This window comes from Azonexus hydrophilus (assembly GCF_905120355.1).
Classification (GTDB): domain Bacteria; phylum Pseudomonadota; class Gammaproteobacteria; order Burkholderiales; family Rhodocyclaceae; genus Azonexus.
In genome coordinates this window covers 1-112,901 of record NZ_CAJHOB010000008.1, presented here as the reverse complement: position 1 = coordinate 112,901, position 112,901 = coordinate 1, and the positions used below count along the sequence as shown (strand labels likewise).

Here is a 112,901-nt window from a genome sequence, read left to right as displayed (position 1 = left end):
TGCGCTTGTATGGCCGCAGCCAGATTTATCTGCCCATTGGCACCCGCGATACCTTGAGTTTGCGGGCAGAGTTGGGGCGCACCTTCGCCCCTTCGCGCCAGCATGTGCCGCAGGATTACCTGTTCCGCACCGGGGGAACCGGCAGTGTGCGCGGTTACCAGTATCAGAGCCTGGGTATCAAGGAAGGCAATGCGACGTTGGGGGGACGTTATCTCGCCACTGCCAGCATCGAATACACCCATTGGCTGAACGACAGCTGGGGGGCGGCGGCCTTCGTCGATGCTGGTGATGCGGTTGACGCGCTGCAGGATGCCCGTCTGGCGGTAGGTTATGGCCTGGGCGCGCGCTGGCGTAGCCCGGCCGGACCGATCGGGGTTGATCTTGCGTATGGCAAGCGCAGCCGCGACTTGCTGTTGCATTTTTCCTTGGCGATTCCCTTCTGAACATGCGTTTGCGCCGTCTTCTTCTCTTTTTCTCGCTCAGTCTGCTGGCGCTGGTCAGCCTGGCGGGCTGGCTGCTGGCGACGCAGAGTGGCTTGCAGCACAGCCTGAGCTGGCTGCAGGCGGCGAGTGCTGGCCGACTGCAGGTGGGGCAGGCCGCTGGGCGCTGGCTGGGGCCGCTGCGACTGGACGAGATTTCCTGGCAGGATGCGGCGGGTACTGCCATCCGGGCGCAGCAGCTGCAACTGGAGTGGCAGCCGGCAGCGCTCGGCCGGGGGGAGTTGCGCGTCGATCGTCTGGTGCTTGGGCGGCTCGACATCACGACTGCACCCGACGATGCCGGCCCCGTACCGGAGCCGGCGCAGATCACACTGCCGCTGGCGCTGTCACTGCCGGCACTGCATATCAGTCATCTGCAGATTGATGCGTTGCCGCCGCTACTGGAGGTGGAGACGCAGCTGAACAGCGATGGGGTCCGCCATCAACTCGAACGGCTGGCTTTTACGGTGGCGGCGGTACGCGTCAGTGCGCAGGCCAGGCTGGATGGACAGGCGCCCTTTCCGCTGCAGGCCAGCGCGCAAATCAGCGGGCAGCTTGAAGCGCGGCCGTTCACCTTGGCCCTGACGGCGGACGGGCCGCTGGCGAGCCTGCCGCTGGCAATCGTTGCACAAGAGGGCGTGCACGGGCAAGCCGAGGTGACTCTGACGCCGTTTGCGCCAATGCCCTTCAGCAGCGCCCGGATCGACCTGGCCGGTGTGCATCCGGTGGATTGGGCGGACAGCTTGCCCGCAGCAGAACTGGCGCTGCAGGCGACTTTCGAGCCTGTGGGTGAGGCCGAGCTGACGGGGATCGTCGGCAGTTTTGCCATCGCGAACAGCCTGCCCGGTCCGCTCGATCTGGATCGCGTGCCTGTGCAGACGCTCTCTGGGCAGGTCGATTGGCGGGGCGGTAGCCTCAATCTGCCCTCCTTGCGTCTGCAACTGCCTGCCGGTGGTCAGATCAGTGGTCAGGGCCGCTGGCAGGGAAGCGCCGAAGCGGGCCATCTCGACCTCGATCTTGCCGTGCGCGGCGTGAACGCGCAGGTCGTGCACCGCCGCCTGCACAAGACTGCTCTGGAAGGTCGCATCAAGGCGGCGCTGAGTGCGCGTGCGCAACAGCTGGAAGCCGATCTGCGTGACCGGCGCTTCAGCCTCGCCGGTGCAGTCAGGCAGGCCGATGCGGTGCTTACCATCGAGCGGCTGCTGTTGCAGGCCAGCGGTACAGGTCTCTCGGCCAGCGGCCGGGTGACGCTGGATGAGGCGCGCGACATCACGCTGGCGGCAGAATTAAAGGAATTCAATCCGCGCGCTTTTGCCGATCTGCCGGCGGCGCGCGTCAATGCCAGTGCGACAGTTGCCGGAAACTTGCGCGCGGCGCCAGTGATTGCCGCCGATTTCAAACTGCGCGACAGCCATTTCCGGCAAGTGCCGCTCGCCGGTGCTGGCAATCTGCGTCTGGCCTGGCCACGGATTACGGGTGCTGATCTGTGGCTCAGTTTGGGGAAAAATCGCCTGGAAGTGCGCGGTGCCTTGGGTCAGCCTGCCGATCAGCTGCAGTTTGAGCTGCGGGCACCGCAGCTGGCCGATCTGGGTGGGGACGGCAGTGTGCACGGGCAGTTCCGGCTGGCGGGCAGTCTTGAGGCACTGCGGCTGAGCGGGGAATTGCAATCACCTCGTCTGGGCTGGCCGGGCCTGTTCTCGGCCGAGCAGTTGCACCTGGCAACCGACGTCAGCACGGGCAAGCGTGCCGCCAGCGCAACCGCCCCGCTGGCACTCGAATTGTCACTGGCCCGACTCGATCTGCCCGGACAGGTCGGGCTGGCCGAAAAACTCGCGCTCAAGGTGAGCGGTAATCGGCAGCAGCACCTGCTGAATTTTTCGACCCGACTCTTTGGCGACGATCAACTGCAGCTGCGCGCCAGCGGGGGCGTGAGCAGTCAGCCGGAACTGGTCTGGCAAGGGGCAATCGACACATTGCAGCTGCACAGCCGCAACAGCGCCCGCAATGTACGTCTGCAGTCGCCAGCCAGCCTGCGCCTGAGTCAGACCGCCTGGCGACTGGCTGACCTGCATCTGGCCGGGAACCCGCTGGATTGGCAGGCCCGGCTCGGGGCGGAGGTGCGCAACGAACGCCTGAATCTGACGCTTGCTGTGGATGGTTCGCGTTTTGGCCGACTGGCGGCGCAACTTGCCGCCAGAATGGACGGCGCCTGGGCATTGGATCGCCGACAGCCGTGGCAGGGGGAAGTCAGTCTGCAGGCGGAAGATCTGGCTTGGCTGGGGGAATTGATGGGGGAAGGCAGACGTACCGGGGGACGTTTGCGCGGCCAGTTGCAACTGGCCGGTACGCCCGCCCTGCCGCAGCTGCAGGGCAGCTTGAGTGGACAGGCATTACGCTTTGCCCTAGAGGACAGCGGGCTGCAATTGCAGGACGGCGAATTGAGCGCCCGCATTGCCGGCGATGTGTTGCATCTGGAAACGCTGCGCTTCAGCAGTCCGCATCGGGCCTTGCCGCGTCCGCTCAAGCGTTCGCTCGGCGAGACTGCCGCCCGGCATGAGCCGCCGGGGCAGCTGACGGCTAGCGGTGAATTGCGCCTTGATGCCCAGGCGGCCAGCGGTGCAGCCCAGGTGAAGGTGAGATTGGATCGGGTGGGTGTCTGGCAACAGCCCGAGCAGTGGGTCAGCCTGTCGGGAGAGACCCTGCTCAGCTGGCAGCGGGACCATCTTGGCGGCAAGGGGGCGCTCACTGTCGATGCGGCGTACTGGCAGCTGGCCCCGCCGGGGGCGCCCAGTCTGTCCGACGATGTGGTGGTGCGTCGGCCCGCGCAAAGCGCTACACCTAGTTTGCGTCCGAAGCTCAGTCTCGATGTGAGCGTCGATTTCGGGCGTGATTTCCTGTTCGAGGGAGCGGGGCTGTCCAGTCTTCTGGTTGGCCAGATCCGCTTGACTGCCGAGGGGCGTGACCTGCCGCGTGCGGTCGGCAGCATCCGGACCCGCAATGGACGCTTTGCGGCTTACGGCCAGGCGCTGGAAATCGAACGCGGAATTCTCAACTTTCAGGGCCTGCCAGACAATCCGTCACTCGATGTGCGTGCGATGCGGCGCGGGCTGACAGTTGAGGCCGGAGTAGAGGTGACGGGTACGGTACAAAAGCCGCGCGTCCGCCTGGTGTCTACGCCGGAATTGCCGGAGGCGGAGAAACTGAGTTGGTTGATCCTCGGGCACGGACCGGAGGGTGTGGGTAGTGGTGACGCCAGTGTGCTACTTGCGGCGGCGGGTGATCTTTTCGGCAATGCGTCGGGGAATCTGGTCGGGCAGTTGAAGGATCGTTTCGGCATCGATGAATTTGGCGTGCGCCAGGGCACGCTGGGCGGCGGTGCGCGTTCTGCCGGCAGCCGTATTGTCAGTAGCGGCGGTGCGGAAAGCAGTGGTGTCGAACAGCAGATTCTCAGTGTCGGCAAGCGTATTTCCAGCCGTGCCACCCTGAACTACGAGCAGTCACTCGGCACTGCCGAAAGCGTCGCCAAGCTCAGCTTTGACCTGACCCGGCAATTGACCCTGGTGGGTCGTGTCGGTAGCGACAATGCGCTCGATCTGTTTTACAGCATCACCTGGGGGCGACCGCCGCGCGCTGTTAAAACGAACGTGGGCGCGCCGGTCGGCACGCCCACGCCCTGAAAGCAGTCTGAACGCCTCGCACCCGTCAGGGACGTGCCGCGCAGACCGTGACGAGTGGGGACGCCTACCGCCGTCGGTTGCCGCCCCTGCCGGTGGTCGCTTTGCCCTTCAGTGCGGCGAGCTGGCGGGTGAAGGCCGGGGTAGTGCGGACGCTCTGGCTTTCCAGGGTATCGAACTGGTTACCCATGGCTTGCGCCAGACGCTCCAGGCGGTCGCTGGCGCCGGGATGAGTGGAAAACAGCAGATCGAAACCCGCTTCGCCGGCGCTGCTGGCGTACATCTGCAGGACGCGCGGCAGGCCGAAGGGGTCATAGCCGGCACGGGCGGCCAGAACGACGCCCATGCGGTCGGCCTGATATTCGTCGTCCTTGTCCAGGCCGGAGCTGTAGACGCCGCGACCGAGGTTCACCAACGCCGTGTATTCACCTTTGCCCTGCGCTTGCGCGACGCTGCCGGCCAGATTGCCCAAGGCGGCAGCGCGGTCCTTCTTGAGCATGGTCTGCACATAGTGGCCCATCAGGACGTGGCTGATCTCATGCGCAATCACCCCGGCAAGCTCAGCTTCATCCTGCAGCCGTAACAGCAAACCGCGAGTGACGAACACATAGCCGGCCGGGGCGGCAAAGGCATTGACGTTGGCGGTGTCCAGCACGCCAAAGCGCCATTGAATGTCGTTGCGGTCGGTTTGCTGGGCGACCCACTGCCCCACCTGGTTGACGTAACGCTGCACGCCGTCGTTTCTGACCAGCGGGGCCGCACCCAGCAGCAACGCGGCGGACTCCTCGCCCATGCGCTGCTCTTCCTGTGGTGAGACGGTTTGATTGAACGTACGCGCGACCGAGCCGCCGTGCTCGAGGGCGGACTGGATGTGCTCCGGTTTGCAGGCGCTCAGGGTGAGCACGGTGCAGCTGAGGAGCAGGAGGGAGCAGGAGTTTTTAAGTGTGGTCAGCATCTCGGGTTCCTCAGTTGCGTTTGCCATCGGCTGGGTCAAGGTAGGCCATGTTGCGTTTTTGTAGGCGGTTGCTGCGCGCATGCTGTTCCGCGCTCTGGCGGTTGCTGGCGTACTGCGTCAGGCGTTTCACTTCCTGCGGGCTGGGGGCGGCTTGGGCCAGATCATCCTTGCTGATGCCCTTGGCGCCGGTCGTTGCGGTGGCGCCGGTGCTGCCGGTACGTGCCACATTGCCCAGAGTTCCCAGGCTGCTCAGGGCATTGCCGCTGCTGGCGCTGTCCGGGCGGACATGGAGCAGGCGGACCCAGCCGGTCTGCCCCTGCGGGCTTTTGATCTGCGACCAGCCACCTTCATTGCCGAGAATGTCGACCTTGGTCTGTTCGGGCAGCTGGGTGAGGGTGGCCGCATCGACGAAAGGTTTGGCTTTCAGGTCGGCAGCACGGGTCAGTGTGCCAGGGGCGGCCTGTGCAGCCAGGCTCAGGCCGGCGGCGCAGAGGAGAAACGACAAATGCACGGCTTTCATGCAGAGCTCCTTGGTTCAAATAAACGGACAGGGCGCTCGCGCCCTTTGACAGAAAATTCACCGTGGTCGATGAAAATGAAACGCGTGGCGTTTTCGGCCCTACAGGCATCGCGGGTACTTTCCGAAACCAGCACCCGTGCCACTCCCTTGGTCAGCCCCTCGATGCGGCTGGCGAGATTGACCGTGTCACCGATGGCAGTGTAATCCAGACGTTGGGCGGCACCGATGAAACCGACGACGGCCGGCCCGCTATGGATGCCGATGCCAATATCGAAACTGGCACCTGCGGCACCCAGTTCCTGACGAAAGGCGAGCAGGCCCTCCTGTAGCGCCAGCGCGGCGGCGACGGCCTGGCTGGCGTGCTGAGGTGTGGCCACTGGAGCCCCCCAGAAGGCCATGATGGCGTCGCCGATGAATTTGTCGAGGGTGCCGCCATGGCTGAATATGATTTCGGTCTGAGCGGAAAAATAGCGATTGAGCAGCTGGACGACATGTTCCGGGGAGCTGGTTTCGGACAGGCTGGTGAAGCCGCGGATGTCGGAGAAGAGGACGGTGATTTCCTGGCTCTGTCCCGCCTGCGCCTGCGCCAGGGTATCGCCAGCAACCAGGGCGCTGACGACGCGTGGATCAACGAAGCGGCCAAACAGTTGCAAGGCGTGTTCGCGCTGGCGTCGTTCGCGGAAATAGGCTTCCAGGGCGCAGGCTGCATAGAACAGCCACAGCGTCAGCAGGGTGGAAAAGGGAAGCCAGAGCAGGTTGTGCGCCAGCAGAAAGTAAGCAGCCAGCAGTGCGGCCAGGGTGAGCAGGGTCAGCACGCTGCCTTGCAGGGTGGGGCTGACATGCCGCCGTGTGGCCAGAACCATCAGGCACAGAACCAGGCCCCCCAGGGCGGGGGCGAGCGCATCCGGCAGGGGGCGCAGATAATCCTGCTGCTGCAGATTGGCCAGTGCGGTAGCGAGGATGACCGGCCCCGGCGTCGCTGCCCCGAGCGGCGTTGGACGCAGATCATGCAGCCCGGGGGCGGCTGCGCCGATGATGATGATCTTGTTGCGCAAATCCGGCAGCTTGTCCGGCTTTTCCTGCAAGCTGGCGAGAAACAGGTCGGCGTAGGCGTAACGGGTGAACGGCTGGCCGTAGAAATGCAGGGGCAGGCTGTCCTGCGTCGGTACCGTCATGCCCAGATCTGTTGCCACCCGTGCCGGCATCCCTGGCAGCGACCAGCCGGCATGTGGGTACTGCAGCCAGTAACGCCGTCCCAGGCCGTCACTGTCGGCCAGAAAGTTGATCAGGCCGGTGCGCCAGACATCAGGCGCCAGCGCTTTCGGTGCCAGCAGCGGGAGGCCGGCCGCGGGGTCGGCGTGCGGCCCACGCTGGATGCCGAGGAGCGGTGGCAGTTCGGCCAGGCGGGAAGGTGTGCCATCGGTGACGACCAGGGGTAGATAGGCGGGCGTCTGGCGCAAGGCCGCTTCGAGTACCTGGTCGCTTTCCGGGCGGAAGCGGTCAGGTTCGCTGAAAATCAGGTCGAAAATGACCGCGCGCGGTTGCTGCCGGGTCAGGAAGGCCAGTAGCTCGCCATGAATGGCACGCGGCCAGGGCCAGTTGCCGGCCAGTTCGAGCATTTCCGGGTGATCGAGGCTGGCCTGATCGATGTCGATCAGGACGATATCCGGTGGGGGTGCCCGTGTGGCCACTGCCCGGCGCATGAACACATCGCCCAGGCGTAGGTCGAGGTCGTGCCAGGGTTGCGCATAGGCCAGCGCGCCCAGCCACAGCAGGGCAGCGAAAAACAGGAAGGGCAGGAGGGCGCTGTGGGTAACTGGCCTGGCAGCGTGCATGCGGGGCAATTAACAATGTGACATCGTATTATGCCTGCCTTGGCATGGCTTGTGCTGGCGGGTAGTGATCAGGGCTCGAGGATGGGCTCTTCGGCCAAGCAGTAGCGGTTGCGGCCAGTGGTCTTGGCTTGGTACATGGCGGCATCGGCCTGACGGAAAATTCCGGTTTCACTATCCTGGGCGTCGAACAAGGTGACGCCGATCGAGGCCGTGCAGCGATGTTCTATGATCTCGGCACCCGGCTCCTGTTGCAGCCGGTAGCACTCGCCCAGGCTGGTCAGCACTTTGTGTGCGACACGCTCGGCCTGCTGGCGGGCGGTTTCTGGATTCCTGTCGAGTCCATCAATGAGGACGACGAATTCGTCGCCACCAAAACGTCCCACGGTGTCGCTTTCCCGGACACAACTGTGCAGGCGTCGCGCAACTTCCTGCAGCAGCAGATCGCCCAGGGCATGGCCATGGCGGTCGTTGAGTGGTTTGAAGTTGTCGAGGTCAAGGAACAGCATGCTGCCATAGCCACCTTCACGGCGCAGGCGGCGCAGCAGGCGGTCGAGGCGGTCGTGCAGCAGGCGGCGGTTGGGTAACTGGGTGAGCGGGTCGCGGAATGCCATGCGCCGGTTTTCCTTTTCCAGTCGCAGGCGTTCACTGATGTCGATGGCCAGTGAAATATTGCAGGCTTTCCCGCCAGGGGTGTCCGGAATTCTGGCGTTGCGCCATTCGCAGGTCAGCTGGCGGCCATCGCGAGTCAGGTTGTTGTTGATGCTGTGCGGTAGCTCATTGTGCTGCAGGCGCTCCAGGTTGGCGAGGGGCAGGCCCTGTTCTCCAGGGACGACCAGAAAATCGATGAAGCGCCGGCCTTTGACCTCTTCCAGTGTCCAGCCGAACAGTCGAGTGGCTTCCTTGTTCCAGTCGAGGATCGTGAAATCATCCGCCCATAGCAAACCGGCGGCGGGACTGGTTTCGAACATGACCCGGTAGCGCGCTTCGCTGAGTGTTTTGTCGGCAAGCGCCCTGGCCAGTCTACGGTTGTTGCGGTAGATGAAAAACAGCAGAACACTTCCCAGAAGGATGGCAGCACCGGCAATGAGCAGGATCGGGTACAGGCTTTGCCAGTCAAGCGGGTCCTCGCTCTGGTAGAGGAAGCCGTTCAGCGATTGCTGCCCGTGTACCAGACCGAAGCGCCGATAGACGTCCACGATGTGTTGCCAACGCCCTGGATTGGCGTGCCCAAGTTCGATGACCTGATGCTGGATCAGCTCAGTCAATGCCTTGGCCTCGAACAGCAGATGCTCGCGGGTTTTGTGCTGGCCGTTGTAGTCCCGCAGGATCAGGTCGATGATTTCATCCGGATGATCCAGTGCGTATTGCCAGCCGCGCAGCGAGGCGGTGCGGAAGGCGGAAACCAGCGCCGGGTCGTTGGCCGCCAGGTTCTGGTGGGTGAACAGCAGGTCGCCATAAAAATCGATGCCGTAGGTTTGTGGCTTGAGGCTGGTGAAGGCAATGCCCAGCTTGTCCAGCAAATAGGGCTCATTCGACACGTAGCCATTGAAAGCGTCGATCCGCCCGGCCAGGAAATCTTCGAGGTGGCGGGAAGTGGTGGATAAATCCAGCTTGTCGAGAGCGATGCCCTCGTCGACGAACATGGCTTTCAGCTCGGCATCCTGTTGCCCAACCATGATCGCAATACGGCCGCCATTGGCCAGATCGGCGAGATGCCGGTTGTTACCCCGGGCGATCAGGATGTTGGGCGAATGCTGGAAGACGTTGGCCAGCATCATGACGGGCGTGCCGTTGAGATAGTCCAGTGCCAGACTGGAGAGGCCGACGCCGAAATGGCTGCGGCCGCTGACCACTTCATCTACAGCGTCGATTCCCGGTCCGCCTTCTTTGAGGACGACCTGCAGGCCTGCGTCGCGATAATAGCCCTGCGCTATGGCAGCGTAGTAACCGGCAAACTGGAACTGATGCTGCCAGCGTAGCTGCAGTGTGACTTCAGTTGCGGCACGCGCGGGGCCAATGCCCATCAACCCGAAGAGGCAGCAACAAATCAGGGCAAGCAAGCGACCAGGATGATCGTGGCTGCTGTGAGTTCTCTGTGTAAAGGGCATGCCCGCTGTTGTGTGGGTAGTGGCTGGAGCGGGTGAAGGGAATCGAACCCTCGTATGCAGCTTGGGAAGCTGCCGTTCTACCATTGAACTACACCCGCCCGGGTGCGTGCGGGCGTGATTCTATGCCGTGAGCGGCTTTTTTTCCAATGATTTCAGAGTTTTTCTGCCAGGCAACGGTACTGCCCGGCGTGGAAGATCAGTGGATCGCGGTCGCTGGTATGGGCAAATTGTTCGACCCGGCCGATGAAGAGGGTGTGGTCGCCGCTGAGGTGGGCGGTTTCGTTGGCAACCACGAAATGCGCACAGCAATTGGCGAGGACGGGGGCGCCTCCCGCTGCGGCCGTCCATTCCAGGCCGGCAAAGCGATCGACGGGCCAGGTGGCGAAGCGGGTGGACAGGTCTTCCTGCTCACGCGTGAGGATGTTGATCGCGTGGTGGCTGGCGGCCTGAAAGGCGGTCAGATTGTGCGAACGGTTGTCCAGGCACCAGAGGACGAGCGCCGGGGCCAGCGAGACGGCGGCGAAGGAATTCACCGTCAGGCCAACCGGCTGGCCGTGCGGGTCGATGGCGGTGACCACCGCAATCCCGGTCGCGAACTGTCCCAGCGCCTGACGCAAGGCGCGGCTGTCAATTTCGGCAGGGGAAGGCGGCGCGGACGCGGGCTGGCTCATGGGTGGTGCGGAGTGAGGACGAAAAGCCGCGTATTATCCCCGTTCGTTTTCCTTTAGTCGAATCAGAATTGTCCGAGAAATCAACGTTTGCAGCGGCCATCGTTGCCTGGCAACGCCAGGCCGGCCGACATGACCTGCCCTGGCAGAACACGCGCGATCCTTACCGCATCTGGTTGTCGGAAATCATGCTGCAGCAGACCCAGGTGGCGACGGTGATCCCTTATTACCAGCGTTTTCTGGCCAGCTTTCCCGATGTTGCCAGCCTGGCGGCGGCGCCCGTGGAGCGTGTGTTGGCGCACTGGGCCGGGCTTGGCTACTACGCACGGGCGCGCAATTTGCACCGCTGCGCGCAGGAAATCATGGCTGTTCATGGTGGCGAGTTTCCCCGCAGCGCCGCGCAATTACAGAGCTTGTCGGGGATAGGCCGGTCGACGGCGGCGGCCATCGCGGCCTTTGCCTATGGTGAGCGGGCGGCAATTCTCGATGGCAATGTCAAACGGGTGTTGTGCCGGGTTTTCGCCATTGCCGAGGACGTTTCCCGTGCTGCCGCCGAACGCGCGCTGTGGCAGCGCGCCGAAAGCCTGCTGCCGGCCGCAGAGGAAATGGCGAGTTACACACAGGGACTGATGGATCTCGGGGCGACATTGTGTACCCGTCGCCAGCCAGCGTGTGCGCGCTGTCCGCTGGCAGATAGCTGCGTCGCGCAGCGCGAGGAGCGGCAGCATCTGCTGCCAGTGGCGCGTAGCCGGGCCAAGGCGCCCGAACGGCAGGCGACATTCTTGCTGATCAGCGATGGGCAGGGTGTCCTGCTCGAGCGGCGACCCGCGCGCGGTATCTGGGGCGGCTTGCTGGCGTTTCCCGAAGCAGAGGCGGCGCAGTTTCTGCCGCAGCTAGGGGTGGAGGTGCAGGCGGTGTGCAGTTTGCCGCCGCTACGGCATGTCTTTACCCACTTCGTGCTGCAGATCATGCCGCAGTTGTGCCGGGTCAGTGCGCCGCCGTCGCTGCTACGAGAAGGAGAGTACTGCTGGCTACCCTTTGCTGCAGCCGCGCAGGCTGGAGTGCCGGCGCCGGTGCGCACATTGCTGACAAGCTTGCCGGCGGTGTGGGCGGCGGCTGATCAGTCACCGCCGGCTTGAGCTGAGCCGCTGGCCTCGGTGCCGCGTTCCTGGGCCTGCTTCGCGGCTTTTGCTTCCGCCCGGGCTTTTTTCTTGGCTACGCGGGCTTCATGTTCGGCCAATTTGCGTTGATGGGCGGCCTGCTGTTCGGCTTTTTTCTGGACCCGGACGGCGGCATCGCGTTCCTTGCCCTGCAATTTCTCGCGCCGCAGGGCTTCAGTCTGCTGTGCCTCGGCATCACTTTGTGCCGCGCGGGTGGGTAATTCGGCGGTGCGGGTAGCCTGGCGCTCGGCTTTTTCGGCCATGCGGGCGCTGCGCTGTTCGCTTTTGACTGCGCGTTCGATGCGGTCTGCTTCGATGATGCGGGCGCGGTTTTCCCGGCGGACGACCAGATGCCGCTGCTCGGCGTCATTGATGCAGGCGTTGACCTGGAATTTCGTCTGGCAGGCGGCTTTTTCTTGTGTCAGGAGAGCGTCTGCGGCTTGTAGTTTCTGCTCGCTGTCGGCGCGCAACTGCGCGGCCTGTGCCAGGCGGGCGTCCCAATCGGCAGCCTCCGCCAGACAGAGCGATGGGGCAATGAGAAGGCAGCCGAGACTTAGCCCGGTAACCAGCGATAAGGGTCGATGTGCCATGTTTCTGGATTTTCGTATGCGATGATTTTTTCGTCCTGGCGCGTGGCCAGATCAAGAATGTAGGGCTCGATGTAGGTGCGGCGTTGCTTGTCGAAAAAGACACAGAGCAGCGGCGTGAGCAGACTGTGTTCATGCTGTTCCAGCACCACGCCCAGGCGCTCATTGCTCAGTGAGACCAGTGAGCCGCTTGGGTAAATGCCGACGGCGCGGATGAAACTATGCACCAGGGCAGCATCGAAATGGTGGGTGCTCCATTCCAGGAGTTTGCGCAGCGCCAGGGTGGGCGGGATGCCCTTGTGGTACACCCGGTTTGAGGTAATGGCGTCGTATACATCGACAATGGCGGCCATTTTTCCATAGAGCGACACCTGATCGGCGGCCAACGCCTGTGGGTGGCCCGAGCCGTCAAAGCGTTCGTGATGCTCGGCGGTGACCTGCAGGGCGATCGGGCTGATGCGCGGGGCCGTGTGCAGTACGTCCAGACCTTCGTTGACATGGCAGCGCATGCGGGCGAATTCGGTGTCGTTGAGTTTGCCCGGTTTGTTGAGGATGCTTTCTGCAATCCGGGCCTTGCCGATGTCGTGCAGCAAGCCGCCCAGGCCAAGCTCGCGGGTGATCTCGCGGCTCAGGCCCAGGTTGCGGGCAAAAGCGGCGAGCAGGGCGGCGACGCTGACCGAGTGCTGAAAAGTATATTCATCGTGACGCTTCAGGCGCAGGATGGGCAGCAGGGCATCGCGATTGGCGAAAATCGAGTCGACGATGCTCTCGACCATGGGCTCGGCCTGATCTACTTCGATTTGCCGGCCCAGGCGGACGTCGCTCATCAGGCGGTGCACGATCAGGTTGGCTTCGCTACGCAGACGGCGGGCGCGGACGGCTTCTGCCTGCAGCGAGGTTTTTTTCGCCGGCGGTGGTTCGGCCTGTGCGATGTGCTGCATCTGCTGATCGAGTACCGCTTCCACTTCGCCGAGTGTCGGCGCGCTGGGGACGTCGTCGCCACGCGCCGTATCGATGTACAGCTCACGGACACCATGCCGTGCAATTTTCTCCACCGTGGCTTGGTCGCCGACATGGAAAGCATTGGTGAGGAAGGGGTGATCGAGCCAGCCGCAGTTCAGATCATGGATGAACATCCCTGGCTGTAACTGCTCGATGCGGATCTTCTTGATCATGCGAAGGATTCTAGCAGAGCCCGTTATAATCCGCCGCCTCATGATTGCCCTACGCCAACTTACTTTTGCCCGCGCCGGACGGCCACTGGTCGTCGATGCTTCCCTGCAACTTCACACCGGCTGGAAGGTGGGTGTGGTGGGGGCCAACGGCAGTGGAAAATCCAGCCTGTTTGCCTTGGTGGCGGGGGAGTTGCATGCTGAAGCGGGCGATCTGGAATTGCCCGCCAGCTGGCAGATTGCCCGCGTCGCCCAGGAAACGCCGGCGCTGCCGACACCCGCGCTGGAATTCGTGCTGGATGGCGATAGCGAGTTGCGGCGTGTCGAAAGCGAATTGCGTGCTGCGGAAGCGAGCGGCGACGGTGAAGCCATTGGCCGCCTGCACGCCCGCTATGCCGATATCGATGGTTACACCGCCAAGGCGCGCGCCGCCGAGGTGCTGCACGGGCTGGGATTCAGCGATGCCGACTTCGCGCGGCCGGTGGCGGACTTTTCCGGTGGCTGGCGGGTTCGGCTGAATCTCGCCCGCGCCCTGTCCTGCCGTGCCGATCTGCTGCTGCTTGACGAGCCGACCAATCACCTCGATCTCGACGCGGTGCTGTGGCTGGAGGGCTGGCTGAAAACTTCGCCGGCGACCTTGTTGCTGATTTCGCATGATCGCGATTTTCTCGACGCCGTGGTCGGGCACATCATTGCCATCGATCAGCAGCGCCTGAGCCTGACCAGCGGCGGTTATTCCGATTACGAAAAAGCCAAGGCCGCGCGCCTGGCGGTACAACAAGCCACCTTTGTCGCGCAGCAACGGCAGATTGCCCACCTGACGCGCTTTGTCGAACGCTTCAAGGCCAAGGCAACCAAGGCACGGCAGGCGCAGAGCCGGGTCAAGATGCTGGAACGCATGGAGGTGGTGGCCGCGGCGCACGTCGATTCGCCGTTTACCTTCAGCTTCCGGGCACCGGAACAGCTGCCCGATCCGCTTCTGGTCATCGAAGGCGCATCTGCCCGCTATGGTGAACGCAAGATTCTCGACAACATTCGCCTCACATTGCGCCCGGGTTGCCGCATCGGCTTGCTGGGGCGTAACGGTGCCGGCAAGTCGACCCTGATCAAGCTGCTGGCCGGCGTGCTGGCGCAGGAAAGCGGTGAGCGCAGGGAAGCGAAGACACTCAACATCGGTTATTTCGCGCAGCATCAGCTGGAACAGCTGCGGCCGGAAGAAAGTCCGCTCTGGCATGTGCAGCACTTGGAGCCGCAGACGCCGGAGCAGGAATTGCGTGATTATCTGGGCGGTTTTGATTTTCGCGGCGACATGGCGACGCGCCCGGTGGGGCCGTTTTCCGGTGGCGAAAAATCGCGCCTGGCCCTGGCGCTGCTGATTCGCCGCAAGCCCAATCTGCTGCTGCTCGACGAGCCGACTAATCATCTCGATCTGGAAATGCGCGAGGCGCTGACCTTTGCCTTGCAGGACTACGCCGGCGGCATGGTGGTGGTGTCGCACGACCGTCACCTGCTGCGCAGTTGCTGCGATGAGCTGTGGCTGGTCGATGCGGGGGGCGCTGTTTTGTATGACGGCGATCTCGACGATTACGCTTCCTGGCTGGCGGAGCAGCGCAACGCAACTCCCGTGGAAGCGCCACAAGCTGCCACGGACAAGGCCGAGCGCCTGCAGCAACGGGCGGCAGCCAAGGCCAGCCGGCAGGCGCTGCTGGCGGAGCGGCGCAAGTTGAGCAAGGACATCGAGCAGATTGAGCGACAGCTGTCCGCTTGGCAGGAAGAAAAGGCCGGGCTGGATGCCCAGTTTGCCGATCCCGCGTTTTACAGCCAGGTGGCGCGGGAGCAAAGTGAAGCCATGCAACGCCGGGCGGCCGCGCTGGCGACCGAAATCGAGCAGGCCGAGATGCGCTGGCTGGAGTTGCAGGACGCGCTGGACGCCCTGCCCTCGCCTGACTGACCGCCAGCGCCGGCATGGAATTCCTGCTTGCGCCGCAGCTGGCCCTGAGTTTTCTCGCGGCGGCTGTGCTTCTGACCCTGGCACCGGGGCCGGATAACCTGCTCGTGCTGGCGCTGGGCATGGCGCGCGGCAGTCGGGCAGGCGTGGCCTTTGGCCTGGGGTGTGCGCTGGGCTGTCTCAATCACACGCTGCTGGCGGCGCTCGGTGTCAGCGCCCTGATTGCTGCTTCGCCCTTCTGGTTCAATCTCCTGCGCTGGCTGGGAGGGGCGTATCTGCTCTGGCTGGGCTGGCAGGCGCTGCGCAGCAGCGGGGTGGCCCTGTTGCGCCCGCTGGCGGACGCCGAGGCCCGACCGTGGCAACTCTTTCGCCGCGGCCTGCTGGCCAATGCCTTGAACCCCAAGGTGGTGCTGTTTTTCCTGGCTTTTCTGCCGCAATTCGTCACGCCGGGGCCGTGGGCAAGTTACCAGATCGTGCAGCTTGGCCTGTTGTTCACCCTGCAGGGGGCGCTCATCTTCAGTCTCATTGGCGCCAGTGCCGGACGTCTGGGCGCCAGCCTGCAGCGCCATCCGCGCTGGGCGCTGTGGCTGGACCGGCTGACCGGTTTGTTGTTCATCGGGCTTGGCCTGCGCCTGCTGGTGGCCTGACGCCGGGCGGTGCTCAGTTGATCGCCGCCAGCAATGCGGCGTTGTCCACGGGGTCGATCTGCTCACTGGCGAGATGGGCCTGCGCGTACTGCAGATAGACCTCCTGCTGGACGAATACCGCGAACAGATCCGGGTCGATGTGACCGCCGCGGGCAAAATTGGCCATGATCTCCATTGCCTTCGACAGCTTGAGCCCTGGCTTGTAAGGCCGGTCGCGTGCGGTGAGGGCTTCGAAGATGTCGGCAATGCCCATGATGCGTGCCTGAACCGACATCTGTTCGCGCGTCAGTCCCTTGGGATAGCCCTTGCCGTCCATGCGCTCGTGGTGGCCGCCTGCGTATTCGGGCACCTTGCGCAGGTGCTTGGGCCAGGGTAGTTGCTCCAGCATGCGGACGGTGGCGACGATGTGGTGGTTGATGATTTCACGTTCCTCGGCGTTCAGGGTGCCGGCACGGATGGAAAGGTTGGCGACTTCGTCCTCGCTCAGCGCCGACTGTTCCTCGCCCGTCGGGCCGCGCCAGCGTCGGCGGGCGGCGATGTCGCGTACCTGCTGCTGATCTTCTTCGCGCATGGCCTCGCCCCCCGTGTTGATGCGGCGCAGGAAATCGCGTTCGGCATCCAGTTCGGCCGTGCTGGCGGCCAGTTGCTGCGCCAGAGCATGTTCGGCGGCAGTATCGAAGGCCTCCCCCGAGGCAAGCTGGGCGCGCAGCAGGCGGATTTCGGCGTCGCGCTTGAGGACCTCGTAACGGGTGTCAATCAGGTGAATGCGGTCGAACAGGGTTTCCAGCTTGGTGGCCTTGTCGACCACGTGTACCGGCGTGGTGACCTTGCCACAGTCGTGCAGGAGGCCGGCGATCTTCAGTTCGTAACGGTCCTTTTCACTCATGTGAAAGTCGGCCAGTGGCCCTTCTCGGGTGGCATTCACCGCCTCCGCCAGGAGCATGGTGAGGATGGGGACGCGCTGGCAGTGGCCGCCGGTGTAGTGGGATTTTTCGTCGATGGCGAGGTTGATGAGACCGATGAAAGACTCGAACAGCTGTTCCAGCTGATCGATCAATTGCCGGTTGGTGAGGGCGATCGCTGCCTGCGAGGCGAGCGACTCCACCAGATGCTGGTCTTCAGCGGAAAAGCGGGTGACTTCGCCGGTCAGGAGGTTGGTGGCGTTGATCAGTTGGAGTACGCCGATGACCTGCTCTTCGTGGTTCTTCATCGGCACGGTGAGGAAGGAGCGGGAGCGGTAGCCGGTCTGGGCGTCAAAGCGGCGGGTGCCGGAAAAATCGAAGCCGGCTTCGTCATAGGCGTCGGCAATATTGACGGTTTCTTCCTTGAGGGCGGCGTAGGCTGCGACCAGGTTGAGATTGGGTTCGCCGGCGGCATTCCTGAGCGGCAGGTCGGGCAGATCAATGCGCTTGCCCGTGGTGCCGCCCAACGCCAGACCGAGGGAATTGGTGTGCATGATTTCAAAGCGCAAATGACTGCCGCTGTCATCCATGCGGTAGAGCGTGCCTCCGTCAGCGCCGGTGATGCCCTTGGCGGCGAGCAGGATGTCTTCCAGCAGACGGTTGATGTTGCGCTCACGGGAGAGACCGACGCCGATCCGGTTGAGCTGATCCAGGCGGTGCAGGAGGGGGTTGCTGCTGTTCATGCCAGTTTCCGTCTTGTTGTCATGGGTTATTTGATGCACACCGTTCGCACCTGCTTGAGGTCGGTCATGCCTTGCAGGACTTTCTCCATGCCGTCCATTTTCAGGGTGAGCATGCCATCGGCCAGCGCCTGGGCGAGCAGTTCGGCGACCCGGGCATGTTCCTGGATGCGTTTTTTCAGGGCATCCGAACCCAGCATCAGTTCGTGCAGGCCGAGCCGCCCCTTGTAGCCGCTGCCTTCGCAGGCCGGGCAGCCTTTGGCGCGGGGCAGGACAAAGTGGCCGTTGCTGCCGTAATTGGCCAGCAGGCGGGCGCGGACGGCAGCTTCAGCGGCCTGCGGGTCTGCCAGGAAGGCGGGGGTGTGTTGCAGTTCGCGGCAGTATTCGTGCAGGAATTCATCCATTTCGGCGGCGTCTGGCTGGTAGCTTTCCTTGCAGGCAGGGCAGAGGCGTTTGGCTAGCCGCTGGGCCAGGATGCCGAGCAGGGCATCGGAGAAATTGAACGGATCCATGCCCATGTCGAGCAGACGGATGATCGATTCCGGCGCGCTGTTGGTGTGCAGGGTGGCGAACACCAGGTGGCCGGTGAGTGAGGCTTCGATGCCGATGGCCGTGGTTTCGGCATCGCGCATTTCACCGACCATGATGATGTCCGGGTCGGCGCGCAGGAAGGCACGCATCACGGTGGCGAAATCCAGTCCGGCCTTTTTGTTCACTTGTACCTGACGCAGGCCTTTCTGGGTGATTTCCACCGGGTCTTCCGCCGTCCATATTTTGCTTTCCGGGCGGTTGAGATAGCCCAGTACCGAATGCAGGGTGGTGGTTTTGCCGGAGCCGGTGGGGCCGCAGACGAAAAAGAGGCCGTAGGGTTTTTCCACGGCACTTTTCAGGCGCGCCAGATTGCCTGGCAGCACGCCCAGTTTGTCGAGGGGAATGGGCTCGCCAGCGGCCAGGATACGCATCACCACATCCTCGACGCCGCCCGCCGAGGGTAGCGTTGCGACCCGTAGCTCGATGTCGAGCGGGCCGAATTTCTTGAACTGGATCTTGCCATCCTGCGGCCGGCGCTTTTCGGCGATATCGAGATCGCACATGATCTTGATGCGGGCAACGATGGCGCTGCGGTAGCTGGCCGGAATCTCAATGTATTTGTGCAGCGAGCCATCACGGCGCAGCCGCACCAGCACCTTGCCCTTGCCCGGTGCCGGTTCGATATGGATGTCGGAAGCGCCTTGCTGGTAAGCATCGACGATGATCTTGTTGACCAGCTTGACGAGTTCGTTGTCGGCAGCAGCAGAGACTGCCTGCGCGGCAGATTCGCCAGTTTCTTCATCCTCGCTCAGTTCCAGCAGCAGATCACCGACAGCGGTGCTGTCCAGCTCCGGTGCGCCGGCGCTGCCGAAGAAGGCGTCCAGCATCTGCTGGAATTCGTGTTCGGTAGTGACCCGGTAGAGCAGGCGGCGCCCAGGGAATAACTGGTTGATCAGGCGATTGCTGCGCGCTTGTTCGGGATCCGTGCTGACGATGAGAATGCCTTCTTCATTTTCGTCGAGTGGCAGCCACTCGCTTTGCTGCAGGTAATCGCGCTTGAGGTTGAGCAGCAGGCTCTGCGGTCTGGGCTGGCGCGCGTCGAAACTGGCGTAGGGAACGCCGAAATGTTCGCTCAGGGCCTTGCCCAGCAGGGCCGCGCCGATGCCGTACTGCGTGCGCAACAGGCTTTCCAGGGAAGTTGCACTGTGTCGTGCCGCCAGCTGCGCTTCGCTCAGGCTGGCCTGATCCAGGTGGCCGGTGGCAATCAGTGCAGCATAGCGGGATGGCGCCACTGTCGTAGGGCAGCGCTGGTTGAGGGCAATGGCCAGGGTTTTGCACAATTCAAGCAGACCTTCCTCGACTGTTGTCGGGAAGGGGCGGCCGCTGCGGTTGTTGATGAGCTGGATGACGCCGTGCAGCCGACCATCGCCAGTATCGACAATGGGCGCGGCCAGAACTTCGCGGGTGCGGAAACCGGTGCGCTGATCCACCGCGCGCAAGAAGCGCAAGCCTGGATCAATCGCCTGTAGAGCTCTTTCGTCATAGACGTCAGCGATGTTTACCAGGCGCCGTTCGGCAGCAACATAACCGGCAACGCTCTGGGTGTTGATCGGCAGTTTCAGGCTGGCGAAGGAATCCAGGCCGGTCTTTACCTTGGCAAAAATGCTGCCGCCGTCATCGCTCAAGGCATAGAGGGTCAGCCGCTCGCAGGCGAACAGCTCGCAGATGGCTGGCGACAGATCGAGCATGATTTCGTCGACGTTGCGGGTGGCATGGATGCGATGCGTCAGGTTGTGTAGATCTTTGAGAAAAGTGAGACGACGAAGCACGTCGTCCATGCGGTTTTCTGAATTGCCGTCGATTTGTGCGCTCATGTCCACCTCTTGATTCTTTTGTAATATTAAACGCTTTCCACCGAGGCTGGCTGCAGCAGACGCTCCTGTCATCGGTTAAAATCGCCCGCTTACGTGTTGTTTTTTGCCGTTGTCGCGGCCTTCATCTGGGAGTGTGTTGTGCAAATCGTCTGTCTTGACCTCGAAGGGGTGCTGGTTCCCGAAATCTGGATCGAATTCGCCGAGCGTACCGGTATTCCGGAACTGAAGCGGACGACGCGGGATGAGCCTAATTACGACACGCTCATGACTTATCGCCTGAATATCCTGCGCGACAAGAAGCTCGGTCTACCCGACATCCAGAAGGTGATCGCCGAGATGGGGCCGATGCCCGGGGCACGTGCCTTTCTCGACCAGCTGCGCGAGGACTATCAGGTCGTCATCCTGTCGGACACCTTCTACGAATTTGCGCATCCCCTGATGCGGCAACTGGGCTGGCCGACGCTGTTCTGCCACTCGCTGGAGGCTGACGCCGATGGCATGCTGGTCAATTACCACCTGCGTATGCCGAATCAGAAACAGGAAGCGGTCAAGCGGTTCAAGGAGTTGAAGTTCAAGATCGTCGCTGCCGGCGATTCCTACAACGACACCGCCATGTTGGGCGAGGCGCATGGGGGCATCCTTTTCCATCCGCCGGAAAACGTCATCCGCGAATTCCCGCAATATCCGGTGGTGCGTGACTACGACGCCTTGCGCAGCGAAATCGACAAGGCCTTCGCCCGCGCCTGATGGCGAGGCCGCAGGTTTTGCGGCCTCTACCTGTTCGCTCATTGCTCCTGAAGGGGCTCACTTCATTACGCATTGGCCATCATGCATCGCGACCGTTTCTACACTCTTTCCGCATCCTGTCCGGATCAGGTGGGCATCATTGCCCGCGTGACCGGCTTCATTGCCCAGCACGGTGGCTGGATTCTCGAATCGAGCTTTCATGCCGATGAGGTCAGCCGGCGTTATTTCATGCGCATCGAGATCAAGGCCGATTCCCTGCCCTTTCTGCTGGCGGAGTTTCGCGAGCGATTCGGCAAGGAAGTGGCGGAGCCATTGGCAATGGACTGGCGGATTACCGACAGCGCAGTGAAAAAGCGCGTGGTGGTCATGGTGTCGAAGCAGGAGCACTGCCTATACGATTTGCTGGCGCGCTGGCAATCAAAGGAGCTCGACATCGAGATTCCCTGTGTCATCTCCAATCATGATGCGTTCAAGGGGTTCATCGAGTGGCACGGCATTCCCTTCATCCACGTGCCGGTTAACAAGGACAACAAGGCCGCGGCCTATGCCGAGATTGCCCGTATTTTTGAAGACGTGCGCGGCGACACCATGGTCCTGGCCCGCTACATGCAGATCTTGTCACCGGAATTGTGTGATGCCCTTGCCGGGCGCATCATCAACATCCACCACAGTTTCCTGCCCAGTTTCGTCGGAGCCAAGCCGTATCACCAGGCCTACGAACGCGGCGTCAAACTGATCGGGGCAACCTGCCATTACGTGACCAGCGAGCTGGATGCCGGCCCGATCATCGAGCAGGACGTGATCCGCATTGACCACTCGGATGCGCCGGAAGACATGGTGCGCTACGGCAAGGACATCGAGAAAACCGTATTGGCGCGCGGTCTGCGCTATCACCTGGAAGACCGGGTGTTGGTGCACGGGAACAAGACAGTGGTGTTCCGCTGATGGCTGCGGTACTGCGCTGAGGAGTGTAAAAAAGTGGGCGGCAGATGTTGACGCTCCCGGCGACGATCCGTACAATGACGACCTTTCCTGCTGAGACCAGTGCTTGGCGTGAAATCTGGGTCGTTAGCTCAGTTGGTAGAGCAGCGGACTCTTAATCCGTTGGTCGTAGGTTCGACCCCTACACGGCCTACCAGATTCAAACGGCTTCCCTTGTGGAAGCCGTTTCCATTTCCAGGTCCGCACGGCGGGGTTGCCGAGCGTCGAGCTCGAGACAGGTGCCGCGGAGTGTGTCAGTGGCTGCTGCGGTCGAGGTCGACGCGGTTTTTCTCGTCGATGTAGATGCGGGCGCCACTTGGCTGGCTGCTGGCAAAACAGCTCAGAACCACATTTGCAATGGGTTTGCCCTTGTGCAGGACGTCGATGGCGCAACGTCCATAGACCGCTTCCACCGTTGCCAGCAGATTACGCGCATAGGCTGATTCCAGCTTGCCGTCGAGGATCAGGTTGGCCAGCAGGACGCCGTCCGCGTTGAGGACGCGGCGGGTGGCGGACCAGAATTCACGGGTCACGAGGTGGCCGGGAATGGCGGTGTGCGAACTATAGACATCGACGACGACGGCGTCGAAACGACGTTCGGTGGTGGTGACATAACGGCGGCCGTCATCGACGATGAACTCCCCTGCGGCTGGCTGGCGCAGGAACTGTTCTTCGGCGATGCTGCGGATGGCGGGGTCGATATCGACATAGGTGTAGCGATTGCGCGGTTCGTCTTGGGCAAGCGTGAAGCCACCGGCGCCGAGAACGAGGATGTCGCGCCCGCGGAACTCTAACTCGTCGAGCAGGATGCTGCGCAGATGGGCGATGTAGCGGGTCGTTCGAGGCGGGGTGGAGGCATCGGTCAGTGAGGCCAGCGACTTGTTGACCCAGAAGGCGCGGGCATCGTTGTCGCCCGCTCGGGTGAGCGGTTCGACCCGATATTCGGCGTACGCGGTGTCGCTGACCTGGGTGGCGGTCAGATTGATGCCGATGACGGGCAGTAACGCAGCCACGGCCAGCAATGCCGCCCGCAGGCGTCTTTCGGCAAGCACCGGCAGAGCGGCGAGCAGGACTGCAGCAACCAGCAGTACTGCGGCCGAGACGCCCAGCCACTGCATGACCAGCAGTGATAATCCGAGTGCTCCCAGGAATGAGCCGAGGGTAGACCAGAACAGTGCCTGTCCGCTTGCCTCGCCGGTCAGTTCGGTGTGCACCAGGTTGGTGAGGATGGGGACGGTCTGGCCGAGCAGCCAGGCGATTGGGCAGAGGATGCCGCCGACCAGTAGCAGGTAGGCAAAAGCGGTCGGGGCGCTGGCAAAGAGGATATCAACCGTCACAGCAGACAGGCCGCAACCTGCCAGCAGCGCCGCGAGCAGGAAATTGCGTCTGACGACGTCAAGGAATGCGGTCCTGACCCGGCCGCCGGCGGCGTAACCCAGCGCCAGTGCAAGCAGGAACAGGGCAATGGTCGGCGCAGTGACGGTAATGGCGCTGCCGATGTGCGGTAGCAGCCGCCGCAGTGCAACGATTTCCGCCCCGAGTGAGGAAAACCCTTCGATGAAGACGATCAGATAGATCAGGCGGCGGGGCATGTGAACGCTTTCACGGGGCGCGTGTGCGGAATGTTGTCGCGCAGATGATGTGCAGCAGATAAAAAAGAAAAAGCTCTTGAATAATCAAGAGCTTTTTCTAGGTGCTGGTCGGAGTGAGAGGATTCGAACCTCCGGCCCCTGCGTCCCGAACGCAGTGCTCTACCAGGCTGAGCTACACTCCGGTGCTGTGTGAAGCCTTAATTGCTTCTCTCGACAGCCAAGACTGATAATTCTATCAGAGCTTTTTTGTAAATTGAATCCCCCAGGGCCGAAATTGCTTCTCTGGCGAGGTTTGCTTCGTTTTCTGCGCAAGCGCGGGCGTGCTGCAGGGCGCCGCTGCGCTGAATGGCGGCAAGGACAGCGGGAAAATCTTCGCGGCCGCCGTTTTCAATGGCCTGGCGCACGCAGGCGGCTTCTTCCGGGGTGCCGTGCTGCATGACGTAGATCAGCGGCAGGGTGGGCTTGCCTTCGGCCAGGTCATCGCCGAGGTGTTTGCCGGTGCTGACTTCCTGGCCGGAATAGTCGAGCACATCGTCGATCAGCTGGAATGCTGTTCCCAGGTGCATGCCGTAGGCGGCGAGCGCCTGTTCCGTGGCGGAGTCCACCTTGCCCAGCAGGGCGCCCAGTTGGCTGGCGGCTTCGAAGAGTTTGGCCGTTTTGTAGCGGATGACCTGCAGATAGCGGCTTTCGTCGACGTCGGCATCGTGGCAGTTCATCAACTGCAGCACTTCGCCTTCGGCGATGATGTTGGTGGCGTTGGCGAGGATCTGCATGACGCGCATATCGTTCACTGCAACCATCATCTGGAAGGCCCGGGTGTAGAGAAAATCGCCGACCAGGACGCTGGCGGCGTTACCGAATGCCGCATTGGCGGTTTCGCGGCCGCGCCGCAGGTCGGATTCGTCGACCACATCGTCGTGCAGCAAGGTGGCGGTGTGGATGAATTCGACGACCGCTGCCAGCTCGTGCTTTTCCTTGCCGGTGAAGCCTACTGCCCCAGCCGCCAGCAGGAGCAGGGCCGGACGCATGCGCTTGCCGCCACTCTGGATGATGTATTCGGCGACCTGACGGATCAGGACGACATCGGAATGGAGTTGCCGGCGGATGACGGCATCGACTGCGGCCATGTCCGGTTCGATCAGGGAATACAGTGTTTCTAGTGTTACGGTTTGCAGAGTCACAATGTGCAGCCTTGTTCAGAGTCGGCGCATCTTAGGGAGGCGTGGGGGTAGCGTCAAGGCGGGTTGGGCAAATCCGCCAGAGAGGGAGGGGTCAGCCGGTCGATAGTAGGGCGATTTCGCGTGTCAGCAGGGCATCGTCGCCGGCATTCAGGGTGACGAGGCGACGCAGGTGCGTGACACTGTCGAGATCGATCTCGCGACAGGACAGTCCGTAGTGGTTTTTTTCGTGGTGGGCGACAGTGATGCTCATGCGGATTTCGGTGCTGGCATCGTCCAGCTGCACGCGCAGGACGCCGTGCGTACCGATTTCGGCATGCAGTGCACCGGAGGGGCTGATGAGGGCGCCCTTTAGCGACAGGTCGGCGATATCTACCGTATGTACGCCGTCGGGGAGGATCAGCCGGGCCGGGCTGCGGAAACTGATGCGGGTGAATTGGCGGCGGTTCTGATCCATTGTGGTTGTCTCCAGGGCTATTTTCCCTGCATGTTACCCCAAAGGAGTTTGTGCAGTTGCAGCTGCAAGCGCACTGGCAGGCCATCCTGCAGGATCCACTCAGCGAGCTGTCGGGCATCCTGACTGCCCTGGGCGGGGGACAGGAGCACCGGGCAGAGATCGGCCAGGCGATGCTGCGTCAGTTGCTGGCACGCCCAGTCGTAATCCGCGCGGTCGGCGATGATGATCTTGATTTCATCGCCTGCCTTCAGGTGGCGCAGATTGCTCCACAGGTTGCGCTCGCACTCGCCGGAGGCGGGGGCCTTGAGGTCCATGATGCGGGCGACGCGCGGATCGATGGTGCTGATGTCGAGTGCGCCGGAGGTTTCCAGGCAGACGTCGTAGCCGGCATCGCACAATGCCTGCAACAGCGCCGGGCATTCTTTCTGCGCCAGGGGCTCGCCGCCGGTGACGCAGACGTGCCGTGTCGGGTGGCGGGCGACTTCGGCCAGGATGTCTGCAATTTCCCAGGCGCTGCCGCCGGTGAAGCTGTAGGTGGTGTCGCACCAGGTGCAGCGCAACGGACAGCCGGTCAGGCGGATGAACACGGTCGGCAGCCCGCTGCGGGCAGCTTCACCCTGCAGCGAATGGAAAATTTCGGTCAGGCGCAGGCTCAATTATTTCTTCTTCAGGCGCTCACGCGCTTTGTCGGCGGCGGGGGCGCTGGGGTATTTTTCCAGCAGCTGCTGCCAGGATTGCGTGGCGCCTTTGCTGTTGCCCAATTCCTGCTGACAGGAGGCGATCGCCAGCAGGGCGTCCGGCGCCTTGTCGCTCTGCGGGTAGCGAGATACAACGAAACTCTGTGCTTCGATGGCTTTGGTGCAGTTGCGCTGGGCATACCAGGCATTGCCCAGCCAGAACTGGGCATTGGGCGCCAGGGCGCTGTCCGGGTGTTGCTCGACGAAGGTCTTGAAGGCCTTGGCGGCGGCGGGATATTTGCCGCTCCTGAACAGTTCGAGGGCGGCATCGTACTCTGCACTTTCGGCGCCCGGTGCAGCCTGAGGGACCGGCTGGGCGGCGTTGCCGCTTTCGCCGGTGGGTAAGGTGCTGCTGCTGTGAGGTTCGAGGCGGCGCAGACGGCTGTCCAGATCGAGATAAAAGTCCTGCTGGCGCTTGCGGGCTTGCTCCAGCTCGTAGGACAAGGTCTCGATCTGGCCGCGCAGGCGGGCGATTTCCTCCGCCTGGCGCTGGATCTGCGTTGCCAGATCGAGCTGCGCCTTGGCCTGCTGGTCAAAGCGCGCTTCGCTGCTGGCTTTGAGGTCGGTGATCCACTGGCGCGCTTCCTTGTCGTCAAACAGGGCCCAGGCCGGGGTGGTGGCCAGGGCGGCGGCAATCAAGAATCCCAGGGGCAGGCGGCGCAGCATGATCAGAACTCGCCGCGGCCGTCAGGTGCGCGATAGAGGATGTCGGCGCGACGGTTTTCAGCGTAGGCAGCTTCGTCCTGACCAGGGTTCTTCGGTTTTTCCTCACCCAGGCTGACCGATTCCACTTGATTGTCCTGCACGCCGAGCAAGACCAGAGCACGCTTGACTGCGTCGGCACGTTTCTGGCCCAGCGACAGGTTGTATTCACGGCTGCCGCGCTCGTCGGTGTTGCCTTGAATCAGCACGCGGAAGCCGGGGTTGGCGGTGAGGAATTTGGCGTGGGCGGCGACCAGGCCCTGATAGTCGCTCTTGACTTCGTAGCGGTCGAGATCGAAGTAGATGCTGCGCTGGGCAAGCTGGCTTTTCGGATCGGACAGCTCACGCGGCAGGCCGCTGGCGTCGAGATCGCCGGCGACGACGGTCTTGACGTCGGTGCCGCTGCCGGCACGGCTTTCCACCGGCGCGCCGGTATCTTCCGGAACCGGGGTGTTGCTACAGGCAGCCAGCACGGCGGCAAGGAAAACGACAGACAACAGTTTTTTCATGATGGAATACTCCAGACAGTTTGCTTACTTCAGAAAAGGCCCCCATGCCGGCTCGCGGACGTCGCCAGCGGCAATGGAAAGGCGTTGCTTGATGCGGCCATCGATGGAAACAGCCGATAACACTCCGCGCCCGCCGACTTCTGTGGCAAACAGAATCATTCGGCTGTTGGGTGCGAAACTGGGCGACTCGTCGCGTGACGAATCGGTCAGAACCTGAATCTGATTGCTGGCCAGGTCCATCACGGCCAGCTGGAAGCGTCCATCGCGGCGGGTGATGAAAGCCAGGCTCTTGCCATCCGGCGAAGGGCGTGGCGAGACGTTGTAGGTGCCATCGAAGGTGACACGCTGGGCGGCGCCTCCCTGACTGCTGATGCGGTAAATCTGCGGGCTGCCGCCGCGGTCGGAGGTGAAGTAGATGCTGCTGCCGTCAGCGGAGTAACGAGGTTCGGTATCGATGCCGGAGGATTGTGCCAGGCGCTGCAGGCCCCCGCTGCCGTCGGCATTGACGGTGTATAGCTGGGAGTTGCCATCCTTCGACAGCACCACGGCCAGTCGGCGCCCGTCGGGCGACCAGGCGGGCGCCGAGTTGGAACCCTTGAAGTTGGCGACCACCTTGCGTTCGCCACTGGCCAGGGAGTGCACGATGATGATCGGCTTTTTCTTTTCGAAGGAGACATAGGCCAGCCGCCCGCCGTCAGGTGACCAGACCGGGGAGATGATCGGTTCCACCGAACTCAGGGCGGTGGCGGGGTTCTGCCCGTCGGCATCGGCGATCTGCAGGTGGTACTGGTTGCGCGACTTGATGACGTAAGCGATGCGGGTGGAAAAGATGCCGCGTTCGCCGGTTAGCTTTTCGTAGATGAAATCAGCGACGCGGTGGCCGGCCATCCGCAATTGCCCGGCATTGGTGACATAAATCGCGCCGCCCAGCGCGTCTGATTTGAGCGTGTCGTAGAGACGAAAACGGGTTTCCACGCGGCCGTTGCCGCTGCGTACCAGGCTGCCGGCAGCCAGCGCGTCGGCGCCCCGGTTTTTCCAGGCGCCATAATCGACAGGCGTGTTTTCATCGAGGGCCGCGCCAGTGGTATCGACCATCTTGAACAGGCCGCTGCGCTCCAGGTCGCCGCGTACGGTGCCGGTGACAATGCGCGACATGGGATCGTCACCGGCAAAATCGGCAATCGCCACCGGAATGCGGCTCGCCCCGGCCCCCGTGATCTCGATCGAGAGCTGGGCTTGCGCCAGAGAGCTGGCAAACATGGCGCAGCCGAGGCTGCAGGCGATGAAAATGCGGCGGGAAAGGCGGGAAATAGCGGTCATTGCAGTCATTTTTTCTTGAACAGGCGTCATCTTACTCGTCATGGGGCCGGTATTTGATTTCAAGATTGCGCTGGAACTGGCTGGGGTCGTCAGGCAGCGGTAGCGGAGAGGATTTCTTGATGGCACGTTCTATCGCATCGTCCAGTGCCGGCACGCCGCTGGAACGTTTCAGGCGGATCGACAGGACATCGCCGCCGGGCAGTTGGTTGACTTCGAAAATGGCCTCCGGGTTGCCGGCAATACCTGGCGGCAGGACGATGTTGCCGCGGACCTTGGCGCGGATTTTGGCGGCGTAGCTTTCCAGGCCCCGCCGGTTGGCAGCGGCGCGTTGCTCCTTCTCGGCCAGTGCGGCCAGGCGGTTCTGCTCGGTGCTGGCCTGACGCTCACGACTTTCCCGTTCCAGCATTTCCTTGAAGGGGTCGGTCTTCGGCTTGGGTTCCGGTTTCGGCTCGGGCTTGGGTTCGGGCTTTGGCTCCGGTTTTGGGGGTTCCGGCTTTTTCTTTTCTTCCTTCTTCTTCTCTTCCTTGACCACGATGTCGGGCGCTTTCGGGGTCGGCTTGGGTTCCGGTTTGGGTTCGATCTTTGGTGCGGGCTTGGGTTCTGGTTTGGGCTCCGGGGTGGGCGGAGGTGGCGCCACGCGCGTCGCCTTTTGTGGCGTTGGCGCCCACAGTTCGACGTTCATGGCCTCCGGCTCGCTGCTTTTCCACTGCACACCGAGAAACAGGCCGGCGATGAGCAGCACGTGCACCAGAACGGTGAAGGCGATGGCCTTGCCTTTGCCGGGTTCTTGCGGCTGCTGATCGACCATGGTCAATGTACCGAGGTTTCCAGTGCGACGCGCACGAACCCCTGTTTTTTGACCTCATCAAGGGTTTCGATCACATTGCGGTAGGCCACGGCCTTGTCGCCGGCGACCAACACCGGCATCTCCGGTGCTTTTGCGTGCTCGGCCTGCAGGGCGCGACGCAGGGCTTGCGTGCTGTCGAGCTTCTGCTCCTGGCCGCTGGCGTCGAAGAGTGACAGTGCGCCATCCTTGTCGATCTGCACGCGCAGGAATTTGTCCGGTTTCTGCGGTGCGGTGCCGGCAGCGGGCAGGTCGACCGAGCCGGTGGTCATCATCGGCGTGGCAACCATGAAGATGACCAGCAGGACCAGCATGACGTCGATGTAGGGGACGACGTTGATCTCGTTTTTCAGGCGACGCTGGCGCATGGCCTTACCTCATCTGCCGTTGCAGGATGTTGGAGAACTCTTCCATGAACGACTCGTAACGTACGGCAATGCGGTCGATTTCATGCGAGAAGCGGTTGTAGGCAAGCACGGCGGGAATGGCCGCAAAGAGGCCGATGGCGGTGGCGACCAGCGCCTCGGCAATGCCGGGAGCGACGGAAGCCAGTGTCGCCTGGCCGACATTGGAGAGCGCGCGGAAGGCGTGCATGATGCCCCAGACGGTGCCGAACAGGCCGATGTAGGGGGATACCGAACCGACCGAGGCGAGGAAGGCGAGGTGCGATTCAAGCGCGTCCATTTCACGCTGGTAGGTGGCGCGCATGGCACGACGCGAGCCGTCAACGATGTCCTTGGAATCGAAGTTCTTCTGTCCGCGCAGTTTGGTGAATTCGCGGAATCCGGCCTCGAAGATGCGCTCCATCGAGCCGGCATGGTGGCGGTCATTGACCGCGCTCTGGTAGAGATTGTTGAGGTCGCCGCCGGACCAGAAATCACGCTCGAACTGCTCGGTTTTGCTGCGCGCCTGCTTGACCGCAAACCATTTCATCGCAATGTAGTACCACGACATCAGCGAGACGCCGGCGAGCAGCGCCATGACCAGTTGCACCACGGCACTGGCCTGGAGAATCAGGTGGAGGATGGAAAGATCCTGGGTCACGTTCATTTGAGTGTTTCCAGCGCAGCAAGAAGAGAGTCGGGAATGGGGGTCGGGCTCATGGCGCCGAGGTCGACGCAGGCGATTTCGACCTGGCCGGTAGCCAGCAGTTCATCGCCACGGCGCGCCCACTGCCGGAAGATGACACGCACCCGGGTGAGGCGCTCGACTTCCAGGCCGATGGTGATTTCGTCGTCGAGACGGGCCGGTTTGAGGTAGTCGCAGGCGGCCTTGCGAGCAACGAAACCGATGCCGTGTTCGCTCAGCAGTTGCGCCTGGCCGTAGCCGGCGCTGCGCATCCATTCGGTGCGGCAGCGCTCGAAAAAACGCAGGTAGTTGGCGTAATACACGATGCCGCCGGCGTCGGTGTCTTCGTAATAGACGCGCACGGGAATCGTGAAGGCGTGAGAGGCGGCTGAGGTCATCGCCGGGATTTTACATTGCACTGCAATAATCTTGTGTAACAGCTTGTTTTGATTCGCACTAACGCCTCATGTCTGCTTATGGGTCGCGCAGCAGGTCAGCGGCCCCACCCGGTACGGCCAGGCCAAGGTGACGGTAAATGGCGGGGGTGGCGATGCGCCCGCGCAGGGTGCGCTGCAGGTAACCCTGCTGGATGAGATAGGGTTCGAGCACATCTTCGATGGTGTCGCGCGCTTCGCCGATGGCGGCTGCCAGGTTGTCCACACCGACCGGGCCGCCACCAAACTTGTCGATGACGGCGGACAGCAGTTTGCGGTCCATCAGGTCGAGGCCGGCCGGGTCGACGTCGAGCATGTGCAGCGCCTGGTCGGCGACATGACGGCCGATGCTGCCATCGGCCTTGACCTCGGCATAGTCACGGACGCGCCGCAGCAGGCGGTTGGCGATGCGCGGGGTGCCGCGCGAGCGGCGGGCAATTTCCAGGGCGCCGTCAGGGTCGATCGGGGCGCCGAGGAGGCTGGCGGAGCGGCTGACGATGCTCTGCAATTCTTCCGCGTTATAAAACTCCAGGCGGGCGACGATGCCGAAGCGGTCGCGCAACGGGTTGGTCAGCATGCCGGCGCGGGTGGTGGCGCCGACCAAGGTGAAGGGCGGCAGGTCGAGTTTGACCGAACGGGCAGCCGGGCCTTCGCCGATCATGATGTCGATCTGGAAGTCTTCCAGCGCCGGGTAGAGGATTTCCTCAACCACCGGGCTCAGGCGGTGGATTTCGTCGATGAACAATACATCGTGCGGTTCGAGGTTGGTCAGGATTGCCGCCAGATCGCCGGCGCGTTCGAGCACCGGGCCAGAAGTCTGGCGCAGGTTGACGCCCATTTCGGCGGCAACGATGTGGGCCAGGGTAGTCTTGCCCAGCCCCGGCGGGCCGAACAGCAGTACGTGGTCGAGCGCTTCGCTGCGGTTTTTGGCGGCTGTGATGAAGATTTCCAGCTGTTCGCGAATTTTTTGCTGGCCGGTGTAATCCGCCAGCCGCTTGGGCCGTAGAGCCCGCTCCAGCGCTTCTTCCTGCGCCGATTTGCTCTGTGGGGCGATCAGGCGCCCAGGGCCGAGGCTATCGGTTTCTATCATGCGACGTCTTTCTTATTCAGCCAGCGCAGGAGAAGCATCTGGCCCAGCGCCAGCAGGACCGGCCCAAGAAAGATGCCGATGAAGCCGAACACCAGTACACCGCCGAACACGCCCAGGCCGATGACCAGCAGGGAAAGGCCGGCGCCGCGGGCAATGAGGATGGGTTTGACCAGGTTGTCGATGCTGCTGATGACGAGGAGTCCGTACAGCGCCATGAAGATTGCCCAGCCGATCTGCCCCTCGCTATACAGCCAGAAGGCTGCGCCACCCCAGATGAGGGGTGGGCCGACCGGGACCATGGACAGGAAAAAAGTGGCAAACGCCAGCAGCAGAGGTGCTGGTGCGCCAGCGATGAAAAACCCGATCGCGGCGACGGTGGCTTGCGCCATGGCCGTGCCGATGATGCCGAGCATGACGCCGAAAACCGTGTCGCGGGTCTTGTTCACCAGATGCTCGCCGAGGTCGCCGCCCAGTTTGCGCGCACTCTGGTAGAGGATGTTGGCCAGCATCTGCCCATCACGGTAAAGGAAGAATGCAACGAAAAACACCAGGGCCAGTTGCAGCAGGCCATTGGCTGCCACGCCGCCAGCCCGCAGGAGAAATTCACGAACCGGGCCAACGCCTCTGCCCAGCAGGGCGTTGAACGCTTCGCGGCTACCGGCAATTTCGTGCCAGAAGTTGTCCAGCATGTCGCCAAACAGGGGCACGCTGGCGAACCAGGCCGGGGGATCGGCAGGCAGCCCCTGGGTGAGCAGGGGGCGGACGTGATTGACCAGCACGTCGCTGCTCCTGACCAGCGCACCGGCCAGGAAAATTGTCGGCACCAGGAAGACCAGCATCAGCGCCAGCACCATCAGGGTGGCGCCGAGAATGGGCTTGCCACCGAGGCGGGGCAAGATGTGGTCGCGGTAAGCTTCCCAGGTGCACAGCCAGACCACCAGAGCAAACAGCAAGGCGCCGACGAAAGGCAGCAGGACGGCAATGCAGCCGATGATGAGCAACACCACCAGCGCAATCTGCGCCAGTGTGCGCGAGTCGTCGGAGGTGAGCATCAGCTTTTGGAGAGCAGTTTGAGGGCCTGCCGGATGCCCTCGCTGGTGGATAGGTCGGCCGCCAGCTGGCGCACGGCGGCAGTCGCTTCCTTCTCGTTGTAGCCCAGTGCCAGCAGGGCCTGCGTGATGTCGCTACGGGTGTCGGACGGCGCCGCGCCGGGGCTGCCGCTGCCCACGTCAGCCAGTTTGCCTTTCAGTTCGAGCAGCAGGCGTTCGGCGGTTTTTTTGCCGATGCCGGGAATCTTGATCAATCGACCCAGCTCCTGCTGCGCCACCGCTGCCGCCAGATCATTGACCGACAGGCCGGACAGCACCGACAGTGCGGTACGGGCGCCGATGCCGGAGACCTTCAGCAGCTGGCGAAAAGCAAAGCGTTCGCTTTCGCTCTGAAAACCATAGAGAAAATGGCCGTCGTCACGCACCGCAAAATGGGTGAGCAGGGATAGTTTTTCACCCAGCGCGGGCAGGTTGTAGAAAGTGCTCATCGGCACATCCAGTTCGTAGCCGACGCCGTTGACGTCAAGCACGATTTGCGGGGGATTCTTTTCAATGAGCAGGCCGCTCAGTCGTCCGATCATGGGGTCTCAGTACTGGATGTGCAAACAGTCCGCTATCCTATCAGCCGCCCGCCACGAATGCGATAGCCTGCCTGTTTCAGTTTGCCGCCCGGCGTGCCTGCGACCTTGTGTCCGATCAGGCCGAGACCTTCGCCGGCATGCGCATGACAGATGGCGCAGGCGAGGGCGTCGGCGGCGTCGGCGCCAGGAACGCCGGGCAGATTGAGCAGGCGCACCACCATTGCCTGCACCTGCTCTTTGTCCGCCTTGCCATGCCCGACGACGGCCTGTTTGACTTGCAGGGCGGTGTATTCCGCGACCGGCAAGCCGCCGTGCACCAGGGCGCTGATCGCCGCGCCGCGCGCCTGGCCGAGCAGCAGGGTGGATTGCGGGTTGACGTTGACGAACACGATTTCCACCGCAGTCTGTACCGGCTGATAGGTGGCGATCACTTCGCTGACCCCGGCGAACAGCGTCGCCAGGCGCGCCGGCAGCGCGTCATCGGCGTTGGACTTGATGCAGCCGCTGGCGACATAGCGCAGGGTGCGCCCCTGGCGTTCGATCACGCCGAAGCCGGTGGTGCGCAATCCGGGGTCGATGCCTAGAATGCGTTCGCGATTCACTGCGGCATCAATTCAGTCGCAGATGGCACGGCAGGCGCTGGTATCGGCGGCGCAGGCCGGGCTGTCCTGAATCGTGCAACTGCCCTTGGTGCGCAAGCTGAGGCGAATCCCGCGCGGGTAGCTGCAGACCAGTTTGGTCAGCGTGCCCTGCTTGACTACCTGCATGCTGCTGGCGCGAACTCCGGCGAGCTGTTCCGGCTGCATGTTGCAGGATACATAGCCGCTGAATGCACCGTCCTGCGACTCCCACAGCACGGTGTTCTTCATTGCGCGGTAGTCTTCGTAGCGCGGGCAGGCATCGGTTTCCTTGCCGTAAACCTTGCTGTTGTCGCTGCAAAAACCGGTGTAGGTATAGCGCAGCTCCTCCTCGCCGGGGCAGGAATTGACCGGGCCGGCCTGGCCGAGATCCGGGCAGCTGTACTCTGCCGCCAGTGCGGGCAGGGTCAGGCTGGTGAGGGCGATCAACAAGATTGCGGGCAGTTGCATGGTGGGTTTCCCTATTCTTCGATGATGGCAGTGGTGTAGATTTCCTGCACATCGTCGAGGTTTTCCAGGGCGTCGAGCAGTTTCTGCATCTTGATCGCGTCGTCGCCGCTGAACACGTTTTCGCCTTCCGGCTTCATTGTTACATCCGCCAGTTCGGGGGTGAAACCGGCGGCGGCCAAGGCGTCCTTGACGGTAAGGAAATCGGCCGGCGCCGTCAGGACTTCGATCGAGCCATCCTCATCGCTGGTAACGTCTTCGGCGCCGGCTTCAATGGCGGCGTCCATCAGTGCCGCTTCGTCGGTGCCGGGGGCAAAGATCATCTGGCCACAGTGCTTGAACTGGAATGCCACGCAGCCGTCGGTGCCCATGTTGCCACCGTGTTTGGAGAACGCGTGCCGCACTTCGGCCACGGTACGGGTCTTGTTGTCGGTCAGGCAATCGACCATGATCGCTGCGCCGCCAATGCCATAGCCTTCATAACGGATCTCGATGTATTCGACGCCTTCGAGTTCGCCGGTGCCTTTCTTGATGGCCGTGTCGATCTTGTCCTTCGGCATGTTGGCGGCTTTGGCCTTCTCGACAGCCACCCGCAGGCGGGGGTTGAACGCCGCATCGCCGCCGCCCATCTTGGCAGCAACGGTGATTTCCTTGGCGATCTTGGAAAAAGTCGCGCCGCGCTTTTCGTCCTGACGACCTTTGCGGTGCTGGATGTTTGCCCATTTCGAGTGACCTGCCATGCTCTTTTCCTGAATGCGAGTGACGAAGAAGGCAAGATTTTACTCGTCCAGCGTTTTCCCGTCAGGCCGGCGTGCATTGTCCAGCGCTCTGGTGTGATCGTCCTGGAATGCCTGATCGACTCAGTCACCTTCGCTAACCGGTGCGCAGCCAAAGAGCAGGAAAACAACTCGACCGCGCGCATTGTGCCAGCCGCTCAGGCGCTCGGCCAGACGACGGCAGCGCCGTCGGCGTTCAGGCTCATGCTGCCGGTGACGGAAAACTGCAGCGAGATCTGCGCGGTCGAGCGGTTTTCAGCGAACAGCCAGGCGTACTTGGCGACCACCGTCGCCGCTTCAGCGGACGATCCGGCCGCGGCGTATTCCTCGTGGAACGGCATCACCTTCTGCAATTCGACATAGTGGGAGGTCAGCGCGGCAGCGCTCTGCATGCTGCGCTCGAGCGCCGGTTCCTTGGCCAGCGCCGTCTTGAACTGTTCGGCGTAAGGGTAGTCGGCCGGCAGCTGGATCTGTCCTTGGCGGTCATAGCTGACGCTCGCCGGCGCCGCCGGAATGCCGTTGGCGGTGAGGAAGGCCGGCATCTTCTGCGAAACGTAGTTGCTCAGCGCCTGGATGTTGGCCGGCGACGGCATCAGCAACGGCGGCAGTTCGGTGAACCCGCCGGCCGGTGGCTGGAAATAGGCTTCGATATCGATGTCGACCGTTCCCTGGTTGGTATCGAAGCTCGCCGTGTGCGTCGCCGCGGCCGTCGTACTCTCGGCCGCCAGGCGGTCACGGGCCGACTGCGAGATGCTCACTGTGCCGGCAGCATTTGCCGGCGCCGGGGCAGCACTTGCCGCCGGTGGCGTGCTGCGGAACGACGAAAGCGCCGGGGAAGCGACGCTGGACCACGGATTGACGGCTTGAACGAACATGGCACTTGGCTCTCGGGCAATGAAGTTGCAGCCTGTGCCGCAAACCTCATGCCACTTCCGCCTGTGCGGTGGCAGCAGCCAGGCGACGAAGCAGTTCGGGAATGATCGCGACGCCCGGCCCGGCCGCCGCGATAATAGGGGGCAGACCACGATTAGTTACGGGGTCTGCCCCTGTTTTTTGCGTCCTCAATAGTGAAACCGCAACTGCGCAATCAACAGCGCATCCCCTTCCACCCGATAAACCATCCGATGTTCATCGGTTATCCGCCGTGACCAGAAGCCGGACTGCGCATGTTTCAGCGCTTCCGGTTTTCCCACTCAGGCAAATAGGTCACGCTGCGTTTCGCGGATCAGTTTATTGATCCGCTCGACCATCCGCCTGTCCTGCTTCTGCCAGTAGAGGTGGTCTTCCCATGCCTCGTCGGCGAAGATCAGCTTCACGCGGCGAGTTCCCGTTCCGTGCCTTGGTCGGCATTCAGTTGCGTGGCCGCCGAGAGCAGTCGCTTGGCGTTGGCCGGCGTGCGCAGGAGGTAGGCGGTTTCCTCCAGCGTCTTGTAATCTTCGAGCGATAGCATCACCACGGCTTGGTCGCCATTTCGGGTGATGATCAGAACTTCGTGGTCGTCACAAACACGATCCATGGTGCTGGCGAGGTTCGCGCGTAGCGTGCTGTAGGTCATTGCATCCATTTCAGTCCTCCGCATCTCTAAGACTTACCGTACCTATCGTACTGCCTGTTGTCCAGCCCGCTTTACCCTCCTTAACACCAGCCCGCCGCCGCAGCGCTAGAATGCCGGCATCTGATCCTTTCCGGAGTTACCGTACCATGTCCGAACCGCTCTACCTGGCCAAGTCCGCCGATGATTTTCCCGCGCTGCTGCCGCAGATGACCAATCGCCACGGCCTGATCACCGGCGCCACCGGGACCGGCAAGACGGTGACGCTGCAGACGCTGGCCGAACGCCTGTCGTATATCGGCGTGCCGGTGTTCATGGCCGACGTCAAGGGAGATCTGTCCGGCGTCGGCGCGGCCGGCACGGTGTCGCCGAAGCTGCAGAAACGCATCGACGAGCTGGGCCTCGAAGGCTATGCCAATTACGCCAACACCGTAGCCTTCTGGGATGTGTTCGGCGAGAACGGCATTCCGGTGCGGGCGACCATTTCCGACATGGGGCCGCTGCTGCTGGCGCGCCTGCTCAACCTCAACGACACCCAGGCCGGCGTGCTGCAGATGGTGTTCAAGATCGCCGACGACCAGGGCCTGCTGCTGCTCGACCTCAAGGATCTGCGGGCGATGGTCCAGTACGTGGGCGATAACGCGGCGCAGTTCAAGACCGAGTACGGCAACGTGTCGACGGCGTCGATCGGCGCCATCCAGCGCGGCCTGCTGACGCTGGAAGAGCAGGGCGGCGATGTCTTCTTCGGCGAACCGATGCTCGACATCAACGACCTGATGCAGGTCGACAGCAACGGCCGCGGCGTCATCAACGTGCTTGCCGCCGAGAAGCTGATTCACGCCCCGGCGCTGTATTCGACTTTCCTGCTCTGGCTGCTGGCCGAACTGTTCGAGCAGTTGCCGGAAGCCGGCGACCTCGACAAACCGAAGCTGGTGTTCTTCTTCGACGAGGCGCACCTGCTGTTCGACGGCGCGCCGGCGGCGCTGGTGGACAAGGTCGAGCAGGTGGTGCGACTGATCCGCTCGAAGGGTGTCGGCGTGTTTTTCGTGACCCAGAACCCGCTCGATGTCCCGGAAAAAATCCTCGGCCAGCTCGGCAACCGCGTCCAGCATGCGCTGCGCGCGTTCACGCCGCGCGACCAGAAGGCGGTGCAATCGGCTGCGCAGACCATGCGCGCCAATCCGAAATTCAATGCCGCCGAAGTCATCACCGAACTCGGCGTCGGCGAGGCGCTGGTCTCCTTCCTCGACGAGAAAGGCCGGCCGAACATCGTCGAACGTGCCTTCATCTTCCCGCCGGCGTCGCGCCTTGGCCCGCTGACCGAAGCTGAACGGCGCGCCAACATCGAAGCCTCGCCGCTGCTCGCCACCTACGGCGAGACGGTGGATCGTGAGTCGGCCTACGAAATCCTGCGCGGCCAGCCGGCCGCCGCGAAGAAGACCGGCCCGGGCGCCATTCCGGCACCGGCCGCCCCCGGCGCACCGGCCCGACCGACCAGCGCGCCGCGTCGGCAACCTGCCACCGCCCCAGAACCGGCCACGGCCGAAAGCGACGGCGGTTTGTTTGGTAGCCTGGGCAGCATCTTCGGTGGCACCACCGGGCCGCGCGGCGGTCGCCGTGAAGGTGTGATCGAAGCCGCCGCCAAAAGCGCGGCGCGCGGCGTCGCCGGGACGGTTGGCCGGGAACTTGGCCGGCAGATTTTGCGCGGCGTGTTGGGCTCGATTCTCGGCGGTCGGCGCTAATCTGTGCCGCCCATGGCGGCCAGATGGTCGAACAAGGCCCGCGCCGCCGGGCCGAGCGCAGCGCGTTCGCGTACGCACAGATGCAGGTCGCGCGGCGCCCAGGCATCGGCAATTTCCACCGTATGCAGGAGATCGGAAGCTGCCACCGATGAGCGCGGCACCATGCCGATGCCGACGCCGGCGCCCACCATGCGGCAAACGGCGGCAAAGCTGCGGACCTGGATGCGTACGTCGAGCCGCCCGCCGAGGCGGGCCGCGTGGTTCATCATGAAGGTGTGGATGGCGCTGCCGGCATGCAGGCAGACGAAGGCTTCAGCGAGTACGTCAGCGAAGGCGATTTCCTGCTGCCGCGCCAGCGGGTGACTGGTGGGCACGATCAATACCAGCCGGTCGCGCCGATAGGGAGTGACTTCCAGTTCGCCAAAATCGCCCTCGGCTGCCACGACGCCGATATCAACCTGGCCGGCGGCGACTGCACCGACGATGGCCGGGCTCGGCTGTTCTTCCAGGCTGACCCGCACCTGCGGATGCTCGCGCAGGAAGTCGCCGAGATCTTCGGGCAGGAAGCAGTTGATGGCGTTGGTGTTGGCGAATACGGTGACCTGGGTGTTGAGGCCGCTGGCATAGGGGGCAAGATCGGCATGCATTTGTTCGAGCTGGGCGAATACCTGGCGGGCATGACGCAGGAGTGATTCGCCGGCGGCCGTCGGTGTCAGACCTCGGGCGTGACGTTCGAACAAAGCGACCCCCAGGCTGGCTTCGAGTTGTGTCAGACGATGGCTGGCGGAAGAGGGGGCAAGGTGTACGCGCTCAGCGGCGCGGGTCAGGGCGCCGCTGTCGGCGATGGCGGCAACGAGGCGCAGGTCGGGTAGATCGTAATGCATGGATGGGCCGGGCTCGGGTAAAGGTTTCGTCTGTATCGAATGCTTGCTTGTGATAATACCAATTGCCGGCGCGACCAGCGGGGCGTTCAATCGCGCCCTTGTCATTCCTTGCTCGTCGCCCCACTGTGTCAGCCTCTGCTCTCGATTCCGTGCCTCCTCTCCCGCCCGACACGTCGGCGCGCAGCACGCTGGCTGTTTCTCTGGCCGGTTTTTCCTGTTTCTTGCTGCTCTACGGTACGCAGCCGCTGCTGCCGCAGCTGACCACCAGTTTTGCCATCTCCCCGGGAACAGCGAGCCTGAGTGTGACCGCCGGCACGGGCATGATGGCGTTGCTGCTGATTCCGCTCAGTCTGGTCGCCGACCGTTATGGCCGTGAGCGGTTGATGCGTTATGGCCTGTTGGGTGCCGCGCTGTTCTCGCTGCTCTCGGCCTGGGCGCCCGACTTTTTCTTGCTCGTGCTGGCGCGGGCGGCGCTGGGGGCCTGCATCGCGGGCGTGCCGGCGGCGGCGATGGCCTACCTCGGTGAGGAATTGCCGGTGGCGCAGCGGGCGCGGGCGATGGGGCTGTACATCGGCGCCAATGCGCTCGGCGGTATGGCCGGGCGCCTGCTGGCGGGGGCGTGCAGTGATTGGGCCGGCTCCTGGCATTACGGTTTGTCGGCGGTCAGTGTGCTCGGTTTGCTGGTGGCCGTGCTGTTCTGGCGGTTGTTGCCGGCGGCACGCCATTTCACACCGCATTCGCTGCAGCCCGGCCTGCTGTTTTCCGATGTGCGGCGCATTTATGCCGATGCCGGGTTGCCCTGGTTGTTCTGCGTTGCCTTCCTTGGCATGGGCACGCTGGTGGGGTTGTATAACTACCTGCCTTTCCGCCTGTCGCAAGCACCGTATGCGCTGGGGCCGGCGGCGATTGGCAGCGTGTTCCTGCTCTATACCGTGGGTAGTTACGCTTCAGCCTGGGCTGGTCGGCAAATCGCACGCCACAGCCGGCAACGCATCATGGGAGTGATGGCGGTACTGTTTACCGTCGGGATTGCGGTGACTCTGGCGTCTCCCCTGTGGCTGGTCATTGCCGGGCTGGCGGTATTCACCTTCGGCTTTTTTGCGGTGCATTCGGTGGCCAGCGCCTGGGTAGGGCACCGTGCCGGGCCGCGCCGGGGGCTGGTGTCGGCGCTGTATCTGTCAAGCTATTACCTGGGGGGCAGCGTGATCGGTACCGCCAGCGGTTGGGCCTGGAGCCATGCGGGCTGGCCGGGAGTGACCGGGGCGATGCTCGTCTGCGCTGCCTGCGTCATCCTGATCGCCCTGCGCTTGCGGCGGCTGGGTGAGTGACGGTGTGCTGAGTGCCCTGGTTAACTGCCAAGGCCCCGATGACGGGGCCTTGATGTGCTTTCACGCTGGTGCGCAGGTTTATTTCTTCATGGCAGCGATTTGGCTTTCCATGCGTTGTGCACGTTCACCGGGCGCGGGGTGGCTGGAGAACATGCTGCGCTCGTTATCGTACAAGGTTTCCAGCTTGCGCAGCGCCGTCACGCTGCCGCGAGCATTCAGCTTGTGCTGTGTGAGCAGCTTGAGCGCGTAATCGTCGGCTTCATTTTCCTGGCTCTGAGAGAATTGCGCATTGATCAGCGCTTCAGCCATGTCGCCGAGTTGGGAATTCGCGATCGTGGCAGCGGTCGAACTGCCACTGGCAGCGGCTGCATCGCGCGCGGCTGCTGTGGTGTAGGCAAGCTGGAAAGCCTTCTTCGAGTGTCCCAGCATGACGTGGCCAATTTCGTGCGCGAGCACGTAGCGCAATTCATCGTCAGTGAATTTGTCCATCAGGGCGGAGTACACGCGAATGGCTCCGTTGGGGACGGCGAAAGCGTTGACGTCGTTCTTGATGTAAACCTTGTAATCAAGTTTCGTGCTGTCGACGGTTTTCCAGCGAGCAGTCAGCTTCGCCAGGCGTTTGGTGTATTTGCTGTTGGCCGGAGCGACCTTGTTTTTGCGGTCCTGGTCAGCAGTGGTGCGGTTTCCCAATTCGGTCATTTCGGCGTCCGACAAGGTGGCGGCCGTGACCAATTTGCTGCCAGCGCTGAGGGTGGAGCCAATGTCCCCGGCTCCGGTTGTCTTGCAGGCGGCCAGGCTGAGGGTTAATGCTCCCAAGAGGGCCGGTATCAGAGCAGTTGCTTTAAGCGTCATGATGAACTTTGTTGTTTGTAAATGACATAATTGTAGCATGAGGGCATTTTCATGGTGCGGGCTGCAGCGCCGGCCTGCCGTTCGCCCACGCAGCACATCCTCTCACTGCCGGCGAATGTGTGCATCAAGGAGCTGTTGTCGATGAAGGCGTTGCCATAACCAGCTCTGGGGTAAGTCCCGGTGGGCCCGGCAGAAAAAAATCGCGTCTACTTGAAATCCCCCAATCCCGCCCCTATCATTAGCACTCGTTGGTGTTGAGTGCTAACAGCGCCGCGCCAGAAGCCCGCAGTGCGGGCCGATTTTCGGGTTTCTCCCTGTCCATTTTTTCTTTCAGGAGTGTGTTTCATGAATATCCGTCCTTTGCACGACCGTGTGATCGTCAAGCGCGTTGAAGCCGAACGTACCACCGCTTCCGGCATCGTCATCCCCGATTCCGCTGGCGAAAAGCCGGATCAGGGTGAAGTGCTGGCTGTCGGTCCGGGCAAGCGTGACGACAACGGCAAGTACATCACCCCGGACGTCAAGGTGGGTGACCGCGTGCTGTTCGGCAAATATGCCGGCCAGGCCGTCAAGGTCGATGGCCAGGAAGTCCTGGTCATGCGTGAAGAAGACATCATGGGCGTGATCCAGAAGTAATTCCGGACCCGCTTTCCCCCGTATTCAACAGATCAAAATTCAGGAGCTATTCACATGGCAGCTAAAGAAGTCAAATTCGGTGATTCCGCCCGCGCCCGCATGGTCGAAGGCATCAACATCCTGGCCGACGCGGTCAAGGTGACCCTCGGCCCGAAGGGCCGCAATGTCGTGCTCGAGCGTTCGTTCGGCGGCCCGACCGTGACCAAGGACGGCGTTTCCGTCGCCAAGGAAATCGAACTGAAGGACAAGTTCGCCAACATGGGCGCCCAGATGGTCAAGGAAGTCGCTTCCAAGACCTCCGACATCGCCGGTGACGGTACCACCACCGCCACCGTGCTGGCCCAGGCGATTGTCCGCGAAGGCATGAAGTATGTGGCCGCCGGCATGAACCCGATGGACCTCAAGCGCGGCATCGACAAGGCCGTCGCCGCCACCATCGAAGAACTGAAGGTCATCTCCAAGCCGTGCACGACGACCAAGGAAATCGCCCAGGTTGGTTCGATCTCGGCCAACTCCGATTCCTCGATCGGCGACATCATTGCCGAAGCCATGGAAAAGGTCGGCAAGGAAGGCGTCATCACCGTTGAAGACGGCAAGTCCCTGGCCAACGAACTCGACGTCGTCGAAGGCATGCAGTTCGACCGCGGCTACCTGTCGCCGTACTTCATCAACAACCCGGAAAAGCAGGTGGCCCTGCTCGACAACCCGTTCATCCTGCTCTTCGACAAGAAGATCTCCAACATCCGCGATCTGCTGCCGGTACTGGAACAGGTTGCCAAGGCCTCGCGCCCGCTGCTGATCATCGCCGAAGACGTCGATGGCGAAGCGCTGGCCACCCTGGTGGTGAACAACATCCGTGGCATCCTCAAGACCGTTGCCGTCAAGGCCCCGGGCTTCGGTGATCGTCGCAAGGCCATGCTCGAAGACATCGCCATCCTGACCGGCGGCACCGTGATCTCCGAAGAGACCGGCCTGTCGCTGGAAAAGGCTGACCTGAAGGATCTGGGCCAGGCCAAGCGCATTGAAATCGGCAAGGAAAACACCACCATCATCGACGGCGCCGGCGACGAAGCTTCGATCCAGGCTCGCGTCAAGCAGATCCGCGTGCAGATCGAGGAAGCCACTTCCGACTACGACCGCGAAAAGCTGCAGGAACGTGTCGCCAAGCTGGCCGGCGGTGTGGCCGTGATCAAGGTCGGTGCTGCGACCGAAGTCGAAATGAAGGAAAAGAAGGCGCGTGTCGAAGACGCGCTGCACGCTACTCGTGCCGCCGTTGAAGAAGGCATCGTTCCTGGCGGCGGCGTGGCCCTGCTGCGGGCCCGTTCTGCGGTCAAGACCCTGAAGGGTGACAATCACGATCAGGACGCAGGCATCAAGCTGATCCTCAAGGCGATTGAAGCCCCGCTGCGCGAAATCGTCGCCAATGCAGGTGAAGAAGCCTCCGTGGTGGTCGACAAGGTCGTTCGTGGCAAGGGTAACTACGGCTACAACGCGGCAACCGACGAGTACGGCGACATGGTCGAAATGGGCGTGCTCGATCCGACCAAGGTGACCCGTACTGCACTGCAGAACGCTGCTTCCGTGGCCGGTCTGATGCTGACCACCGAGTGCATGGTCGCCGAACTGGCTGAAGACAAGCCGGCTGCCGGCATGCCCGATATGGGTGGCATGGGTGGTATGGGCGGCATGGGCATGGGGATGTGATTCCCGGCTTCGCCTGAAACACGAAACCCCGCTGCGGCGGGGTTTTTTTATGGATGAAAGACTGTGCTCCGTGGCGAAAAGGCCACTTCCGCGGGCAGCGTTTGTTAGACTTGCGGCAGAAAAAAGCGGTGGGGGGCCTGACTGGCAGGTATCCCCCCGAGTCGGAACCGGGGCTCCTGACTCCTAAGACCATAAAAGGAGAACAGCCCCTATAGGGTAACCGATAACGCTTACAAACTGCTTACATTTGAGCAAGATTTGGTTGGGGTTTTATGCGCATTCTCATAGCGGAAGACGATGACATCATTGCCGACGGCGTCAGCCGCTCGTTGGGACAGGCCGGCTACAGCGTCGATTGGGCCGCACATGGCGAGGCGGCGGAAGAGGCGTTGCTGGCACACAGTTACGACCTGCTGGTACTTGATCTGGGTTTGCCCAGGCTGTCCGGCCTGGAGGTGCTCAAGCGACTGCGGGCGCGCCATTCGACCATTCCGGTACTGATTCTGACTGCGCTTGATGGTACCCATGACCGGGTGCGTGGACTGGACCTGGGGGCGGATGATTACATGGTCAAACCCTTCGAGCTGGCCGAACTGGAAGCACGGGTGCGGGCCTTGACCCGGCGCGCCACAGGCAATTCGCCGGCGATTGTCTGCGGCAGCCTGAGCTTCGACCCGGTGGGCCGGGTGACGCAGATTGACGGCGTGCCCCTCGATTTGTCGGCGCGGGAAATCGGGTTGCTGGAAATTTTGCTCGCCCGCATGGGGCGACTGGTGAGCAAGGATCAGCTGGTCGATCATCTGTGTGGCTGGGGTGAGGAAGTCAGCCACAACGCCATCGAAGTGTATGTGCACCGCCTGCGCAAAAAGCTGGAATCCGGGGGTATCAAGATCGCGACCGTACGTGGTCTTGGCTATTGCCTTGAACGGCCGCAGGGCGAATGAGACTGGCGCGGCGACCGGGAGCGGGAACAGCATGACGGAAACCGAGCGCTCGCTGTTTGGCGAAATCCTGGACTGGATGCTCGCTCCCCTGCTGTTTGTCTGGCCGCTGAGCATTGCCTTTACCCATTACTTTGCCAACAACGTTGCCAACTATCCGTACGACCAGGCGCTGCGCGAGCGGGTGACGGCACTCAGCCGGCAGCTCGACTGGCCCAGCGGCAAGAAGCCGCTGCGTTTGCCGGCATCCGCCCAGGCCATGCTGCGATCGGACGAGCTGGATAACGTCTATTTCCTGATCCAGGGTCCGGGGCAGGCCAGACCATTGGGTGATGGCGATCTGCCGGGTGTTGCTGCAAGCCTGGCCGCAGAAGCGCCGACAGGCGAAATTTTGCTGCGCGATGACGAATACAAGGGGCAGGACATCCGCGTGGCCTACGCTTTTTACAGCCAGCATGCGGGGGGCGAGCGGACCCTGATCCAGGTGGCGGAAACGACCGAAAAGCGGGCGCAGCTGGCCAACCGCATCGTTGCCAGCGTGATTCTGCCGCAGTTCGTCATCATTCCGCTGGCGGTGCTGCTGGTGTGGTTCGGCCTCTCCCGCGGCCTGCGGCCGCTGCACCGTTTGCGACATACCATCGAGAAGCGCGATCCGGCCGATCTGTCGCCGATTGCCACCCGGCGTGTGCCGGAAGAACTGGAACCTCTGGTCGAAGCATTCAACGCCATGTTGCTGCGCATGCAGAACAATTTCGCGGTGCAGCAGCGCTTTGTTGCCGATGCCGCACACCAGTTGCGTACCCCCCTGACCGGCCTGAAAACACAGGCCCAGCTGGCCAGTCGCGAGAACGACCCGGCAGCGTTGCGGCACGCCTTGCGGCAGATCGCCACCGGCGTGGATCGGGCGGGCCGGCTGGTCAATCAGTTGTTGACCCTGGCACGCACCGAGGCCAGCGACAACAGTCTGCCGCATGCGCCACTCGACCTGGCGCTGCTGGCGCGGCAGGTGGTGGAAGAATGGGTGATGCGCGCCCTGCAGAAAAACATCGATCTGGGTTACGAAGCACCGGGGCAGGCAATGATCAACGGTAATGCCTTCCTGCTGCAGGAACTGCTGAACAACCTGATCGATAACGCCCTGAGCTACACCCCGAACGGGGGACGGGTGACCTGTCGGGTGCTGGATACCGGCAATACCGTGTTTCTTGAAGTCGAGGATAACGGGGTGGGTATTACCCCGGAGCAGGCCAAGCTGGTGTTCGAGCGTTTTTACCGTGTCGATGACACCGCGGGCGAGGGGAGTGGTCTGGGCTTGCCCATCGTGCAGGAGATTGCCAGTCAGCACCGTGCCCGCGCCAGTCTGCAACCCAATCCACATGAGCGCGGTACGCTGGCACGGGTGGCCTTCCCGACCTGGCATCCACCCCTGCCGCCGCCTGCGCCGCCGGATGACTATGCCGAGCTGTACCGGCAATCGCCGCCGGTAGGGTCGTGACTGCTGCCGGCCAACTGCCTAACCGGCACTCGCCTCGCGGCCACAAGCCGGCCATACTATCGTCTTCGCCCAATCTGCCTTACGTCCTGAACCTACCGTGACCACTCTGCACCTGCTCCGCGAACGACTCGATTTGTACGAAAAGCTGATGCGCCTGGACAAACCCATCGGCACTTTGCTCCTGCTCTGGCCCACGCTGTGGGCGCTGTGGCTGTCGTCGGCCGGCCGCCCGGACTGGATGCTGGTCTGGGTGTTTGCCCTGGGGACCTTGTTGATGCGCTCGGCGGGCTGCGTGATCAATGATTTTGCCGACCGCGATTTCGACAAGCACGTCGAACGCACCAGGGAGCGGCCGTTGACGACGGGGCAGGTGAGCAGCAGGGAAGCCCTGGCCTTGTTTGCCCTGCTCTGTCTGGCCAGTTTTGCCCTGGTTCTGCTGCTGCGCAAACCGCTGCTGATCTGGCTCTCGTTTGCGGCGTTCTTTCTGGCCGCCACCTACCCCCTGACCAAACGTTTCTTTGCCATTCCCCAGGCCTATCTGGGGGTGGCCTTCGGTTTCGGTATTCCCATGGCCTACGCCGCGCAACTCGGCGAGGTGCCGGCGCAAGCCTGGTGGCTGCTGCTGGCCAACATCTTCTGGGCGGTGGCCTACGATACCGAATACGCCATGGTCGACCGCAACGACGACCTCAAGATCGGCATCAAGACCTCGGCGATCACCTTCGGTCGTTTTGACGTCGCCGCCGTCATGCTCTGCTACGCCGCGACGCTGGCGCTGATCGCCTGGGTTGGCAGCACCTACGCGCTGGGCTGGCCGTTCTACACTGCGCTGGCCATCGCCGCCGGCATCATGGGCGTTCATTACACCTGGATTCGCGGCCGCGAACGCATGGCCTGCTTCAAGGCCTTCCTGCACAACAACTGGGTCGGCGGCATCATCTTCGCCGGCATCGCCCTGGACTTCCTGCTCCGATGAAATACCACGACCTGCGCGACTTCCTGTCGCAACTGGAAAAGACCGGCGAACTCAAGCGCATCGCGGTGGACGTCGATACGCACCTGGAAATGACCGAGATCGGCGACCGCGTGCTGCGCGCTGGCGGCCCGGCACTGTTCTTCGAAAAGGCGCATACGCAGGGCCGGCGTCACGAGATGCCAGTGCTCACCAACCTGTTCGGCACGCCCAAGCGCGTCGCCCTGGGCATGGGCGAGGATTCGGTACAGGCGCTGCGCGAAGTTGGCAAGCTGCTCGCCTACCTCAAGGAACCGGAACCGCCCAAGGGCCTGAAGGATGCCTGGGACAAGCTGCCGGTGTTGAAGCAGGTGCTCAACATGGCGCCGAAGAAGGTGTCGAACGCGCCCTGCCAAGAGATTGTCTGGGAAGGCAAGGATGTCGATCTTTCGCGCCTGCCGATCCAGCATTGCTGGCCCGGCGACGTTGCGCCGCTGATCACCTGGGGCCTGGTCGTCACCAAAGGCCCGCACAAGAGCCGCCAGAACCTCGGCATCTACCGACAGCAGGTGTTGGGGCCGAACAAGGTCATCATGCGCTGGCTCGCGCATCGCGGCGGCGCCCTGGATTTCCGCGAATTCCAGCTGGCCAATCCGGGTCAGCCTTTCCCGGTAGCGGTGGTGCTCGGCTGCGATCCGGCGACCATCCTCGGCGCGGTGACTCCGGTGCCGGACAGCCTCTCCGAATACCAGTTCGCCGGCCTGCTGCGCGGTGGCAAGACCGAGCTGACGCAGTGCCTCGGCTCAAGTTTGCAAGTGCCCGCTTCTGCGGAAATCGTTCTCGAAGGCCATATCCATCCCGGCGAGATAGCGCTCGAAGGGCCGTACGGCGATCACACCGGCTACTACAACGAGCAGGCGGAATTCCCGGTGTTTACGGTCGACCGCATCACCATGCGCAAAAACCCGATCTACCACAGCACCTACACCGGCAAGCCGCCCGACGAGCCGGCCGTACTCGGCGTCGCGCTCAACGAAGTCTTCGTGCCGCTGCTGCAGAAGCAGTTCACCGAGATCGTCGATTTCTACCTGCCGCCGGAAGGCTGTTCCTACCGGATGGCCATCGTCAGCATCAAGAAGGCCTATCCCGGCCACGCCAAGCGGGTGATGTTCGGCATCTGGTCCTTCCTGCGCCAGTTCATGTACACCAAGACCATCGTCGTCGTGGACGACGACATCGACATCCGCGACTGGAAGGAAGTGATCTGGGCGATGACCACGCGCTTCGACGCGGTGCGCGACACGACGCTGGTCGACAACACGCCGATCGACTACCTCGACTTTGCTTCGCCGGTCGCCGGCCTCGGCTCGAAGATGGGCATCGACGCGACCAACAAGTGGCCAGGCGAGACCAGCCGCGAGTGGGGCCGGCCCATTGTGATGGATGGCGAGGTCAAACAACGGGTCGACGCCCTGTGGGATCGTCTGGGGCTCTAGCCCCGATGCTGTAACCATTATTGGAAAGGAAATGCCATGGCCGCTCAGCCACCTACACCGCAGAATGTGCGTGCTTCACTCATCCATGTCACTCACCTGATTTATGCCCTGCATGCCAGTGCCGTGGTGGTGGGGCTACTGTCTTCCGCAACGGTGGCCGGTGGATTGGTGTTCGGACTGCCGTCGCTGGCGGCGGTCGTCCTCAATTACTGGATGGCCGGCGAGGTGCGCGGCACCTGGCTGGAAGCCCATTTCCGCTGGCAGATCCGGACCTTCTGGTTCACCCTGCTGTGGCTGATCGTCTATGGCCTGCTGATCATCACCCTCATCGGCATTCCCATTGCCTGGGTGCTGATCTTCATTCTCGGTCTGTGGGTGGCGTACCGCGTCGGGCGTGGCTGGCTGGCGTTGAAAAATGGTGAATTACCGCCCGTTTCGCGTAATCAGTGAAACGTAAAAGACTGTAAATATGTAACAATGCGGCAAATTTGACTGGGGGCGCAGGATGTCGAACGATTTGCAAAGTACATTTCAGATCAGCATGCCGAGTAGTGGCCTGGATGGCCACATGCTGCTGATTCTCGCAATCATGGTGTTGGCAGGAATTCTTGGCGGCGCCGCCAATTATTTCCTGGCTGAACGTCAGGGCGAGGCGGGGGGGCGCGACTGGATCAAGTACCCGATCTTCGGCATGGTGGCGGTGTTTACCGTGCCCCTGTTCCTCAACATGATTTCCAGCACCCTGCTCGAAGGGGCGCGGACCAAGCCGGTGGATTTTTACGTCTTTGCCGGTTTCTGCCTGATTTACGTGGTGGCGTCGCGCCGTCTGTTCGAAAATATTGCGCTGCGTCTGCTGGGGCAGATGGAGATGGTGCGGCGCGATGTCGGCCAGTTGCGCCAGAAGCGTGATGAAGCCCTGGTGCTGGCGGCGCAGAAAGCCGAAATCGAAGCGCAGAAGGAAGCCCAGAAACCGGCTGAACCCGATCCGCGTGAGGTGCTCTCCTACAACGATGTGGAAATCCTGCGGGCACTGGCGGAAGAGCGGTTCGTCTATGGCAATCTTGCGGCGCTGTGCGAGCGTACCGGCTTGCAGCGCGAATTCGTCAGCCAGCGGCTGACGGTGATGAAATCGCTTGGCGTGATCGAAACCCGCATCAACGACAAGAACGTCTTGCACTGGTTCGTGTCGACGCGTGGCGCTGCCGTGCTCAATGAACTGCTGAACGCGGGGAATGAAGCACGGGCGCAATGAGGGGGCCTTGAGCCGTTATACTGCCGGGCTTTCCGTCACCTCATGAAGCACGCCGCATGAATATCGTCATTCTCGCTGCCGGACAAGGCAAGCGCATGGTTTCCGACCTGCCCAAGGTGCTGCACCCGATTGCCGGCAAACCGCTGGTTGGTCACGTTCTTGATACCGCCCGTCTGCTGGCGCCGGAAAAACTGATTGTCGTTCATGGCCACGGCGGCAAGCGGGTACAGCAAGCCCTGTCTGCTGCCGACGTGCAGTGGGCCGAGCAGGCCCGGCAACTCGGCACCGGGCATGCGCTGGCGCAGGCCTTGCCGCTGCTGTCGGATGCCGGGCAAACCCTGGTGCTGTACGGCGATGTGCCCCTGACCCGTCTGGAAACCTTGCAACAGCTGCTGGCGGCCGGACGTGAGGGGCTGGCCATCCTGACGGTCGATTTGCCCGACCCCACCGGCTATGGCCGCATCGTGCGCAATGCGGCGGGCGAGGTGACGAAAATCGTCGAGCAAAAAGATGCCAGCGAGGCCGAGCGGGCCATCCGTGAAATCAACACCGGCATCATGGCCATGCCCACCGCCCGTCTGGCGGACTGGTTGGGACAGCTGAAAAATGACAATGCCCAGGGTGAGTACTACCTGACCGATATTGTCGCGCTGGCGGTGGCCGAAGGCGTGCCGGTGCGTACCGCGCAGCCGGCGGCCGACTGGGAAGTGCTTGGGGTCAATAGCAAGGTGCAACTGGCCGAACTGGAGCGCTGCCATCAGCGTAACCAGGCAGAAGCGCTGCTGGTGGCCGGGGTGCGCCTGGCTGATCCGGCTCGCATCGATATCCGTGGTCGATTGCAGCACGGCAGGGATGTCAGTATCGATGTCGGCTGCGTGTTCGAAGGCGAGGTGTCGCTGGGGGATGGTGTGGAGATTGGCCCCTACTGCGTACTGAAAAATGTCACGGTCGCTGCCGGGACGCGCCTGGCCGCCTTCTGCCACTGCGAGGATGCGGTCATTGGCGAACAGGCTGTGATCGGGCCTTATGCCCGCCTGCGTCCGGGCGCCGAGCTGGCGGCGGAAGTGCATGTCGGCAATTTTGTCGAAATCAAGAAGAGCCGTCTGGGCCGGCAATCGAAAGCCAACCACCTGGCCTACATCGGTGACGCCGAGATCGGCGAGCGGGTGAATGTGGGCGCCGGCACCATCACCTGCAACTACGACGGTGTGAACAAGCACAAGACCATCATCGAGGATGATGTTTTCATCGGTTCCGACACGCAGCTGGTGGCGCCAGTGACCGTCGGCCGGGGGGCTACCCTGGGGGCCGGCACAACGCTGACCAAGAATGCCCCGCCGAATGCCCTGACCGTCTCCCGCCCGCGGCAGCTGACCCTGGAAGGCTGGCAAAGGCCGCAAAAGAAGTCGTCGGATACACCGTAAAACTTTCAGTAAAGATACACAGTGATGGACAACAGTTTTCTCGCTTTCGCCCTGGTCACCTCCCTGCTGCTTGCCGGCGGCGTCACGTTGCTGCTGGTCGGCTACATCAATACCCTGCCGGCGGCTCTGGCGCGCGGCTGGCGTGTGGCGCTGCCGGTGGTGCTTCTGCCAGTGGCCGGCCCGCTCTGGTACGCCTGGCGCGAAGGCGATGAGTTTCGCCGCGCCCGCTGGCAGTTGATTGCTGCGCTGGTCCTGCTGGCCCTGGCCGGCGCGGTCATCCTGGCGCTTGGCCCCTATTTCGCCGAGCGCCTGGTCGCCGAAATGGTGGAAAACGCAAAAATGCGCTGAACCCTCGGCCCTGCGGCCGATTTCTCAAGGAGAACGACATGGCATTGCAGGCTGATTCACGCTATTCCCCGGAACAATTACGCACCCTGGCCCTGCTCGGCCATGCCGGTGCGGGCAAGACCACCCTGGCGGAAACCCTTCTGTTCGCCAGTGGTGTGCTGCGCGAAAAGGGCAGTGTCGAGCGCGGCACGACGCTGTGCGATTTCGAGGCACAGGAAAAAGCGGCCGGGCATTCGATGAATTCCGCCATTTTCTCGCTGCCCTACGAGGGCGCCTGCCTGCAGTTCATCGATACCCCGGGGACACCCGACCATGCGGCGCAGGCGGTGGCCGCGCTGGCGGCAGCGGACACCGCACTGATCGTCATCAACGCACAGAATGGTATCGAGGCCATGACGGAACGCATGTTCCGTTATGCCGGCGAGCGCAAGTTGTGCCGCATGCTGGTGATCAATCGGATCGATGCCGACAATCTCGATCTGCCGGCGCTGGTGGCCGACATCCGCGCGCGGTTCGGCCCGGCCTGCCTGTTTCTCGATCTGCCGGCGGCGGCTTCGGCGCAGGTGATCGACGTGCTCGAGCAGAGCGAAGGTGCGGCTGATTTTGCCTCGGTGGCTGCTGCCCATCGGGCGCTGATCGACCAGTTGATTGAAGAGGACGAAACCCTGCTGGCGCGCTATCTGGAAGACGGCAACGATCCGGCGCCAGCGGACCTGCACGCGCCGTTCGAAGCCGCGCTGCGGGCCGGGCATCTGATCCCGGTCTTGTTCGTATCCGCCAGGACCGGGGCCGGTATTCCCGAGTTGCTGCATGTCCTGGCGCAGCTCGCCCCCACCCCCGCCGAAGGCAATCCGCCACCCTTCCTGCGCGGTGAGCCGGGGGGCGAGGTGGAAAGCTTCGCGGCCCAGCCTGACCCGGCCCGACATGTGCTGGCGCATGTGTTCAAGGTGCAGGTCGATCCCTATCAGGGCAAGGTCGGCGTGTTCCGTGTCCATCAAGGTACGCTGAGAAAGGATGCGTCGCTGTTCGTTGGTGACGCCCGGCGGCCGATCAAGGTGGCGCATCTTTACCGCGTCCAGGGTAAGGACATGATCGAAGTGGAGCAGCTGGTGGCGGGCGAGATTGGCGCCATCGCCAAGGTCGACGAGATCGTTTTCGACAGTGTGCTGCACGACTCGCACGATGAAGATCATATTCATCTGGCGCCGCTGCGGTTGCCGCGGCCGATGGTTGGCCTGGCGGTGGAAACCCTGAAGAAGGGCGATGAACAGCGCCTGTTCGATGTTCTGGGGAAGCTGGCCCAGGAAGATCCGACCTTCCTGGTCGAACGCCATCCGGCAATGCATGAAACGGTGATTCGTGGCCTGGGTGATGGACATCTGGCCAGCAAGCTGGAGCGCATGGCGCAGCAGTACAAGCTGGAAGTCAGCACGCGGCCGCCGGCAATTCCCTACCGCGAAACGATTGCGGCAAGTGCGGAAGCCATGCATCGGCACAAGAAGCAGTCCGGCGGTGCTGGGCAGTTCGGTGAGGTGCATCTGCGGGTCGAGCCGTTACCGCGTGGCGCCGGTTTCGAATTCGTCGATGCCATCAAGGGTGGGGTGATTCCTGGCGTATTCATTCCGGCGGTGGAGAAAGGTGTCCGCCAGGCCTTGGCCGGCGGCGTTGTGGCCGGTTTTCCGGTCGAGGACATCAAGGTCACGGTGTTCGACGGCAAGACGCATGCGGTCGATGGCAAGGAAATCGCATTCGTCATTGCCGCGCGCAAAGCCACCATCGAAGCGGTGAAAAATGCCCGGCCGCAGGTGCTGGAACCCCTGGTCACGATCGAGATCGTGGGGCCGGAAAGCGCTGTTGGTGATTTGTCCAGCGATCTGAGTGGCCGGCGCGGTCATCTCACCGGAACCGATGGGCGCGGGCCGGGGCGTGTTGCCGTCTGCGGCGAAGTGCCGCTGGCTGAGCTCAACGACTATTCCTCGCGCCTGAAATCCCTCACCGGCGGCGCGGGCGGTTATGTGGTGGAGTTTGCCCGCTACGCCGCCGTGCCGCCGGCCATTCAGCAGCAGCTGGCCAGTGGCTTCCAGCTGCGTGAGGACGACGAGTAGGGCTTAGCCCTCACTCCAGGTGACTTCGGCCAGGAACAGGTAACCGGCGCCATAGACCGTCTTGATGAAGGACGGGCTGTTGGCGTCGGGCTCCAGCTTGCGCCGCAGACGCGAGATGCGCACGTCGATGGCGCGGTCGCTGGTGCTGTCGTCGCGGCTGCCCATCAGCTTTTCGCGGTTGAGGATACGGTTGGGATGCTTGACGAACACCTGCAGCAATTCTGCTTCGGCCGTGCTGAGTACGGCTTCCTCGCCGCCCGGATTGCGCAGGGTGTTGTTGGCAAAATTGAATTGCCAGCCGGCAAAGCGGGCGATGGCCTGCGGGGCTTCGTCCGGCATGCTTTCGCGCCGGCGCAGGATGCTGCGGACCCGGGCCACCAGTTCGCGGGGCTCGAAGGGTTTGAGCATGTAGTCATCGGCGCCGAGTTCGAGCCCCATCACCCGGTCGCTGACATGCGCCCGGCCGGTGAGGATGAGGATGCCGCAGGATGTTTGCGCACGCACCTTCTGCATTGCCTCGATGCCGTCCATGTCAGGCAGCCCGAGATCGATGATGCACAACGCCGGGGTCAGATTGCGCAGGCGGCGCAGCAAATCGTTGCCGCTACGGCACCACAGGGTGCGAAAACCGAAATCGCCCAGCACCTGTTCGATGATGCGGGCAATATCGGGATCGTCCTCGACGATGGCGATGAGTTTGCCGTTGTCGTTATCTTTCATGTCTTGTCTTTCATGCATCGGATTCTTGTTCGGTGCGCGCCAAGGCACGGGCGAGATCCTGACGGGTGAAGGGTTTGGCAAGTACGGGCGGATCGCCCGGGCGGGGGGCGTCGTCGGCGTAACCGCTGACCAGGACGATGCGCATCTGGGGCCGATTATGCCGGATACGCTCGCTCAATTGGCGGCCATTGAGGCTGCCGGGCATCAGCACGTCGCTGACTACGATGGCAATGTCGCTGATCTGTTCGACCATGGCCAGGGCCTGTTCCGCGTTTTCTGCCTCGATCACCGGGTGGCCGAGTTCGATCAATTGCTGCCGGACGACCCGGCGCACCTCGTTGTCGTCTTCGACCAGAAGTACCAGGGCGCCGTTGGCGGCGGGCGCCGGGCTGGCCAGCGATGGTGCTGCGGCCAGGGGAGGGGCGGTCTGCGGCAGGACGATTTCCACCTGTGTGCCGCGCTCCGGTTCGCTGCGGATGCGCATGCCGCCGCCCGACTGGCGCACGAACCCCTGCGCCATGGCGAGCCCCAGGCCGCTGCCCAGCCCCAGACGTTTGGTGGTGAAAAAAGGTTCGCAGGCGTGGGCCAGGGTCTGGGCGTCCATGCCACAGCCGTCATCGGCCACGGCAATGCTGACATAGTGCCCGGGGGGGACATCGAATTCAGCGGTTTCCGGAGCGTCGGCCGGCAGTTCGACCGCCTCGGCGGAGACCGTCAGGCAGCCGCCGCCGGGCATGGCATCGCGCGCATTGAGCGCGAAATTGAGCAGGGCACTTTCGAGTAGCGCCGGGTCGGCGAGTGCGAACAGGTCGGACGCCTCGGTGCTGCTGACGGGGCTGGTCAGAGTGATGTTGTCCGGCAGGGAGCGGCGGATAAGACGAGCCAGATCGGCCAGCAAGCGGGCGATGTCCACCGCCTGCGGTTCCAGCGGCTGCTGCCGGGAATAGGTGAGCAGCCGCCGGATCAGCTGTACCCCGCGGCGGGCCGATTGCAGCGCGGGTGCGACAAAATCGCCGATGGCCGGGTCGCTGCCGCGTTGTTCTTCGAGCGCGGCGAGGTTGCCGATAATGACGGTGAGCAGATTGTTGAAATCATGCGCCAGCCCCCCGGTCAGGCTGCCGATGGCTTCCATCTTCTGTGCCTGCAGCAGAGCGGCCTGCATCCGTTTCTGTTCGGTGATGTCGTGGGCGAAGACGAAGGCGCCCAGCGTCTGGCCGTCGCTACCGATTTCGGGGACCAGGGTGCTGTGCGCGTAGGCGGTTTGTCCGGCCCGCGGCATGCGGTATTCGTAAGTGATGCGTTCGCCGGCAAGGGCGCGCTGCAAGTTGCCGGCGACCTGTGCGTAAACTTCACTGCCCACCACATCGGCGACGGCGCGGCCGACGATGCCACTCTCCGCCAGGCTGAACCATTCGGCATAGCCCTTGTTGACGTAGCGGTAGATCTGCGCCCGGTCGACGTAGGCGATCAGCATGGGGACGGTGTCGTTGATCAGGCGCAGGCGGGCTTCGCTACGACTCAGCGCCGCCGCGATCTTGGTGTTTTCGGCATTGGCGCGGCGCAGTTGGGCGTTGGCATTTTCCAGTTGCGCCGTGCGCCGGCGCACGCGTTCATCGAGCTGCTGGTTCTGGTGCTCGCTCAAGTCTTCCAGATAGCGCTGTTCGGTGATGTCGCTGTAGAGCGTGACGAAGCCGCCGTTGGGCAAAGGCTCGCCACGCAGCAGCAGGAGATTGCCGTTGGGCCGGCGCCGCTCACGCACATGCGGGGAGCAGGTGCGGGCGGCGGAGACACGTTCGGCGACCTGCGCTTCCGGGTCGCCCGGGCCGTATTCACCGCGTTCGGCGTTATAGCGGATGAAGTCGGCGAAGGGGCGGCCGACCTCGGCCAACTCCGGGGGGAAGTCGAGCAGTTCGAGAAATGGGCGATTCCAGGCAACCAGCCGCAATTCTCCGTCAAAGACGCTGAGGCCCTGATCGAGCAGATCAAGACCGGCCTGCAGTAAATCGCGACGGGCAAGGGGAGGGGAATGAGGCATGCGGCAATTCTAGAGCAAGCCGGCCGGCCTGCGGCCGGCGTGTTGCGCAATGCTTTGCTGCGTCGCGGAATAAGTGCCGATGCCGGCTGGATGCCGGGTCGGCCTTCAGCGGACGACCAGATCGATTTGCTGCATGGCCAGCGGTCGGCCGTCTTCGCTGAGCGCCAGACCGCTGCTGCGCACTTCGCCGAGCAGTTGCATGGCATTGCCGCGCAGGTTGTTGGGCGTCGCGAGGTGAGCCAGGGCGAGGGCGCCGATACCGGCTTCCTTCAGGCTGCTGTACTCACTTTCGCCATTCGGGCGCTGGCGCCAGATGCCCAGTTGAGAGAAAGCGGCATCGGCCTCGTCGATCCAGCCGTTGCCGTCGTCATCCAGGGCGGCGAGCTCGCTGAATCCATTATTGGTGGCCGGGCCGAATAGCTCCTTGCCATTGTTCACGACGCCATCGCCATTGCGGTCAAAGAAAAGATAGCCGCTGCCGGAAGCAAGGGTGGGAATCTCTTCCTGCTGGCCGTTGCCGTCCAGATCGAAGCGGAAAAACTGATCGGTCAGCTCTGCGGCGCTACCGGAAAAATTGATGACCAGGGGATCTTTGGTTGCCTGCCCGAACTGGGCACGGGTCGAGCTTTCCTGGCGGAAGTAGCTCTCCATGCTGAGTTCCATCTGGAACGAAATCTCCCGTCCGTCCGCGGTTCGTACGCTGCCACTGGCAGTGAAACTGCTCGCTTCGTATTCTTCGCGCAATTCGTGCGTTTCGACGACGGCGCCCCAGTTGGCGCCGCCCTGACTGGCTGGGGGCAGGTTCTTGTCACCGGCCATCAGCTTGCCGGCTTCGCTGTCAGCCAGATCGCTGGCGGAAAACACCTCGACTTTCCTGCCGCTGAGCAATTCGATCAGGCGGCGAATGAGGGTGATCTTGGGCGATTCGTCGGTGCATGCCTCTTCATCGCGCAGTTTCTCCGTGCTGGCGCTCTGCCCGCTCAGGCTCGGGCTGGCGCCGGGCGATGCACTGGCAAGCGCCGGCAACGGCGCGGCGATAACCGCTGGCTCGGCCCGTGCCACGGTGGGCAGTACGGACGGGCTGCGCTGACCGCTTTCACGCAGGCCCTGCTGCAGAGAGAAATGCGCCGCAGCGGAAATGCTGATGCTGTCGCGCTGCTTGCTGGCCATTTCGACGCTGCTGCCGTCTTTCCAGAGGCGTAAGGATTCACTGCGCTCGTGACTGACGGTCTTGCTGTAGCTGCTGGCAAGGTCGAGTTGGCGGGTGTTTTGAATGATCATGGCACCACTCCTGTGGAGATTCTGCGGGGGTACCTGCTTTTACGTCTTCAGGGTGGGGAACTTGATGTGCGGAAACGGTGGCCGGGGAGTAGGGCGGCATCGGCGGAGACGGCGCTGCGATGAACTGTCATCAAAATTTAAATCAACATTTCAACTAAAGTTGTATAGTTGAAACATGGAAAAACACACTGCCCTTTTAATTTTCGAATCGCTGTCATCCGGTCTGCGCCTGGATGTGTACCGCCTGCTCGTGCGCAAGGGCATGGAGGGGATGGTGGCGGGCGAAATTGCGACGACGCTCGATGTGCCGCCGAACAATCTGTCCTTTCATTTCAAGGCGCTGACGCAGGCGGGCTTGCTCACTGTGGAACAAGAGGGGCGTTTTCAGCGCTATCGCGCCAACATTCCGCTGATGCTGGAGCTGATTGCCTATCTGACGGAAGAGTGCTGCGCTGGTCAGCCACAACTGTGCGCCGATCTGCGCCGAGCCTCCGGTTGCTCGGAAGCGGTGCTGCCGCCTTTGTTTTCAACTGCTGGGACATCTGAAACATGAACATCCTTTTCCTCTGTACGGGCAACTCTTGCCGCTCGATCCTTGCCGAAGCCACTTTCAATCACCTGGCGCCTGCCGGCTGGCGGGCGATGAGTGCGGGCAGTCAGCCGACTGGACAGGTGCACCCGCGTGCGCTGGCCCGGCTGGCACGTGAGGGAATTGCCACTGCGGGCTACCACAGCAAATCCTGGGAACACCTGCCGGCGACACCGGATCTTGTGATTACGGTGTGTGGCAGTGCCGCCGGGGAAACCTGTCCTGCGTACCTGGGCCCGGTGTTGCGCTGCCACTGGGGGGTCGATGATCCGGCACACGTCACGGGCAGCGATGCGCAGATCGATGCCGCATTCGAAACGGCCTATCGCATCCTGCGGGCGCGGATCGAAGCGTTTCTGGCACTGCCGCTGGATGCGTTGTGGCAAGACAAGGTCAGATTCACCGCAGAGCTCGAGCGCATCGGCACCCCGATGGCATGACGGTGGTGGCAAAAAGACAGAGGAATGGCAGGGCAACAGTTTCATTCCGCAACATCACTCATGGAAGGATTCATCATGGCAAGCATTCAGATTTTTGATCCCGCACTGTGCTGCAGCACGGGCGTCTGTGGCGTTGAGGTTGACCAGGCGCTGGTGAGCTTTGCCGCTGATGTGGACTGGGCGAGGCAGAATGGTGCGCAGATTGAACGCTTCAACCTCGCGCTGCAGCCACTGGCCTTCGCGGAGAATCCGCACGTCAGAGCCTTTCTGGAGCGCTCCGGGCAAGAGGCGCTGCCGCTGATCTTGGTCGATGGCGAAGTTACGTTGGCTGGTCGCTACCCCAAGCGCACGGAGCTGGCCCGCTGGCTCGGTATAGCGATGGTCACTCCGGAGTCTGCACCAGCGTCTTGCTGCGCCGGCGGCCGTTGTTGCTGAATGAGTGAATGTCATGAATTTTCTCCAGCATCCGCCACGTTTCCTTTTCTTTACCGGCAAAGGGGGCGTCGGCAAGACGTCCATTGCCTGTGCCACCGCTGTTCAACTGGCGTCCGCAGGCAAGCGCGTCCTGCTCGTCAGCACCGACCCGGCGTCGAACGTGGGGCAGGTGTTCGGCACGGACATCGGCAATCACATCACCCCCATTGCCGCCGTGCCCGGGCTGTTCGCGCTCGAAATCGACCCACAGGCGGCAGCGCAAGCCTACCGCGACCGCATCGTCGGACCGGTGCGGGGTGTGCTGCCCGAGACGGTGGTCAAGGGTATCGAGGAGCAACTCTCCGGTGCCTGCACGACGGAAATCGCTGCCTTCGACGAGTTCACCGCATTGCTGACCGACGCGGCGCTGACCGCTGATTACGCGCACATCATTTTCGATACTGCGCCCACAGGTCACACCATCCGCCTGCTGCAACTGCCGGGGGCGTGGAGTGGTTTTCTTGAAGCAGGCAAAGGTGATGCTTCCTGTCTCGGGCCTTTGGCCGGCCTGGAGAAGCAGCGCAGCCAGTACAAGGCCGCAGTTGCCGCGCTAGCCGATCCATTGCGGACGCGTCTGGTTCTGGTGGCGCGTGCGCAGTCTGCAACGCTGCGGGAAGTGGCGCGGACCCATACCGAGCTGGCGGCCATCGGCTTGTCGCAGCAGTATCTGGTCATCAACGGTGTTCTCCCGGCCGGGCAGGCGGAGCAGGACGAACTGGCGGCGGCGATCCTGCGCCGGGAGCAGGCGGCGCTTGCTGCCATTCCGGAAGAGCTCAAAGCGCTGCCGCGGGATCTGGTTGCGCTCAAATCCTTCAACTTGGTCGGCCTGGATGCCCTGCGCCAGTTGCTGGTGCCGACTGCTGACGCAGAAAATCCAGCGCCGATCGAACTGCCGGCCCGGCTTGCCGCGCCCAATCTGTCTACATTGGTCGCCGAGATTGCTCGCGACGGGCATGGCCTGGTCATGCTCATGGGCAAAGGCGGTGTGGGCAAGACCACGCTGGCCGCCGCCGTTGCCGTTGAACTGGCGCACCGCGGTCTGTCGGTTCATCTGACTACATCCGATCCGGCTGCCCATCTGGCGGAGACTCTGGACGGATCGCTGGCCAATCTGACGGTCAGTCGCATCGACCCCCACGCGGAGACGGAGCGCTACCGCCAGCATGTGCTCGACACCAAGGGGGCGCAGCTCGATGCCGCCGGTCGTGCCTTGCTCGAGGAGGATCTGCGCTCGCCTTGCACCGAGGAGATCGCGGTATTTCAGGCCTTTTCGCGCATCATCCGTGAGGCCGGCAAGAAGTTCGTGGTGATGGATACGGCTCCGACCGGCCACACCCTGCTGCTGCTCGATGCCACCGGTGCATATCACCGTGAGATCAGCCGCCAGATGGGGGGCTCCGGCCTGCACTACACGACACCGATGATGCAGCTGCAAGACCCGCAGCAGACCAAGGTGCTGCTGGTCACGCTGGCCGAGACGACGCCAGTGCTGGAAGCTGCCAACCTACAATCCGACCTGCGCCGTGCCGGTATTGAACCGTGGGCATGGGTGGTGAATAACAGTATCGCCGCCGCCCAACCGCGGGCTCCGCTCCTGCGCCAGCGGGCCCATAACGAACTGTGCGAGATCGAGGCGGTGGCAACCCGCCATGCCAGCCGCTTCGCGGTCGTGCCGCTCCTGCGGGAAGAGCCGATTGGCGCCAGGCGCTTGCGTGAGTTGGCAGAATCAATCACTGAAGGAATCTGAGATGGACCAGAAAATTTACAACGTGCTGTTCATCTGCAGCGGCAACTCTGCCCGCAGCATCATGGCGGAAGTCATCATGAATCATCTTGAGTTGCGTCAGCTGCGTGACGCCTGAGCGGAGGAGACAGTCGTGTCCGTAACCTGTGAAATTTCACAAAAAACAGCCGCCGATTCGCCCATGGGCATTTTTGAACGCTACCTGACCCTGTGGGTCGGCCTGTGCATTCTTGCCGGCATCGCGCTGGGGTATCTGCTTCCGGGCGTCTTCGACGCGCTGGCGGCACTGGAATATGCGTCGGTCAATCTGGTCGTGGCGGTGCTGATCTGGGCGATGGTGTACCCGATGATGATCGCCATTGATCTGGGTTCGCTGAAGGCTGTCGGGCAGCGCCCCAAGGGGCTGGTGATCACCCTGGCAGTGAACTGGCTGATCAAGCCGTTCACCATGGCGGGTCTGGCAGTCTTGTTCTTCAATTATTTTTTCGCCGGCATCATCGAGCCAGCCAACGCCCAGCAATACATTGCCGGCCTGATCCTGCTGGGCGCTGCGCCATGCACGGCGATGGTGTTCGTCTGGTCGCAAATGACGCGGGGCGACCCCAGCTATACCCTGGTACAGGTCACGATCAACGACCTGGTGATGGTGGTGGCGTTTGCCCCGATCGTGGCCTTTCTGCTGGGGGTGACGGACATCGCCGTGCCCTGGGAAACGCTGGTGCTCTCGGCCGTGCTCTACATCGTGCTGCCGCTGATCGCTGGTGGACTGACGCGGCGTTCCCTGATTGCCCGTGGTGGTCAGGCGGCGGTGACAGCGTTTACCGCCCGCATCAAACCTCTGTCCATGCTCGGGCTGCTGCTGACGGTGGTGCTGTTGTTCGGTTTTCAGGGGGGAATCATCCTCGCCCAGCCCCTGCTGATTGCCCTGATCGCCCTGCCCATCGTGCTGCAGTCCTACGGTATTTTTGCCCTTGCCTATGCGTGGGCCTGGGTCTGGCGACTGCCTTACCGCATCGCCGCGCCGTGCGCCTTGATTGGAACGTCGAATTTTTTTGAGCTGGCAGTGGCGGTTGCCATTGGCTTGTTCGGCCTCAACTCCGGTGCAGCATTGGCGACGGTGGTCGGTGTGCTGGTGGAAGTGCCGGTGATGCTGTCGCTGGTGGCGTTTGCCAATCGCACGCGCACGCGTTTTGCGGCGGCGTGATGCGTGTCTGACGACCGCTGCGGTCAGGTCTTCCATGCGCAATGAATAACGGCAGGAGATGTCTCCTGCCGTTATTGGCTTGCCTGTGGCGTGTTACTTCTTGCGCTGCGGCGGCAGGTCGGTACAGCTGCCGTGTGCGACTTCGGCGGCCATGCCGATGCTTTCGCCAAGCGTCGGGTGCGGGTGGATAGTCTTGCCGATATCCACTGCGTCGCAGCCCATCTCGATGGCCAGCGCGACCTCGCCGATCATGTCGCCGGCCGATGGACCGACGATGGTGCCGCCGATGACGCGGTGCCCGCCGTTTTCCGTGGCGTCGAAGATCAGCTTGGTGAAGCCGTAGTCGGCACCGTTGGCGATGGCGCGACCACTCGCCGCCCAGGGGAACCTGGCGACTTCGACCTTGCGTCCTTCCTCTTTCGCCTGCGCTTCGGTGTAACCGACCCAGGCGACTTCCGGATGAGTGTAGGCGACGCCGGGGATGACCTGGGCGTCGAAGGCGGCTTTGTGTCCTGCTGCGACTTCCGCCGCGACGTGACCTTCATGCACTGCCTTGTGCGCCAGCATCGGGTTGCCGACGATGTCGCCAATGGCGAAGATGTGCGGCACGTTGGTGCGCATCTGGGCATCGACCGGGATGAAGCCGCGTTCGTCGACGGCGACACCTGCCTGGTCGGCGGCGATCTTCCTGCCGTTCGGTGCGCGGCCGGCGGCTTGCAGGATCATGTCGTAGCGCACGGCGTCGGCGTTCGGGGCGCCTTCGCCCTCGAACTTGACCCACAGACCGTCTTCCTTGGCCTCGACGGCGACGGTCTTGGTCTTCAGCATGATGCGCTCGAAACGCTGGGCATTCTGCTTTTCCCAGACCTTGACCGCGTCGCGGTCCGGTCCCTGCATCAGGCCGTCGGCCATTTCGACGACATCGATTTTGGCGCCCAGTGCCGAGTACACGGTGGCCATTTCCAGGCCGATGATGCCGCCGCCGATGACCAGCATCTTCTTCGGCACCGAATTTTTGCCAAACGTCGGTAGTTCCAGCGCGCCAGTCGAATCGATGATGCGCGGGTCCTGCGGGATGAAGGGCAGATGCACGGCCGCCGAGCCGGCGGCGATGATGCACTGCTTGAACTTCACCACCTTCTTGCTGCCGGTTTTGTCCTGGCCGCTGCCGTCGGTGACTTCGACTTCCAGATGGTGGGGGTCGAGGAAAGCGCCGATACCACGCACGATGTCGACCTTGCGTCCCTTGGCCATGCCGGCCAGGCCGCTGGTCAGTTTGCCGACGACCTTTTCCTTGTGGGCGCGCAGCTTGTCCACGTCGATCTGCGGCGCGGCGAAGCTGACGCCGGCGTCAGCCAGGTGGGCGGTTTCTTCCAGTACGGCGGTGACATGCAGCAGCGCCTTCGACGGAATGCAACCGACGTTGAGGCAGACGCCGCCGAGCGTTGCGTAACGTTCGACGATGACTGTCTTCAGGCCGAGGTCGGCGGCGCGGAAAGCGGCCGAATAGCCGCCGGGGCCACCGCCCAGCACCAGCATGTCGCATTCGATGTCGGCGCCGCCGGCATGGGCGGCGGCCGTCGGGGCAGCGACCGGCGCCGCCACCGGAGCAGCGGCGGTAGCTGGTGCCGGGGCAGTAGTTGCCGCAGCACCCGACTCGACCTTGATCAGCAGCGCACCTTCGCCGACCTTCGAGCCGACCTGCACCAGCACTTCCTTCACCGTGCCGGCGACTGGCGATGGCACGTCCATCGTTGCCTTGTCCGATTCCAGGGTGACGATGGCGTCGTCTACCTGGAGCGTGTCGCCGACCTTCACGAACAGCTCGATCACCGGCACGCTGTCGAAATCGCCGATGTCCGGGACTTTCACTTCAACCAGATTGCTCATGGTTCTTCTCCCTTACAGCGCGACGCGACGGAAGTCGGCGAGCAGTTGTGCGATATAGACGTTGAAACGGGTCGCCAGCGCGCCGTCGATGACGCGGTGGTCGGCGGTCAGCGACAGCGGCAAGGTCAGGCGCGGCACGAATTGCTTGCCGTCCCACACCGGCTTCATCGCCGACTTGTTGACGCCGAGGATGGCCACTTCCGGCGCGTTCACAATCGGCGCGAAGTAGGTGCCGCCGATGCCGCCGAGCGAGGAAATGGTGAAGCAGGCGCCCTGCATGTCGGCCGGCTTGAGCTTGCCGTCACGCGCCTGCTTGGCCAGGTCGCCGGATTCCTGGGCGATCTCGAAGACTGACTTCTTGTCGGCGTTCTTGATCACCGGCACGACCAGGCCGTTCGGCGTGTCGGCGGCGAAGCCGATGTTGAAGTATTTCTTCAGCACCAGGTTGTCGCCGTCGAGCGAGGCATTGAATTCCGGGAACTTCTGCAGACCCTTGACGCAAGCCTTCATCAGGAAAGCCAGCATCGTGAGTTTCGCCCCGCCGCCCCTCTCGTTTTCCTTGTTGAGCAGGACGCGGAAGGCTTCGAGGTCGGTGATGTCGGCGTCCTCGTGGTAGGTCACGGCCGGGATCATCACCCAGTTGCGCGACAGGTTCTGGCCGGAAATCTTCTTGATGCGCGACAGCGGCTTGACCTCGATTTCGCCGAACTTGGCGAAATCGACCTTCGGCCAGGGCAGCAGGTCGAGTCCGCCACCGAGGCTGGCGCCGGCAGCAGCGACCGGTGCCGCGGTGGCGCCGGACATCACGCCCTTGACGTACTTGGTCAGGTCTTCCCTGAGGATGCGACCCTTGGGGCCGGAGGCGACGACCTTGGACAGATCGACGCCGAGTTCGCGGGCATAGGCGCGGACCGACGGCGTTGCGTGAACCTTGCCGCCGACCGGCAGGGCCGGGGGCAGTACGGCGGGTGTGGCGCTCGGTGTGGTGGCGGGCGCGGCTGCAACCGGAGCAGCAACTGGCGCTGGTGCAGGTGCTTGCGGGGCGGTGGCCGGGGTGGCTGCGCCAGCGCCGGTTTCCACCTTGATCAGCAGCGCACCTTCGCTGACCTTGGAACCGACGTGCACCAGCACTTCCTTGACCACGCCGGCAACCGTGCTCGGCACGTCCATCGTCGCCTTGTCGGATTCGAGCGTGGCAATGGCGTCGTCGACCTTGATCGTGTCGCCGACCTTGACGTACAGCTCGATCACCGGCACGTCGGAAAAGTCGCCGATGTCTGGAACCGTGATGTCGACCAGGCCGCCGGCGGCAGCCGGGGCAGGTGCAGCCGCCTGAGCGGCGGGTGCGGCGGCAGGTGCTGGTGCCGCAGCGGCGGCAGGAGCCGCGTCAACAGCGGCAGCCGCGCCAGTTTCGACCTTGATCAGCAGGGCGCCTTCCGCTACTTTGGAACCGATTTGCACCAGTACTTCCTTGACTGTACCGGCCACCGGGGACGGCACGTCCATCGTCGCCTTGTCGGATTCGAGCGTGGCAATGGCGTCGTCGATCTTGATCGTGTCGCCGACCTTGACGTACAGCTCGATCACCGGCACGTCGGAGAAATCGCCGATGTCCGGTACCTTGACTTCAATCAGTTGGCTCATGGTGGGCCTCCCTTAAACCGTCAGCGGATTCGGCTTGGCCGGATCCAGGTTGTACTTGAGCAGCGCAGCGGCGACCTTGTCACGATCAATCTGACCGTCGTCAGCCAGCGCCTTGAGCGCGGCCAGGGTCACCCAGTGGCGGTCTACCTCGAAATGGTGGCGCAGCGCCTCCCGCGTGTCGGAACGGCCGAAACCGTCGGTGCCGAGCGTGACGTAGGTACGCTTGACGAAGGGACGGATCTGTTCGGCGAACAGCTTGACGTAGTCGGTGGCGGCGATCACCGGGCCAGTCGTGCCGCCGAGCTTCTGCTCGACGTGCGACAGCCTCGGTTCATCGAGCGGGTGCAGCAGGTTCCAGCGGGCGGCATCCTGGCCGTCACGGGCCAGTTCGTTGAAGCTGGGGCAGCCCCAGATGTCGGCTTCGACGCCCCAGTCGCGCTTGAGCAGTTCGGCGGCGGCGATGACTTCGCGGAAGATGGTGCCGGAGCCGAGCAGCTGCACGCGGAGTTGGCCTTCGCCGCCCTTCTTGAAGGCATACATGCCCTTGATGATGTCGGCTTCCGCACCCGCCGGCATTTCCGGATGCTCGTAGTTTTCGTTCATCACCGTGATGTAGTAGAAAACGTCCTCCTGCTCCTGGAACATGCGGCGCATGCCATCCTGAGCGATGACGGCGACTTCATACTGGAAGGTCGGGTCGTAGGAAATGCAGTTGGGTACCAGATTGGCCAGGATCAGGCTGTGGCCGTCCTCGTGCTGCAGGCCTTCACCGTTCAGCGTGGTGCGGCCAGCGGTGCCGCCGATCAGGAAGCCGCGGGCGCGTTGGTCGCCGGCGGCCCAGACGAGATCGAAGGTGCGTTGCAGGCCGAACATCGAGTAGCAGATGTAGAAGGGGATCATCTGCACGTTGTGCACCGAGTAGGCGGTGGCGGCGGCGATCCAGTCACTCATGGCGCCCGCCTCGTTGATGCCTTCCTGCAGCACCTGGCCGTCCTTGGTCTCCTTGTAGAACATCAGCTGGTCGTGGTCTTCCGGCACGTAATTCTGGCCCTGCTGGTTCCAGATGCCGACGGCGCGGAACATGCCTTCCATGCCGAAGGTGCGCGATTCGTCCGGCACGATGGGCACGACATGACGGCCCACCTGCTTGTCCTTGAGCAACATGTTCATGATGCGCACGATGGCCATGGTGGTGGACAGTTCGCGTCCTTCGCCGGAGGCCTTGAGCAGGGCGGCAAAGTTGTCGAGCTGCGGCACCTGCAGCGGTGCGGCACGGCGGCGGCGTTGCGGCAGGTAACCGCCGAGCGCGGCGCGGTGTTCCTGCATGTATTTGTATTCCGGCGAATCTTCGGCGAACTTCAGGTAGGGGAGTTCGTCGATCTGGTCATCGGTCACCGGCAGCAGGAAACGGTCGCGGAAACGCTTGATCTGTTCGCGGTCCATCTTCTTTTGCTGGTGCGAGATGTTCATCGCTTCACCGGCGCCGCCCATGCCGTAGCCCTTGATGGTCTTGGCCAGGATCAGGGTGGGGGCGCCCTGGTGTTCGATGGCTGATTTGTAGGCGGAGAAGATCTTGAAGATATCGTGGCCGCCACGGTTCAGACGCCAGATCTGGGTGTCGGTCCAGTCGGCGACCAGTTCCTTCAGTTCCGGCGTGTTGAAGAAATGCTCGCGGACATAGGCGCCGTCCTTGGCCTTGAAGGTCTGGTATTCGCCATCGACGCATTCCATCATGCGTTTCTTCAGGATGCCTTTCTTGTCGCGGGCAAAGAGCGCATCCCAGTGGGTGCCCCAGATCAACTTGATGACGTTCCAGCCGGCACCGCGGAATTCCGATTCCAGTTCCTGGATGATCTTGCCGTTGCCGCGCACCGGGCCGTCGAGGCGTTGCAGGTTGCAGTTGATGACGAAGATCAGGTTGTCCAGCTTTTCGCGGCCGGCCATGCCGATGGCGCCGAGCGATTCGACTTCATCGGTCTCGCCGTCGCCGAGGAAGGCCCAGACCTTGCGGCTGCGTGCTTTTTCCGCATCGATCAGGTTACGCGACGCCAGGTACTTCATGAAGCGGGCCTGATAGATCGCCTGAATCGGGCCGAGGCCCATGGAGACCGTGGGGAACTGCCAGAAATCCGGCATCAGCCAGGGGTGCGGGTAGGAGGAAATGCCTTTGCCGCCGGTTTCCTGGCGGAAGCTGTCCAGTTGCTGCTCCGTCAGGCGACCCAGCAGGTAGGCGCGGGCATATACGCCGGGGACCGAATGGCCCTGGAAGAAGATCAGGTCGCCGTCGTGTTTTTCGGAGGGGGCGTGCCAGAAATGGGTCAGGCCGACGTCGTAGAGGACGGCAGCGGAGGCGAAGGAGGCGATGTGGCCGCCGACATTGGTGTGCTTGTTGGCACGCACCACCATGGCCATCGCGTTCCAGCGCACGTAGTTGTGAATCTTGATCTCGATGTCGGCATTGCCCGGATACTTGGGCTGCTGGTCGACCGGGATGGTGTTGATGTACTCGGTGTTGGCCGAGTAAGGCAGATCAATGCCTTCTTCGCGGGCCTGGGCAATCAGGCGCTCGATCAGGTAGTGGGCGCGCTCTGCGCCTTCGTTGTTGATGACGCCGTCGAGCGCCTCCATCCATTCCTGGGTTTCCTGTGCGTCGGTGTCGAGAGGCGGGTGATGTGGCTGATCGGCCATGATATGTCTCCTGCATTGGTTTTTGATTATGTCGTACCGGATAGGTCCGACAACTTTAACGCTTTACGCGCTGTAGTGCAGCGCGCTTTCGTCATGGATGCCGCAGTGGTGCTGTGAGCAGTGTTTTATTTCACGATACGAAACAGGTGTTCGTATAATGAAACTATAGCCAAGAAAATAATAGGTGTCGAGTATTCTGCGTGTCATTGTTTTCGCACCAGTTTCAGCGCGTCGACACTGACTTCATCTAAAATCGGCAGCAGTTTCTGGAGAATCTCATGCAACTTACGCTTACCCGGCCGGACGACTGGCATTTGCATCTGCGCGATGATGTGGCTCTGGCCGCTGTGCTGCCGCATACCGCACGCCAGTTTGCGCGTGCCATCATCATGCCCAATCTGAAGCCGCCAGTGACGACCGTCGCTCAGGCGCAGGCTTACCGCCAGCGGATTCTTGCCGCACTGCCAGCGGGACTGGAGTTCACGCCGCTGATGACGCTCTACCTGACCGACAACACCCCGGCCGAGGAAATCGCCCAGGCGGCTGCCAGCGGTTTCGTGCATGCGGTCAAACTCTACCCGGCAGGGGCAACAACCAATTCCGATGCCGGCCTCACCGCCATCGAAAAAGCCTGGCCGGCACTGGCTGAAATGGAGTGCTGCGGTCTGCCGTTGCTGGTGCATGGCGAGGTGACCGATCCGGCCATCGACCTGTTTGACCGGGAAAAGGTGTTCATCGATACGGTGTTGCTGCCTTTGACGCAGCGTTTCCCGCGGCTGAAAGTGGTGATGGAGCACATCACCACACGCGATGCCGCCGAATTTGTTGCCACCGCGCCGGCCACGATCGCCGCCACAATCACCGCGCACCATCTGCTCTACAACCGTAACGCCATTTTTCAGGGCGGGGTGCGTCCGCACTGGTATTGCCTGCCGGTCCTGAAGCGTGAAACACACCGTCAGGCGCTGCTGGCGGCGGCGAGCTCCGGGAACCCGAAATTCTTCCTTGGCACCGACTCGGCGCCGCATGCGCGCAGCGCCAAGGAAGCCGCCTGCGGGTGTGCCGGCTGCTATACGGCCTATGCTGCAGTTGAACTGTATGCCGAGGCTTTCGAGCAGGTCGGCGCACTCGACAAACTGGAGGGCTTTGCCAGTTTTTATGGTGCCGACTGGTATGGTCTGGCCCGCAATACGGAAAAGATCACGCTGCGCAAAACCGACTGGACGGTGCCGACGAGCTATCCTTATCTGGCAGGGGATGACATCGTGCCGTTACGCGCCGGCGAAACCCTGGCCTGGAAGCTGGACTGAATACATCGCGAGGAGAGACCACCATGCGCCCCGTAAATCCCGCCTGGAGCCGTCGTTTGCGGGCGGCGCTGCCAGCCCTGCTGGCGTTGCCGCTGCTCACAGCCTGTGTCGATGATCAGGCCGCCTGGTCGATTGATGGCAGCCGTGAACATACCCTGTCGGTGGTGCGTGAGCAGCCGGTGCCCTGGGACAACAAGGTCAATTATTTCGTGGTGGTATCGCGCATGCCGGTGTGTACCCGCCGCCACGCCCTGGGTGTGGGCACGGAAAATACGCAGGTTGAAGTGTATCGGGTGCCGTCGGGCGCCTACATCGTCAAGATGGGCAAGAAGATGTATGCCACCGAATCGCAGACCTGCGAATCCTGGGGTCGCCTCGATAATGAACCGGAAGGCGGCATGGGCGAATTCGAGGGCATCTTCCGCATGCAGAAGGGCAAGTTCGTGTTCGTGCAGGGCGCGACCTCGGAGTAAACGACTTCGCCCCAGCCGGCGCTGGGGCGAAGGGTGATCCCCGGGGGGATCAGGCGGTTTTTTGCGGTGCGCTCTGCGGCAGGCGGTTGATGCCGCTGACCAATGCCTTGATCGACGCCGTCACGATGTTGCTGTCGATCCCGACGCCGTAGCATTCGCCACAGCCGCTGGCCGCCATTTCGATGAAAGCGACGGCACTGGCGTTACCGTCATCGCCGGCCGGCACCATGGAACGCTCTTCGTAGCTGCGCACCTGGGCCTGCAAGCCGGCGCTGGTGAGCGCGTGCATGGCGGCGTTGATGGGACCGTTGCCGACACCGTTCAAGTTGTGCGCCACGCCGTTGATATCGACGCCGAGACGGATGGCCTGCTGCCCACCTTCTTCGAACAGATGGTGCTCGCGGTAACGGACCTGTGCGCCGGCATTGAGGTAGGTATCGGCGAACAACTGCCAGATTTCCTCACCGGAAATTTCGCCGCCGTGGCTGTCGGCATGGCGCTGGACGACGCCGGAAAATTCCACCTGCAGGCGGCGCGGCATGACGATGCCGTAGTCGTGTTCCATGATGTAGGAAATGCCGCCTTTGCCGGACTGGCTGTTCACCCGGATGATGGAATCGTAACTGCGGCCCACGTCAGCCGGATCGATCGGCAAGTAGGGCACTGCCCAGGTCGCATCCGCCTTTTGCGCGGCAAACCCCTTTTTGATGGCATCCTGGTGGGAGCCTGAAAAAGCCGTGAAAACGAGATCCCCCGCGTACGGATGGCGCGGATGGATGGGGAGCTGGGTGCAGTGTTCGTAGACGCGGGCGACGTTGTTGATGTCCGAGAAATCAAGTTGCGGATCAACGCCCTGCGTGTGGAGGTTCAAGGCCAAGGTGACGAGATCGACGTTGCCGGTACGTTCGCCGTTGCCGAAGAGACAGCCTTCAACGCGGTCGGCGCCAGCCATCAAGCCGAGTTCGGCGGCGGCGATGGCGGTGCCACGGTCGTTGTGCGGGTGCACGCTGATGAGCACGCTGTCGCGGCGCGCGAGATGGCGGTGCATCCATTCGATCTGGTCGGCATAAACGTTAGGGGTGGCGACTTCCACCGTGGCCGGGAGGTTGAGGATCACCTTGCGTTGCGGGGTGGCGCCCCAGGCGGCGGTGACGGCATCGCACACTTCCTTGGCGAATTCGAGTTCGGTGGCCGTGAACAATTCCGGGCTGTATTCGAGGACGATTTCGGTTTCCGGCATTTCCGCCGCCAACTGGCGGATGAGATGCACTGCATCCACCGCCATCTTGATCACTTCGGCCTTGCTCATGCCAAAGACGAAATCGCGGAAGGCCGGGCAGGTGGCGTTGTAGATGTGAATGATGGCGCGGCGCGCCCCACGCAAGGACTCAAAGGTGCGCCGGATCAAGTGTTCGCGCGCCTGGGTGAGTACTTCGATGGTGACATCGTCGGGAATGTGGCCGCCTTCGATCAGGCCGCGCACGAAGTTGAATTCGGTTTCCGAGGCCGAGGGGAAGGCGATTTCGATTTCCTTGAAGCCGATGCGGCACAAGGTTTCGAACATCTCCATCTTCTTCTGCTGGTTCATCGGCTCGAACAAGGCCTGGTTGCCGTCACGCAAGTCGGTGCTCATCCAGATCGGGGCTTTGTCGATGGTCTTGCCCGGCCATTGCCGGTCGGTCAATTTGACTTGCGGAAAGGGTTTGTATTTGTCGTTGTGAACCTGTGCCATGGTGCTGCTCCGTGAAAAATTTCCAATGGCGAAATATTAAGTAAAAAAGCGCGGCAGGTGCTTGCGTTTTGTGGCATTGTTTGCGTGTATTTTGAAATTTAATTGCGTAAATTGTTCGTTATGGAAAACAAAATCACTCTTGATCGCTACGACCGGGAAATTCTTGCCGTATTGCAGGCGGACGGGCGCATCAGTAATCAGGATCTGGCCGAGCGGATCGGCCTGTCGCCTTCGCCCTGCTTGCGGCGGGTACGGGTGCTGGAAGAGGCGGGCATCATCGCCGGCTACCGCGCTGTACTCGATGCCAGGAAACTCGGTTTGAGCCTGATGGCCCTGATCGGCATTTCGATGGATCAGCACACACCAGAACGTTTCGCCAGTCTGGAAACGGCGATTGCCGACATTCCGGAGGTGCTGGAATGTCTGCTCATCACCGGCCAGCAGTCGGATTACCAGTTGAAGGTGGTGGTGCACGACATGGACGACTACCAGCAACTGCTGCTCAACAAGATCACGCGCATCCCGGGCGTGACCGGCGTGCATACCAGCTTTGTCCTGCGGCGAGTGGTGGATCGGGGGGTGTTGCCGGTGTAGGGCGTCAGGGGGCCGTGTCGCCGTCCGGGGTGGTGGCTGCGTCCGTGAGGCAAGGGCTGCGCATCAGCTGTTACTGCGCAGCGTATAATCCGCCCCGGAAAGTCGGCCAGGCAATCGCTGGATACTTCGGTATCGGGAGGAAAGTCCGGGCTCCGCAGGGCAGGATGCCAGCTAACGGCTGGGTGCTATAAGTCGCAAGACCCAAGGCAACGGAAAGTGGAACAGAGAGCAGACCGCCCGCCGGGGAAGCCCGGCAGGTAAGGGTGAAAGGGTGGGGTAAGAGCCCACCGCGCCGGCGGTAACGTTCGGTGGCACGCTAAACCCCATCCGGAGCAAGACCAAATAGGGAAGCGTCAGGCGTGGCCCACGCTGCTTCCGGGTAGGTTGCTTGAGCCTGTCGGTGACGGCAGGCCTAGAGGAATGATTGCCGAACCTCGCAAGAGGGGAACAGAACCCGGCTTATCGGCCGGCTTTCCAATGGTTTTGTTTTGCGTGGTTGCCCGGCTGGCTTGTGCCCCGGGTGCGTCAATAATCTGCCCGTCGTCGCGGTGTGCGGCGGCGACACGTCTGGCTGTGATTCTGCATGAGCGATCTGCCGCCCTATCTCGAATGGAGTGATCAAGGCCGTCTGCGGCGGGCGCGTTGGCGCAGCGAAGCCGGGTTGCCAGCGCCGCCGGCCTTGGAAACGGCCGATGAGCAGTGGCCGCTTGCGGCCATTCTGGACGCTTTGCGCGCGGGGCGGCATTTGCTCTGGCGTGGCGACTGGATCGCCGCCCGGCGCGTGTTGCAGGCGCTGACACAGCGTGCGGCCCAACTCTTTCGCGTCCAGCCGGACGTTTCGCCGGCCATCACCTTCGCCCGGCACCGGGCGGTGCAGGGCGAGCGGGCGGCGTTGCTGGCGCGCCTGCTGGTCCCTCTGGGGCCGGACTACAAGGTGCAGCTGCCGCGTGCGCAGGATGTGCGCACCGCCTGCCGGGCTGCCTGGGGCAAGCCGGACGGGAATAACAGCGTGGTCGCCTTGCGTGAATTGCTGGCGCTGGTCAGTGCCTGTGAATGGCAGAAAAAAGGCGTGTCGGTGTCCGCCGCTGGCGGGCGTATTCATCCCCGCTATGGCGTGTTCTCTCCGCTGCGCGGGGAATACATCGATCTGGTGGCAACTGCCCCTCTGCCTCCCGGCGCGGCGCTGGCCTTTGATATTGGCACCGGCTCCGGTGTGCTGGCGGCAGTGCTGGCTCGACGCGGGCTGCAGGTGGTGGCGACCGATCTGGCGGCACGGGCGCTGGAGTGTGCGGCGGAGAATATGGAGCGCCTCGGTCTGGCCAGTCAGGTGAGCGTGCTTGCCGCCGACCTGTTTCCCCCGGGGCGGGCCACCGTGGTGGTCTGCAATCCGCCCTGGCTGCCGGCGCAGCCGACCTCACCCGTGGAAATGGCGGTTTATGATCCCGATTCGCGCATGTTGCGTGGCTTCCTGCAAGGACTGGCCGCGCACTTGCTGCCCGGTGGCGAGGGCTGGTTGATTCTTTCCGATCTGGCCGAGCATCTCGGCTTGCGTTCGCGGCGCGAACTGGAAGAATGGATTGCCGCCGCCGGTTTGCAGGTGGTCGGGCGGCTCGATACCCGGCCCGGACACGCTAAAGTGCAGGATGCGGGCGACCCTTTGCACGCGGCGCGCGCCGCCGAGGTCACGTCGCTGTGGCGGCTGGCGACGCAATGATTTTCAGCGAGGCAGGTAATGAACGCACTGTATGATTTTTTTCAGACCGACTGGACGGAGCAGGTTGATTTCATGCTCTTCATTTATTTGGTGGCGATTACTGCAGAAGCCATGTCCGGGGCGCTGGCGGCGGGGCGGCGCAATATGGACGCCTTCGGTGTGGCGGTGATCGCCTTCGTCACCGCGCTGGGCGGTGGCACCATCCGCGATGTGGTGCTTGGCAACTATCCGATTGGCTGGACGCAGCATCCGGCCTATGTCTATCTCGTTCTGGGCTCGGGCCTGCTGACCATGCTCATCGCGCCCTACATGCACCACATGAAGCGCATCTTTCTGATGCTCGATGCGCTGGGGTTGATCGCTTTTTCGTTGATCGGCAGCAGCATTGCCTTGCAGCTCAATTATCCGGTGGTGGTGGTGATCATGGCCGGCATGCTCACCGGTATCAGCGGGGGGGTGCTGCGCGATGTGCTCTGCAATCAGGTGCCGATCGTTTTCCGCCGCGAGCTTTACGCCAGTGTTTCGCTGGCGGTGTGTGCCCTCTATCTGATCCTGCGCGAGCTGGGGGTCGATGCGGGCCTCAATACGGCGATCTGCTTCGTCGGCGGATTCGTTTTCCGCATGCTGGCAATTCGTTTCGGTTGGAAACTACCGACGTTTTCCTATCAGCAGCGCTGGGACTGAAATACGACGGGCCCGGGGCATGGCGCCGGGCCCGTTCTGGTGTGGCAAACCGGGAAAATGGTCAGCTGCGGATCAGGTGGTCGAAGGCCGACAGCGATGCGGTGGCGCCGGCGCCCATGGCGATGATGATCTGCTTGTACGGCACCGTGGTGCAGTCGCCGGCGGCAAAAACGCCGGGGACGCTGGTCTGGCCTTTGGCATCGATTTCGATTTCGCCGAAGCGGTTCAGATCCACCGTGCCCTTGAGCCATTCAGTGGCCGGCAGCAGGCCGATCTGCACGAAAATGCCTTCCAGTTCGACGGTGTGGGTTGCCTCGGTGTTGCGGTCTTTATAGGTCAGGCCGGTCACTTTCTGCCCGTCACCCAAGACTTCGGTCGTCTGTGCCGACTTGATCACGGTGACGTTGGGCAGGCTGGCCAGTTTTTCCTGCAACACCGCGTCGGCGCGCAGCGTATCGGCGAATTCGAGCACCGTGACGTGGGCGACGATGCCGGCGAGGTCAATCGCCGCTTCGATGCCGGAGTTGCCGCCACCGATCACCGCCACGCGCTTGCCCTTGAACAGCGGGCCGTCGCAGTGCGGGCAGAAACAGACACCCTTGGCCTTGTATTCCTTCTCGCCGGGAACGTTCATTTCGCGCCAGCGTGCGCCGGTGGCGAGAATCACCGATTTCGCCTGCAGCACGCCACCACTTTCCAGTTGCAATTCGATCAGGCCGCCCGCTTCGGCGCCGGGAATGAGGCGGCTGGCACGTTGCAGGTTGATGATGTCGACGCCGTATTCCTTGACGTGTTCTTCGAGCGCGCGGGCCAGTTTCGGACCTTCGGTGGCTTTCACCGAGATGAAATTCTCGATTGCCAGGGTATCCATGACCTGGCCACCGAAGCGTTCGGCGACGATGCCGGTACGAATGCCCTTGCGGGCGGCATAAACGGCTGCGGCAGCACCCGCCGGGCCGCCACCGACCACCAGTACGTCGAAGGCATCCTTGTCGCTGATCGCGGCTGCGGCACGCTCGGCGGCACCGGTGTCGACCTTGGCCAGGATTTCTTCCAGCGTGGTGCGGCCGGAACCGAATTCTTCACCGTTCAGGTACACCACGGGTACGGCCATGATCTGGCGGCGCTCGACTTCTTCCTGGAACAGGGCGCCATCGACCATGGTGCTGCTGATGCCGGGGTTGAGCGCAGCCATCAGGTTGAGCGCCTGCACAACATCGGGGCAGTTATGGCAAGACAGCGAGATGAAGGTTTCAAAATTCAGGCCACCAGGCAGGGCCTTGATCTGCTCGATGACGGCTTGTTCCACCTTGGGCGGATGGCCGCCAACCTGCAGCAGGGCCAGAACCAGGGAGGTGAATTCGTGTCCCATGGGTAGGCCGGCGAAACGGACGCGGGCGGTTTCACCCGGTTGTGCGATGCCGAAGGATGGGACGCGGGCATTGGTCTCCTCGCGCAGGCTGACCTTGTCCGAACAGGAAACGATGTCAGCCAGCAGCTGGCGCATTTCCTGCGATGCCTCGCCGCCATCGAGCGCGGCCACCAGTTCAATGGGGCGCTGCAGACGTTCGAGATAGGCGGTGAGCTGGGTCTTGATGGCGGCGTCGAGCATGACATTCTCCCTGGTATTAGTTATTTGGCGGACTCTGGATTTGACGGCCACGCTGCCAGAAGGGGCAACGTGGCGGTGAAATCCCCGTCGCCGCAGCGACGGGGTCTCTGTTGGTGGCTTAGTGCTTAGATCTTGCCTACCAGGTCAAGCGACGGAGCCAGGGTCTTGGCGCCTTCTTTCCACTTGGCCGGGCAGACTTCACCCGGGTGGGAGGCGGTGTACTGGGCCGCCTTCAGCTTGCGCAGGGTTTCGGAAACGTCACGGGCGATTTCGTTGGAATGGATTTCCAGCGTCTTGATCGTGCCTTCCGGGTTGATGATGAAGGTGCCGCGCAGCGCCAGGCCTTCTTCCGCGATATGCACGCCGAAAGCGTTGGTCAGCTGATGCGTCGGGTCGCCGACCAGCGGGAATTGCGCCTTGCCGACGGCCGGCGAGGTTTCGTGCCAGACCTTGTGCGAGAAATGGGTGTCGGTGGTGACGATATAGACTTCGGCGCCAGCCTTCTGGAACTCGGCGTAGTTATTGGCGGCGTCTTCGATTTCGGTCGGGCAGTTGAAGGTGAAGGCGGCGGGCATGAAAATCAGGACCGACCACTTGCCCTTCAGACTCTGTTCGGTGACCTCGATGAACTTGCCATTGTGGAAAGCCTGAGCCTTAAACGGTTGTACCTGGGTATTGATGAGGGACATGTTTTCTCCTTTGGGTTGATATGAACGACGGACGAATCATAGGGTGCAGCTGTTTGATTGGTCCAATTGATTGGTTGCATCAATTAAATAGCCTGGAACTATTCGTGCTTTTGTCCAGCGGGAGAAGTATCGGCGTCCTTACAAAAAATCTCAACGAATGGCGCGCAAAACCCGGTTTCCCGCAACACACGTACGACAAGCTGTGCTACTTTCGCACTCACTGCGGTTTGTGGACGGCCAGTTTTCTTAACTTGAATGGGTAACTAGGAGGCGTAGATGAATAAATCCGAGCTGGTCGAAGTTGCTGCACAAGAAGCTGGTATCACCAAGGCGGCCGCAGACAAGGCACTGTCGGCCATTGTTAACGCAGTAGTCGGTGCTGTGGCCAAGGGCGATTCCGTCACCCTCGTCGGCTTCGGTACCTTCAAGTCTTCGCCGCGGGCAGCACGCACCGGCAAGAATCCGAAGACGGGTGCAACCCTCAAGATTCCGGCGACTGTCGTGCCGAAATTTACTGCGGGTTCTGCCTTTAAAGAGGCTGTGGCGCCGAAGAAGAGCGCCAAGAAGAAATAACCCGTGCATGATCGAATGCGGGGTTCGCCGCAAGGTGGGCTCCGCTTTTTAATTGGCAGTGACGAATTTGAATCACGAGTTGAACCCCGATATGACCGCCGAAGAAGATTTCGGTCAGGAAAATGCTGCGCCGGAAGCTCTGGTGCAGGTTGAAACCGTTGCGACGCCTGCGGTAGAGCAGGAAAAAGCGCAGGATGCGGTAGCCGAGACGGCGCCGGACGTGTTGGATGAATTCCAGCCCCTGCCTTTGCGGCGCCGGTTGCGCGAATTGTTGTCGGTCCCTGAGCGTGATCGCAGTGATGCGCAGTGGGACGAGATCATTGAGCTGGAAATCCAGCTGGCACCAGGGAATCGTGTCGCCGGTCATGAAGCCAGCGGTGGCAGTGGTGGTCATGCTCGTCACCATGCGCCCCGCAGCAACAAGCCTGGTGGTGGCGGTGGGCAACCGCAGGGAGGGGCCAATGCCGGCGGCGCGGGGGCGCAGCAGAAGAAGCATCGGCCACGCAGCAAGAATAATCGACGTCCGCGCCCGGGGGGCGGCAAAGGCGGTGGCGAGGTGGCCGGTTGATACGGTCGGCGCGCGCAGGCTTGCTCCCCCATGTCTTGCTTTGATCTGATCATCGTCGGCGGTGGACTGGCCGGCGCCAGCCTAGCGGTCGCACTGCGCGACAGCCGTCTGCGCATTGCGCTGGTCGAATATCAGCCACCCCGGCGTAGCGACGGTTGGGATGCGCGCATTTATGCGGTCAGTCCGGCCAATGTCGATTTTCTACGTGACATCGGTGTCTGGAAACACCTGGATGCAGCGCGAATTACCCCGATCCGCGCCATGCAGGTTTTTGGCGACGGTGGCGGCGAGCTGAATTTTTCTGCTTTTGATACTGCCGTACCGGATCTCGGCTGCATCCTTGAGTCGTCCCTGATGGCCTGTGAATTATGGGAAAGCCTCAAGCGACAGGGTAATGTGCAGCTCTTCCTGGGGCAGCGACCTGTGGCGCAGCGGATCGACGGCAATGTGGCCGAGCTGCGGCTGGAAGATGGTACTGCCCTGCAAGCTCGCTTGCTGGTCGGTGCGGACGGGCGTGATTCCTGGGTGCGCGAAACGGCGGGGTTGCTGGCGCAGAACCGTCACTATGGCGAGAAGGGCGTGGTGGCGAATTTTTCCTGTTCCCGCCCGCATCACAATACCGCCTGGCAATGGTTCCGAGCGGATGGCGTCCTGGCCTGGTTGCCGCTGGCTGGGCAGCATATGTCCATGGTCTGGTCGGTGCCCGATGCGCTGGCCGACGAGTTGGTGGCGTTGCCGCCCGCTGAACTGGCGGCGCGGGTGGCCGCTGCCGGGGGATATGGCTTGGGCGAGTTGCAGACGGTGACCCCGGCGGCCGCGTTTCCGCTGCGGCTGATGCGTGTACCGCAGATGGTGGCACCCCGCCTGGCCCTGGTCGGCGATGCCGGACATGGTATTCACCCGCTGTCGGGGCACGGTATCAATCTGGGCTTTCAGGATGCGCGCGAACTCGCCGCGCGCTTGCTGCAGGCGCCGGCCTGGCAGGATATTGGCGAGCTGGGCTTCCTGGAGTCCTACCAGCGGGCACGGCGGGAGGAAATCGTGCTGATGCAGACTACCACCGACGGGTTGCGTCGTTTGTTTGCATCTTCTTCCCCCTGGCTGAAGCCGCTGCGCAATTGGGGTATGGGTCTGACCGAGCGCTTGCCGGTGGCCAAGAATTTGTTGGTGCGTTACGCCCTCGGGGCGATTTAGGAGAAATACATGTTGCGTCAAATCGTGTCCGCGGCCCTGTTGTCGTTTTTCATGCTGGGTTGTTCGGCGCAGGAAGCCGAGATTCAGAAGGCTGTGGAAAGCCGTCTCGGCATCAAGGTCGATTCTGTGACCAAGGCAGGTTATTTCGGGTTGTATGAGGTCTATGCTGACGGCAACATCTTCTACACCGATGAAAAAGTCACGGCCATGCTCATCGGTGGTGACATGATCCGTGCGCCGCAGGCGCTCAACCTGATTGACCTGAAAACCAACCGCAACATCACCGACGAGCGCATGCGCAAGCTGAACGCGATCAAATTCTCCGATTTGCCGCTGGAGCAGGCCATCAAGCAGGTGCGCGGCAATGGCAAGCGTGTCATCGCCACCTTCGAAGACCCCAATTGTGGTTATTGCAAGCGCCTGGCCAAGGATTTGCAGAAGCTGGAAAACGTCACCATTTACACCTTCCTTTATCCCATCCTGTCGGAAGACTCACTGAAGAAGTCGCGCCAGATCTGGTGTGCGGCTGATCGCAACAGAGCCTGGCTGGACTGGATCATCGATGGCAAGCAGCCGGGTGGGCGCGACAATTGCGATACCACGGCTGTCAGCAAGAACCAGGAGTTTGGTCGCCGCCTCAATATCACCGGCACCCCCACCATCATTTTCGCTGACGGCGAACGGATACCCGGTGCAGTGCCGCTGGCAACGCTGGAACAAAAGCTGAATCAGCAGAAGTAAGCGGTCGCTCACTTCTGAAAGCCCCCGCCGCAAGCGGGGGCTTTTCTATTGGTGGTGCAGAAATGCCTTTTGCATCGCAGCTTGGCCGGCTGCTGATAACGGCATGGCATGCCTGCCGGGTCGCCGGGAACTCCTGATAGTTCACTTTAACTCCCTTGTTTTCTACCCTTGATTATTAAGGAAAATTTGCCCGCAAATTTGTCCTAAAAACACGCTCTAAGTCATTGTTACTTAAGAAAAAAATCCACTTTTTCTATTGACGCTCCATAAATGTTCCTCTAAAGTGGGAAAATGTGTTGAAAAGTGGGTAAACGGGGATGTTCGAGGGGGCTGCGGCGCTCAATCTGGATGCGAAGGGACGGCTTGCCATTCCGGCAAGGCACCGTGACGCCCTGATTGCCGCCGGTAATGGTGAGCTGGTGCTGACCGCGCATCCCCACAAGTGCCTGTTGCTTTACCCTGCGCCGGCCTGGCAGCCCATCCGCGATCAGATCCTCAAAGCCTCCAGCCTTGATCCCCGGGCGGCGGCAATCAAGCGGGTCATGGTCGGTAATGCGCGTACGGAAGGCCCGGATAGTGCTGGCCGCTTGTTGCTGGCGCCCGAGTTGCGGGCTTATGCGCAGCTGGAAAAGACGGTTTACCTGGTGGGCATGGGGAGTCATTTCGAAATCTGGAGCGAAGCGGGCTGGCAGGCTCAGAACGAACTGGCGGCAGAGGCCCTGAGTGGCGAATTGCCTGCGGGCCTGGCGGATCTTGTGCTGTGAGCCACGGTGGTGCTCATGTCACGGTGTTGCTCGCGGAAGCGGTCGATGCCCTGGCAATCAAGGCGGACGGTGTGTACGTCGATGCCACTTTTGGCCGCGGGGGGCATAGCCGGCGGATTCTGGCGCAGCTGGGGGCTGCCGGCCGTTTGTACGCATTTGATCGTGATCCGCAGGCGATCGCTGCCGGGCAGGCTCTGGGAGATCCGCGCTTTGTCCTGGTGCACCGAGCGTTTGCCGAGCTGGCTGAGGGGTTGTCCGAGTGCGGCGTGACGGCGGTGGATGGCATTTTGTTCGATATCGGCGTGTCGTCGCCGCAGATCGATGATGGTGAGCGCGGCTTCAGTTTTCGATTCGATGCGCCGCTCGATATGCGGATGGATACAACAACCGGCGAAACGGCTGCGGAGTGGCTGGCGCGGGCGGAATTGCGGGAAATTACGGAGGTGATAAGGAACTATGGCGAAGAACGGTTTGCTTTCCAGATTGCAAAGAAGGTTGTGGCTGTTAGGGGCGAACAACCAATTCTCACTACCGGCCAGTTCGCGGACCTTGTACGCGCGTGCGTGCACACCCGTGAACCAGGGCAGGATGCGGCGACGCGCAGCTTTCAAGCTCTACGGATTCATATCAATCAAGAGCTCCGCCAGCTGGAAATAGCCTTGCCGCAAGCCGTGTCCCTGCTGAAGGCGGGTGGGCGGCTGGCGGTGATCAGTTTCCATTCCCTGGAAGATCGCATCGTCAAGCGTTTCATGCGCGCCGAAGCCAGTCCCGATACTTTCCCCAAACATCTGCCGCTGCGTGCCGAGCAACTGCCGGTGGCGCGTCTGCGCCTGGTTGGCAAGGCGATGCGTCCGGGGGCGGCGGAAGTGGCGGCTAATCCGCGGGCGCGTAGCGCCGTCCTGCGGGTGGCTGAAAAATGTGCGGAGGCGTGCTGATGTTTCGCCTGAATCTGCTCCTCCTGCTGGCGGTTGTGCTGTGCGCGATGGCGGTGGTCACCTCGCAGCATCATGCGCGCAAGCTGTTCCAGGCGCTGGAAGCTGAGCAGGACAAGGCGCGGCAGCTGGATATCGAATACGGGCAACTGCAGATCGAGATGTCGACCTGGGCCACGCATCCGCGCCTGGAGAAGATTGCCCGTGAGCGTCTACGCATGGTGATGCCGGCGCCAGTGGCGGCGAAGGGGGTGCGCTGATGGTTGTGCGTCGCCGGTCGCAGCGCGGCCATCGCTACACCGAAAGCCCGTTGCTGCAGCTTGCTCTGCAGGGCTGGCGTTCGCGTGTGGTGGGGCTTTTGCTGATGGCGGCCTTCATGGCGCTGATCCTGCGGGCTTTCTACCTGCAAGTGATCAATAACGATTTTCTGCAGGAAAAGGGCGATTCGCGCTATTTGCGCGATATCGAAATTTCGGCTTCGCGCGGCAAGGTGACCGATCGTCATGGCGACGTTCTGGCGGTGTCGACGCCGATGCGGGCGGTCTGGGCGATTCCCGGTGATGCGCGGCAGATGAGTGGCGAGCAGAAGCGTCTGCTGGCCGGTTTGCTCGACATGACCGTGCGCGAACTCGAAGCGCGGCTGGCGGTTGAGAAAACCTTTGTTTTCGTCAAGCGCCAGGTGCCGCCGCAAACGGCAGAGCAGGTTGCAGCCCTGAAACTGCCGGGGATATACCAGGAAGAGGAATACCGCCGCTATTACCCGGCGGGCGAGATGACGGCACATCTGGTCGGTTTCACCAATGTTGACGACAAGGGGCAGGAAGGTGTCGAGCTGGCCTTCCAGGATGCGCTACTGGGGCGCCCGGGGGCGCGGACAGTGATCCGCGATCGGCGTGGCAACATCATCGAGGACGTCGGTGCTACCCGGCCGCCGCGGGATGGCAAGGATATCGCCCTGGCAATCGACTCGAAAATTCAGTACATCGCCTATAGCCACCTGAAAAACGCCGTCAGTGAGAGCAAGGCCAAAGGGGGCGGCGTCGTGGTGATGGACGTGCGCACGGGTGAGGTGCTGGCCCTGGCCAACTGGCCGACCTACAACCCGAACAACCGGGCCCGCTTGTCGGGGGAACAGCTGCGTAACCGGGCTGTGACTGATACGTTCGAGCCGGGGTCAACCCTGAAGCCATTTTCGGTGGCGCTGGGTCTGGAGCGCGGCAGTTATCGCTACGACACGGTGATCGATTGCGCTCCCGGGCGGATCACGGTGGGCAAGGCGGTCATCAGCGATGCGCATGCGCATGGCTTGCTGACGGTCGCCGGCGTGATCCAGAAATCGTCCAATGTGGGCACGACCAAGATCGCCTTGAGCCTGCCGGCCGAAGCAATGTGGGAAATGTTCGACAGCCTGGGTTTCGGCAAGTCGCCGCGTCTGGGCTTTCCGGGCGAAGTCAGTGGCCGTCTGCGGCCGTGGAAAAACTGGCGCCCGATCGAGCAGGCTACCATGTCTTACGGACACGGCATCTCGGTCAGTCTGATTCAGCTGGCGCGGGCGTACACCGTATTTGCCCGCGATGGCGACATGGTGCCGGCGTCGCTGTTGCGGGTGGATGAGCCGCTGGTACGCGGCACGCCGGTGTATTCGGCACAAACGGCGCGGGAGATGCGCGCCATGCTCGAATTGGTGGTCAAACCGGGGGGGACTGCGCCGCGAGCAGCCGTTCCCGGCTACCGCGTAGGCGGCAAGACGGGCACCGCCCACAAACTCGAGGGTGGGGTGTATGCCAAAAAATACATTGCCTCGTTTGTTGGTATTGCGCCCATCTCCGACCCGCGTCTGGTGGTGGCGGTGATGATCGATGAGCCCAGTGCGGGCAAGTATTTTGGCGGCTTGATCGCCGGGCCGGTGTTTTCTGGCGTCATGGGCGGCGCCTTGCGCACGCTCGGCGTGCCGCCGGATGAGCCGGTCATGCAGGTGGTTGAGAACAGCGCCAGTGGCAGGGAGCGCCTGTGATGACGCCGCGGCAGATTCTGGATCAACTGGCCGGACTGGGGGTGGCGCCCAGCGGCGTGGCCGACGACAGCCGGCAGGTACGTGCCGGCGATCTGTTCCTCGCCTACCCGGGTGACCAGGTAGATGGCCGGCGTTTCATTGGCGATGCCATCGCCCGTGGCGCACAGGCGGTGTTGTGGCAGGCCGGCGGTGAATTTGCCTGGAATCCCGCCTGGCAGGTGCCGCAGATAGCAGTTGACGATTTGCGTGCTCTGGCCGGGCCTTTGGCGCATGCGGTGTACCAGCATCCGAGTGAAGCCTTGTCGCTGATCGCCATTACCGGCACCAACGGCAAGACCACCATCAGCCAGTGTGTGGCGCGTGTGCATCCGCGCCCCTGCGCCGTGATCGGCACGCTGGGCGCTGGTTTTCCGGGGGCGCTGGTGGAAACCGGGTTTACCACGCCCGAGGCAACGGTGCTGATGCGCTATCTGGCCGATTTTCGTGATGCGCAGGCCGGTGCCTGCGCGTTGGAGGCCAGTTCGATCGGCATCGAAGAAGGCCGCTTGAACGGTGCCCGGGTGGATGTCGCGGTGTTCACCAACCTGACGCGAGACCACCTCGATTACCACGGCGACATGGCCGCCTACGCCGCTGCCAAGGAGAAGCTGTTTCACTGGCCGCGCCTGCGCACTGCCATCATCAACCTCGACGATGAATTCGGGATTCGCCTGCTGCGCAGCACCAGTGCCATGCGCATCATTGGCTATTCCATGGCGCCGCCACGGCGCGACCATCCGGCACTGGTGCGTGCTGAAAACCTGGCACCGACGCCCTACGGGCAGCGCTTCGATCTACTGCTGCCGAATGGCCGAGCCACCGTGGACACGACTCTGGCCGGGGATTACAACGTCGCCAACCTGCTTGCCTGCGCTGCGGTATTGCTCGATGCCGGGCTGGAGGCCAAAGACATCGCGCAACGCCTGTCGGCACTGACACCACCCGCCGGCCGTATGGAGCATGTCGGCGGGGAAGGGCAGCCGCTGGTTGTCGTCGACTACGCGCATACCCCGGATGCCCTGGAAAATGCCCTGCGCGCCCTGCGTCCGCTGACCCGCGCACGCGGCGGAAAACTGGCGGTGGTCTTTGGCTGCGGCGGTAATCGCGATCCCGGCAAGCGGCCGCAAATGGGCGCAATCGCCGCGGCTGGCGCAGATCGTGTGCTGGTCACCAGCGACAACCCACGCGGTGAGCCTGCGCACAGCATCATCGATGCCATCGTGCGCGGCATGCCGCTGGCCGGTGCCAGGGTTGCCAGCGAAGTCGACCGGGCTGCTGCCATTGTCCGTGCGGTCAATGAGGCGGCGGTGGAGGATGTCATTTTGCTGGCAGGCAAGGGCCATGAGACCTATCAGGAAATCGCTGGCGAGCGGTTGCCGTTTTCCGACCGTGCCCAGGCGGAACAGGCACTGGCCGCCCGTACCCAGGCGAAGGAGAGCTCCACATGATGAACTGGACGCTGGCACGGATTGCTGCGGTGACCCAGGGCCGTATTCTGGGGGGCGCGCAGGCGGCAGAGCAGGTGGTCAACGGACTGACCACTGACACTCGTGCCATCGCACAGGGACAGTTATTCGTCGCGCTGGCAGGGGAGCGTTTCGATGCGCACGATTTTCTTGCCGCGGCAGTACAGGCGGGCGCTGCCGGCCTGCTGGTGAGTGATGAGCAGCGTCTGCCGGCTGGCGCACCTGCCGTGCTGGTGGCAGATACCCGGCAGGCCCTCGGGCAGCTGGCCGCAGCGTGGCGGGCGCAGTTCACGCTGCCCCTGATTGCAGTGACAGGCTCCAACGGCAAGACCACCACCAAGGAAATGATCGCCAGCATTCTGGAAGCGGCCTATCCCGGCGCTGTGCTGGCGACGCGTGGTAATTTCAACAACGATGTCGGGCTACCGCTGACCCTGCTTGGCTTGCATGCGGGCCATCGCGCGGCAGTCGTCGAAATGGGCATGAATCAGCCGGGTGAAATTGCCTACCTGACGCAGCTGGCCCGGCCGACGGTGGCGCTGGTGAACAACGCGCAGCGCGCCCATTTGCAAGGCATGGGCGATCTGGCCGAAATCGCCCGCGAAAAAGGATCGATTTTCACTGGCCTGACGACCGCGGGTGTGGCTGTATTCAATGCTGACGATGCGCAATCGGCCGTCTGGCAGGCGCAGGTCGATGCCGCCGGGCAGCGGTCGCTGCGGTTTGCCGTGAACCAGCCGGCGGAGGTGCGTGGCACGCTGACGCAGCAGGGGCTGGATTTCCTGCTGGTGCTGCAGACGCCGGCCGGTGAGGCGCAGCTTGTGTTGCCGGTGCCGGGGCGGCATAACGCGGTCAACGCACTGGCGGCGACGGCGGCTTGTCTGGCCGCCGGTATCGCACTGCCGCAGGTCGTCGCCGGTCTGCAATCCTTCCGTGGCGTCAAGGGCCGCTTGCAGCGGCGCCAGGGCCAGCAGGGAGCGCAGATCCTCGACGATACCTACAACGCCAACCCGGATTCGGTGCGCGCCGGTATCGATGTGCTGGCCAGCACCATCGGTAAAAAGATTTTGGTGCTGGGCGACATGGGCGAGATCGGCGAAGGCAGCCATCAGTGCCATGACGAAATCGGCGGCTACGCCAAGAGCCAGGGCGTGGATCGCCTCTATGCGCTGGGTGAGGCAAGTGCGCAGGCCGTGCGCAATTTTGGCGAGGGCGGCCGGCATTTCTGCAATATCGATAAATTGATTGCTGCTGTTCAGAAAGAACTGGCGGCAGATACGACCGTGCTGGTCAAAGGCTCTCGTTTCATGCGCATGGAACGGGTGGCGGACGCGCTGGTCGCGGAGGAACAGTCATGCTGCTGATGCTGACCCAATGGCTGGCGCAGGATGTGCGCTTTTTCAATGTATTCAATTACATCACGCTGCGCACCGTGCTGGCGGCAATGACCGCGCTGCTGATTTCCTTTGCCGCTGGCCCGCGGGTGATCCGTTGGCTGGCAGCGAAGAAAATTGGTCAGGCAGTGCGTACCGACGGACCGCAGACGCACCTGATCAAATCCGGCACGCCGACCATGGGCGGGGTGCTGATTCTCATCGCAATCGGCATCACCACCCTGCTGTGGGGCGATTTGAGCAACAAATATGTATGGACAGTGCTGGTGGTGACGCTGGGCTTCGGCATTGTCGGCTGGTACGACGACTGGAAGAAGGTGGTGTACCGCGATCCGAACGGACTGGCCAGTCGCTGGAAGTTTTTCTGGCAATCGGTGCTGGGCGCCGGCGCAGCGCTGTTCATTGCCTACTCGGCGAGTTCGCCGGCGCAGACCGAGCTGATCGTGCCTTTCTTCAAGAGTGTGGCGTATCCGCTGGGGATTGCCGGCTTCATTGTGCTGACCTATTTCGTCATCGTCGGCACGAGTAATGCGGTCAACCTCACCGATGGTCTGGACGGGCTGGCGATCATGCCGACGGTGATGATCGCCGCTGCCTTTGCGGTGTTTGCCTACGCCACCGGTAACGCCGTGTATGCCAAATATCTGCACATCCCCTATGTGCCGGGGGCCGGCGAGCTGTGCATCCTGCTCGGCGCCATGGCCGGGGCCGGTCTTGGTTTTCTCTGGTTCAACGCCTACCCGGCGGAAGTGTTCATGGGGGATGTCGGGGCGCTGGCGCTGGGTGCGGCGCTGGGGACGGTGGCGGTGATCGTGCGCCAGGAAATCGTGCTCCTCATCATGGGCGGGGTGTTCGTGGTGGAAACGCTGTCGGTCATGTTGCAGGTGTCGTGGTTCAAGTACACCAAGAAAAAATATGGCACCGGCCGGCGCATCTTGCGCATGGCGCCGTTGCATCACCATTTCGAGCAGGGCGGCTGGAAGGAAACCCAGGTCGTCGTGCGCTTCTGGATCATCACCATCATGCTGGTGCTGATTGGTTTGAGTACCCTGAAACTGCGCTGAACATGACTCTTCTGGGCAAACGCGTACTGGTGGTCGGACTCGGTGAGTCCGGGCTGGCGATGGCCAAGTGGCTGCATCGCCAAGGGGCCATCGTGCGCGTTGCCGATACGCGGGAAGTGCCGCCAAACCAGGAGCAGTTGCGCCAGCACGCACCCGAAGCGCAGCTGCTGGCGGGGCCCTTGTCGGCCGACGCCTTTGCCTGGGCGGAAATCGTGGCGCTGTCGCCAGGCATGCCCAAGGCGACACCGCAGATTGCTGCGGTGGGCGAAAAGCTGGTGTCGGAAATCGAACTGTTCGTTGCCGGGGTGCGCGCACTGGCGCCGCACAGCAAGTTGCTGGCAATTACCGGTAGCAATGGCAAGACCACCACTACCGCCCTGACCGCCCATTTGCTGAATGAGGCCGGGGTGCCGGCGGTGGCCTGCGGCAACATCTCGCCATCGGCGCTGGATGCCTTGATGGCGGCGGAGGATGCGGGCGTTTATCCGGCCGTGTGGGTGCTCGAGTTGTCCAGCTATCAGCTGGAAACGACGCAGCGATTGCATGCCACTGCGGCAACCGTGCTCAATGTGTCGGAAGACCACCTCGATCGCTATGAAGGCAGTCTGGCCAAGTACGCGGAGGCCAAGGCGCGCATCTTCCAGGGTAATGGCGTCATGGTGCTCAACCGCGATGACGACTGGTCGATGGCGAATGGCCGTTGCGGTCGCAGGATGGTGACCTTCGGTCTCGATCGTCCGCCGCGCAGCACGGATTATGGCGTTGATGCCGGGTGGATCTGGCGTGGCGAGCAGGCCTTGCTGGAACTGACGCAATTGCCGCTCAAGGGCTTGCACAATGCGGCTAACGCCATGGCGGCACTGGCCCTGAGTGAAGCGGCTGGCGCCGAGGTGGCGCGTCTGTTGCCCGGGCTGACAAATTTCCGTGCCCTGGCGCATCGGGTCGAACTGGTGCTGGAACGGGCCGGCGTCGCCTACATTGACGACTCCAAGGGCACCAACGTCGGCGCCACGCTGGCGGCGATCGAAGGATTGGGGCGCAAAGTCGCCATTGTGCTGGGTGGGGATGGCAAGGGACAGGATTTCTCGCCGCTGGCGGCGGCGCTGGCGCGCCACGGGCGGGCGGTGGCTTTGATCGGGCGTGATGCGGACAAGATTGCCGCTGTCTTGGCGGACTGCCCGTTGCCGCAGAAACATTGCGCCGACATGACGGAAGCCGTGCGCTGGTTAAGTGAACAAGCGCAGTCCGGTGATGCCGTCGTGCTGTCGCCGGCCTGTGCCAGCCTCGACATGTACCGCAACTACGCCCACCGTGCCGAGGCCTTCATTGCGGCGGTCAGGGAGCTGCCAGCATGCTGATCTCTGCACTCGACGCGCCCCGCCGGCCGCTGGCGGAAATCGATCCGGCCCTGACCTGGTCCGCCCTGCTCCTGCTCCTGGGGGGATTGGTCATGGTGTATTCGGCGTCAATCGCGATTGCAGAAGCCGGCCGCTTCACTAATCATCAACCGGCCTACTACCTGATCCGCCAGGCGGTCTTCATTGCCATCGGTGTGATCGCCGGGGGTCTGGCGTTCCAGGTGCGGATGGAAACCTGGCAGAAATACGCGCCCATGCTGTTCCTGATCGGCGGCCTGCTGCTGGTGATCGTGCTGATTCCCGGTATCGGGCGCGATGTCAATGGCGCGCGGCGCTGGCTGTCGCTGGGCTTTGCCAACCTGCAGCCGTCGGAACTGATGAAGTTGTTCGTGGTGTTGTACGCCGCCGACTTCACCTATCGCAAGATCAATGTCATGCATGATCTGAAACAGGCGTTCCTGCCCCTGTTCGGCGCGATGGTGCTGGTCGGTTTCCTGTTGCTTAAGGAACCGGATTTCGGGGCGCTGGTGGTGATCGTGTCGATTGCCATGGGAATACTTTTCCTCGGTGGCCTGAAGGCACGCATGTTTGCCGTCCTGATCGTCGGGCTACTGGTGGCGTTTGCCATCATGATCATTGTCTCGCCTTACCGGCGCGACCGCGTGTTCGGTTTCATGGACCCCTGGGCCGATGCCTTTGGCCGCGGCTATCAACTGTCACACTCGCTGATCGCCTTCGGTCGTGGCGAGTTGTTCGGGGTGGGGCTGGGCGGCAGCGTGGAAAAACTGTTTTACCTGCCGGAAGCGCACACCGATTTCCTGCTTGCCGTGATTGCCGAAGAGCTCGGGTTTGTCGGGGTGCTGACGGTGATCTGCCTGTTTGCTCTGTTGGTGCAACGGGCATTTGCCATCGGCCGTCAGGCCGTGCGCCTGGAGCGGCTGTATCCGGCGCTGGTGAGCATGGGCATCGGCATCTGGCTGGGGGTGCAGTCCTTCATCAACATGGGTGTGAACGTCGGCCTGCTGCCGACCAAAGGCCTGACCCTGCCGCTGATGAGTTTTGGCGGCTCCGGCATCGTCGTCAATTGCATCGCCCTCGCCATCCTGCTACGCGTGGATTGGGAAAATCGCCAGTTGATGCGCGGAGGGAGGTCGTGATGCGACACGGAATTCATTCGCATCAACTGGCGATTTCGCCGCAGGCTAACCCGGCGCAGCCGGTGTTAAGCGCGCAGCGCGGCCGTAGGCAAAATCCTGCCTTGATGCGCGGAGGGAGATCATGAGTAAAACGATATTGATCATGGCCGGCGGTACCGGCGGGCATATTTTTCCGGCCCTGGCTGTGGCGCAGGAAATGCGCGCGGCCGGCTGGCGCGTGGTATGGCTGGGTAATCCGGATGGAATGGAAGCGCGGCTGGTGCCGCAGCATGGGCTGGAGATGGTGTGGGTGCGCTTTGCTGCTCTGCGCGGCAAGGGGCTGCTGCGCAAACTGATGCTGCCGTTTAACCTGCTGCGCGGTCTCTGGCAGGCACGGCAGGCGTTGCAGCAGGTGAAGCCTGACGTGGTGCTCGGCATGGGCGGTTACATCACCTTCCCGGGCGGCGTCATGGCCCGGCTGCAGGGGATTCCTCTAGTTTTGCATGAACAGAATTCGGTGGCGGGTTTGGCTAACCGTGTTCTGGCAAAGCTTGCCACGCGGGTGGCCACCGGCTTCCCCGATGTGCTGCCGAAAGGGGAGTGGCTGGGTAATCCGGTGCGTCCGGAAATTGCCGCCTTGCCCGCACCCGCCGAGCGGCTGGGGGAACGCAGCGGTGCCTTGCGGCTGCTGGTGATCGGCGGCAGCCTCGGCGCGCAGGCATTGAATGAACGCGTGCCGTTGGGCATGGCCGAGCTGACGGCAGAACAGTTGCCGCAGATCGTGCACCAGGCGGGCGAAAAACATATTGCCGCGCTTGAAACCGCTTATGCCGAGGTGGGGGTGAGCGCCCACTGCGTGCCTTTCATCGAAGATATGGCCGGCGCTTACGACTGGGCTGACTTGGTGATCTGCCGGGCCGGTGCGCTGACCGTGGCAGAACTGGCGGCGGCCGGTGTGGCCAGCATTCTGGTGCCGTTCCCGCACGCGGTCGATGATCATCAGACAGGCAATGCCCGTTTCCTGGTCAATGTGGGAGGGGCTTTCCTGCTGCCGCAGGAAGAGCTGACCCCGCAGAGCATTGCCCTCCTGCGCAATTACTCGCGCAGCCAGCTGCTGGCCATGGCCGAGCAGGCGCGCACCCTGGCCAAACCGAATGCGACCCGGGATGTGGCGCAACTTTGCAGCGAAGTCGCACGGTGAAATCGAGAACATGAAACATAAAGTCAAACACATCCACTTCGTCGGCGTTGGTGGCTCTGGCATGAGCGGCATTGCCGAAGTGCTGGCCAACCTGGGTTACACCGTGAGTGGCTCCGACCTGCAGGCAAGTGCAACCACGCGACGCCTGGAAGGCGAGGGGGTGCGCGTGACCATTGGCCATGCGGCGGAAAACATCGCTGGTGCCGATGCGGTGGTGACTTCAACTGCCGTCAAGGAAGATAACCCGGAGGTCATGGCCGCCCGGGAAAAGCGAATCCCGATCGTGCCGCGCGCGCTCATGCTGGCTGAGTTGATGCGTCTGAAGCAGGGCATCGCCATTGCCGGCACCCACGGCAAAACCACGACCACCAGTCTGGTCACCAGTGTGTTGGCAGAAGGCGGCGTCGATCCGACCTTCGTTATCGGTGGCCGGTTGAATGCGGCCGGCGCCAATGCCAAGCTCGGTGCGGGCGACTTTCTGGTGGCGGAAGCCGATGAGTCGGATGCGTCCTTCCTTTTCCTGTCGCCGGTGATTTCGGTGGTGACCAATATCGACGCCGATCACATGGAAACCTACGGCCATGATTTCGAGCGCCTGAAAGGGGCTTTCGTCGATTTTCTCAACCGTTTGCCGTTTTACGGCGTGGCCGTGCTCTGTGCCGATAACCCGCATGTGCGCGAGATCATGCCGCGGGTGACGCGCCAGACCATTACCTACGGTTTCAGCCCGGACTGCAATGTCTACGCCGAAGATGTAGTGGCGGATGCGGGGCGCATGCACTTCACCTGTGTGCGGGTCAACGGCACCGTCAGCCGGATGCCGGTCACCCTCAATGTGCCGGGTGAGCATAACGTCCTGAATGCCCTGGCAGCGATTGCCGTCGCCACGGAGGTGGGCGTGGACGATGCGGCAATCTGCAAGGCACTGACGGAATTTAAGGGGGTAGGCCGGCGCTTTCATCGCTACGGTGAAATCACCCTGCCCGGCGGCGGCGCGATCACGCTGGTCGATGACTATGGCCACCACCCGGTGGAAATGGCGGCGACCCTTGCCGCGGCGCGCGGCGCTTTCCCCGGCCGGCGCTTGTTGCTGGCCTTCCAGCCGCATCGCTATACGCGTACCCGCGATTGCTTCGAGGACTTCGTCAAGGTGCTGTCCACCGTCGATGCACTCTGTCTGGCCGAAGTGTATGCCGCGGGAGAGGCCCCCATCGTTGCGGCCGATGGCCGCTCGCTGGCACGGGCCTTGCGAGTGGTGGGCAAGGTGGAGCCGGTTTTCGTTGAAGACATTGCGGCCATGCCGCAAACAATTCTGGATGTCGCCCGCGCGGGCGATGTGGTGTTGACCATGGGGGCCGGTTCGATTGGTGCGGTGCCCGGTAAATTGGTGGAAATGCAATGACTGCGGCAATGAATTTCGGCAAGGTCGCCGTACTCTTTGGCGGCACCTCCGGCGAGCGCGAGGTATCGCTCAACAGTGGCAGCCGGGTACTGGCCGCGTTGCAGGGACAGGGGATCGATGCCCAGTCCTTTGATCCGGCCAGCCAGCCGCTGACAGATCTGCGCGGCTTCGACCGTGCTTTCATTGCCCTGCACGGGCGGCATGGCGAGGATGGCACCATCCAGGGGGCGCTCGAACTGATGCACATTCCCTACACCGGGCCGGGTGTGATGGCCTCGGCACTGGCGATGGACAAATGGCGCAGCAAGCTGGTGTGGCAGGCCGCCGGGCTGCCGGTGCCGGCATACCGGCTGCTGACTGCGGACAGCGATTTTGCAGCCATTGAACGCGAACTGGGGCTGCCGCTATTCGTTAAACCCGCACGGGAGGGCTCCTCGATCGGCGTCAGCAAGGTGAAGCAGGCCGGAGAATTGGCGTCCGCCTGGGCTGAGGCCGCCCGGCATGATTCGCTGGTGATTGCCGAGCAGGCGATTCTTGGTGGCGAGTACACCGTGGGTATCCTGGGCGAGAACACCCTGCCCATCGTCAAGATCGAACCCGCGACCGAGTGGTACGACTACGAAGCAAAGTACAACCGCGACGACACGGCCTATCGCTGCCCTTGTGGCCTGCCCGCTGAACAGGAGGCGCTGATCCGTGCCCAGGCCCTGCAGGCATTCAAGGTGCTGGGCGGGCGCGGCTGGGGGCGGGTGGATTTCCTGATGGATGCAGCCGGGCAGCATTATTTTCTGGAAGCCAATACGGCGCCCGGTATGACCGATCATTCGCTGGTGCCGATGGCAGCGCGGGTGGCCGGCATGGAGTACCCGGTGCTGGTACGGCGTGTGCTTGAACTGGCTGCGAACGACTGAGGTAATGAATGTGGCACAAACCGCAACTCCTCAACGCCCTGGCCGATCTGCTCTTTCTGGTCGGTGCTGCAGCGCTGCTGGCTGCAGCTGCGGTGTGGCTGGTGCGGGTGCCGGCGATGCCGGTGCAGCAAGTCGTGTTCGAAACGCCGCTGCAGCACACCCGCCGCGGCGAAATCGAGCAGCTGCTGCCAGGCAGTTTGCGCGGCAACTTCTTCACCCTGGACGTGAGCAGCGTACGGCAGGCGCTGCTGCAGTTGCCCTGGGTGCGTGCGGTGCAGGTGCGGCGGGTATGGCCGGCGGGGCTGGCGATACAAGTCGAGGAGCACCAGCCGCTGGCCCGCTGGGGCGAGGGCTACGCCGAAATGATCAATGGGCATGGCGAGGTATTTGCTGCCTTGCTGGCGGAGGACGAAATGCGCCGTCTGCCCTTGCTGCAAGGACCGCAGGGTACGGCACGGCAGGTGATGGAGCGCTTCGTGGCGTTTCGCGAGCTGTTTGCCACGGTCGGCGAGCGGCCCGTGCAGCTGAGCTTGTCGTCACGACTGGCCTGGCGGCTGACGCTGGACAACGGCATGCGCATAGAGATTGGGCGGGAGCATCCGAAGTGGCCGCTGGAAGAGCGGTTGCAGCGGTTTGTCGAGGTTTACGCGAAGGAAATGGCAGCGCTGGAAAACCGGCCGGCAGTGGTCGATCTGCGCTATCCAAACGGATTTGCAATCAAGGTGGCGGCGGTGGATGCCGCCAAGCTGAAGGGAAAGTAAGCACATGAGCAGGGACAACAAGGACCTGGTGGTTGGCCTGGATATCGGCACTTCGCGCATCATCGCGCTGGTGGCTGATCTCGATCAGGAAGGGCGGCTGAACGTCATCGGCGTTGGCTCGCAGGAGTCGCGTGGCCTGAAAAAAGGCGCGGTGGTGAATATCGAGGAAGCGGTGCATACCATCAGCCGAGTCATACAGGAGGTCGAGCTGATGGCGGACTGCAAAGTCAGCCATGTGTATACCGGTATTGCCGGCAGTCACATCAAGAGCTTCAACTCCAACGGCATGGTGGCGATCAAGGACAAGGAAGTGACGCAAGCCGATGTCGAGCGCGTGATTGAAACGGCGCGCGCCATGCCGATTCCGGCGGATCAGGAAATCCTGCACATTCTCACCCAGGAATTCGTCATCGACGGCCAGGACAGCATCCGCGAGCCGATCGGCATGAGCGGCATGCGCCTGGAGGTGAAAACACACATCGTCACCGGTGCCGTGTCGGCGGCGCAGAACATCGTCAAATGCGTGCGTCGGTGCGGACTGGAAGCCAACGATCTGGTGCTGCAGCCGCTGGCGTCGAGCTATGCCGTGCTGTCGGAAGATGAAAAGGATCTCGGGGTCTGCCTGATCGATATTGGCGGCGGCACGACCGACATCGCCGTGTGGACCCAGGGGGCGATCCGCCATACCTCGGTCATTCCGATTGCCGGCGATCAGGTGACCAACGACATTGCCATGGCGCTGCGCACCCCGACGCGGGAAGCGGAAGACATCAAGATCCGCTTCGGTTGCGCCCTGACACATATGGCCGATGCCTCGGAAAGCATTGATGTTGCCGGCGTGGACGATCGTCCCAGCCGCAAACTGAGCCGCCGGGCCTTGGCCGATGTCATTCAGCCGCGTGTCGAGGAGTTGTTCGAACTGATCCAGCACGAACTGCGCCGGGCGGGATTCGAGGATGTGCTGTCGTCCGGCATCGTGCTCACCGGCGGCGCCAGCGCCATGCCGGGGATGGTCGAACTGGGTGAGGAAATCTTTCACATGCCGGTCCGCCTGGGCAGTCCGAAATACACCGGCAGTCTGGCCGATGTGGTGCAGAGCCCGCGCTTTTCGACCGCCTACGGCTTGCTGCTGGAAGCGCAGACGCAGCGCCGGCGGGGGCAGAAGATTCAGGAAAAACGTGGCGTCAGCGACGTGTTTTCCAGCATGAAACAGTGGTTTTCCAAGAATTTTTGATTGTTAACGGTTTTTTTCGGAGGAGGTCCTTATGTTTGAAATCATCGACAAAGACGAGTCGCAGGGCACCATCATCAAGGTGTTCGGCGTAGGTGGTGCCGGTGGCAATGCCATCGAGCACATGATCCGCGAAGGCGTGAGCGGCGTTGAGTTCATCGCTGCCAACACCGACGCCCAGGCGCTGGCACGCAATGCAGCAGCCTCCAAGTTGTCGCTGGGCAAGAGCGGCCTCGGTGCCGGCGCCAAGCCGGAAGCCGGCAAGGCGGCTGCGGAAGCGCACCGTGAAGAGATTCGTGCGCAACTCGAAGGTGCGCACATGGCCTTCATTACCGCCGGCATGGGTGGTGGCACCGGTACCGGCGCGGCGCCTGTGGTGGCCGAAGTGGCCCGTGAAATGGGTGTATTGACCGTGGGTGTGGTGACCAAGCCGTTCAGCTTCGAAGGCGGTCGCCGCATGAAATCGGCGGAAGCCGGTATCGCCGAGTTCGCCAAGCACGTCGATTCGCTGATCGTCATCCTCAACGACAAGCTGATGGAAGTGATGGGCGATGATGCCGATGTCGACGACTGTTTCCGTGCAGCTGACGACGTGCTTAAAAATGCGGTGGGTGGAATTGCTGAAATCATCACCTATCCCGGTCTGATCAACGTCGACTTTGAGGACGTGCGTACTGTCATGGGCGAAATGGGTCGCGCCATGATGGGTTCGGCGGCGGCCTCCGGTGTCGACCGTGCCCGTATCGCTGCTGAGCAGGCGGTGGCTTCGCCGTTGCTCGAAGGCATCAACCTTTCCGGCGCCCGCGGTGTGCTGGTTAATATCACCGCTGCCAAGGGCAACCTCAAGATGAAGGAAGTGAATGAGGTGATGAACACGGTGAAGGCGTTTACTGCGGAAGATGCGCATGTGATCTTCGGCGCGGTGTACGACGAACTGATGGGTGATGCGCTGCGGGTGACCGTGGTGGCCACCGGCCTGGGCCAGACGGCAGCCAAGCGGCAAAGCTTTGAAGTCATCAACACGCCGATCATCGAAGCTGTCGCCACCGGCACGCATGACATGGTCGCTTATGGCAATGGCGCGGCGGTGGACTTCAACCAGATGGCGGATGTGCCGGCGGTGGTCCGCAAGCGCAACGTGACGGTCGAGGCGCTCGCCAACAGCGGCGTCGATCGCTACGATATTCCGGCTTTCCTGCGCAAACAGGCGGATTGACGCAAAAAACGTTGTACCTCTGAAAAAAGGTGGCGGTGCACTGTGATAAAGTGCACCGCCTTCCCTGTTTATTCAACAAGTTAATCGATATTTCTCCATGCTCAAACAGCGCACCCTGAAAACCGTGATCCACGCCTCTGGCGTTGGGCTGCATGGTGGCGTCAAGGTCAATCTGACGCTGCGCCCGGCTGCTCCGGATACCGGTATCGTGTTTCGGCGGGTGGACTTGCCTGAGCCGGTGGATATTCCCGCGCAGGCGATGCTGATCGGCGACACGCGCATGTGCTCCTGTCTGGAGAAAGACGGCGTCAAGGTCGGGACGATCGAGCACCTGATGTCGGCGCTGTGTGGTCTCGGCATCGATAATGCCTGGATCGATCTGGATGCACCGGAAGTGCCCATCCTCGACGGATCGGCGGCGCCTTTCGCCTTTCTCATCCAGTCAGCGGGCATCGAAGAACAGAACGCCGCCAAGAAATTCATTCGCGTCACCCGGCCGATTGAGGTCCGCGACGGTGACAAGTGGGCGCGCTTCAGTCCGTATGAGGGCTATCGCCTGAGTTTTTCCATTGATTTCAAGCATCCTGCGATCGACAAGTCGGCGCAGGAAGCGACCATCGATTTTGCCGAACAGTCCTATGTGCGTGAAGTTTCCCGCGCCCGGACCTTCGGCTTCATGCAGGAAGTCGAATACCTGCGCGAACACGGGCTGGCACTGGGTGGTGGCCTGGAGAATGCCATTGTTCTGGACGAGTATCGCGTGCTCAACCTCGACGGCCTGCGTTACAGCGACGAGTTCGTCAAACACAAGATTCTCGACGCGGTGGGTGATCTCTACCTGCTCGGCCATCCGCTGCTGGCGGATTACGCGTCGTACAAGGGCGGGCACGCGCTCAATAACCAGCTCGCCCGCGCCCTGCTGGCAACCCGGGAGTCCTGGGAGCTGGTCAGTTTCGATGCGGCGGATCAAGCGCCGCAGGGCGTGACCCGCTGGCTGGCGCAAGCCGCCTGAGACGCCCGGCAAGCCCGATGTGGTTCCTTCGTCTTCTGGCTGTCGTCCTGCTGATCGCGCTGGGCAGTGGCTTTCTACTCTACGTTTTCACGGGAAAACGTGCCTACCTCGCCTTCAGTGGCCGTCTGCTGCGCTATGGTCTGGTCTTCGCACTCGCGGTTTTTGCGCTGATGTTTCTCGAGCGCCTGGCGATCATTCCTCTTTAGCACAACGGCGTAACAATGTCTCCAGGGCGCGGCGCAAATCGCCCTCGGGTAGGCCCTTGGCGGCTGTTTTGAGGTTGTCAACGCTGCGCCGTGAAATGGGTTTTATGGTGGAACCCATTGATCGAAAAGGTGTTTGTCGGGGTTGTACTTTGATTTCTATCTCGCTACACTCGGCCCCTTCAAAAGATAATTTGCTGCAAAGCCGTTGTCCCAGCTGCCGTAGCTTCACCGCGACCGCACCATTTTCAGCGAGGATGACGACTTTTCCCGAACGGAAGTTGGCGACGCGCGCCGAACTGGCGAGTGGGCCGGGTGCTGCAGCTGCGAAGCGGCGCGAAAGTTCGGCAAGCAGGCGGGCGTGGCGTAACAGCCGGCTGGCTGCGGCATCGGTGCTCAGGAAGTGTTCGGGCGCTTGATACATGGAGGAGATTTTGTGCAGGTCATTATTGTTTCACGCCACCTGAAAGCGGCGCGCACGCTTCACATTATGCCCCGCCACATTGCATTGGGTGCGTTTGCCTTCTGCGGACTGGTCTTTCTCTGTTCTGTCGCATTTTCAGCATTGTCCCTGCACCTGCGCCTGCCGATAGTGGAAGATGTACTGCTGTCGGTGCAGCAGAAAGAATTGCGCAAGACGCGCGACTTCATTACCAATAATCTGAACTTGATGGCGACCCGGCTGGGTGAATTGCAGGGGCGCTTGTTGCAGCTGGATAGCCTGGGGGATCGGGTGTCGCATCTGTCCGGAGTCAAGCGGCCGCAGTCAGCGCAGGATGAGACAGTCCCCGGCCAAGGGGGACCGTTCCTGCCCGAACCGCTGTCGGCCAGTGAATTGCAGCAGGAAATTGAGCGTCTGGCCGAGCAGATCGAACACCGTTCAGAAGAGCTGGCCCTGCTCGAGATAGCCTTGCTGGAACAGCGAGTGGAAAATCGTCTGGTGCCAAGTACCTTGCCCGTCAAAAATGCCCGTCTGGGCTCTGGTTTTGGCCATCGCAGCGACCCGTTCCTGGGAGTGCGCTCGCGTCACGACGGGCTGGATTTTGCCGCGCCGACGGGTACCCCGGTGGTTGCGGCAGCAGATGGCGTGGTGTTGACGGCGTCTTACCATCCTGAGTTTGGCAACATGATCGACGTCGATCATGGCGATGGTTTGACGTCTCGCTATGCGCACCTCGAGCGCATGGATGTTGTCAATTCACAGATCGTTCGCCGTGGCGAAAAAATAGGCGCAGTCGGTAGCACGGGGCGTTCGACCGGGCCACACCTGCATTTCGAGGTGCGTATGTTCAACGTGCCGCAAAATCCCCTGACCCTTCTCAAACGCGGTGATGACGCCGCGCAGCTGGCCAAGCGCTGAAGCGTAAAGGCATGCGCTAGGCGCATCTCGAGGCCTTCACAGGGCGTGCTAGAATCACCGCTTTCCTGCAACGTCCTTGCGACATTGAGCGTCCTCGATGATATCCGGTCTTCTCAAGAAAGTTTTCGGCAGCCGTAATGAGCGGCTAATCAAGCAATATTCCCAGGCAGTCAAGCAGATCAACGCCTTGGAACCACAGATGCAGGCGCTTGACGACGCCGCGCTGCGTGCCAAGACGGATGAGTTCCGCAGCCGACATGCGGCGGGCGAGAGTCTCGATGCGTTGCTGCCGGAAGCGTTTGCCGTCGTGCGTGAGGCGAGTCAGCGGGCGCTCGGGATGCGCCATTTCGATGTGCAGCTGATCGGCGGCATGGTCCTGCACTACGGCAAAATCGCCGAAATGCGCACCGGTGAGGGCAAGACGCTGGTCGCCACCCTGCCGGCCTACCTCAATGCGATTTCCGGTCAGGGCGTGCATGTCATCACGGTGAACGATTATCTTGCCAGTCGTGATGCTGAATGGATGGGGCGTCTGCACCGTTTTCTCGGCCTTTCGGTCGGGGTGAATCTGTCGCAGATGGATCACGAGGCGAAGCAGGCCGCCTATGCCGCCGATATCACCTATGGCACGAACAACGAATTCGGTTTTGATTACCTGCGTGACAACATGGTGTACGGCAAGGAGCAGCGCGTACAGCGCCGCCTCAACTACGCCATCGTGGATGAGGTGGACTCCATCCTCATCGACGAAGCGCGTACGCCGCTGATCATCTCCGGTCAGGCTGACGATCACACCGATCTCTACATGCGGATGAAGAAAGTGGTGCCGCAACTCAGTCGCGCCATGGAAGAAAAGGGCGAGGGTGATTACTGGGTGGACGAAAAAGGTCACCAGGTACACCTCTCCGAAAGCGGTTACGAGCGCGCCGAGCAGCTGCTGGCGGAAGCCGGGATGCTGGTCGAAGGGAGCAGCCTGTACGACGCCGCCAACATCACCCTGATGCACCACCTGAATGCGGCCCTGCGCGCCTTCACCCTGTTCCACAAGGATCAGCACTATGTGGTGCAGAACGGTGAAATCATCATTGTCGATGAATTCACCGGGCGTCTGATGAGCGGCCGGCGCTGGTCGGATGGTTTGCACCAGGCGGTGGAAGCGAAGGAAGGGGTGGCGATCCAGTCGGAAAACCAGACGCTGGCCTCGATCACCTTCCAGAACTACTTCCGCATGTACGGCAAATTGTCGGGCATGACCGGCACAGCCGATACCGAAGCCTATGAGTTCCAGCAGATTTATGGGCTGGAAACGGTGGTGATTCCGACCAACCGCCCGATGGCGCGCAAGGACATGAACGACCTCGTCTATAAGACGGCGGACGAGAAGCATGCGGCGATCATTGCGGATATCAAGGATTGTGCGCAGCGCGGACAACCCGTGCTGGTGGGGACCACCTCGATCGAAAACTCCGAATTGCTGTCTGCCCTGCTCGACAAGGAAAAGTTGCCGCACCAGGTGCTCAATGCCAAACAGCACGCCCGTGAAGCCGAGATCGTGGCACAGGCCGGGCGCCCGGGCATGATTACCATTGCCACCAACATGGCGGGCCGGGGTACGGACATCGTGCTGGGGGGCAATATCCAGAAGGATATCGATGCGGTGCTGGCCGACGATTCTCTGGGTGCCGAGGCCAAAGCTGCGAAAGTGGCTGAAATGAAGAATGAATGGCAGCGGGTGCATGAGCAGGTGCTGGCTGCGGGGGGGCTGCACATCATCGGCTCCGAGCGCCATGAGTCGCGCCGCATCGACAACCAGTTGCGCGGTCGTGCCGGGCGTCAGGGCGATGCCGGTTCCTCGCGCTTCTACCTCTCGCTTGACGACCAGCTGCTGCGCATCTTTGCCGGTGAGCGCCTGCGCGCCATCATGGACAAGCTGAAGATGCCGGAAGGCGAGGCGATCGAGCATCCGCTCGTCACGCGTTCGCTGGAGTCGGCGCAGCGTAAAGTTGAAGCGCGCAACTTCGATATCCGCAAGCAGCTGCTGGAATATGATGATGTGGCCAACGACCAGCGCAAGGTGATCTACCAGCAGCGCAATGAATTGCTGGAAACCGAAGACATCGCGGAAACCATTCAGGCCATGCGGCAGAGTGTCATCGCCGACATTTTCCGTCAGCACGTGCCGGCCGAGTCGGTGGAAGAGCAGTGGGATCTGGACGGATTGCAGCGCGCTCTGGCCGCCGAATTGCTGATCAGCCCGCCGGTGGCGGAATGGTTCAAGGCAGAGCCAACCCTGAGTGACGAGGAGATGCTGGCGCGCATCAACGAAGGCGCGGAACAGGTGTACCAGGCCAAGGTGGACATGGTCGGTCCAGTCACCTTCCGCCAGTTTGAACGCAACGTCATGCTGCAGAGCCTGGATTCGCACTGGCGCGAGCATCTCGCGGCGCTTGACCACCTGCGCCAGGGGATTCACTTGCGCGGCTACGCGCAGAAGAATCCGAAGCAGGAATACAAGCGTGAAGCTTTCGAGCTGTTCGAAACACTGCTCGACCAGATCCGCAGCGAAGTGACGCGCATCGTCTTCACTGTGCAGATCCGCTCGCCGGAAGATGTTGAAGAAACCGCGCCGCATGCAGAAGTCAGCAACGTCAAATATCAGCACGCTGATTACGAGGACGCGCTGGGTGAAGCGGGCGAGGCATCAGGCGACAGTGCGCCTCGCCAGCCAGCACAGGCGGGGCCGAAAGTCGGCCGTAACGAAGCCTGTCCCTGCGGTTCCGGCAAGAAGTACAAGCATTGCTGTGGTCAGCTGTCCTGAGAGGTCAGTCTGACGTGAGACCCGAAAAACCGTGCTGTGCATGACTGACAGCGCGGTTTTTCTACCTTTTCCATCCCTTTTTTTCTGCCTAAACATGCCTGTCAACTACGCTACGCCCGCTGCCCATCACCTTCTGCCGGTCGCCGGCATTCGCCTCGGTGTTGCCGAGGCCGGTATTCGCAAGAAAGACCGGCGCGATCTGTGCCTGTTCGTGCTCGATCCCGGCTGCACGGTTGCCGGTGTGTTCACCCAGAACCGTTTCTGTGCAGCACCGGTGCAGCTGTGCCAGCAGCGACTGGCCGCTGGCAATGAAATCCGCGCGCTCGTGATCAATACCGGTAATGCCAATGCCGGTACCGGCGAGCCGGGACGTCGACTGGCCGCAGCGACCTGCGTGGCGGTGGCTGACCTGCTCGGCGTGGCACCGGCGTCGGTGCTGCCATTTTCTACCGGCGTCATCCTGGAACCCTTGCCGGTGGAGCGCCTCATCGCCGGTTTGCCGGCGGCGCAGGCGGATCTCAAGCTCGACAACTGGCATGCTGCCGCGCACGCCATCATGACGACTGATACGGTGGCCAAGGCGGCTTCACGGCAGGTGACGGTACAGGGCAAGGTGATCACGATTTCGGGGATTTCCAAGGGCGCCGGGATGATCAAGCCGAACATGGCGACCATGCTCGGCTTTCTGGCGACCGATGCCGGCATTGCCCGCCCGCTGCTGGAGAAACTGGTCAAGGAAACAGCTGACGAGTCCTTCAACTGCATTACGGTCGATGGCGATATGTCCACCAACGACTCTTTCGTGATGCTGGCTTCCGGGCAGTCCGGCGCGCACTTCGCGAGCGAAGCCGATGCCGGCTGGGCCGAAGTGAAAGCCGCCATCATGGCCGTCGCCGTCGAACTGGCGCAAGCCATCGTGCGTGACGGTGAGGGGGCAACCAAGTTCATCAGCGTGGTGGTCGAGGGAGGAAAAGACGTTGCCGAATGTCGTTTGGTGGGCTATGCCATCGGGCATTCGCCGCTGGTCAAGACGGCCTTCTTTGCATCCGATCCTAACCTTGGCCGTATCCTCGCCGCCGTCGGCTATGCCGGCATTGCCGATCTCGCTGTGGATGGGGTGCGTGTCTGGCTGGAAAGCGAGGGCGAGAGCGTCCTGGTTGCCGAGCAAGGGGGGCGTGCCGTGGCCTATCAGGAGGCAGATGGTGCGCGCATCATGCAGTCGCCCGAAATTACCGTGCGCGTTGATCTTGGGCGTGGTACGGCAGGTGCCCGGGTGTATACCTGCGATTTCTCCTACGATTACGTCAAGATCAACGCTGATTACCGTTCGTGACCCGAAATGCACGACATTCGCCGTGATCTGACCCGCAATGTCCTGGCCGTGAGCTGTGTGGCCGGGTTGGTCGCCCTGTCCGTGTGGGTGTTGCGGCCGTTCCTCGCAGCCGGGGTCTGGGCGGCGATGATCGTGGTGGCGACCTGGCCGCCTTTCCTCGCGCTGGAGCAGCGCTTGGGTGGCCGGCGCTCGCTGGCGATCGCGGCAATGTGCGTCGGCATGCTGCTGTTTCTGGTGCTGCCGCTCTGGCTGACGATTGACACCCTGGTGACGCATAGCCATGACATCGCGGCATTGGGGCAGCGCCTGCTCGACAACGGTTTGCCGCCCCCACCCGGTTGGCTGGTCAGCATACCGGTGCTGGGAAAGACGCTGAGTGGCTGGTGGCAACAGGCGGCGAGCAGTGGTGCGCCGCAGTTGGTGGCGCAGATCACGCCCTATGCCAGCGGTGCCGGCAAGTGGGCATTGAGTCAGGTGGGCAGCCTGGGCGGCCTGCTCATACAGTTTGTCCTGATCATCACCCTGGCGGCGATTCTTTACGCGACGGGAGAAGATGCGGCCCGCCTGATGCGGCGCTTTGGCCGTCGTTTGGCCGGGGTGCGGGGGGAGAATGCGGTGCAGCTGGCGAGTGGCGCTATCCGCGGGGTGGCGCTGGGCGTTGGCGTGACGGCCATGGTGCAGGCGGCGCTCGGCGGCATGGGTCTGGCGGTGGCCGGCGTGCCGCTGGCGGCCTTGTTGACGGCGCTGATGCTGATGTTGTGCATCGCGCAGGCAGGCCCCCTGATCGTGTTGCTGCCGGCGACAGCATGGCTGTTCTGGCAGGGCGACACCGGTTGGGCTGTTTTTCTCGCTGTGTGGAGTCTGATTGTCGGCACGCTGGACAATTTCCTGCGTCCCATCCTCATCCGCCGTGGAGCCAACCTCCCGCTGCTGCTCATTTTTGCCGGCGTCATCGGCGGCCTGCTGGGTTTTGGCCTAGTCGGCATCTTCATTGGCCCGGTCGTGCTGGCGGTGACTTGGACCTTGCTGCAAGCCTGGATTGCCGATGCGCTTGGGGCGGACGAAGAAGAGGGAGTGAGTGCTGCAGATCCGCCAGCTCAACCGCTCGGCGACACGACTGCTGTGCGCCCGGCGGAGCTGTTGACCGCTGGGGCGGCCGAGACGGCAGAAGAGATTTCTTCGGTTGCCGCAGAGCCGGGGCCGGTGGTGGTGGAGAAGGACTGAGGGCAGCAGCAATCGCCTGTGCCGGCCCGGGCTGGCGCGCCACATGGGATAATCCGCCCACTTTGGAGGAAAACATGTCTACGACGGACTACATCATTGCGCCGAGCATTCTTTCGGCTGATTTTGCCAGACTGGGCGAAGAGGTCGCCAACGTGATCGCGGCGGGGGCTGACTGGATTCACTTTGATGTGATGGACAATCACTATGTCCCCAACCTCACGATCGGTCCCATGGTTTGCGCGGCGATCCGTCCGCACACCGACGCGCCGATCGACGTGCATCTGATGGTGAAACCGGTGGACCGGATCATTCCCGATTTTGCCAAGGCCGGTGCCAATATCATCACCTTTCACCCGGAAGCTTCGGAACATATTGACCGCAGCTTGTCGCTGATCCGTGATGCCGGTTGTCAGGCCGGTTTGGTCTTCAATCCGGCAACGCCGCTTGATTACCTTGATTACGTCATGGACAAGATCGATGTCATCCTGTTGATGAGCGTGAACCCGGGGTTCGGTGGGCAGAAATTCATTCCGGCCACGCTGAACAAGGCCCGGGCAGCACGGGCGAGGATCGATGCCTATCAGCAGGCCAGCGGTCGGCGCATTCGTCTGGAAATTGACGGCGGTGTCAATACAGCCAACATTGCGGAAATTGCCCGGGCAGGTGTGGATGCTTTCGTTGCCGGCTCTGCGGTCTATGGCGCGGGCAAGGATAGCGATCCGCACCGTTACGACTCCATCATCAGCGTTCTGCGTGCTGAGTTGGCAGGAGTTTGAGTGCAGGTGCCGAGAGCAGGGTAAAGTGAGCGTGCGGCCCGCCCTGCCCGGAGCCTGCAAAAACGTGTGGACAGCGCAAAAGTCTATCGGCTAGACTGTGCCGCACGCCGTCTGCATCGCTCTCAGATGCGTTACGGCTCGAATCGAGCATAAATCGACTACTTCAAGACTGATGATGATTTCCCGCAACTGGCAACTTGACTCGCGTTGGCGCCCCTGGCGTCCGTAACCTCTTGCCCCTTGGCGCGGCTTTTGCCGCGCACCCGTTGCAGCGTATTCCCATCATTGTCTTACCTGAGAGCTTCCCATGACTGAAATTGAATTTGAGGCGCTTGCCGCCCAAGGCTACAACCGCATTCCGGTTTCGCTCGAAACTTTTGCCGATCTCGATACGCCCCTGTCGATCTATCTGAAACTGGCAGGCGAACCTTTTTCCTATCTGCTGGAATCGGTGCAAGGGGGGGAGCGTTTTGGTCGCTACTCCATCATTGGCCTTGCCGCGACGACCCGCATTGTGGTACGTGCCGACGAAGTGCTGGTGCTGACCGGCAATCGCATTGCCGAGCGCGATCAGGGCGGGAATCCGCTGTCTTTCATCGAGCACTACATGGCACGCTTCAAGGCGCCGGAGGCCAAGGGGCTGCCGCGCTTTCTCGGAGGGCTGGTCGGCTGCTTCGGTTACGACACCATTCGCTACATCGAACGGCGCTTGCAGGACACGATCCGCAACAGACCTCTCGCCGACACGATCAATACTCCGGATATTCATCTTCTGCTGTCGGAAGAAATTGCCGTGGTCGACAATCTGTCCGGCAAGCTCACGCTCATCGTCTATGCCGAGCCCGGGTTTCCCGGGGCCTACCAGAAGGCACAGGCACGGCTGCGGGAACTGCTGGGCAAGCTGCGCCAGCCCGCCCGGATCCCCGCCGAGCAGCCCGCTGCTTCGGCACCTGCCGAATCGTCCTTTGGCGAAGCGGAGTTCAAGGCTGCGGTCCGTCAGGCCAAGGACTACATCGCCAGCGGCGACATCATGCAGGTGGTGCTGTCGCAGCGCATGAGCAAACCGTTTCATGCCAGCCCGCTGGCGCTGTACCGGACGCTGCGCAGTCTGAATCCGTCGCCCTACATGTTCTATTTCGATTTCGAGGATTACCAGGTCGTTGGTGCTTCGCCCGAGATTCTGGTGCGTCTGGAGGGGGAGCGCATTACGGTGCGCCCTATCGCCGGAACGCGCAAACGTGGTGCGACGCCGGAAGAAGATGCCGCGCTGGCGAGCGATCTGCTGGCCGACCAGAAAGAACTGGCCGAGCACACGCAGTTGCTCGATCTGGGGCGCAATGATTGTGGTCGGGTCGCCAGGATCGGCAGCGTCAAGCTGACAGAACGCATGACCATCGAACGTTATTCGCATGTGATGCACATCGTCTCCAATGTCGAAGGTCGCCTCGCGGACGGCTTGGCCGCGATGGATGTGCTGCGCGCCACCTTCCCGGCGGGGACAGTCTCCGGTGCGCCCAAGGTGCGGGCGATGGAAATCATTGATGAACTGGAACCCGTCAAGCGCGGTGTCTATGCCGGGTCGGTGGGTTATCTGGGCTTTAACGGCGACATGGATCTGGCGATCGCCATCCGTACGGCGGTGGTCAAGGATGGGCAGCTACACGTGCAGGCGGGGGCGGGCATCGTGGCGGATTCTGACCCCGATGCGGAATGGCAGGAAACCCAGAACAAGGCACGGGCGGTGTTGCGCGCCGCTGAACTGGCCGAAGCCGGCCTCGATACGAAGCTGTGAGGAGAACACCATGTTGCTGATGATCGATAACTACGACAGCTTCACCTACAACCTGGTGCAGTATTTCGGTGAGTTGGGCCAGGATGTGCGGGTGTTTCGCAATGACGAGATTGGCTTGCCGGAAATCGCAGCGCTGGCGCCGGACTATCTGGTGATTTCCCCGGGGCCGTGCGCACCAGCGCAGGCGGGTATTTCCCTGGCCGCGATCCGCGAATTTGCCGGAAAAATTCCCGTGCTCGGCGTTTGCCTGGGCCATCAGGCGATTGGCGAGGCGTTTGGTGGGCGGATCGTGCGGGCGCAGCAACTCATGCACGGGAAAGTGTCGCCGGTCGAGCACAAAAATGTGGGGGTGTTCCGCAATTTGCCCAATCCGCTGACCTGCACCCGTTACCACTCGCTGGCCATCAAGCGCAGCAGTTTGCCGGAATGCCTGGACATTACGGCGTGGACGGCCGATGGCGAGATCATGGGCGTGCGCCACAAAACTCTCGCGGTCGAAGGTATGCAGTTCCATCCCGAGTCGATTCTGACCGAGTGCGGTCATGAGCTATTGAATAATTTTCTTGAGGAGCACCGCGCATGACCCCGCAAGACGCACTGCAGCGTGTGATTGAGCACCGCGAAATCTTCCACGACGAAATGGTGTCACTGATGCGCCAGATCATGCGCGGCGATGTCTCGCCCGTGATGACGGCCGCGATCATTGCCGGTTTGCGCGTGAAGAAGGAAACCATTGGCGAGATCGCGGCAGCGGCTAGCGTCATGCGCGAACTGGCGACCCCGGTCAAGGTCCCCTATGACCGTAAATTTGTCGATATCGTTGGTACGGGCGGCGACGCGGCGAATAGCTTCAATATTTCCACAGCCTCGATTTTTGTTGCTGCAGCGGCCGGCGCCAAGGTGGCCAAGCACGGCGGTCGCAGTGTGTCATCAAGCTCGGGAAGCGCCGATGTGCTGGAAGCCCTCGGTGCCAACATCAATCTCGGGCCGGAGCAGGTGGCCGCCTGTATCGAAGAATGCGGCATCGGTTTCATGTTTGCCCCCAACCACCACAGTGCCATGAAGCACGTTGCGCCGGTACGTCGCGAAATGGGGGTGCGCACGATTTTCAATATTCTGGGACCGCTGACCAATCCTGCGGGGGCACCCAACACCCTGATGGGGGTGTTCCACCCTGACCTCGTCGGTATTCAGGTCCGCGTGATGCAGCGCTTGGGCGCACAGCGTGTGCTGGTGGTGCATGGCAAGGATAGTCTGGATGAAATTTCCCTCGGCGCAGCCACCCTGGTGGGTGAGTTGAAGGACGGTGAAGTGCGCGAATACGAAATTCACCCGGAAGATTTTGGCCTGCAGATGCTGTCGTTACGCAATCTGCGTGTGGGCAGCGCAGCAGAGTCACGCGCCATGCTGCTGGGCGCACTTGATAACCAGCCCGGCGCGGCGCGAGAGATTGTCTGCCTGAATGCCGGGGCGGCACTGTATGTGGCCAATGTGGCGGACAGCATTGCTGACGGCATCGAGCGGGCGCGTGAGGCAATTGCGAGCGGTGCAGCACGGCAGAAACTGGAAAGCTTCGTCCGGACGACGCAACGTCTGGGGGCGGAGGGAAAAGCGTGAGTGACATTCTGAACAAGATCATCGCCACCAAACACGAAGAAGTGGCAGCGGCCCGCGGTGTGAAAAGCATGGCGCAGCTGGAAGCGGAGATTGCCCAGCAAGGTGCGCCGCGTGATTTCGTCGCGGCGATTCGCCAGAAGATAGAGAACGGGCAAAGCGCGGTGATTGCAGAAATCAAGCGCGCCAGCCCCTCAAAAGGTGTGATCCGCGCTGATTTCCGTCCGGCAGATATCGCGCGCAGCTACGCCGAACATGGTGCGGCCTGTCTTTCGGTTCTGACCGATCGCCAGTACTTTCAAGGTGCGCCGGAATACCTGCAGGCGGCGCGCGCGGCCTGTACGTTGCCGGTGTTGCGCAAGGATTTCCTGATCGATGCCTATCAGGTGGCTGAAGCCAGGGCGATGGGGGCTGATGCGATTCTGCTGATCGCCGCCGCGCTGGATTTGCCGCAGATGCAGGCCCTGGAGCGGCAGGCGATGGATTACGGCATGGCGGTGCTGGTCGAAGTGCATGACGGTCTTGAGCTGGAAGCGGCGCTGCAATTGCAAACGCCGCTGCTGGGAATCAATAACCGCAACCTGCGTACATTTGAGGTCAGTCTGGAAACCACGCTGGGGCTGCTGCCGCGGATTCCGGCAGAGCGTATCGTAGTGACCGAAAGCGGTATTCTCAGTCGCGGTGACGTCATCCGCATGCGTGAAAACGATGTGCACGCTTTCCTTGTCGGCGAAGCCTTCATGCGGGCGCCGGAGCCGGGTGAGGCCCTGGCGGCCCTGTTCAACTGACTGAAAGTCGGCTTGTCAGGGGAAAGTCGTCGGGCAAGCTGTTGCGGGTGGTGAAAAACAAAAGAGCGAGCCCGGAACAATCCGGGCTCGCTCTTTTGCGGTTGAGCGACGGGGCTCGGTCGAACGGTTTTTAGCCCAGTTGCTTCAGGTAGCGTGCCGCGTCAAGGGCGAAATAGGTCAGGATGCCGTCAGCACCGGCGCGTTTGAAGGCAAGCAGGCTTTCCATCACCACGGCTTCTTCGTTCAGCCAGCCATTTTGCGCGGCAGCTTTGAGCATGGCGTATTCACCGCTGACCTGGTAGGCGAAGGTGGGAACGCCGAACTCGTCCTTTACCCGGCGCACGATGTCGAGGTAAGGCATGCCCGGTTTGACCATGACCATGTCGGCGCCTTCTGCAATGTCTTGCGCGACTTCGCGTAGCGCTTCATCACTGTTGGCCGGGTCCATCTGGTAGGTGTACTTATTGCCCTTGCCGAGATTGCCTGCTGTACCCAGTGCGTCACGGAACGGGCCGTAGAAGGCGGAGGCATATTTTGCGGAATAAGCCATGATGCGCGTGTTGATATGACCGGCTGTTTCGAGGGCCTGGCGGATGGCGCCAATGCGTCCATCCATCATGTCCGAGGGGGAGACGATGTCGACGCCTGCCTCGGCGTGCGATACCGCCTGACGTACCAAGGCTTCGGTCGTGATGTCGTTTTCGACATAACCGCTGTCGTCGATGATGCCGTCTTGTCCGTGCGTGGTGAAGGGGTCGAGTGCCACATCTGTCATGACGCCGAGTTCCGGGAAGCGTGCCTTGAGCGCGCGCACGGCACGTTGTGCGAGGCCGTCCGAGTCCCAGGCGGCACGCGCATCCAGACTTTTGGCGTCGGGATGGACGACGGGAAAGATGTCCAGCAGCGGTATGCCGAGCTCCAGCATCTGTTCGCCCACCTTCAGCAATTCATCGATCGACAGACGTTCGACGCCAGGCATGGAGGGGATGGCTGCGCGGCCGGGAAGTTCGTGTACAAAAACAGGGTAGATCAGGTCATCAGCCGTCAGGCGGGATTCACGCATCAGGCGGCGGGAAAAATCATTACGCCGCATGCGGCGCAGGCGGGTGGCGGGAAAGCGATCGAGCATGGCAGTCTTCCTTGCAGAAAAATGATCGGTGATGAAACTTACGCTGATGAGGCTGGTCAGAGCGGTACGATGATTAGCGTCATCGCCCGCTTCACCTCCCTGAGCGGGTGCCTTGGTTAATGATCAAGGCTGTTTCGCCCCCGGACTCCCCTGGTCCGGGGGCATTTTCTTGCCTGTGTCAGCGGCTTTTGCTTTGGTCGTCAGCGGGATATCCAGCCAGCGCGCCAACACGGATTCGGCTTCCTCGACCCCCGTTTTTTTCAGGCTGGAAAACAGCTGCACGCTGTATTGGCCTTCGCCCCAGCCGGCGATCTCGCTTTCGACACCGCGCAAAACCTTGGTCTGCTCCTGGCGCGACAATTTGTCGGCTTTCGAGAGCAGGATGTGGATGGGGCGACCGCTCGGCCGGAACCAGGCAATCAGGTTGCGGTCGAGATCCGTAAACGGGCGGCGGCAATCCATGATGACCACCAGCCCTGCCAGCGGTGAGTGTTTGCTCAAGTAGGGGCCAATCAAGCCTTCCCACTGACGGCGGATGTCTTCCGGCGCCTTGGCAAACCCGTAGCCCGGCAAGTCCACGAAATATTTTCCTGGCGCCAGCGTGAAGTAATTGAGGTGTTGTGTGCGGCCGGGGGTTTTGCTGACATAGGCCAGGCGTACGCGACCTGCGAGCGTGTTGATTGCAGAGGACTTGCCGGCATTGGAGCGCCCGGCGAAGGCAACTTCGTACACTGCATCCGCAGGAAGATCCCGCAGATTGGCGACCGTGGTCAGGAAAGACGCGTTCTGGAATAAGGGCATAAAAAACGCGGGGTACCCGCCTTGATAAAGAAAACTTAATATAGAATATCAGGTTTGTTACCTTCCTTCTGGCCAAAGCGCCTCCCTATGCGCACTAGGAGCTCGAAAATGATTCGTACCGCGGCACTGGCAATCCTCTTTGCCACCAGTATCGTTACCCATGCCTCTGAACAGGCTGCAGCCAAGGCTGATCCGGAGAAAGGCAAGTTGATCGCTGAGTCGATCTGTGTGGCCTGCCACGGGGCCGACGGCAATAGCATGGACGCCGCCAACCCGCATCTCGCTGGTCAGGTTGAACAGTACATCTACAAGCAGCTGAGCAATTTCAAGCCTGTGGGTGATAAGCCGGCGCTGCGTGACAACGCAATCATGGCGGGTATGGCTGCTGCTATTGATGATCAGGGTATGCGTGATGTCGCGGCCTGGTATGCAAGCCAGAAATTGAAGCCGGAAGCGGCCAAGAGTGAAGCGAGCATTGAGTTGGGCAAGAAGCTCTGGCGTCAGGGTGATTTCCGCAAGGGCATCCCGGCGTGTGCTGGCTGCCATGGTCCGGCAGGTGCCGGTCTTCCGGCGCAATATCCGCGGCTGGCGGGGCAGTTTGCTGCGTATACTGAAAATCAGCTAAAGAGCTTCCGCGATGAAACCCGTGGTAACGACCCGGAAAAGATGATGCGGGTTATCGCGGCCAAGCTGTCGGATGTTGAAATCAAGGCGGTTGCAGATTACGCGGCAGGTTTGCGTTAAGGTCTAAGTTGCGAGCTGGCTTTAAGTAGGCTGGCTTTAATCAAAAGAAAGGGCAGCCCTGCGGCTGCCCTTTCTTTATATGTAAAACGGGCGCGAGCTCAGCGTACTTAAAAATCTTTCGAAAAGTAGTTGACGGAATTTTTGGAGTCGGTAGAATGCGCGGC

At 62.2% G+C, this 112,901-nt stretch carries 104 protein-coding genes, 3 tRNA genes, 1 other RNA gene and 1 pseudogene (1 of these 109 running past the window's edge); 64 read left to right on the top strand and 45 right to left on the bottom strand.

Features of this window, described 5'->3' with window-relative positions; genetic code table 11:
* A protein-coding gene (locus JYJ39_RS08175; protein WP_205203520.1) for an autotransporter assembly complex protein TamA crosses the window boundary here: on the top strand, positions 1–443 show its 3' end. It extends 1,225 nt beyond the left edge of the window; the window shows 443 of its 1,668 coding nt (coding positions 1,226–1,668); the start codon falls outside the window, past its left edge; the stop codon is at positions 441–443.
* Between the two features lie 2 nt (positions 444–445).
* The gene (locus JYJ39_RS08170; protein ID WP_205203519.1) at positions 446–4,156 is read left to right on the top strand and encodes a translocation/assembly module TamB domain-containing protein; all 3,711 of its coding nucleotides are present in this window, start codon (positions 446–448) and stop codon (positions 4,154–4,156) included.
* Between the two features lie 64 nt (positions 4,157–4,220).
* Here JYJ39_RS08170 and JYJ39_RS08165 read toward each other — a convergent pair whose 3' ends face one another.
* The 6 genes from JYJ39_RS08165 to JYJ39_RS08140 form a co-directional block, all read right to left on the bottom strand.
* Positions 4,221–5,108, bottom strand: coding sequence for a M48 family metalloprotease (locus tag JYJ39_RS08165; protein WP_205203518.1), 888 nt, complete (start codon positions 5,106–5,108; stop codon positions 4,221–4,223).
* A 10-nt stretch (positions 5,109–5,118) separates the two neighbouring features.
* Positions 5,119–5,628, bottom strand: coding sequence for an SH3 domain-containing protein (locus JYJ39_RS08160; protein WP_205203517.1), 510 nt, complete (start codon positions 5,626–5,628; stop codon positions 5,119–5,121).
* Positions 5,625–7,463 (bottom strand): adenylate/guanylate cyclase domain-containing protein, encoded by a 1,839-nt coding sequence (locus JYJ39_RS08155; protein ID WP_205203516.1) that lies wholly within the window; start codon positions 7,461–7,463, stop codon positions 5,625–5,627. The genes JYJ39_RS08160 and JYJ39_RS08155 overlap by 4 nt, the downstream gene beginning before the upstream one ends.
* A gap of 68 nt (positions 7,464–7,531) precedes the next feature.
* A complete protein-coding gene (locus tag JYJ39_RS08150; RefSeq protein WP_205203515.1) occupies positions 7,532–9,487 on the bottom strand; it encodes a diguanylate cyclase domain-containing protein in 1,956 nt (651 codons plus the stop codon).
* A gap of 108 nt (positions 9,488–9,595) precedes the next feature.
* Positions 9,596–9,669, bottom strand: a tRNA-Gly gene (locus tag JYJ39_RS08145).
* Between the two features lie 54 nt (positions 9,670–9,723).
* On the bottom strand, positions 9,724–10,242 hold the full coding sequence (locus JYJ39_RS08140) for a flavin reductase family protein (protein WP_205203509.1): 519 nt from the start codon (positions 10,240–10,242) through the stop codon (positions 9,724–9,726).
* A 68-nt stretch (positions 10,243–10,310) separates the two neighbouring features.
* On the opposite strand from JYJ39_RS08140, the gene mutY reads away from it, so the two are divergent.
* Positions 10,311–11,378, top strand: a complete 1,068-nt coding sequence (mutY, locus tag JYJ39_RS08135) for an A/G-specific adenine glycosylase (RefSeq protein ID WP_205203507.1) — start codon at positions 10,311–10,313, stop codon at positions 11,376–11,378.
* On the opposite strand, the gene JYJ39_RS08130 is transcribed toward mutY, so the two are convergent.
* On the bottom strand, positions 11,360–11,989 hold the full coding sequence (locus tag JYJ39_RS08130; RefSeq protein ID WP_205203505.1) for a hypothetical protein: 630 nt from the start codon (positions 11,987–11,989) through the stop codon (positions 11,360–11,362). The genes mutY and JYJ39_RS08130 overlap by 19 nt on opposite strands.
* Entirely contained in the window at positions 11,953–13,161 is a 1,209-nt protein-coding gene (locus tag JYJ39_RS08125) for an HD-GYP domain-containing protein (protein WP_205203503.1), read from the bottom strand. The genes JYJ39_RS08130 and JYJ39_RS08125 overlap by 37 nt, the downstream gene beginning before the upstream one ends.
* A gap of 40 nt (positions 13,162–13,201) precedes the next feature.
* Between JYJ39_RS08125 and JYJ39_RS08120 the strand changes: the two genes are divergently transcribed.
* On the top strand, positions 13,202–15,109 hold the full coding sequence (locus tag JYJ39_RS08120; RefSeq protein ID WP_205203501.1) for an ATP-binding cassette domain-containing protein: 1,908 nt from the start codon (positions 13,202–13,204) through the stop codon (positions 15,107–15,109).
* A gap of 14 nt (positions 15,110–15,123) precedes the next feature.
* The gene (locus JYJ39_RS08115; RefSeq protein ID WP_205203499.1) at positions 15,124–15,753 is read left to right on the top strand and encodes a LysE family translocator; all 630 of its coding nucleotides are present in this window, start codon (positions 15,124–15,126) and stop codon (positions 15,751–15,753) included.
* Positions 15,754–15,766: 13 nt separating this feature from the next.
* On the opposite strand, the gene JYJ39_RS08110 is transcribed toward JYJ39_RS08115, so the two are convergent.
* Positions 15,767–17,398 (bottom strand): HD family phosphohydrolase, encoded by a 1,632-nt coding sequence (locus JYJ39_RS08110; protein ID WP_205203497.1) that lies wholly within the window; start codon positions 17,396–17,398, stop codon positions 15,767–15,769.
* Between the two features lie 26 nt (positions 17,399–17,424).
* Entirely contained in the window at positions 17,425–19,800 is a 2,376-nt protein-coding gene (locus JYJ39_RS08105; protein ID WP_240189598.1) for a GspE/PulE family protein, read from the bottom strand.
* A 138-nt stretch (positions 19,801–19,938) separates the two neighbouring features.
* On the opposite strand from JYJ39_RS08105, the gene thrH reads away from it, so the two are divergent.
* From thrH to JYJ39_RS08090, 3 genes are all read left to right on the top strand, one after another.
* The gene (thrH, locus tag JYJ39_RS08100) at positions 19,939–20,547 is read left to right on the top strand and encodes a bifunctional phosphoserine phosphatase/homoserine phosphotransferase ThrH (RefSeq protein ID WP_205203495.1); all 609 of its coding nucleotides are present in this window, start codon (positions 19,939–19,941) and stop codon (positions 20,545–20,547) included.
* 81 nt (positions 20,548–20,628) lie between these two features.
* Positions 20,629–21,492 carry a formyltetrahydrofolate deformylase gene (gene purU, locus JYJ39_RS08095; protein ID WP_205203492.1) on the top strand — a complete coding sequence of 288 codons (864 nt, stop codon included), beginning with the start codon at positions 20,629–20,631 and terminating at the stop codon, positions 21,490–21,492.
* A gap of 117 nt (positions 21,493–21,609) precedes the next feature.
* Positions 21,610–21,685 (top strand) — tRNA-Lys (locus JYJ39_RS08090).
* Positions 21,686–21,782: 97 nt separating this feature from the next.
* Here the strand turns inward: JYJ39_RS08090 and JYJ39_RS08085 are convergent.
* The 21 genes and pseudogenes from JYJ39_RS08085 to JYJ39_RS07985 all read right to left on the bottom strand — a co-directional run bounded on the left by JYJ39_RS08085 (position 21,783) and on the right by JYJ39_RS07985 (position 36,514).
* The gene (locus tag JYJ39_RS08085) at positions 21,783–23,120 is read right to left on the bottom strand and encodes a fused MFS/spermidine synthase (protein WP_205203490.1); all 1,338 of its coding nucleotides are present in this window, start codon (positions 23,118–23,120) and stop codon (positions 21,783–21,785) included.
* Positions 23,121–23,225: 105 nt separating this feature from the next.
* Positions 23,226–23,302 (bottom strand) — tRNA-Pro (locus JYJ39_RS08080).
* Between the two features lie 15 nt (positions 23,303–23,317).
* Positions 23,318–24,301, bottom strand: a complete 984-nt coding sequence (ispB, locus tag JYJ39_RS08075; protein ID WP_275887964.1) for an octaprenyl diphosphate synthase — start codon at positions 24,299–24,301, stop codon at positions 23,318–23,320.
* 91 nt (positions 24,302–24,392) lie between these two features.
* Entirely contained in the window at positions 24,393–24,755 is a 363-nt protein-coding gene (locus JYJ39_RS08070) for a PilZ domain-containing protein (protein WP_205203488.1), read from the bottom strand.
* Between the two features lie 17 nt (positions 24,756–24,772).
* The gene (queE, locus tag JYJ39_RS08065) at positions 24,773–25,411 is read right to left on the bottom strand and encodes a 7-carboxy-7-deazaguanine synthase QueE (protein ID WP_205203486.1); all 639 of its coding nucleotides are present in this window, start codon (positions 25,409–25,411) and stop codon (positions 24,773–24,775) included.
* Positions 25,412–26,158 (bottom strand): tol-pal system protein YbgF, encoded by a 747-nt coding sequence (ybgF, locus tag JYJ39_RS08060; protein ID WP_205203484.1) that lies wholly within the window; start codon positions 26,156–26,158, stop codon positions 25,412–25,414. It abuts the gene before it with no gap.
* A 2-nt stretch (positions 26,159–26,160) separates the two neighbouring features.
* Positions 26,161–26,703: a peptidoglycan-associated lipoprotein Pal gene (gene pal, locus JYJ39_RS08055; RefSeq protein WP_205203482.1), complete on the bottom strand. Its 543-nt coding sequence runs from the start codon at positions 26,701–26,703 to the stop codon at positions 26,161–26,163.
* Between the two features lie 24 nt (positions 26,704–26,727).
* On the bottom strand, positions 26,728–28,023 hold the full coding sequence (tolB, locus tag JYJ39_RS08050) for a Tol-Pal system beta propeller repeat protein TolB (protein ID WP_205203480.1): 1,296 nt from the start codon (positions 28,021–28,023) through the stop codon (positions 26,728–26,730).
* A gap of 31 nt (positions 28,024–28,054) precedes the next feature.
* Positions 28,055–28,831, bottom strand: coding sequence for an energy transducer TonB (locus tag JYJ39_RS08045; RefSeq protein ID WP_205203478.1), 777 nt, complete (start codon positions 28,829–28,831; stop codon positions 28,055–28,057).
* Positions 28,832–28,833: 2 nt separating this feature from the next.
* A complete protein-coding gene (tolR, locus tag JYJ39_RS08040) occupies positions 28,834–29,235 on the bottom strand; it encodes a protein TolR (protein WP_205203476.1) in 402 nt (133 codons plus the stop codon).
* 4 nt (positions 29,236–29,239) lie between these two features.
* Positions 29,240–29,917 (bottom strand): protein TolQ, encoded by a 678-nt coding sequence (tolQ, locus tag JYJ39_RS08035; RefSeq protein ID WP_205203473.1) that lies wholly within the window; start codon positions 29,915–29,917, stop codon positions 29,240–29,242.
* Positions 29,914–30,333, bottom strand: a complete 420-nt coding sequence (gene ybgC / locus JYJ39_RS08030; RefSeq protein ID WP_275887963.1) for a tol-pal system-associated acyl-CoA thioesterase — start codon at positions 30,331–30,333, stop codon at positions 29,914–29,916. Before ybgC ends, tolQ begins: the two co-directional genes overlap by 4 nt.
* 76 nt (positions 30,334–30,409) lie before the next feature.
* Positions 30,410–31,459, bottom strand: coding sequence for a Holliday junction branch migration DNA helicase RuvB (gene ruvB / locus JYJ39_RS08025; protein WP_205203471.1), 1,050 nt, complete (start codon positions 31,457–31,459; stop codon positions 30,410–30,412).
* Positions 31,456–32,511 carry an AI-2E family transporter gene (locus tag JYJ39_RS08020; protein ID WP_205203469.1) on the bottom strand — a complete coding sequence of 352 codons (1,056 nt, stop codon included), beginning with the start codon at positions 32,509–32,511 and terminating at the stop codon, positions 31,456–31,458. Before JYJ39_RS08020 ends, ruvB begins: the two co-directional genes overlap by 4 nt.
* Positions 32,511–33,089, bottom strand: a complete 579-nt coding sequence (gene ruvA / locus JYJ39_RS08015; protein WP_205203467.1) for a Holliday junction branch migration protein RuvA — start codon at positions 33,087–33,089, stop codon at positions 32,511–32,513. Before ruvA ends, JYJ39_RS08020 begins: the two co-directional genes overlap by 1 nt.
* A 32-nt stretch (positions 33,090–33,121) precedes the next feature.
* Positions 33,122–33,691, bottom strand: a complete 570-nt coding sequence (ruvC, locus tag JYJ39_RS08010; protein ID WP_240189597.1) for a crossover junction endodeoxyribonuclease RuvC — start codon at positions 33,689–33,691, stop codon at positions 33,122–33,124.
* A 12-nt stretch (positions 33,692–33,703) separates the two neighbouring features.
* Positions 33,704–34,177 carry a hypothetical protein gene (locus JYJ39_RS08005; protein ID WP_205203466.1) on the bottom strand — a complete coding sequence of 158 codons (474 nt, stop codon included), beginning with the start codon at positions 34,175–34,177 and terminating at the stop codon, positions 33,704–33,706.
* 11 nt (positions 34,178–34,188) lie between these two features.
* Complete coding sequence (locus tag JYJ39_RS08000) at positions 34,189–34,914, bottom strand: YebC/PmpR family DNA-binding transcriptional regulator (protein ID WP_205203465.1); 726 nt, start codon at positions 34,912–34,914, stop codon at positions 34,189–34,191.
* A 194-nt stretch (positions 34,915–35,108) separates the two neighbouring features.
* Positions 35,109–35,825 (bottom strand): hypothetical protein, encoded by a 717-nt coding sequence (locus JYJ39_RS07995; RefSeq protein WP_205203464.1) that lies wholly within the window; start codon positions 35,823–35,825, stop codon positions 35,109–35,111.
* Positions 35,826–36,011: 186 nt separating this feature from the next.
* A pseudogene (locus JYJ39_RS07990) lies at positions 36,012–36,266 on the bottom strand (Txe/YoeB family addiction module toxin).
* Positions 36,263–36,514 (bottom strand): type II toxin-antitoxin system Phd/YefM family antitoxin, encoded by a 252-nt coding sequence (locus JYJ39_RS07985; RefSeq protein WP_205203463.1) that lies wholly within the window; start codon positions 36,512–36,514, stop codon positions 36,263–36,265. Before JYJ39_RS07985 ends, JYJ39_RS07990 begins: the two are co-directional and overlap by 4 nt.
* 137 nt (positions 36,515–36,651) lie before the next feature.
* Here JYJ39_RS07985 and JYJ39_RS07980 point away from each other — a divergent pair, with 137 nt between their 5' ends.
* Positions 36,652–38,244 (top strand): helicase HerA-like domain-containing protein, encoded by a 1,593-nt coding sequence (locus tag JYJ39_RS07980; protein ID WP_205203598.1) that lies wholly within the window; start codon positions 36,652–36,654, stop codon positions 38,242–38,244.
* Here the strand turns inward: JYJ39_RS07980 and JYJ39_RS07975 are convergent.
* A complete protein-coding gene (locus JYJ39_RS07975) occupies positions 38,241–39,128 on the bottom strand; it encodes a LysR family transcriptional regulator (protein ID WP_205203462.1) in 888 nt (295 codons plus the stop codon). The two genes, JYJ39_RS07980 and JYJ39_RS07975, sit on opposite strands and share 4 nt — an antisense overlap.
* 125 nt (positions 39,129–39,253) lie before the next feature.
* Between JYJ39_RS07975 and JYJ39_RS07970 the strand changes: the two genes are divergently transcribed.
* Positions 39,254–40,456, top strand: coding sequence for an MFS transporter (locus JYJ39_RS07970; RefSeq protein WP_205203460.1), 1,203 nt, complete (start codon positions 39,254–39,256; stop codon positions 40,454–40,456).
* 78 nt (positions 40,457–40,534) lie between these two features.
* On the opposite strand, the gene JYJ39_RS07965 is transcribed toward JYJ39_RS07970, so the two are convergent.
* On the bottom strand, positions 40,535–41,404 hold the full coding sequence (locus JYJ39_RS07965; RefSeq protein ID WP_240189596.1) for a M48 family metalloprotease: 870 nt from the start codon (positions 41,402–41,404) through the stop codon (positions 40,535–40,537).
* A 249-nt stretch (positions 41,405–41,653) separates the two neighbouring features.
* Here JYJ39_RS07965 and JYJ39_RS07960 point away from each other — a divergent pair, with 249 nt between their 5' ends.
* From JYJ39_RS07960 to fusA, 11 genes are all read left to right on the top strand, one after another.
* Positions 41,654–41,944: a co-chaperone GroES gene (locus tag JYJ39_RS07960; protein ID WP_205203458.1), complete on the top strand. Its 291-nt coding sequence runs from the start codon at positions 41,654–41,656 to the stop codon at positions 41,942–41,944.
* Positions 41,945–41,998: 54 nt separating this feature from the next.
* Entirely contained in the window at positions 41,999–43,648 is a 1,650-nt protein-coding gene (gene groL, locus JYJ39_RS07955; protein WP_205203456.1) for a chaperonin GroEL, read from the top strand.
* A 272-nt stretch (positions 43,649–43,920) separates the two neighbouring features.
* On the top strand, positions 43,921–44,592 hold the full coding sequence (locus JYJ39_RS07950) for a response regulator transcription factor (RefSeq protein ID WP_205203454.1): 672 nt from the start codon (positions 43,921–43,923) through the stop codon (positions 44,590–44,592).
* Positions 44,593–44,623: 31 nt separating this feature from the next.
* The gene (locus tag JYJ39_RS07945) at positions 44,624–46,084 is read left to right on the top strand and encodes a sensor histidine kinase (RefSeq protein ID WP_205203453.1); all 1,461 of its coding nucleotides are present in this window, start codon (positions 44,624–44,626) and stop codon (positions 46,082–46,084) included.
* 97 nt (positions 46,085–46,181) lie between these two features.
* Positions 46,182–47,060, top strand: a complete 879-nt coding sequence (gene ubiA / locus JYJ39_RS07940; protein ID WP_275887962.1) for a 4-hydroxybenzoate octaprenyltransferase — start codon at positions 46,182–46,184, stop codon at positions 47,058–47,060.
* Positions 47,057–48,532 carry a 4-hydroxy-3-polyprenylbenzoate decarboxylase gene (gene ubiD / locus JYJ39_RS07935; RefSeq protein WP_205203452.1) on the top strand — a complete coding sequence of 492 codons (1,476 nt, stop codon included), beginning with the start codon at positions 47,057–47,059 and terminating at the stop codon, positions 48,530–48,532. Before ubiA ends, ubiD begins: the two co-directional genes overlap by 4 nt.
* 36 nt (positions 48,533–48,568) lie before the next feature.
* Positions 48,569–48,982 (top strand): DUF4870 family protein, encoded by a 414-nt coding sequence (locus tag JYJ39_RS07930; RefSeq protein WP_205203451.1) that lies wholly within the window; start codon positions 48,569–48,571, stop codon positions 48,980–48,982.
* Positions 48,983–49,100: 118 nt separating this feature from the next.
* A complete protein-coding gene (locus JYJ39_RS07925; protein WP_240189595.1) occupies positions 49,101–49,784 on the top strand; it encodes a YEATS-associated helix-containing protein in 684 nt (227 codons plus the stop codon).
* Positions 49,785–49,840: 56 nt separating this feature from the next.
* A complete protein-coding gene (glmU, locus tag JYJ39_RS07920; protein ID WP_205203449.1) occupies positions 49,841–51,208 on the top strand; it encodes a bifunctional UDP-N-acetylglucosamine diphosphorylase/glucosamine-1-phosphate N-acetyltransferase GlmU in 1,368 nt (455 codons plus the stop codon).
* A gap of 24 nt (positions 51,209–51,232) precedes the next feature.
* Positions 51,233–51,556 carry a hypothetical protein gene (locus JYJ39_RS07915; protein WP_205203448.1) on the top strand — a complete coding sequence of 108 codons (324 nt, stop codon included), beginning with the start codon at positions 51,233–51,235 and terminating at the stop codon, positions 51,554–51,556.
* Positions 51,557–51,594: 38 nt separating this feature from the next.
* A complete protein-coding gene (gene fusA, locus JYJ39_RS07910) occupies positions 51,595–53,661 on the top strand; it encodes an elongation factor G (protein ID WP_205203446.1) in 2,067 nt (688 codons plus the stop codon).
* A 3-nt stretch (positions 53,662–53,664) separates the two neighbouring features.
* Here the strand turns inward: fusA and JYJ39_RS07905 are convergent, their stop codons facing one another.
* The 3 genes from JYJ39_RS07905 to JYJ39_RS07895 all read right to left on the bottom strand — a co-directional run bounded on the left by JYJ39_RS07905 (position 53,665) and on the right by JYJ39_RS07895 (position 57,697).
* A complete protein-coding gene (locus JYJ39_RS07905) occupies positions 53,665–54,381 on the bottom strand; it encodes a response regulator transcription factor (RefSeq protein ID WP_205203444.1) in 717 nt (238 codons plus the stop codon).
* Between the two features lie 10 nt (positions 54,382–54,391).
* A complete protein-coding gene (locus JYJ39_RS07900; protein WP_205203441.1) occupies positions 54,392–56,416 on the bottom strand; it encodes a PAS-domain containing protein in 2,025 nt (674 codons plus the stop codon).
* 105 nt (positions 56,417–56,521) lie between these two features.
* The gene (locus tag JYJ39_RS07895) at positions 56,522–57,697 is read right to left on the bottom strand and encodes a VCBS repeat-containing protein (protein WP_205203439.1); all 1,176 of its coding nucleotides are present in this window, start codon (positions 57,695–57,697) and stop codon (positions 56,522–56,524) included.
* A gap of 175 nt (positions 57,698–57,872) precedes the next feature.
* Here JYJ39_RS07895 and JYJ39_RS07890 point away from each other — a divergent pair, with 175 nt between their 5' ends.
* The 6 genes from JYJ39_RS07890 to arsB all read left to right on the top strand — a co-directional run bounded on the left by JYJ39_RS07890 (position 57,873) and on the right by arsB (position 62,148).
* Positions 57,873–58,250 (top strand): ArsR/SmtB family transcription factor, encoded by a 378-nt coding sequence (locus JYJ39_RS07890; RefSeq protein ID WP_205203437.1) that lies wholly within the window; start codon positions 57,873–57,875, stop codon positions 58,248–58,250.
* Complete coding sequence (locus tag JYJ39_RS07885; RefSeq protein ID WP_205203436.1) at positions 58,247–58,726, top strand: arsenate reductase ArsC; 480 nt, start codon at positions 58,247–58,249, stop codon at positions 58,724–58,726. The genes JYJ39_RS07890 and JYJ39_RS07885 overlap by 4 nt, the downstream gene beginning before the upstream one ends.
* Before the next feature lie 60 nt (positions 58,727–58,786).
* Positions 58,787–59,161, top strand: coding sequence for an arsenite efflux transporter metallochaperone ArsD (arsD, locus tag JYJ39_RS07880; protein ID WP_430622469.1), 375 nt, complete (start codon positions 58,787–58,789; stop codon positions 59,159–59,161).
* Positions 59,162–59,174: 13 nt separating this feature from the next.
* Positions 59,175–60,947 carry an arsenical pump-driving ATPase gene (arsA, locus tag JYJ39_RS07875; RefSeq protein WP_205203435.1) on the top strand — a complete coding sequence of 591 codons (1,773 nt, stop codon included), beginning with the start codon at positions 59,175–59,177 and terminating at the stop codon, positions 60,945–60,947.
* Position 60,948: 1 nt separating this feature from the next.
* Positions 60,949–61,062: a hypothetical protein gene (locus tag JYJ39_RS07870; RefSeq protein WP_205203433.1), complete on the top strand. Its 114-nt coding sequence runs from the start codon at positions 60,949–60,951 to the stop codon at positions 61,060–61,062.
* Positions 61,063–61,125: 63 nt separating this feature from the next.
* The gene (gene arsB, locus JYJ39_RS07865) at positions 61,126–62,148 is read left to right on the top strand and encodes an ACR3 family arsenite efflux transporter (RefSeq protein WP_205203593.1); all 1,023 of its coding nucleotides are present in this window, start codon (positions 61,126–61,128) and stop codon (positions 62,146–62,148) included.
* Between the two features lie 93 nt (positions 62,149–62,241).
* On the opposite strand, the gene lpdA is transcribed toward arsB, so the two are convergent.
* From lpdA to aceE, 3 genes are read right to left on the bottom strand one after another with little or no spacing between them, the layout of a single operon-like run.
* Positions 62,242–64,038: a dihydrolipoyl dehydrogenase gene (gene lpdA / locus JYJ39_RS07860; RefSeq protein ID WP_205203432.1), complete on the bottom strand. Its 1,797-nt coding sequence runs from the start codon at positions 64,036–64,038 to the stop codon at positions 62,242–62,244.
* Between the two features lie 12 nt (positions 64,039–64,050).
* Positions 64,051–65,682, bottom strand: coding sequence for a dihydrolipoyllysine-residue acetyltransferase (aceF, locus tag JYJ39_RS07855; protein WP_205203431.1), 1,632 nt, complete (start codon positions 65,680–65,682; stop codon positions 64,051–64,053).
* Positions 65,683–65,694: 12 nt separating this feature from the next.
* Positions 65,695–68,370, bottom strand: coding sequence for a pyruvate dehydrogenase (acetyl-transferring), homodimeric type (gene aceE, locus JYJ39_RS07850; RefSeq protein WP_205203430.1), 2,676 nt, complete (start codon positions 68,368–68,370; stop codon positions 65,695–65,697).
* Positions 68,371–68,648: 278 nt separating this feature from the next.
* Here aceE and pyrC point away from each other — a divergent pair, with 278 nt between their 5' ends.
* On the top strand, positions 68,649–69,680 hold the full coding sequence (gene pyrC, locus JYJ39_RS07845) for a dihydroorotase (RefSeq protein ID WP_205203429.1): 1,032 nt from the start codon (positions 68,649–68,651) through the stop codon (positions 69,678–69,680).
* 23 nt (positions 69,681–69,703) lie between these two features.
* The gene (locus tag JYJ39_RS07840) at positions 69,704–70,153 is read left to right on the top strand and encodes a hypothetical protein (protein WP_205203427.1); all 450 of its coding nucleotides are present in this window, start codon (positions 69,704–69,706) and stop codon (positions 70,151–70,153) included.
* A gap of 49 nt (positions 70,154–70,202) precedes the next feature.
* On the opposite strand, the gene leuA is transcribed toward JYJ39_RS07840, so the two are convergent.
* A complete protein-coding gene (leuA, locus tag JYJ39_RS07835; RefSeq protein WP_205203425.1) occupies positions 70,203–71,885 on the bottom strand; it encodes a 2-isopropylmalate synthase in 1,683 nt (560 codons plus the stop codon).
* 132 nt (positions 71,886–72,017) lie between these two features.
* Between leuA and JYJ39_RS07830 the strand changes: the two genes are divergently transcribed.
* The 4 genes from JYJ39_RS07830 (at position 72,018) to JYJ39_RS07815 (ending at position 74,877) form a co-directional block, all read left to right on the top strand.
* Entirely contained in the window at positions 72,018–72,479 is a 462-nt protein-coding gene (locus JYJ39_RS07830; RefSeq protein ID WP_205203592.1) for an Lrp/AsnC family transcriptional regulator, read from the top strand.
* A 98-nt stretch (positions 72,480–72,577) separates the two neighbouring features.
* Positions 72,578–72,957: RNase P RNA component class A (gene rnpB / locus JYJ39_RS07825), an RNA gene on the top strand.
* A 105-nt stretch (positions 72,958–73,062) separates the two neighbouring features.
* Positions 73,063–74,193: a methyltransferase gene (locus tag JYJ39_RS07820; RefSeq protein WP_205203422.1), complete on the top strand. Its 1,131-nt coding sequence runs from the start codon at positions 73,063–73,065 to the stop codon at positions 74,191–74,193.
* A gap of 18 nt (positions 74,194–74,211) precedes the next feature.
* Positions 74,212–74,877 carry a trimeric intracellular cation channel family protein gene (locus JYJ39_RS07815; RefSeq protein ID WP_240189594.1) on the top strand — a complete coding sequence of 222 codons (666 nt, stop codon included), beginning with the start codon at positions 74,212–74,214 and terminating at the stop codon, positions 74,875–74,877.
* A 61-nt stretch (positions 74,878–74,938) separates the two neighbouring features.
* Here the strand turns inward: JYJ39_RS07815 and ahpF are convergent, their stop codons facing one another.
* Both ahpF and ahpC read right to left on the bottom strand, forming a co-directional pair.
* Entirely contained in the window at positions 74,939–76,489 is a 1,551-nt protein-coding gene (ahpF, locus tag JYJ39_RS07810) for an alkyl hydroperoxide reductase subunit F (RefSeq protein WP_205203420.1), read from the bottom strand.
* 125 nt (positions 76,490–76,614) lie between these two features.
* The gene (gene ahpC, locus JYJ39_RS07805; protein ID WP_205203418.1) at positions 76,615–77,178 is read right to left on the bottom strand and encodes an alkyl hydroperoxide reductase subunit C; all 564 of its coding nucleotides are present in this window, start codon (positions 77,176–77,178) and stop codon (positions 76,615–76,617) included.
* A 276-nt stretch (positions 77,179–77,454) separates the two neighbouring features.
* Here ahpC and JYJ39_RS07800 point away from each other — a divergent pair, with 276 nt between their 5' ends.
* From JYJ39_RS07800 to JYJ39_RS07700, 21 genes are all read left to right on the top strand, one after another.
* The gene (locus JYJ39_RS07800; RefSeq protein WP_205203416.1) at positions 77,455–77,751 is read left to right on the top strand and encodes an HU family DNA-binding protein; all 297 of its coding nucleotides are present in this window, start codon (positions 77,455–77,457) and stop codon (positions 77,749–77,751) included.
* A 91-nt stretch (positions 77,752–77,842) separates the two neighbouring features.
* Positions 77,843–78,319 carry a hypothetical protein gene (locus JYJ39_RS07795; protein WP_205203415.1) on the top strand — a complete coding sequence of 159 codons (477 nt, stop codon included), beginning with the start codon at positions 77,843–77,845 and terminating at the stop codon, positions 78,317–78,319.
* A gap of 30 nt (positions 78,320–78,349) precedes the next feature.
* A complete protein-coding gene (locus JYJ39_RS07790; protein WP_205203414.1) occupies positions 78,350–79,513 on the top strand; it encodes a UbiH/UbiF family hydroxylase in 1,164 nt (387 codons plus the stop codon).
* Between the two features lie 9 nt (positions 79,514–79,522).
* Positions 79,523–80,254 carry a DsbC family protein gene (locus JYJ39_RS07785; protein ID WP_205203413.1) on the top strand — a complete coding sequence of 244 codons (732 nt, stop codon included), beginning with the start codon at positions 79,523–79,525 and terminating at the stop codon, positions 80,252–80,254.
* A gap of 317 nt (positions 80,255–80,571) precedes the next feature.
* Positions 80,572–81,018: a division/cell wall cluster transcriptional repressor MraZ gene (gene mraZ / locus JYJ39_RS07780; RefSeq protein WP_205203412.1), complete on the top strand. Its 447-nt coding sequence runs from the start codon at positions 80,572–80,574 to the stop codon at positions 81,016–81,018.
* Positions 81,015–81,953 (top strand): 16S rRNA (cytosine(1402)-N(4))-methyltransferase RsmH, encoded by a 939-nt coding sequence (gene rsmH / locus JYJ39_RS07775; RefSeq protein ID WP_205203411.1) that lies wholly within the window; start codon positions 81,015–81,017, stop codon positions 81,951–81,953. The genes mraZ and rsmH overlap by 4 nt, the downstream gene beginning before the upstream one ends.
* Positions 81,953–82,210: a cell division protein FtsL gene (ftsL, locus tag JYJ39_RS07770; protein ID WP_205203408.1), complete on the top strand. Its 258-nt coding sequence runs from the start codon at positions 81,953–81,955 to the stop codon at positions 82,208–82,210. The genes rsmH and ftsL overlap by 1 nt, the downstream gene beginning before the upstream one ends.
* Positions 82,210–83,964 (top strand): peptidoglycan D,D-transpeptidase FtsI family protein, encoded by a 1,755-nt coding sequence (locus tag JYJ39_RS07765; protein ID WP_205203406.1) that lies wholly within the window; start codon positions 82,210–82,212, stop codon positions 83,962–83,964. The genes ftsL and JYJ39_RS07765 overlap by 1 nt, the downstream gene beginning before the upstream one ends.
* Positions 83,964–85,451, top strand: coding sequence for a UDP-N-acetylmuramoyl-L-alanyl-D-glutamate--2,6-diaminopimelate ligase (locus tag JYJ39_RS07760; RefSeq protein ID WP_205203402.1), 1,488 nt, complete (start codon positions 83,964–83,966; stop codon positions 85,449–85,451). Before JYJ39_RS07765 ends, JYJ39_RS07760 begins: the two co-directional genes overlap by 1 nt.
* Entirely contained in the window at positions 85,451–86,833 is a 1,383-nt protein-coding gene (locus JYJ39_RS07755; protein WP_205203590.1) for a UDP-N-acetylmuramoyl-tripeptide--D-alanyl-D-alanine ligase, read from the top strand. Before JYJ39_RS07760 ends, JYJ39_RS07755 begins: the two co-directional genes overlap by 1 nt.
* Positions 86,824–87,927: a phospho-N-acetylmuramoyl-pentapeptide-transferase gene (mraY, locus tag JYJ39_RS07750; RefSeq protein WP_205203399.1), complete on the top strand. Its 1,104-nt coding sequence runs from the start codon at positions 86,824–86,826 to the stop codon at positions 87,925–87,927. The genes JYJ39_RS07755 and mraY overlap by 10 nt, the downstream gene beginning before the upstream one ends.
* A 2-nt stretch (positions 87,928–87,929) precedes the next feature.
* A complete protein-coding gene (gene murD / locus JYJ39_RS07745; RefSeq protein ID WP_205203396.1) occupies positions 87,930–89,285 on the top strand; it encodes a UDP-N-acetylmuramoyl-L-alanine--D-glutamate ligase in 1,356 nt (451 codons plus the stop codon).
* A complete protein-coding gene (gene ftsW, locus JYJ39_RS07740; protein WP_205203394.1) occupies positions 89,279–90,442 on the top strand; it encodes a putative lipid II flippase FtsW in 1,164 nt (387 codons plus the stop codon). Before murD ends, ftsW begins: the two co-directional genes overlap by 7 nt.
* 121 nt (positions 90,443–90,563) lie before the next feature.
* The gene (gene murG / locus JYJ39_RS07735) at positions 90,564–91,622 is read left to right on the top strand and encodes an undecaprenyldiphospho-muramoylpentapeptide beta-N-acetylglucosaminyltransferase (RefSeq protein WP_205203392.1); all 1,059 of its coding nucleotides are present in this window, start codon (positions 90,564–90,566) and stop codon (positions 91,620–91,622) included.
* Positions 91,623–91,632: 10 nt separating this feature from the next.
* On the top strand, positions 91,633–93,024 hold the full coding sequence (gene murC / locus JYJ39_RS07730) for a UDP-N-acetylmuramate--L-alanine ligase (RefSeq protein WP_240189593.1): 1,392 nt from the start codon (positions 91,633–91,635) through the stop codon (positions 93,022–93,024).
* Complete coding sequence (locus JYJ39_RS07725) at positions 93,021–93,935, top strand: D-alanine--D-alanine ligase (protein ID WP_240189592.1); 915 nt, start codon at positions 93,021–93,023, stop codon at positions 93,933–93,935. The genes murC and JYJ39_RS07725 overlap by 4 nt, the downstream gene beginning before the upstream one ends.
* A gap of 8 nt (positions 93,936–93,943) precedes the next feature.
* Positions 93,944–94,696: a cell division protein FtsQ/DivIB gene (locus tag JYJ39_RS07720; RefSeq protein ID WP_205203387.1), complete on the top strand. Its 753-nt coding sequence runs from the start codon at positions 93,944–93,946 to the stop codon at positions 94,694–94,696.
* A 4-nt stretch (positions 94,697–94,700) separates the two neighbouring features.
* Positions 94,701–95,930, top strand: coding sequence for a cell division protein FtsA (ftsA, locus tag JYJ39_RS07715; protein WP_205203386.1), 1,230 nt, complete (start codon positions 94,701–94,703; stop codon positions 95,928–95,930).
* A 31-nt stretch (positions 95,931–95,961) separates the two neighbouring features.
* The gene (gene ftsZ / locus JYJ39_RS07710; RefSeq protein WP_205203385.1) at positions 95,962–97,143 is read left to right on the top strand and encodes a cell division protein FtsZ; all 1,182 of its coding nucleotides are present in this window, start codon (positions 95,962–95,964) and stop codon (positions 97,141–97,143) included.
* 97 nt (positions 97,144–97,240) lie between these two features.
* Positions 97,241–98,155 carry a UDP-3-O-acyl-N-acetylglucosamine deacetylase gene (gene lpxC / locus JYJ39_RS07705; protein WP_205203384.1) on the top strand — a complete coding sequence of 305 codons (915 nt, stop codon included), beginning with the start codon at positions 97,241–97,243 and terminating at the stop codon, positions 98,153–98,155.
* Between the two features lie 17 nt (positions 98,156–98,172).
* On the top strand, positions 98,173–98,361 hold the full coding sequence (locus JYJ39_RS07700; RefSeq protein WP_205203382.1) for a hypothetical protein: 189 nt from the start codon (positions 98,173–98,175) through the stop codon (positions 98,359–98,361).
* Here the strand turns inward: JYJ39_RS07700 and JYJ39_RS07695 are convergent.
* Positions 98,348–98,782 (bottom strand): DciA family protein, encoded by a 435-nt coding sequence (locus JYJ39_RS07695; RefSeq protein ID WP_205203381.1) that lies wholly within the window; start codon positions 98,780–98,782, stop codon positions 98,348–98,350. The two genes, JYJ39_RS07700 and JYJ39_RS07695, sit on opposite strands and share 14 nt — an antisense overlap.
* A 66-nt stretch (positions 98,783–98,848) precedes the next feature.
* Here JYJ39_RS07695 and JYJ39_RS07690 point away from each other — a divergent pair, with 66 nt between their 5' ends.
* The 9 genes from JYJ39_RS07690 to trpC all read left to right on the top strand — a co-directional run bounded on the left by JYJ39_RS07690 (position 98,849) and on the right by trpC (position 110,063).
* Positions 98,849–99,718 carry a M23 family metallopeptidase gene (locus tag JYJ39_RS07690; RefSeq protein ID WP_205203379.1) on the top strand — a complete coding sequence of 290 codons (870 nt, stop codon included), beginning with the start codon at positions 98,849–98,851 and terminating at the stop codon, positions 99,716–99,718.
* 97 nt (positions 99,719–99,815) lie between these two features.
* Positions 99,816–102,536, top strand: a complete 2,721-nt coding sequence (gene secA, locus JYJ39_RS07685) for a preprotein translocase subunit SecA (protein ID WP_205203377.1) — start codon at positions 99,816–99,818, stop codon at positions 102,534–102,536.
* A gap of 94 nt (positions 102,537–102,630) precedes the next feature.
* Positions 102,631–103,869, top strand: a complete 1,239-nt coding sequence (gene argJ, locus JYJ39_RS07680) for a bifunctional glutamate N-acetyltransferase/amino-acid acetyltransferase ArgJ (protein WP_205203374.1) — start codon at positions 102,631–102,633, stop codon at positions 103,867–103,869.
* 6 nt (positions 103,870–103,875) lie between these two features.
* Positions 103,876–105,093, top strand: coding sequence for an AI-2E family transporter YdiK (gene ydiK, locus JYJ39_RS07675; RefSeq protein ID WP_205203372.1), 1,218 nt, complete (start codon positions 103,876–103,878; stop codon positions 105,091–105,093).
* A 74-nt stretch (positions 105,094–105,167) separates the two neighbouring features.
* Positions 105,168–105,869 (top strand): ribulose-phosphate 3-epimerase, encoded by a 702-nt coding sequence (rpe, locus tag JYJ39_RS07670; RefSeq protein ID WP_205203370.1) that lies wholly within the window; start codon positions 105,168–105,170, stop codon positions 105,867–105,869.
* Between the two features lie 307 nt (positions 105,870–106,176).
* Entirely contained in the window at positions 106,177–107,661 is a 1,485-nt protein-coding gene (gene trpE / locus JYJ39_RS07665) for an anthranilate synthase component I (RefSeq protein WP_205203367.1), read from the top strand.
* Between the two features lie 10 nt (positions 107,662–107,671).
* On the top strand, positions 107,672–108,244 hold the full coding sequence (locus tag JYJ39_RS07660; RefSeq protein WP_205203364.1) for an aminodeoxychorismate/anthranilate synthase component II: 573 nt from the start codon (positions 107,672–107,674) through the stop codon (positions 108,242–108,244).
* On the top strand, positions 108,241–109,278 hold the full coding sequence (trpD, locus tag JYJ39_RS07655) for an anthranilate phosphoribosyltransferase (protein WP_205203362.1): 1,038 nt from the start codon (positions 108,241–108,243) through the stop codon (positions 109,276–109,278). The genes JYJ39_RS07660 and trpD overlap by 4 nt, the downstream gene beginning before the upstream one ends.
* Positions 109,275–110,063 carry an indole-3-glycerol phosphate synthase TrpC gene (trpC, locus tag JYJ39_RS07650; RefSeq protein ID WP_205203360.1) on the top strand — a complete coding sequence of 263 codons (789 nt, stop codon included), beginning with the start codon at positions 109,275–109,277 and terminating at the stop codon, positions 110,061–110,063. The genes trpD and trpC overlap by 4 nt, the downstream gene beginning before the upstream one ends.
* 130 nt (positions 110,064–110,193) lie before the next feature.
* Here trpC and hemB read toward each other — a convergent pair whose 3' ends face one another.
* Both hemB and yihA read right to left on the bottom strand, forming a co-directional pair.
* Positions 110,194–111,192, bottom strand: a complete 999-nt coding sequence (gene hemB, locus JYJ39_RS07645) for a porphobilinogen synthase (RefSeq protein WP_205203358.1) — start codon at positions 111,190–111,192, stop codon at positions 110,194–110,196.
* Between the two features lie 123 nt (positions 111,193–111,315).
* Positions 111,316–111,993, bottom strand: coding sequence for a ribosome biogenesis GTP-binding protein YihA/YsxC (gene yihA, locus JYJ39_RS07640; protein ID WP_205203356.1), 678 nt, complete (start codon positions 111,991–111,993; stop codon positions 111,316–111,318).
* Between the two features lie 108 nt (positions 111,994–112,101).
* Here yihA and JYJ39_RS07635 point away from each other — a divergent pair, with 108 nt between their 5' ends.
* The gene (locus JYJ39_RS07635) at positions 112,102–112,737 is read left to right on the top strand and encodes a c-type cytochrome (RefSeq protein ID WP_205203354.1); all 636 of its coding nucleotides are present in this window, start codon (positions 112,102–112,104) and stop codon (positions 112,735–112,737) included.
* Positions 112,738–112,901 lie beyond the last annotated feature (164 nt).

What these genes read in the sequence shown, in the direction of transcription:
- JYJ39_RS08170 (WP_205203519.1), top strand. Translation starts at nt 446, where the DNA reads ATGCGTTTGCGCCGTCTTCTTCTCTTTTTCTCGCTCAGTCTGCTGGCG.
- JYJ39_RS08165 (WP_205203518.1), bottom strand. Translation starts at nt 5,108, where the DNA reads ATGCTGACCACACTTAAAAACTCCTGCTCCCTCCTGCTCCTCAGCTGC.
- JYJ39_RS08160 (WP_205203517.1), bottom strand. Translation starts at nt 5,628, where the DNA reads ATGAAAGCCGTGCATTTGTCGTTTCTCCTCTGCGCCGCCGGCCTGAGC.
- JYJ39_RS08155 (WP_205203516.1), bottom strand. Translation starts at nt 7,463, where the DNA reads ATGCACGCTGCCAGGCCAGTTACCCACAGCGCCCTCCTGCCCTTCCTG.
- JYJ39_RS08150 (WP_205203515.1), bottom strand. Translation starts at nt 9,487, where the DNA reads ATGGGCATTGGCCCCGCGCGTGCCGCAACTGAAGTCACACTGCAGCTA.
- JYJ39_RS08140 (WP_205203509.1), bottom strand. Translation starts at nt 10,242, where the DNA reads ATGAGCCAGCCCGCGTCCGCGCCGCCTTCCCCTGCCGAAATTGACAGC.
- JYJ39_RS08130 (WP_205203505.1), bottom strand. Translation starts at nt 11,989, where the DNA reads ATGGCACATCGACCCTTATCGCTGGTTACCGGGCTAAGTCTCGGCTGC.
- JYJ39_RS08125 (WP_205203503.1), bottom strand. Translation starts at nt 13,161, where the DNA reads ATGATCAAGAAGATCCGCATCGAGCAGTTACAGCCAGGGATGTTCATC.
- JYJ39_RS08120 (WP_205203501.1), top strand. Translation starts at nt 13,202, where the DNA reads ATGATTGCCCTACGCCAACTTACTTTTGCCCGCGCCGGACGGCCACTG.
- JYJ39_RS08115 (WP_205203499.1), top strand. Translation starts at nt 15,124, where the DNA reads ATGGAATTCCTGCTTGCGCCGCAGCTGGCCCTGAGTTTTCTCGCGGCG.
- JYJ39_RS08110 (WP_205203497.1), bottom strand. Translation starts at nt 17,398, where the DNA reads ATGAACAGCAGCAACCCCCTCCTGCACCGCCTGGATCAGCTCAACCGG.
- JYJ39_RS08105 (WP_240189598.1), bottom strand. Translation starts at nt 19,800, where the DNA reads ATGAGCGCACAAATCGACGGCAATTCAGAAAACCGCATGGACGACGTG.
- purU (WP_205203492.1), top strand. Translation starts at nt 20,629, where the DNA reads ATGCATCGCGACCGTTTCTACACTCTTTCCGCATCCTGTCCGGATCAG.
- JYJ39_RS08085 (WP_205203490.1), bottom strand. Translation starts at nt 23,120, where the DNA reads ATGCCCCGCCGCCTGATCTATCTGATCGTCTTCATCGAAGGGTTTTCC.
- JYJ39_RS08070 (WP_205203488.1), bottom strand. Translation starts at nt 24,755, where the DNA reads ATGGATCAGAACCGCCGCCAATTCACCCGCATCAGTTTCCGCAGCCCG.
- ybgF (WP_205203484.1), bottom strand. Translation starts at nt 26,158, where the DNA reads ATGCTGCGCCGCCTGCCCCTGGGATTCTTGATTGCCGCCGCCCTGGCC.
- pal (WP_205203482.1), bottom strand. Translation starts at nt 26,703, where the DNA reads ATGAAAAAACTGTTGTCTGTCGTTTTCCTTGCCGCCGTGCTGGCTGCC.
- tolB (WP_205203480.1), bottom strand. Translation starts at nt 28,023, where the DNA reads ATGACCGCTATTTCCCGCCTTTCCCGCCGCATTTTCATCGCCTGCAGC.
- JYJ39_RS08045 (WP_205203478.1), bottom strand. Translation starts at nt 28,831, where the DNA reads ATGGTCGATCAGCAGCCGCAAGAACCCGGCAAAGGCAAGGCCATCGCC.
- tolR (WP_205203476.1), bottom strand. Translation starts at nt 29,235, where the DNA reads ATGCGCCAGCGTCGCCTGAAAAACGAGATCAACGTCGTCCCCTACATC.
- tolQ (WP_205203473.1), bottom strand. Translation starts at nt 29,917, where the DNA reads ATGAACGTGACCCAGGATCTTTCCATCCTCCACCTGATTCTCCAGGCC.
- ybgC (WP_275887963.1), bottom strand. Translation starts at nt 30,333, where the DNA reads ATGACCTCAGCCGCCTCTCACGCCTTCACGATTCCCGTGCGCGTCTAT.
- ruvB (WP_205203471.1), bottom strand. Translation starts at nt 31,459, where the DNA reads ATGATAGAAACCGATAGCCTCGGCCCTGGGCGCCTGATCGCCCCACAG.
- JYJ39_RS08020 (WP_205203469.1), bottom strand. Translation starts at nt 32,511, where the DNA reads ATGCTCACCTCCGACGACTCGCGCACACTGGCGCAGATTGCGCTGGTG.
- ruvA (WP_205203467.1), bottom strand. Translation starts at nt 33,089, where the DNA reads ATGATCGGACGACTGAGCGGCCTGCTCATTGAAAAGAATCCCCCGCAA.
- JYJ39_RS08005 (WP_205203466.1), bottom strand. Translation starts at nt 34,177, where the DNA reads ATGCAACTGCCCGCAATCTTGTTGATCGCCCTCACCAGCCTGACCCTG.
- JYJ39_RS08000 (WP_205203465.1), bottom strand. Translation starts at nt 34,914, where the DNA reads ATGGCAGGTCACTCGAAATGGGCAAACATCCAGCACCGCAAAGGTCGT.
- JYJ39_RS07995 (WP_205203464.1), bottom strand. Translation starts at nt 35,825, where the DNA reads ATGTTCGTTCAAGCCGTCAATCCGTGGTCCAGCGTCGCTTCCCCGGCG.
- JYJ39_RS07985 (WP_205203463.1), bottom strand. Translation starts at nt 36,514, where the DNA reads ATGGATGCAATGACCTACAGCACGCTACGCGCGAACCTCGCCAGCACC.
- JYJ39_RS07980 (WP_205203598.1), top strand. Translation starts at nt 36,652, where the DNA reads ATGTCCGAACCGCTCTACCTGGCCAAGTCCGCCGATGATTTTCCCGCG.
- JYJ39_RS07975 (WP_205203462.1), bottom strand. Translation starts at nt 39,128, where the DNA reads ATGCATTACGATCTACCCGACCTGCGCCTCGTTGCCGCCATCGCCGAC.
- JYJ39_RS07960 (WP_205203458.1), top strand. Translation starts at nt 41,654, where the DNA reads ATGAATATCCGTCCTTTGCACGACCGTGTGATCGTCAAGCGCGTTGAA.
- groL (WP_205203456.1), top strand. Translation starts at nt 41,999, where the DNA reads ATGGCAGCTAAAGAAGTCAAATTCGGTGATTCCGCCCGCGCCCGCATG.
- JYJ39_RS07950 (WP_205203454.1), top strand. Translation starts at nt 43,921, where the DNA reads ATGCGCATTCTCATAGCGGAAGACGATGACATCATTGCCGACGGCGTC.
- JYJ39_RS07945 (WP_205203453.1), top strand. Translation starts at nt 44,624, where the DNA reads ATGACGGAAACCGAGCGCTCGCTGTTTGGCGAAATCCTGGACTGGATG.
- ubiD (WP_205203452.1), top strand. Translation starts at nt 47,057, where the DNA reads ATGAAATACCACGACCTGCGCGACTTCCTGTCGCAACTGGAAAAGACC.
- JYJ39_RS07930 (WP_205203451.1), top strand. Translation starts at nt 48,569, where the DNA reads ATGGCCGCTCAGCCACCTACACCGCAGAATGTGCGTGCTTCACTCATC.
- JYJ39_RS07925 (WP_240189595.1), top strand. Translation starts at nt 49,101, where the DNA reads ATGCTGCTGATTCTCGCAATCATGGTGTTGGCAGGAATTCTTGGCGGC.
- glmU (WP_205203449.1), top strand. Translation starts at nt 49,841, where the DNA reads ATGAATATCGTCATTCTCGCTGCCGGACAAGGCAAGCGCATGGTTTCC.
- JYJ39_RS07915 (WP_205203448.1), top strand. Translation starts at nt 51,233, where the DNA reads ATGGACAACAGTTTTCTCGCTTTCGCCCTGGTCACCTCCCTGCTGCTT.
- fusA (WP_205203446.1), top strand. Translation starts at nt 51,595, where the DNA reads ATGGCATTGCAGGCTGATTCACGCTATTCCCCGGAACAATTACGCACC.
- JYJ39_RS07905 (WP_205203444.1), bottom strand. Translation starts at nt 54,381, where the DNA reads ATGAAAGATAACGACAACGGCAAACTCATCGCCATCGTCGAGGACGAT.
- JYJ39_RS07900 (WP_205203441.1), bottom strand. Translation starts at nt 56,416, where the DNA reads ATGCCTCATTCCCCTCCCCTTGCCCGTCGCGATTTACTGCAGGCCGGT.
- JYJ39_RS07895 (WP_205203439.1), bottom strand. Translation starts at nt 57,697, where the DNA reads ATGATCATTCAAAACACCCGCCAACTCGACCTTGCCAGCAGCTACAGC.
- JYJ39_RS07890 (WP_205203437.1), top strand. Translation starts at nt 57,873, where the DNA reads ATGGAAAAACACACTGCCCTTTTAATTTTCGAATCGCTGTCATCCGGT.
- JYJ39_RS07885 (WP_205203436.1), top strand. Translation starts at nt 58,247, where the DNA reads ATGAACATCCTTTTCCTCTGTACGGGCAACTCTTGCCGCTCGATCCTT.
- arsD (WP_430622469.1), top strand. Translation starts at nt 58,787, where the DNA reads ATGGAAGGATTCATCATGGCAAGCATTCAGATTTTTGATCCCGCACTG.
- arsA (WP_205203435.1), top strand. Translation starts at nt 59,175, where the DNA reads ATGAATTTTCTCCAGCATCCGCCACGTTTCCTTTTCTTTACCGGCAAA.
- JYJ39_RS07870 (WP_205203433.1), top strand. Translation starts at nt 60,949, where the DNA reads ATGGACCAGAAAATTTACAACGTGCTGTTCATCTGCAGCGGCAACTCT.
- arsB (WP_205203593.1), top strand. Translation starts at nt 61,126, where the DNA reads ATGGGCATTTTTGAACGCTACCTGACCCTGTGGGTCGGCCTGTGCATT.
- lpdA (WP_205203432.1), bottom strand. Translation starts at nt 64,038, where the DNA reads ATGAGCAATCTGGTTGAAGTGAAAGTCCCGGACATCGGCGATTTCGAC.
- aceF (WP_205203431.1), bottom strand. Translation starts at nt 65,682, where the DNA reads ATGAGCCAACTGATTGAAGTCAAGGTACCGGACATCGGCGATTTCTCC.
- aceE (WP_205203430.1), bottom strand. Translation starts at nt 68,370, where the DNA reads ATGGCCGATCAGCCACATCACCCGCCTCTCGACACCGACGCACAGGAA.
- pyrC (WP_205203429.1), top strand. Translation starts at nt 68,649, where the DNA reads ATGCAACTTACGCTTACCCGGCCGGACGACTGGCATTTGCATCTGCGC.
- JYJ39_RS07840 (WP_205203427.1), top strand. Translation starts at nt 69,704, where the DNA reads ATGCGCCCCGTAAATCCCGCCTGGAGCCGTCGTTTGCGGGCGGCGCTG.
- leuA (WP_205203425.1), bottom strand. Translation starts at nt 71,885, where the DNA reads ATGGCACAGGTTCACAACGACAAATACAAACCCTTTCCGCAAGTCAAA.
- JYJ39_RS07820 (WP_205203422.1), top strand. Translation starts at nt 73,063, where the DNA reads ATGAGCGATCTGCCGCCCTATCTCGAATGGAGTGATCAAGGCCGTCTG.
- JYJ39_RS07815 (WP_240189594.1), top strand. Translation starts at nt 74,212, where the DNA reads ATGAACGCACTGTATGATTTTTTTCAGACCGACTGGACGGAGCAGGTT.
- ahpF (WP_205203420.1), bottom strand. Translation starts at nt 76,489, where the DNA reads ATGCTCGACGCCGCCATCAAGACCCAGCTCACCGCCTATCTCGAACGT.
- ahpC (WP_205203418.1), bottom strand. Translation starts at nt 77,178, where the DNA reads ATGTCCCTCATCAATACCCAGGTACAACCGTTTAAGGCTCAGGCTTTC.
- JYJ39_RS07800 (WP_205203416.1), top strand. Translation starts at nt 77,455, where the DNA reads ATGAATAAATCCGAGCTGGTCGAAGTTGCTGCACAAGAAGCTGGTATC.
- JYJ39_RS07795 (WP_205203415.1), top strand. Translation starts at nt 77,843, where the DNA reads ATGACCGCCGAAGAAGATTTCGGTCAGGAAAATGCTGCGCCGGAAGCT.
- JYJ39_RS07790 (WP_205203414.1), top strand. Translation starts at nt 78,350, where the DNA reads ATGTCTTGCTTTGATCTGATCATCGTCGGCGGTGGACTGGCCGGCGCC.
- JYJ39_RS07785 (WP_205203413.1), top strand. Translation starts at nt 79,523, where the DNA reads ATGTTGCGTCAAATCGTGTCCGCGGCCCTGTTGTCGTTTTTCATGCTG.
- mraZ (WP_205203412.1), top strand. Translation starts at nt 80,572, where the DNA reads ATGTTCGAGGGGGCTGCGGCGCTCAATCTGGATGCGAAGGGACGGCTT.
- ftsL (WP_205203408.1), top strand. Translation starts at nt 81,953, where the DNA reads ATGTTTCGCCTGAATCTGCTCCTCCTGCTGGCGGTTGTGCTGTGCGCG.
- JYJ39_RS07765 (WP_205203406.1), top strand. Translation starts at nt 82,210, where the DNA reads ATGGTTGTGCGTCGCCGGTCGCAGCGCGGCCATCGCTACACCGAAAGC.
- JYJ39_RS07760 (WP_205203402.1), top strand. Translation starts at nt 83,964, where the DNA reads ATGACGCCGCGGCAGATTCTGGATCAACTGGCCGGACTGGGGGTGGCG.
- JYJ39_RS07755 (WP_205203590.1), top strand. Translation starts at nt 85,451, where the DNA reads ATGAACTGGACGCTGGCACGGATTGCTGCGGTGACCCAGGGCCGTATT.
- mraY (WP_205203399.1), top strand. Translation starts at nt 86,824, where the DNA reads ATGCTGCTGATGCTGACCCAATGGCTGGCGCAGGATGTGCGCTTTTTC.
- murD (WP_205203396.1), top strand. Translation starts at nt 87,930, where the DNA reads ATGACTCTTCTGGGCAAACGCGTACTGGTGGTCGGACTCGGTGAGTCC.
- ftsW (WP_205203394.1), top strand. Translation starts at nt 89,279, where the DNA reads ATGCTGATCTCTGCACTCGACGCGCCCCGCCGGCCGCTGGCGGAAATC.
- murG (WP_205203392.1), top strand. Translation starts at nt 90,564, where the DNA reads ATGAGTAAAACGATATTGATCATGGCCGGCGGTACCGGCGGGCATATT.
- murC (WP_240189593.1), top strand. Translation starts at nt 91,633, where the DNA reads ATGAAACATAAAGTCAAACACATCCACTTCGTCGGCGTTGGTGGCTCT.
- JYJ39_RS07725 (WP_240189592.1), top strand. Translation starts at nt 93,021, where the DNA reads ATGACTGCGGCAATGAATTTCGGCAAGGTCGCCGTACTCTTTGGCGGC.
- JYJ39_RS07720 (WP_205203387.1), top strand. Translation starts at nt 93,944, where the DNA reads ATGTGGCACAAACCGCAACTCCTCAACGCCCTGGCCGATCTGCTCTTT.
- ftsA (WP_205203386.1), top strand. Translation starts at nt 94,701, where the DNA reads ATGAGCAGGGACAACAAGGACCTGGTGGTTGGCCTGGATATCGGCACT.
- ftsZ (WP_205203385.1), top strand. Translation starts at nt 95,962, where the DNA reads ATGTTTGAAATCATCGACAAAGACGAGTCGCAGGGCACCATCATCAAG.
- lpxC (WP_205203384.1), top strand. Translation starts at nt 97,241, where the DNA reads ATGCTCAAACAGCGCACCCTGAAAACCGTGATCCACGCCTCTGGCGTT.
- JYJ39_RS07700 (WP_205203382.1), top strand. Translation starts at nt 98,173, where the DNA reads ATGTGGTTCCTTCGTCTTCTGGCTGTCGTCCTGCTGATCGCGCTGGGC.
- JYJ39_RS07695 (WP_205203381.1), bottom strand. Translation starts at nt 98,782, where the DNA reads ATGTATCAAGCGCCCGAACACTTCCTGAGCACCGATGCCGCAGCCAGC.
- JYJ39_RS07690 (WP_205203379.1), top strand. Translation starts at nt 98,849, where the DNA reads ATGCCCCGCCACATTGCATTGGGTGCGTTTGCCTTCTGCGGACTGGTC.
- secA (WP_205203377.1), top strand. Translation starts at nt 99,816, where the DNA reads ATGATATCCGGTCTTCTCAAGAAAGTTTTCGGCAGCCGTAATGAGCGG.
- argJ (WP_205203374.1), top strand. Translation starts at nt 102,631, where the DNA reads ATGCCTGTCAACTACGCTACGCCCGCTGCCCATCACCTTCTGCCGGTC.
- ydiK (WP_205203372.1), top strand. Translation starts at nt 103,876, where the DNA reads ATGCACGACATTCGCCGTGATCTGACCCGCAATGTCCTGGCCGTGAGC.
- rpe (WP_205203370.1), top strand. Translation starts at nt 105,168, where the DNA reads ATGTCTACGACGGACTACATCATTGCGCCGAGCATTCTTTCGGCTGAT.
- trpE (WP_205203367.1), top strand. Translation starts at nt 106,177, where the DNA reads ATGACTGAAATTGAATTTGAGGCGCTTGCCGCCCAAGGCTACAACCGC.
- JYJ39_RS07660 (WP_205203364.1), top strand. Translation starts at nt 107,672, where the DNA reads ATGTTGCTGATGATCGATAACTACGACAGCTTCACCTACAACCTGGTG.
- trpD (WP_205203362.1), top strand. Translation starts at nt 108,241, where the DNA reads ATGACCCCGCAAGACGCACTGCAGCGTGTGATTGAGCACCGCGAAATC.
- hemB (WP_205203358.1), bottom strand. Translation starts at nt 111,192, where the DNA reads ATGCTCGATCGCTTTCCCGCCACCCGCCTGCGCCGCATGCGGCGTAAT.
- yihA (WP_205203356.1), bottom strand. Translation starts at nt 111,993, where the DNA reads ATGCCCTTATTCCAGAACGCGTCTTTCCTGACCACGGTCGCCAATCTG.
- JYJ39_RS07635 (WP_205203354.1), top strand. Translation starts at nt 112,102, where the DNA reads ATGATTCGTACCGCGGCACTGGCAATCCTCTTTGCCACCAGTATCGTT.